This window comes from Candidatus Rhodobacter oscarellae, assembly GCF_001078595.1.
Taxonomy (GTDB): domain Bacteria; phylum Pseudomonadota; class Alphaproteobacteria; order Rhodobacterales; family Rhodobacteraceae; genus Rhodobacter_B; species Rhodobacter_B oscarellae.
The window spans coordinates 3,229,891-3,341,097 of the sequence record NZ_LFTY01000002.1 but is presented as its reverse complement, the minus strand read 5'-3'; the positions used below and the strand labels follow the sequence as shown (position 1 = coordinate 3,341,097).

Genomic DNA, 111,207 nt, shown 5'->3' with positions numbered 1-111,207 from the left:
TTAGAGAATGGACAACACAGGCTACACAACGCTCAGTCGGCAGTCCGGGCTTATGCGCGAGATGCAGACCGTTGCGAATAACATCGCCAATGTCTCGACCACGGGATACCGGGCGGAGGGCGTGGTGTTCTCCGAGTTCGTGAAGGCCTTGGCGCCGGGCGAGCCGTCGCTTTCGATGGCGCATGCGAATGTGCGCGCGGTCGATTTTTCGCAGGCCGCGCTGAAACCAACCGGCGGGACTTTTGATTTCGGCATTGAGGGGGAAGGCTTCTTTTTACTCGAAACGCCAGAGGGCCAGATGCTGACCCGCGCCGGCAGTTTCACGCCGAATCAAGAGGGCGAGCTGGTGGCTCCGGACGGCGCGCGCCTATTGGACGGTGGCGGCGCGCCGATCTTTGTGCCGCCGGATGCGCGATCCATCGCGCTGGCCACGGACGGCACGCTCAGCGCGGACGGCACGCCTATCAACCAGATTGGGCTCTTCTTGCCCTCGGATCCCACGCAATTGGAGCGCCGCGGCGGGGCACGTTTCGCCGGTGGTGGAGAGCCCCTGCCCGTTGAAAACGCCGTGATCCTGCAAGGCTTCGTTGAGGGCTCGAACGTGAACGCGGTCAACGAAATCGCCCGCATGATCGAAGTGCAACACGCCTATGAGCTGGGCCAGAAATTCCTGGATCAAGAGCACGAGCGGGTCCGAAGCGTCATGCAGACCCTTGGAAAATAAATCAGGTAAAGGAGAGCCACCATGCGCGCCCTAAGTATCGCCGCCACAGGCATGAGCGCCCAACAGATGCGGGTCGAGGTGATTTCCAACAACCTCGCGAATATGAACACCAATGGCTACAACGCGCGCCGCGCAGAGTTCGCCGATTTGCATTATCAACAGATGGCGCGGGCCGGGTCGATCAATGCCTCCGACGGGACGGTTCTGCCGACCGGCGTGCAGCTTGGGCTGGGCGTGCGACCGGCCTCGGTCTCGGTGATGCTGTCCCAAGGCGCGTTGGAGGCAACCAACGGCGATCTCGACGTCGCCATCGAGGGCGAGGGCTACCTGGAGGTCACGCTGCCGTCGGGCAACTCCGGCTATACCCGTGACGGCGGGCTGAAACGCAGCGGCGACGGGCTCGTGGTCAATTCCGACGGCTACCCATTAGTGCCGAATATGACGATCCCGGACGATGCCGCGTCGATCTCGATCAACGCGGATGGCGAGATGTACGCGCATTTTAACGACCGCGTGAACCCCGAGCTGCTGGGCCAGATCACGCTGGCCGATTTCTCGAACCCAAAGGGGCTTGAGGCTATCGGCGGCAACCTTTTCACCGAAACCGCGGCCTCTGGCGCGGCCATTGTGGGGCCTCCCGGCGAGAATGGCCGCGGCACGCTTCGGCAGGGTTACATAGAGGCCAGTTCCGTTGATTCTGTGCGCGAGATCACCGAGCTGATCGAGGCGCAGCGTGGATATGAGCTGAACGCCAAGGTGATCACCGCGGCCGACCAGATGCTGGCCGCCACGACGCAGGTGCGTTGATGCTGCGCCTTAGCTGCCTCTTTGCCCTTCTGGCGTCCTCGGTCGCGGCCGAGACGCTTGTCGCCACACGGACAGTGCGCGCGCAGACCCTCTTGGGGCCTGAGGATGTCAAGGTGATCGAGCGGACCATTCCAGGAATGCTGTCCCATCTCGATGAGGCCGTCGGGCTGGAGGCGCGCGTTTCGCTTTACGCGGGTCGCCCGATCAAGCCCGAGGATGTCGGCCCGCCGGCGATTATCGAGCGCAACCAGATCGTAACGCTGATCTATCGCCGCGGCGGGCTGACCATCGCGGCGGATGCGCGCTCGATGGCGCGGGCCGGCGTGGGCGACAGCCTTCGCGTGATGAACCTGGCCTCTCGCTCCACGGTCACGGGGATCGTGCGTCAGGACGGCGCGGTCACTGTCGGCGGACCGGATCTAAGCCTCTACAACTAAAGGTCTAATCTTTATGCGCCCATTTCTTATGAGCCTGGCTCTTTTGACGGTTTTGATCGGCTGCGATCGGCTGGATCATATTGGCAAGGAACCCACATTCACGCCGACGCAGGGTACAGATGAATTCCATGCGATGATGAACCAGCCGCTTCCCATTGCGCTGGAACCCAGACGGGACGTGGATACCGCCTCGCTTTGGTCTCGGTCGCGTGGCTCGCTGCTTGGGGACCGCCGCGCGATGCAGCAGGGCGACATCCTCACCGTGGTGATCGAAATCGACGAGAAAGCGGAGATTTCGAATAGCACCAACAGATCCCGCAGCGGCTCCGAAAGCCTGGGCATTTCCGACTTCTTTGGAATCCCGGAGCGCATCAACCAAGCCCTACCGGACGGCGCGTCGCTGGATTCCGCCGTCTCCACCTCTTCCTCCAGCAGCTCCGGCGGCGACGGTTCCGTCAGCCGCAAAGAAAAGCTGACCCTGCGAATCGCCGCCACCATCAAGGGCGTGCTGCCAAACGGCGTGCTGCAGATCGTGGGGCGGCAGGAAGTCCGCGTGAATTTCGAGCTGCGCGAGCTGCTGGTCTCGGGATATGTTCGCCCAGAGGATATCTCGCGTCAGAACGAGATCACCTATGACAAGATCGCGGCGGCCCGGATTTCTTACGGCGGGCGCGGCCAGATCACCGATGTTCAGCAACCGCGCTACGGTCAACAAATCGCCGATATCGTGCTGCCCTTCTAAACCCGAGGCGAAGATCTATGCTTGGTAAAATTCTCCCGATCTTATTGGCCCTGATCGGCCTTGGCGCCGGCGTCGGCGCGGGGATCGCCCTGCGTCCAGAGCCCGACCCGATGGCCATGGACAACCCCTGCGGCGACGTTCACCACGAAGAAGACGAACATATGGAAGAGCCGAAGGAGGAAGACGACGAAGCGGAGAGCGGCGACTATGATTACGTCAAACTGAACAACCAATTCGTGGTGCCCGTCGTTCGCGACGGTCGGATCGGCGCCCTGGTTGTGATGTCGCTGAGCCTTGAAGTCGAACTCGGCCAGAACGAAGCGGTTTACCGCATGGAACCAAAGCTGCGCGATACCTTCCTGCAAGTCCTTTTCGACCACGCCAATGCGGGCGGCTTTGAGGGCGCGTTCACAAAATCGGCGCGCATGGACATACTTCGGACCTCGCTTCTGGAGGCCGCGCAAAGCACGTTAGGCAGTACCATCGCTGACGTTCTGATCACCGACGTTGTTCGTCAGGACGCGTAAACCGGTGGCGGTGCGGTGCGCCGAAACCGTATAGCGCCGCCCTGCCGCAAGCCTATGTGCTCACGCCGGGTGCTGTGTGTCCGGCGCCACGACATCTCCTTCGCCGCTCCAGCCTTCGACCCAACGACCAACCACACTTAGCGCGGCCTTCTCGTCGGCGGTCGCCACGGCCTCGCGCAGCGTCCGCAATGCCGAGGCCACTTCGATCTCAGAAAGCTTCACCTCACGCGCGGCAAAGATCTTTTCATGCGCGGTGGTCAGGTGCCCCTCGCCAATCAGAAGCTCTTCGTTGAGTTTTTCGCCGGGCCGCAGCCCAGTGATGACAACCTCGATATCCCCGTCCGGATTCTCGCGGTCCCGCACCGAATAGCCGGCGCCCTCAACCATCTGACGGGCGAGTTTTGCGATCTGGACCGGTTGCCCCATGTCCAGCACAAACACCTCGCCGCCCTTGGCGAAGCTTGACGCGCGCAGCACCAACCGCACGGCCTCCTGCACGGTCATAAAGTAGCGCTTAACATCCGGGTGCGTCAGCGTCACCGGGCCGCCACGCGCGATCTGCTCCTGAAAAAGCGGGATGACACTCCCGCTGGAGCCAAGCACGTTGCCAAACCGGACCATCGCAAAGATCGTGCCGTCACTGCGCGCTGCTAGGTCCTGCACCACCAGCTCTGCCAGGCGCTTGGAGGGCCCCATCACATTGGTCGGTCGCACGGCCTTGTCAGATGACACCAGAATGAAACGCTTCACGCCGGCCTCTAGCGAGGCCCTTGCCAATGTGGACGTCCCTAGGACGTTGTTGGCCAACCCCGAAAGCGCGTTCGCCTCGACCAATGGGACGTGTTTATAGGCCGCGGCGTGAAGGACAATGTCCACCTCGTGCTCATTTAGAACCTTCCGGGCCAGACGCGCGTCCGTCACAGACCCCAGAATGGGCACGATTTCGGTCCCAGCATCACGCGCGAGACCACCAAGCTCGGCGTTGATTGTGTAGAGCGCGAGCTCGCTAAGCTCATAGAGGACAAGCTTTGCGGGCTTGCCGGCCAGAACCTGCCGGCAGAGCTCGCTTCCAATGGATCCGCCCGCGCCCGAGACTAGGATCGTGCGCCCGGAATATTCGCTGTCTTCGGCGGGCCAACTGTCGCCCACCTGCGCGCGCCCAAGCAACTGGCCCGGCAGCACAGGCGCGAACTTTTCGACCAGCGCCTCTTCTCCAATGAGCTGTGCAAAGGATGGCAGTGCCTGCACTTCCAAACCGGTCTCTTCCAAGCGACGGGCGATCTGGGTCTGCTTCGGCAGGCTGAGCGATGGCATCGCCAAAAGGACGCGATCGACGCCACGCTCCGCGGCAAAGCTGGGCACGCGGCTGGGCTTTAGAACGGGCAGGCCCGCGATCCGCTGCCCTTGCAGCACCGCATTGTCATCGGCAAAGGCCACCGGAACGATGACATCATGCGCGCGCAGCGCGTGCGCCAACTGCAAACCGGTCGTGCCCGCGCCGTAGATCAGGACCCGGCACCTCGACGTATCGCGCTGGTAGACAAGCAACAGGAACTGCAGCATTGCGAACCGGGCAAAGACCGACGCCAGAAAGAAAACCAGCCCAAAAACAACGTATGTGCCCCAGCCCAGATCGAGCCCCTGGAAGCCCCCCAGAACACCCGCCGTAAGCGCCACCAACGCGGCAAACACCCCGGTCTTCTGGACGCCGCCATAATCATAGGCAACCAACCTGGTGTTTGGAATTCGCAACAAAATGCTAAGCGCCGCCGCCACCACCGCCACGAGGGCCAGCATCGGGGCCACGCGCCAGACATGTTCAGCCAACGCGCTCCACCCAAACTGCACAAGAATCGCAGAAAACAGCGCGATTGGAAGCAGCAGGATATCAACTAATACGAGAACGGCTTGTTTTTGAGCAAATGTTAAGTTTTTGATGTACTCAATCATTTCAAATCTGTATAACCCGTTTTGCACCTCCACCCAGGGCACGCCTTCAGAAATTCGACGCCGCTACCCCAAGGTTTTCAAAACCTTACGTCGTCCAGTTTACAAGTATGAGCTTTAAAGTCAGAAACTCTCGATGTCCATCATCATGATGTCATGTCACCGAATGGGCTGCAGATCGCTTACTTTTTGGGCCAATTATGGTCTCGGCGAGCCAATTCGCGACAAGCGCACCAAGAATTCAAGCTTACACAAGGATCATCCGACAATTGGCCCCTCTGGTGGTTCTGGGTTGATTCGCACCACCTATACGGAACTCTCGAAGCCCGAAATTCAAGCCACGCGTCCCGCCGCAAAATCATGGCGCGGCGCAAAAGTCGAACCCGTCAAGTGCGGGCAGAATGGAACGCATTTTAAGCATTTCCACGGCTGACTTGGGCATAAATTAAGAAGGCGATGCGAGTTTTGCGGAAGACAAACCGCGAGGATTCCCAAGGTGTGTACGATCTGCCAAGCGTTCCATCCTTTCGAGGACGAGTGCAGCTATAGCGCGCTCGCCGAGGACCGCCCGACCGGCATTCTGGCCGATTTCTTAGAGAACACTGACGCCCCCGGAGGCATCTCAACGCCCTACTCTTTGTCCGTGGGCGACACCCTTTTTGGAACGCTGTCTCGTTTTGACGTTGACTGGGTGGCCGTCGACGTCGTCGCCGGGCAGACCTACGCCATCTCGCTCAATTCGGCGGCCAGCGGCGGGATTGGCGATGCCTACTTGCGGCTGTACGACAGCGGCGGGAATTTCATCGGCTACAATGACAATGGCGGCACCGGCGACAACGCGTTTGTGAACTACACCGCCACCTATACCGGGACCATCTATGTCTCGGCGGAAGATTTCAGGTTTAGCGCGGGAGATTACGAACTATCCGTCGCCGCCGGGACCGCATATGCGCAAAGCAGCCTGGACCAGATCGCATCGCAACTGACCAACACCTATTGGGGCGGCACGCAGCGTGCTTTCAATGCGAGTGTCAGCGACACGATCACGGTGAACATCACCGGGTTGACGGCAGAAGGGCAACAGCTTGCGCGATGGGCATTGGAGGCCTGGACGAATGTAAGCGGGCTCCAATTCCAAGAGGTGTCGAGCGGCGCGCAGATTACCTTTGATGACAATCAAAGCGGCGCATATGCCAACTTCAGTTACTCTGGCGGCACAATCCGGTCGGCGACCATCAACGTGTCCACGGCATGGCTGTCCAGCTATGGCACCACCATCGACAGCTATTCGTTTCAGACCTACATGCACGAGATCGGGCACGCGCTCGGCCTGGGACATGGCGGCCCGTATAATGGCTCGGCGGAATACGGCAACGACAACAGCTATCTCAACGACAGCTGGCAGCAGACGGTGATGTCCTATTTCAGCCAGTCCGAGAATTACAATGTGGTGGGGGATTTCGGCTACACGGTGTCGCTGATGGCGGCGGATATTGTGGCCATTCAGAACCTCTACGGCAGCAATGTGACCGCCCATGCCGGAGACACCGTGTACGGCGCGAACTCTACGGTGGGCGGCTATCTGGGCGACTACTTTCAGCATTTCTTTGGCGAGGTGGCTTCGGATCCCGCCGTCTACGACGGGAACTATACCGCCGTCACAATCTATGACACGGGCGGCACCGATACGCTGGATTTCACGCCGGTGACCAGCGACCAGTTGATCAACCTCTATGCCGAGGCGGCCTCGAATGTCGGGGGGCGCATCGGCAACCTGGTGATCGCGCGCGACACCACCATCGAGAATGTGAATTCCGGGGCAGGCAACGACACGCTTATCGGCAACGAGGTGGGCAACGTCCTGGTCGCGCGCGGCGGCAACGACGCCGTCTATGCCGGCAACGGCAATGACTCCGTTCTGGGCGGGAACGGCGATGACCTCTTGAACGGCGATAATGAGAACGACACTCTCAACGGCGGCAATGGGAATGACACGGTCACCGGGGGCCGGGGGGACGACTCGCTGCTGGGTGGGAACAACCACGACATCCTTTTTGGCTGGCTCGGCCTCGACACATTGAACGGAGGCGCGGGCAGCGACACCTTGATCGGCGAAGAGGATAGCGACCTGCTGGACGGCTGGTCGGGCAACGATTTCCTTTATGGCGGCCAGGGCTGGGACACGCTGATCGGCGGCGGCGGCAATGACAGCCTGAGCGGGGATAGCGAGGACGATCAGCTCTTTGGCGGAAATGGTCAGGACACTTTGGCGGGTGGAACTGGGCGCGACTTGCTGGAGGGCGGCGACGGCGCGGATCAGCTCTGGGGCTGGATCGGCGATGACACTCTGTCCGGCGGCGTGGGGAACGACCTGCTGGTTGGCGAGGATGGCAACGACTACCTGGTAGGTTGGCTGGATGACGACACACTGGACGGCGGCGCCGGTGACGACACGATGAACGGCGAAGGCGGCAATGACCTGTTCGTGTTCTTCGACTTCCACGGCAACGACACGATCCTGGGGTTCGAGGCCACCAATGACGCCGAGGATATCTCGCTGGCCGGGATCACGGGGCTGACCAGCTTTGCGCAGATGCAAAGCTCAGGAGCGATAAACCAAGTGGGCGCGGATGTGGTGATCGACACCGGCACGGGCACGATCACCCTGGCGGGTGTATCGCTGGGGGACCTGGACCAAAACGATTTCGTCTTCTAGGCGCACGGCGGGTTACAACCGCACAGATTGACGTCGCTGGTTGCCGTGCGGCGGGTTCCTGACTAAAACGCTCCCTTGTCTGCGGAGTGAAGCGTCAAAACCTTGTCCACGAAACCAAATCATAGATGGACGCTCGGCGGTCGCGGTCTTGCGGTGTTGGCGGTTGCCGTCGCGGTGATCTGTGTTTTGCCGCATGTCGCGGTGATATTGGCGGCACTTACAGGCGGGACAGAGACGCTGTCCCACCTCGCAAGCACCGTCTTGTGGCGATATACCGGGTCCACGCTGGCGCTGGTCGCAGCGGTGGGATCACTGGCGTTTCTCATTGGCACCGGCACGGCATGGCTGGTCGTCATGACCGAGTTTCCGGGGCGCCGCTGGTTAGAGGTCGCCTTGGTGATACCCCTGGCCTTCCCCGCCTATGTGCTTGCCTATGCCTACACGCATATCTTGGACCACCCGGGCATCGTGCAGGCGACCCTGCGGGGCGTCACGGGCTGGGGGCCGCGCGACTACTGGTTCCCAGAGATCCGGTCCTTGGGCGGGGCCGCCGCCATGCTGGCCTTGGTGCTGTACCCGTATGTTTACCTCTTGGCCCGCGCGGCTTTCCTCGGGCAAAGCGCAACAACCTTCTTTGCGGCGCGCGCGCTGGGCCGAAAGCCGTGGAGCGCCTTTCTGACGGTCTCTTTGCCCATGGCCCGCCCCGCCATCGCCGCGGGCGTCCTGCTGGTGGCGATGGAGACCATCGCGGATTTCGGCACGGTCAGCCATTTCAGCGTGCAGACCTTCGCCACCGGCATCTACAGCAGCTGGTTCACCTTCGCCGACCGCGCGGCCGCGGCGCAATTGGCGCTGGGTCTTTCGGCCTTCGCGCTGCTGCTTGCGATGACAGAGCGACTAAACAGGGGGGGCGCGCGCTACCACGCTGGCAAGCGCCAGGAAGGGATGAGCCGGATGGACCTGCGGGGCGGTCTTGGCTGGGTCGCGGCGGCGGGGTGCCTGTTGCCCGTGCTGCTTGGGGTGATCGTGCCGGTGATCACCCTGGTGTCGATGGCGATTGGCTCAGAGCAGGACCTGCTGAGCCGCCGCTACATCGGTTTCATTCAGAACTCGCTGACGCTCGCCGGTGTGGCCGCCGCGGTCACCCTGTGCGCGGCCCTGGTGCTGGGCACGGTGCAGCGCGCCTGGCCGGGTCGGCTGTCGACGACCAGCTTCTTTGTGGCGCGGCTGGGATATGCGGTGCCCGGCGGCGTGATCGCTGTCGGGTTAATGGTGCCCTTCGCGGCCTTTGACAACGCGCTCGACGCCTGGATGCAGGCGAATTTTGGCATCCGCACCGGGCTTTTGATCACCGGCTCGATTTGGCTTTTGATCGGCGCCTATCTGGTGCGCTTTCTTGCCGCCGCGCTTGGGGCTTACGAGGGCGGCATCGCCGCGGTCAGCCCAAACATGGACGCGGCCTCGCGAGTCCTTGGGCACTCGGTGTTCTCGACCCTGCGCCGGGTGCATGTGCCGATCTTGGCGCCGAGCCTTCTGACCGCGGCGCTGATCGTTTTCGTGGACGTCATGAAGGAGCTGCCCGCGACGCTTATCCTGCGCCCGTTCAACTATGACACGCTGGCCGTGCAGGCCTTTCGGCTGGCCTCGGACGAGCGCCTAGAGGGCGCGGCGGTGCCCAGCCTTGTGATCGCGGCGATTGGTCTGCTTCCAGTCGTTTTGTTGTGCAAACGGGTGGCGCGGCGGCAGCGCTAGGTCAGTGCCCGCCCTTGCCCAAATGCATCCCCTCGACGAGGCCCAGCATCGGGCCAATCCCGTGGTTGATGTCAAAGAAGCCGCGGAACAGCATCTCGCCGGCCACATAGACAAGCACCACCAGGCCCAGCCAAGAGATCCAGGGGTAGTGCGTCAGCAGTTTCATGATGATCGTCGCGCAGAACGCCATTAGGACAATCGCCAGGCCCAGCCCAAAGACCAGCATCACCCTGTCACCGTCGGCGATCGCCGCCACGGCCAGCACGTTGTCCAGCGACATGGACACATCGGCGATGGTGATCGAGATCAGCGCCGAAAGCATCGTGCGCTGCGGCGCGCCCGTATAGCCGCCCGCGGGGTCCCCCGCCGTCGCCATCGCGTGTTCGGCCTCGGCGCCGGCGCCCTCGCGGATCTCGACAAAGAGCCGCCAACAGACCCAGATCAGCAACAGCGCCCCGACGAAGAGAATGCCAGGAATACCCAAAAGTGTCGTGGCGATGACCGCGAACACGATGCGAAGGACCGCGGCGATCACCATGCCATAGATGATGGCCTTGCGGCGCAGCTCTGGCGAGAGCCCGGCGGCGGCCATGCCGATCACCAATGCGTTGTCGCCAGACAGGATCAAGTCAGCAATGATGATCTTGCCAAAATCCATTGCCGTGTCGATCATCGCCTGCCCCGCGCTCTATTCCGGCGAAGGGCCGGTATTTACATGTGCGCTGGCATTTAGGAGCGCGACCGGCGCGTTGCAAAGCAGAGCTTGCCTTCGCCGGCCAAGGCGATGCGGCAGCACCACACATTCCGCAGAAAGCCGACCAATATCGGGAAAATTGAGACCGATGCGCCGATAATTGAGACTCGCAGTCTTATTAATCTTTGCAGTCGTGCAAAAATCTTAGGAATGCAGCCCGCGCATCTGCAGGTCGAATCCCGCTTGGATATGGCGGGTGAACTCCTCAAGCGCCTCGGTCCTGTCACCGGTCGCGATGACATCCACCAAGGCCATATGCTCGCCCAGCGACAGCGACAGATCCACGTTCTCAATCGTCGCGAAGATCTGAAAGGCCATCGCCTTGCCCCAGATCATGTCGAACATCTCCAGCAGGTAACGGTTCCCCGCCAGCTCGACAAAGGACCGATGGATCGCGCGGTTGGCCTCGAAATAGGCGCGGGCGGAGTGATCGTTCAGCCCTTCCTCGCGCGACACGATCTCGCGCAGCATAGCGATCTCGCTTGGGTCGTTGCGCACCGCAAGGATGCGCGCCGCCTGGCCCTCGACGGCGGCGCGGGACTGGTAAAGCTCCTTCACCTCGTCATCGTCCATCTGATACAGCCGGAACGTGCCGCGGTTGGACACCGTCAGCACGCCCTCCTGCTCGAGCCGCATCAGCGCCTCGCGCACCGGCGTGCGGCTGATATTCATCTCTGCGGCCAGCTTTTCCTGGATCAGGTTGTCCTCTGGCCCGATCTCGCGCCGCTTGATCGCGTCGACCAGCTCGTCATAGACCTCGTCCGCCAATCGGCGTCGCGCGGGTTGGATGGATTTGAGGGCCATGGGCGAAACTCACTCTGCTCTGTATCCCTGTATACAGGATTCAGAAATACAGACGCAAGGTGTGCGGCCGCACCCACCCGGATCCATGATCCGGGGATTCGCCCTAACATTCCCCTAATTTTCTGCCAAATCCGCTGCGCCACGCTGCCGCAGCCAGACCGGAAAGCTCAGCAGAACCGCCGAGGCCGACACGATCGTCATCACCGTGCCCGGCATGAAGTTCGCATAGCCCGGGAAGTCCACGAACAGCAGGTACCCCACATCCGCCAGCCCGCCGACCATGCCCGCGACCCAGATCGCGGTGAGGTTCCCGCGCCAGATGAAATAGGCCGCGATCACAGTGGCCGCGCCGATCCAGCCCAGGTTCCAACCATGCTGATGCAAGATCCCGCCCACCGCAGGCGCGTAGTCATGCTGCAGGCTCGCCGGGTCGACCGCGTCAGCCACCGCCGCGAAGCCCCCGCTGGCGTCGCTGGACAGGATGATCACCCCGGCCAGCATATGCACCAGTCCCCAGACCACCCAGAGAATAGCGGCGGCCCGCAAGGCCATCTGTTGCGCGTTGGACATCTTGTACCCCTTTGCCGTTGCGCCGCCACGCGGCGCTGATTAGGTTGATGAAGTCAACTTAATCCAAAGGTGGACTTTGTCAACCAAAGACGATCAATCTATGCGCATCGCCGTCTCGGTGGACCGGCTGATGCGGCGCATCCACGGGCAACTGCAACAGAAAGCCCCCGCCGTGGACGTCGAGAATGTGGGCCCCTGGGGCGGCATGATCCTGATGACCCTGGCCGATCTTGGCGAGGCGCCCATCCTTGAGCTCGCCCAGCACATGGCCCGCGACAAGTCCCAAATGACCCGTAAGCTAAGCGAGCTAGAGCGCAAGGGCCTGGTCGAGCGCCACACCTCCGAGGGCGACGCCCGCGTGCGGCTAATGCGGCTGACCCCGCGCGGCGCGGAGTTGGTCCAAGACCTGCAGGGCGTTCTGGGCGACGTTCTAGACGGGCTGCTGACCGGGTTCAGCGCCGAGGAGCGCGCGCGTTTTCTTGCGCTGCTGGAGAAGCTTTAACCTCTGGGACGCGATTCCCTCTTGCCCTCTCGAGATCTCTGTATACTGTATACAGTAGCCAAGAGAGGAGCCAAAATGTGTGGAATCGCAGGGCGCATTCTGAACGCGCCGGGCCAGGTCGGGCGGGATCTCGTCGATCTGATGGACGCCCAAGAGCATCGCGGCGCCGATAGCACCGGCTTCGCCATCTACGGCCCGCCGCGCGAGGCCGGGTATGTGCTGCGCGGCATGGGCTATGATAAATCCAAGGTCGACGCCGACCTGGTGGACCTCAAGGCGATCATGACCGACCACGGCGCGGACTTCGCCGCCGACCCGCAGGTGCTGACCGATGCCGCGCCCTATTACTGCTTCCGCGTCGAGATGACCGACCCGCGCGACCTGGCCGCCTGGGTGGCCGACGCCGACACGCTGACCGACCGGATCGAGGTGCAAAGCTGCGGGCGCAGCCTGGAGATCATCAAGGATGTGGGCGGCGCGGCGCAGGTCGCCGATAAGCACGGCGTGCGCGACATGGAGGGCACGCATGGGCTGGGGCATGCGCGCCTGGCGACGGAATCCGACGTGCGCCCCAACGCCAGCCACCCCTTCTGGGCCCGCCCCTTCAGCGACGTGGCCATCGTGCATAACGGCCAGATCACCGACTACTTCACCAAGCGCGACCAGCTGACCCGGCAGGGCTACCGCTTCTTGACCGAGAACGACTCTGAGCTGATCGCCGTCTGGGTCAGCGACCAGATGAAGGCCGGGCTGACCATGCCGCAAGCGCTGACCAAGTCCATCGGGTCCATCGACGGGGTCTTCACCTACATGATCGCCACGACCGACGGGATCGGTTTCGCCAAGGACCGCTACGCCATGAAGCCCCTGGTGGTGATCGACCAGGCGGGCGACCTGGCCATGGCCACCGAGGAGCAGGCCGTGCGCCGCATCTTCCAGGGCGAGGAGGACGTGATCAACTATGACGGGCCCTCCATGACCGCGCTCTGGGGCGTCGGCAACCGGAGCCTTGCTGCATGACCCATATTGTCGACGTCGGCGAGCGCCACATCCGCGAGATCAACGAGGAAATCCAAGAGGCCGCCGCACGCGGCGACGAGATCCGCGTGGTCAACACGCTGAGCCGCCACAACCTGGGCGTCGGGCTGCCGGATGGCTGCAAGATCAGCTTTGAGGGCTCGGTGGGGTATTACTGCGGCGGGCTGAACACCGGCGCCCGCATCGAGGTCGAGCGCAACGCGGGCTGGGCCGTGGGCGAGGGCATGTCCAAGGGCCACATCACCGTGGGCGGCTATGCTGGCATGTCCGTGGGCGCGGCGATGATCAACGGCACAATCCATGTGAAAGGCGACGCCGGGCCGCGCTGCGGCGTGGCGATGAAGGGCGGCAACATCGTGGTCGAGGGCAAGATCGGCTACCAGTCGGGCTTCATGGCGCATCAGGGCAAGATCATCGCCCTGGGCGGCGCGGGCGAGAGCTGCGCCGACGCGCTGTGGTCGGCGGAGGTCTGGGTCGCGGGCGACGTCGACAGCCTGGGCGTGGACGTGAACGTCGTAGAGCCCACCGCCGAGGAAGTCGCCGAGGTGGACGCGATCCTGGACCCGCTGGGCCTGGTGGATTCGAGCCGAAACTGGCGAAAAATGGTCGCCGGAGAGCGGCTTTGGTATTTTGAGAGCCGAGACGCAAGCGCGTGGCTGATGATCTAGAAAGCAAGGCGGGACAAGTCCCGCCCTACAGAGGGTGCGCCTCGCCGCGTAGGGCGGGATTTATCCCGCCGCCCGACAGGAGAAGATGATGTCCGAACCGTACAGCTACCCGTTCGAACTGCCGCCCGAGGACGAGATCCGCTTTGCCGATGCGGGCGCGATCGAGGGCCGCCCGGCTGGCGTCCCGTCCAGCTATGACGAGGGCGGCTCCACCCGCTGGACGCCCGAGGCGATCTCGGAGGTGCACGCCCTGGCCCAGCTGGGCCGTTACCAAGTGCGCGGCTATAACACGTTCAACAAGCGGATGCCGACCTTTGACGACCTGACCTTCGTGCCCGCCACGATGACCCGTCTGCCGCTGGAGGGCTACCGCGAGAGCTGCACCACCAAGACGATCCTGGGCGGCGGGCGCGGCACGGATGTGGTGGCCAAGCCTCTGGAGTTGGATATCCCGATCTACATCGCCTCGATGTCCTTCGGCGCGCTCAGCGCCAACGCAAAGGCCTCGCTGGGCTATGGCGCCAGCCGCGTGGGCACGATGACCTGCACCGGCGAGGGCGGCATGCTGGAGGAGGAACGCGAGGCCTCCAACAAGCTGGTCTATCAGATGTCCCCCGCGCGCTATGGGATCGACCTGGATCACCTGCGCCGCGCCGACGGGCTAGAGATCGTCGTGGGCCAGGGTGCCAAGCCCGGTACCGGCGGGCTGTTGCTCGGCATGAAGGTCAGCCCGCGGATTTCGCAGATGCGCACCCTGCCGGAGGGCGTGGATCAGCGCTCGACCATCCGGCACCCGGACTTCCTGGGCGCCGATGATCTGGCGGTGAAGATCGAGGAGCTTCGCATCGCGACGAACTACCAGGTGCCGATCAGCCTCAAGATGGGCGCCACGCGCCCGCGCTACGACGTGGCCATCGCCGCCAAGGCGGGTGCGGATATCGTGGTGGTGGACGGGGCCGAGGGCGGCACTGGCGCCTCGCCCGAACTGCTGCTCAACCACACCGGCATCCCGACCATGTCTGCGATCCGCGCCGCGCGTGAAAGCCTGGACGAGTGCGGCATGTCCGGCAAGGTCAGCCTGGTCGCCGCGGGCGGCATTAGGTCCGGCGTGGACGCGGCCAAGTGCCTGGCGCTGGGTGCGGACGCCGTAATGATCGGCAACTCGGCCATGATCGCCATGGGCTGCAACTCGCCCCGCTACCTAGAGGATTACGCCAAGCTGGGCACCTCGCCGGGCGCTTGCCACCACTGCCATACCGGGCTCTGCCCCGTGGGCGTGGCCACCCAGAACCCCGAGCTGGAAAAGCGCATGGACCCGCATGCGGGTGCCGAGCGTGTCGCGCGCTATCTGACGGCGATGACCATGGAGATCACCGCGCTGGCCAAGGCCTGCGGCAAGTCCAGCGTGCATAACCTGGAGGTCGAGGACCTGCGGGCTCTGAGCTTTGAGGCCTCGGCCTTCACCGGCGTGAAGATGGCGGGGATCGACCGGGCGTTCGATTGGTAACGCGCGCGACACCCATCCCGGACCTGATCCGGGATCTGCTATTGCCCCGGTGTTAGAGGTCCGGGGTCAAGCCCGGGACGGGCAGGCGCCTGCGGCCAGGCTTAGGGCGATGGAGCATCCGCAGACCGAGGCCGCGCGCGGGTTGCACGATATGCTGGAGGGCATGGCCGCAAAGGGAGCTTGAGATGACGGGAACAGCGCTGCCAGACAAGGCCGATGTCGTGGTGATCGGCGCGGGCGTTATGGGCGCGGCCATCGCCTGGCAATTGTCTCAGCTCTCTGACCTGCGCGTGTTGGTGCTCGACAAGACCGGCCCCTTGGGCGGCATGTCGGGGCGCACCTTTGGGCAGGTGCGGATGCATTACTCGAACGCGCTGACGCTGCAGATGGCCCTCTATGGCATTGATTTCTTTGCAGATTGGACGGCGCGGGTCGGGATTGGGGCGAGCGGCTATGTCCCCATGGGCTACCTGCTGACAGTGACCCCGGATCAGGTCGCGCCCGCTCAGCGGAATGTGGATCTCGCCCGGTCGCTGGGGATCGAGACCGAGTTCATCGGGCCGGATCGCATTGCGCAGATCGAGCCCGTGATAAACACCGACGGTCTTGTTGGCGGCGCCTGGGACCCGGCGGGGGGCTATATCGACGTCACCAAGATCACGCTGAGCTGGCTGGCGGCGGCGCAGGCGACCGGGCGTGTCGCGCTTGCGCGCTCCGAGGTTGCGGCGGTCGGGGCCGGTCACGTCTCTACCGAGCGTGGCGACATACAGGCCGGTCACATCGTGTGCGCGACCGGACCATGGACCGGCGGCTTGGTGGACGTTCCCATCGAATCGCGCCGGCTGGACACGATGTATCTGCAATTGCCGCGCGGCGCGGGGCGGCTCTCGACCTGTGTGACCGATGGCACGGCGAATATCGTGCTGCGGCCCGACATGGGCAACACTGTCCTTGCTGCCGCCTATCCGCCCCAGATGGAGCTGGTCGAGGATCCCCTGGTGGTGCCCACGCAACACAGCGAGGACGCCCATTTCGGGCGGATCGAGCGGGCCATCCAGACGCGGTTCCCGGGCCTGGCCGGGGCCGCGCCGCTTAGGTCCGTCAGCGGGACATATGACATCACGCCCGACTGGCACCCGGTGCTTGGCCCGGTCGACGGGCGCCCCGGCCTGCAGCTTGCCTGCGGCTTTTCCGGTCATGGGCTCAAGCTTGCCCCCGCGGTCGGCCTTAGCATCGCCGAGGGCATCCTGGGCCGCCCCCTGAGCTTTGACATCCACCCCTTGCGCCCAGAGCGCTTCGCCCAGAACGAGCCAATGTATCTCGCCTATGGACCCGGCGGGCGGGCCTGAGTAGGGAGGCGACATGAAACTTACCGTCTATGACTGCCTCAGCCCCGACAAGCTGACCGCTAAATACGGCCCCACCGGCAACCACGTGATCCGCTGGATCGCGCCGCACCTGCCGGAGGCCGACCTGGAGAGCCTGCATATCGCGGGCGACTTGCCGCCCAAGGCGCCCGGCGAGACCGATGGGATCATCATCTCGGGCTCCGAGAAGGGCGTCTATGATGATACCCCCTGGATGCAGCCGTTGCGCGAGAATATTTTGGCGCACCGCGCACATGGCACGCCGATCTTTGGCATCTGCTTTGGGCACCAGATCATGGCGGATGTTCTGGGCGGCAAGGCCGAGAAGGTCGACCAGGGTTTCATCACCGGTGCAAGGCGCTTTGACATGGCGGGCGCGGAGACCCCCGCCTATGTCGCGCATCAGGACCAGGTGACGAAGGCACCGCCCGGGGCGACGGTGACCGCCTCGGCGCCCTACTGCCCGGTGGCCGCGCTGGCCTATGACGACTTCCCAGCGCTCTCGGTGCAGTTCCACCCCGAATATGACGCGGGCTTCACCGAGGATCTCATCGACTTGTTCGGCAGCACGCTGATGACCGCCGAGCAGATCGCCGAGGCCAAGGCCTCGATCACCGGGGACGTGCCGCGGGATCTCTATGCCGCTGAAGTCGCGGCCTTTTTCCGCGGTCACCTGAGTTGATTTAGATCAAAGCCGCGGCCGGGGCCGGGCTATAGGCTGCCTTCAGGATAAAGGAGGAGCCAAGCGATGGGCATTTTTGAGAAACTCGCCACCTACCTGGCGCAGCGGCGCGAGCTAGGCGAGCTGGACGCGATGGCCGATACCGAGCTCTCCGACCTGGCCCTGGAGCCCCACGCCCTGCGGCAGACGATCCTGGCCCGGCCCCAGCTGCGCCGTCAAGTGCTTGGCATGGCAGAGAAATTCGGCCTGACCGACGAGGATATCAGCCACCCGCATTGGCGCGAGATGGAGATCCTAGAGCGCTGCCAGAACTGCGACCGCCCGCGCGCCTGTCGGTGGTATCTAAGCGGGCGGGCCACCGAGTTCGGGCCCCAGCACTGCCCCAACGCCGCGACCTATGGCGAGATCGCACGGGAGAAGGGCGCGGGCTGAGGCCTTGACCGGTTCTTAACGCTGCGCGCACACAGATCCCGCGAATCGGGGGTTAACGCCTTATTTTGTTGAGAATTCCGGTGTCGGCAAAACGTCGGCAAAACGTCGGACTTCTGTCGGGCACGGTGTCTGGCAGACCCCTTGGTTAACAGAGCGCGCGGTGAACCCGCCCTCCCATTTCACGGCAGGAGTGACTGGCCCAGCATTCGCCCAGCTTCGCGAGTTCTGTGACCTGCCGCCGATTTCCTACAAGGAAATCGGGCCGGAAGCTTTTTAAGCTTCCGCCACCGCCCAGATTTAGACCGACACCGAGGCCAAAAGCGCGTCGCGCGCAATCGCGTCTCTTGTGCCGGAGAACTTCACGCTGCCGCGTTCCAGCACCGTGAACCGGTCGCCCAGCTCATAGGCGAAGTCGAAATACTGCTCCACCAGCACAATCGCCATCTCGGCCCGCGCCCGCAGGTCGCGGATCACCTGGCCGATCTGCTGGATGATATTGGGCTGGATGCCCTCGGTCGGCTCGTCCAGCAACAACAGCTTGGGCCGGGTCACCAGCGCCCGCGCAATCGCCAGCTGCTGCTGCTGCCCACCCGAGAGGTCGCCGCCGCGGCGCCCCAGGAAGTCCTTGAGGATCGGGAAATGCTCGAAGATCTCCTCGGGCAGCTGCCGCTGGTCGCGCGGCAGGCAGGCAAAGCCGGTCTCGAGGTTCTCGCGCACCGTCAGAAAGGGGAAGATCTCGCGCCCCTGGGGCACATAGGCCACGCCCTTTTGCGCCAGCGCGTGGGCGCTGGCCTTGCTGATCTGCTCGCCATCCAGCCTGTAGCTGCCGCCGCTGCGCCCATGCGTGCCCGAGATCGCCTTGAGCAGGCTGGTCTTGCCCACCCCGTTGGTGCCCATCACACAGGTCACCGCGCCGCGCGCGGCGCTGAGGCTGACCCCGTTCAGGATCTGACTGCCGCCATAATGCAGCGTCAGGTCCTCGATCTCCATCAAGCTATCGGCCAAGATACACCTCGATCACCTTCTCGTCGCTGGTCACGTGGTCGATGGAGCCCTCGGCCAGCACCGAGCCCTCATGCAGCACCGTGACCTTGCAGCCCAGGCGGCGGACGAATTCCATGTCTTGCTCGACCACCACCACGGCGCGGGTCTTGGCGGCCTCCACCAGGATCTCGGTGGTGTGCTCGCGCTCGGCGGGGGTCATGCCCGCGGCGGGCTCGTCCACCAAGAGCAGCTTGGGGTCCTGCGCCAGCAGCATGCCGATCTCCAGCCACTGCTTCTGGCCGTGGCTGAGCTCGCCCGACTTGCGCTCCAGCGCCTGGGTGAGCCCGATCTGCGTGGCCAGGTCGCGCACCTTGGCGTGGTCGTCGCCCGAGGGCCGGAACCGCAGCACCGCCAGCGGCCCGCGCTTGTTGCGCAGCGCCAGCATCAGGTTGTCGGCCACCGACTGGTCCTCGAACACCGTGGGACGCTGGAACTTGCGCCCAATGCCGGCCTGGGCGATCTGGCTCTCGGACATCGCCAGCAGAGACTGCGATTTCTCGCCCCAGATCACCCGCCCCTCATCGGGGCGCGTCTTGCCCGTCACGATATCCATGAAGGTCGTCTTGCCCGCCCCGTTCGGGCCGATCACCGCGCGCAGCTCCGCCGCGCCGATGTTGAAGGTCAGGTTGTTGATCGCCTTGAACCCGTCGAAGGAGACGGAGACCCCGGAGACCTCTAGCAGCGTGTTCATTTCTGGGGCGCCTCCTTGAGCCCTTGCGGGCCCTCCTCGGCGCGCGCGCGCCGCGAGAGCAGATCAAACAGCCCGCCGATCCCCTGCGGCGCAAACAACGTCACCGCCACGAAGCTGAGCCCCAAGAGCACCGTCCACCAATCCACCCACTGGATCGTGTAGACCCCCAAATTCACGTCCGGCGCCTGCCCGCCCGTGAACCAGGTCGACAACAGCGACACAAAACCCGCGCCGATCACCGCCCCATAGAGCCGCCCGCGCCCGCCGATCGCCACCCAGACCGCCAGGTAGATCGACGCAATCGGCGCGATCTCTGCCGGGTTGATGATCCCCGCCTGCGGGTAGTAGAGCGCGCCGGCGATCCCCGCCAGGATGGCCGTGAAGGTGAAGATGAACAGCTTATACGCCTCCACCGAGTAGCCCAGGAACCGCACCCGGCTCTCGTCGTCGCGGATCGCCCGGATCACCGAGCCGAACTTGCCCGACACCACCCAGGTGCATAGGGCGTAGGCCAGCCCCAGCGCCAGCGCCGAGCCCCAGAAGAACCACAAAGACACCGTCGCCTGCGGCACCGCGTCCAGCCCGGGCAGGTTCTGCAGCCCCGAGAGCCCGTTATTCCCGCGCAGCCCGCTGTCGTTCTGGAACAGGTACAGCGCCAGCGCCAGCGTCATCGCCTGCGTCAGGATCGACAGGTACACGCCCGTCACCCGGCTGCGGAAGGCCAGCCAGCCGAAGACCAGCGCCAAGAGCCCCGGCACCAGCACCACCGCCGCCAGCTGCAGCGGCAGCGAATGCGCGAAGGCCCAGATGGGCGGGAACTCGGACGCGCCCACCACGCCGAAGATTTGCGTGGCGATCCCCTGCGATATCTCCGCGGCTGTGGGCGGCAGGGCCGCGGCGGCCATGCTCTCGGCCACGATGATCTCGGTGCGCGCATACATCAGCCACATGCCAATCGCGTAGCCCCCGATCCCGAAGAACGCCATGTGCCCCAGCGACAGGATCCCGCAATAGCCCCAGACCAGGTCCATCGCCAAGGCCACCAGGCACAGGCACAGCGTCTTGCCCAGGGTCTTCACGAAGGAGGTTGAGATCATGCCCATCCCGAACCCCTCGGCCAGCACCGTCACCCCCAGGGTGAACAGCGCCAGCACCACCAGGAAGATCACCAGCGAGGGGTGGCGCGCCACCAGGGGCCCGCGCCGGGATTGCGTAAGCCGTGCCTCAGACATGCGCCGCCCCCGCACGTTTTGCGTGACTTAGAACACCAGCTGCTTTGCGCGCGACAGGAAGAACCCATGGCCATCCGCATTGGTGCAGGTAAACCCGGTGGTCTGCGATGTGCATGTTATGCGCCCGAAATTGCCGGTCGCGCCGTATTCCGCGATGTCGGTGTACCGGGACGCCTTTCCGGACGGACGCCCGCAGGTGGCCTGCACCCTGCCGCGCTCGCCCATGCGCATGTCGAACTGCCTCCCGGAGGCGCAGCCCCCAGAGCCGTTGTGGTTGATAATGGTGCAGTATAGCTGCGCGCCGCCCTGCAGCGAGCCGTTGCAAAAAATGTTGGCCGATGGGGTGCGAAAGCCGAAACCATCGGCGAGCGCCGGTCCCGCGAGGCAGGACAGAAGCGCGATGTAGCGAAGCATGAACAAGTCCTTTGCTTAAAATTCGAGGCCCAGCGTCCCCGATTGGCGTCTCAAGATCAAGCATTCTCTATGCCTCCGCCGCGCGGCCCTTGAGGGCGATGATGCCCCGTGGCCGGAACTGAATGAAAAGGATCACGAAGAGGATCATGTAGGTCTGCGCGGCCAGCGTGTTCGAGGGGTTCAGCCACTCCACGCCCTTCTGGAAGACCCCCACCATGCTCGCCCCCAGCAGCGTGCCCCAGATGTTGCCCACGCCGCCCACGACCACCGTCATGAAGGACTGCACGATGTAATCCGCCCCCATCTCGGAGGTCACCTTGGCGTAAAGCCCAATCGCCACGCCCGCGATCCCCGCGATCCCCGAGCCGAAGCCGAAGGTCAGCATGTTGATCCGGTCGGGGTTGATCCCCATCGAGGCCGCCATGCGCGGGTTCTGCGTCACCGCGCGCACCTCCAGCCCCAGCCGCGTGCGGTTCATCACGAAGAGGAACAGCGCCAGGAACAGCAAGGCCAGCACGAAGATCGCGATCCGGATATAGCTGATCGAGACGATGTCGTTGAACACCAGCGAGCCGTCCAGCCAGCCCGGCGCCGTGAGCGGCCGCGCCTGGGTGCCAAAGATGTTCTTGGCGATCTGCTGCAGCGCGATCGAGATCCCGAAGGTCGCCAGCAGGGTCTCCAAGGGCCGGTGGTAGAGCCAGCGGATCACCAGCCGCTCCATCGCCACCCCCGCCGCGAAGGTCACCGCGAAGGCCAGCGGGATCGCCAGGATGATCGACATTGTGTAATTCGGCACGAAAAGCTGCACCACATAGCCCGTATAGGCGCCCATCATGATGAACTCGCCATGGGCCATGTTGATCACCCGCATCACGCCGAAGGTGATGGCCAGGCCGATGGCGGCCAGGAAGTAGATAGAAGCCAGGGATATGGCGTCCAAGGCCAGGTCCGCGGTCTGGTTCACCGCGACCTTGGCCTCGATGGATTGCAGCACGCTCAGCGCCGCCACGGCCACGCTGGGCGTAGCGCCGGTATAGCGCTCAAAGAAGGTCCGCTGCGCCAGCGCGGCGTCGATCTGGGCCTCGGTGGCGGCGGGCGCGGCCAGCCCGCGCTCGGCGAGCTTGGCATAGGCGATGTCGCGCGCGGCCTCGGTGCTCAGCGAGGCGACCTGCACGCCCGCGACCTGCCCGTCCGAGATGTTCTCGATCAGGGCGGTGCGCTTGGCGTCGGCGTCCAGGCGCGGCGGCGCCAGCTCGGCGGCCACCAGCATGTCATAGGCATCGCGACGCGACAGCGTCGCCTCCCCCAAGGTGATCAGCCGCGCGACCTCGGGCCCGTCAGGGGCCGCGTCGGCGAAGGCGATCTCGGTCACCACGAGCGGATTCAATGTGGCGCGCACATCCACGCCCAAATCGCCGGCAAAGCCCTCGATGGCGGCGATGCGCTCGGCGTCACCCTCGGCGAAGCGGATCGTCAGCAGACGCTCCAGTCGTGCCTTGCGGGCCTTCAGCCCGGCATCGGCCTCGCCCTCGATGGCGCCGCGCAGGGCGGTCAGATGCGCGGGCTCGGCGTCGCGCTCGATGGCGTCCAGGGCGGTGGCCCGCGCCACGGGGTCGGGCGCGTTCAGCTGGAACTGCACCAGCGCGGCGCCGATCATGCCGCGGATGCCGCTATTGGGTTTCAGCTGCTTGAATTCCTTGGTGGGGAAGGTGCCGATCTCGGCACCGCTGGCGAAGTCAAAGGCGGCCAGCTCTTTCTTGGTCTTCGTGCCGTACACAAAGAGACCGGTCTCTTTGTTGCGCCACATCTCCTTGGCCTGCCAGCGCTCCAGAACGGCCTGCGCCTCGGCCAGCCCGCTGGCGGCCAGGGCATCGATCGCCGGGGCGATGGTCTTGCGCGAGCTCTTGGCGATGATGTCGCCATGCTCCTGCAGGAGTTGCTGGATGGGGGCTTCGGCGTCCTGCGCCGCGACAGGGCCCAAGGGCAGAACGGCCACGACACAAATCGCGATCAGTTTCAGGATCTGCTGCACGTCGCCTCACTTCACACACGCGCCGCTTTTCCGCAGCGCAAGGGTCTTCTTCGGTTTGGAAATATCCCGGAGGGGGGTCTGGGGGGAGGCAGAGCCTCCCCCCAGTTGGTCGGCGCGGCGTCAGCCGCGACGAAACCTTAGTAGTTCGACTTGATCTGCACGCAGGTCGAGGTCTCGGTGTTGTACATGCCACAGCCCAGCTCAGCCCAGTCGGACTTCAGCACGGCGCTTTCCGGCAGGTAGTCGGTCCAGGCGTCGCCCGGCACTTCCGAGGTCTGGCTGATGATGTCGAACTGGCCGTCCTCCTGGATCTCGCCGATCAGCACGGGCTTGGCGAGGTGGTGGTTGGGCAGCATCACGGCGGTGCCGCCGGTCAGGTTCGGGAACTCCTGGCCGTACATGGCGGTCCGCACGGCGTCCACGTCGGTGGTGCCGGCAGCGGTCGCGGCGTTCACCCACATGTTGAAGCCGATGTAATGCGCCTCCATCGGGTCGTTGGTCACGCGCTCTTCGCCCATGGTGGCCTTCCAGGCCTCAACCCAGCCCTCGTTTGCCTCGCTCTCGGCCGACTGGAAGTAGTTCCAGGCCGCCAGGTGGCCCACCAGGTTGGTGGTGTCGAGACCGGCCAGCTCTTCCTCGCCGACCGAGAAGGCCACAACGGGGATGTCGTCGGCCGAGATGCCAGCCGCGGCCAGCTCTTTGTAGAAGCCAACGTTGGCGTCGCCGTTGATGGTCGAGATAACGCCGACCTTCTTGCCGTCCGCGCCCAGCGCCACAACGTCAGAGACGATCTTGGACCAGTCGCTATGCCCGAAGGGGGTGTAGTTGACAAAGATGTCGTCCGCCGCGATGCCCTTTTGCTGCAGGTAGCTTTCCAGGATGTTGTTCGTGGTCCGCGGGTAGACATAGTCGGTGCCGAGCAGGGCGAATTTCTCGACCTCAAGCTCTTCCAAGAAGTAATCCGTGGCCGGGATCGCCTGTTGGTTGGGCGCCGCACCGGTGTAGAACACGTTCTTGGAGCTCTCCTCGCCCTCGTACTGGACGGGGTAGAACAGCAGGCCGTTCAGCTCTTCGATCACGGGCAGCACGGATTTGCGGCTCACCGAGGTCCAGTTGCCAAAGATCACGTCCACCTCATGCACGGTCAACAGCTCGCGCGCCTTCTCCGCAAAGAGCGGCCAGTCGGAGGCCGGGTCGACCACAACGGCCTCCAGTTCGCAGCCCAGCACGCCGCCGGCGGCGTTCTGCTGGTCGATCAGCATGACCATGGTGTCCTTCAGGGTGGTCTCCGAGATCGCCATCGTGCCCGACAGCGAGTGCAGCACGCCCACTTTGATCGGCGCGTCGCAGGCCATGGCAGGCGCGGCAGCGGCCAGAACAAGAGCAGCGGTTGTTCCAAGTAGTTTCTTCATCGCATTTCCCTTTGCGGAAGGCGCGGGGACGTTGCGAAACATGACGAAGAACGCCATATGCCACCCACGCAGTTATGTGCGGAGTGCGGTGGCGTTTCTTGGTTTCCAGACCGATGCCATCGCACGCTTTCAAGCGGGGCTTGCGGCACCCGCGGTGGCACTTAAGGCGGGTTCACCCCCAGTCTGCGAGTTTTATTGGCGGGGTTGGAACGCCAGGCGCGGGATTCTGCAAGGCATTTGGGCAAGTTTCGAGCACATGTTCAAAATTTAAGCAGCATGTTTATCGGCAAAAGACGGGTTAACCAAGTCCCTGAGATTCAGAAAGTTTTCAGCACGCGAATCTTTTTCTACCCCTGGGAAAGGTGCTCTCTGACCGTTCCCGCCTTCGGTGAAAGCGCGGGGTCGATGTCCCGCATCTCCAGCGACAGCGCGATGGAACGCTCGGCCATGACCGGCGCCAGAAACACCCGCGCGGCCTCAAAGATGGCCTGCGTCGCCGCCGCCTTGACCTCGTCGGGGCGGCCGCCCCGCAGCCGGATCGAGATGTCCACGAAGCCATGCTTGGGGTCGCCATCCGCGATCGCATAATGGTCCACCCGCGTGGCGCGCACGCGCACGCCCGGCATGGGGAAGGCCTCGACCTGGACAGCGGCGGCGCGGACCGCCTCGCAGAGCCCGCCGATATCGGCGTCCTCTAGGTTCGCGGAATACTCGATATGAAAATGCGGCATGGGCGTTTGGGTGCGGATTCCGCCCCGCGATGTCAAGCCTCGCCCGCAGAACGCAATCGTCCCCGGTTAGCTTGTCCTTAAGATGGGTGGTGCAAAATCCAGCCAACACCCGGAGGTACCATGGCCCGTGTTCTTGTTGTCGACGACGAACCCTTTCTGCGCGAGGAGTTACAGGAATCCCTAGAGCTTGAGGATTTCGACGTCACCACCGCCTGCGACGTGCCGCACGCGCTGGAGGAAAGCGCGAAATCCAGCTTCGATGTCGTCGTGACCGACCTAAAGATGCCCAAAATGGGGGGATTGGAGCTGATCCGTGAACTCAAGAACCGCGCCTACCAGGGAATTGTAATCGTGGTTAGCGGGCACGGCGCGGAGTCTTCCCGAGAAGAGGCGATGGCCCATGGCGCCGCCGCCTGTTTCGCCAAACCCGTTGATACGGATGAATTAATCGAGGCGATCAACGCAAGAATCTAGCGCGAGTTTACCTAAAATTTTTCACAACCTGCCGCGCGGCGCGCCAGCCCAACGCGCTCAACCGCGGCCAAACGGTCCACCTTAGGTCGAATTCGCCCCGCATATCGCGGCCCCAGCAGTAACGAGTTAAATGGAGAACGAGTAATGGCCCCCGAAACATTCCGAACACCCGACCTCACCGTCCTGCTCGCCGATGATGACACCGACGCGCTTGAGGAGCTTGCGGACATCGTCGACCTGGAAGGCTGGAAATGCCTGACCGCCCCGGATGTCGACAAGGCGCTGGAACTCATCGCGGCCAACCCCGCCATCAAGGTCGTCGTCACCGACGTGCATTTCGTCGACCAGGCCGGAGAGACGTCGAACGGGCTGCAGCTGGTGTCGCGCGCGCAGGCTCGGTTCGCGGATCGCGGCCTGTCCTTCGTTGTGCTCAGCGGCGACCCCAGCGCGCTGCAATCCTCGATCCAGATCGGCGCGGTGGACTTCCTGTCCAAACCGCTGGTGGCCGAGGACCTGGTGAGGGCGATCAAACAGGCCGAGGCCAGCGGCGGCGAGGAGCGCGGCAATGCCGAGCTTGCCAGCTTCATGATCGAGAAGGCGCAAAAGGCCGCAATGGCCGCGATCAAGCAGGACCCCGCGCCGAACGGCCAAAAGCCGGAGGGAGCGGCATGATGCGGCGCCTGGCTCAAACCGTTGCGGCGATGGCCCTCGCGATTGCGGGCACCACCACCGCGCATGCGCAATCGGGCGGCACGACCCTGACCTTCGGCATCGTGCCGCAGCAATCCGCCAGCCGCCTGGCCAAGATGTGGGGGCCCTTCCTGTCCGAACTCAGCGCCCGCACCGGCGTGACCGTACAGTTCAAGACCACCAAGGACATCCCCACATTCGAGGCCTGCCTGGCCGAGGGCGCCTATGACATCGCCTATATGAACCCCATGCATTACGCGATCTTCTCGGAAGAGAGCGGCTATCGCGCCTTCGCCCGGCAATCGCAGAAACGGCTGAAGGGCGTGATCGTGGCGCGCGCCGAGGGTCCGGTGCAGGCGCTTGGCGATCTTGATGGCACGCAGGTGGCCTTTCCCTCGCCCGGGGCGTTCGGGGCCAGCATCCTGACGCGCTCGACCCTGTCCGAGCGCGGGATCGCCTTCACCCCCAACTATGTGAAGTCCCATGACAGCGTGTACCGCGCGGTTGCCGCCGGGCTGATGGCCGCAGGCGGCGGGGTCACGCGCACCTTCAATGCCGTCGATCCGGCGATCCGGGCGCAGCTGCGCATCATGCATGAGACAGAGGCCTATACCCCGCACGCCTTCGCCGCGTCCCGCGAATTGCCCGAGGCGCTCGCCGATGCCGTGCGGCAGGCCTTTCTGGACATCGCCGCCGATCAGCCGGCGCTGGTCGACGGGATCGGGATGAACGGGTTCACCCTCTCTGGCGACAGCGATTGGGACGATGTGCGCGGGCTGGGCATGGCCCGGGCCGATACCGGCATCGCGACTGGAGGCGGTGCCGCATGTCCTTCCGGCTAAAAACGGTCCTGGGGATCGCCCTCATCGAATTGACGGTGATGGGGATCCTGATCGGGATCAACCAATTCGCCCTGGGCGGCTCGGCCGCGGATCAGCTCTATCAACGGGCCGAGGCGACGGCGCGGGTCTTTGCCAACGCGGTCTCTGACGCGGTGATCGCCACCGACCTGGCCACGCTGGACGCCACGATTGAGACCGCCCTGTCGACGGAGGAGCTAAGCTATCTGCGGGTGCGCAACCCGACCGGCCTGGTTCTGTCCGAAGGCGGCGATGCCTTGGCGCTTGCCGCAGAATTCGCGGCGGATGCCAGCTTTGACACCGCGCGTAACGACCACCGCATCGACCTGGACGTGCCGATCACCGTCGAGGGGCTGGATTATGGCCGTATCGAGATGGGTCTGTCCACGGCCTCGGTCGAGCGCGAGATCGCGATGGCCCTGGCCTGGAACCTTGCGGTGGCCTTCATCGGGATGTCCCTGGTGGCGATCTTCGGCTACGTGCTGGGGTCCTATCTGACGCATCAGCTGCATTGGCTGCGGGAGGGCGCGCGGGGCTTCGCCGCCGGCGACCTAGATCGCAAGATCCGCGTGCGCGGCACCGACGAGCTGGCCGAGACCGCGCAATGCTTCAACGACATGGCGAACTCGCTGGCGCAGGACCGCGCCACCCTGGCCGAGCAGCGCAATCAACTGCTGGCGAAGAAGGCCCGCGTGGAGGTGATCGTGAACTGCATGACGATGATCTCGCGCGGCGAGGACGAGATCTCGGTGCCCGACACCGACCGCGATGACGAGATCGGCAGCATGGCCCGCGCCACGGTGATCTTTCAGGAGTCGATGCGCGCCACCGAGGAGGCCCAGCAGGAGCAAAAGCGCCTTGTCACCGCCTTTGACCAGATTGCCGAGCAGGTCGTGGTCTTTGACGAGACCGGCCACGCGATCTTCCTGAACGCCGCGTTCCGGCGCTTTAACCGCGATATCCTGGCCGAGCTGCCGCATAGCTTCACGCAGAAGGAATTCCTACGCATGGGCTATCACCTGGGCGCCTTCCCCGGCGTGTCCGGCGATCCCGAGGACTGGATCGAGGCGCAGCTTGCGCGCGAGAACATGGCGCCGGAGGAGATCCGCCGCGCGCCCGACCGCGTCACGCTAACCGTGCAGACCTATGTCGACGGGATCGGCGTGGTCCTGACCGCCAAGGACGTCACCGAGCTGCGCATCTCGGAACAGCAGCTCATCCAGGCCTCGAAGATGGCCACCCTGGGCGAGATGGCCACCGGCATCGCCCATGAGCTGAACCAGCCGCTGGGCGTGATCCGCATGGCCTCTTCCAACTGCGTCAAGCGCATCCAGAAAGGGATCGTCGACCCCGATTACCTGATGGGCAAGCTGCAGCGCATGGGCGAGCAGACCGAACGCGCCTCGCAGATCATCAACCACATGCGCGTCTTTGGCCGCAAGGCGGTGGGCGTGATGGAGCCGTTCGACCTGCGCGAGGCGCTGCTGGAAACCGCAACGCTGGCCCGCACGCAGCTGAAGACGCTGGATATCTCGCTCAAGGTCGCGGTGCCCGAGACGCCCGCCTATGTGATGGGTGAACGCGTGATCTTTGAGCAGGTACTGCTGAACCTGGTCAGCAACGCGCGCGACGCGATCGAGGAGCATGGCGACGGCGGCCCCGGTGAGATCCGATTTGAGGCGGATTTTGACGGGCCCGATGGGCATGCGGTGCATGTCTATGACAGCGGCGGCGGCATCCCCGAGACCGTGCTGGATAAGCTGTTCGAGCCGTTCTTTACCACCAAGGAGCCCGGCAAGGGCACCGGGCTGGGCCTGTCGATCAGCTTTGGCACGATACGCGACATGTCGGGCCGGATATCGGCGCGCAACGTCGAGGGCGGTGCGTGTTTCACGATCACGCTGCCGGATGTCGGCGCCGCGGTCAGCGAGGCGTCCTAGAACGTATTGATCACATTGTTGTAAGCGGAATGCGAAGACCTGTTGCGGCATCCGGTATGCATGCCTATGGTATACCAAGGACCACAGCGAATCGGCATCCATGCAGCTGCAACCCATAGAGACGTCCATCACCTTGAAGGACCACGTGTACGAACGCCTGCGCACGGCGATCATCGGCATGAATATCTATGAGGACATGGCGGACCTGCGGCTGGACGAGCGCTCGATGGCCGAGCAGCTTGGCGTGTCCCGCACCCCGCTGCGCGAGGCGCTGACCCGGCTGGAGAATGACGGCTTTATAGAGATCCGCCCCCGCAAGGGCGTTTTCGTGGTCCGCAAGACCATGGGCGAGATCCTGGAGATGATCGTCGCCTGGGCGGCGCTAGAGAGCATGGCCGCGCGGCTCGCCGCGGGCGTCGCCGCCGACAAACAGATCGCCGCGCTGCGCAAACACGCGCTGAAACACTCCGAAAGCTCGGCGCAGGCCGACCTGGCCGAGTATTCCGAGGCCAATATCCGCTTTCACCAGATGATCCTAGAGATGTCGGGCTGCGCCCTACTGGCCGAGATGGCCGACGGGCTGTTCGTGCATATGCATGCCGTGCGCCGCCGCGCCATGGAGGAAAGCGACCGCGCCAGCCGCTCGGTCGTGGACCACCTGGGCATTATCGAGGCGCTCGAGGCGCGCGACGCCGACCGCGCCTGCGACCTGGTGCGCCAACACACAATGCGGCTGCACGAGCATGTGCGCCGCACCTGGACCAGATTCGAACTACGCTTAAACGCTGCCAGCTAGGCGGCCAAGGAGAGACACATATGGCGGACGGAGCCATCGAAACCGATGTAGAGTTGACGGACGGATTCCACCTGATCATCGACGCGCTCAAGCTGAACGGAATCGAGAACATCTATCACGTGCCCGGCATCCCGGTGACCGATCTGGGCCGGATGATGCAGGAAGAGGGCATGCGCGTGATCTCGTTCCGGCATGAGAGCAACGCGGGCAACGCCGCCGCCATCGCCGGCTACCTGACCAAGACGCCCGGCGTCTGCCTGACGGTCTCGGCGCCGGGGTTCCTGAACGGGCTTGTGTCCCTGAGCCACGCCACGACGAATTGCTGGCCGATGATCCTGATCTCGGGCTCGTCCGAACGCGAGATCGTGGACCTGCAGAAGGGCGACTATGAGGAGATGGACCAGCTTGCCATCGCCAAGCCGCTCTGCAAGGCGGCCTACCGCGTGCTGCATGCCGAGGATATCGGCGTGGCCGTGGCCCGCGCGATCCGCGCGGCGGTCTCCGGCCGCCCCGGCGGGGTTTACCTGGACGTGCCCGGCGCGCTGCTGGGCCAGACCATGGAGGCGCTGCAGGGCCAGAAGTCCCTGATCAAGGTCGTGGACCCCGCCCCCGCGCAGTTCCCCAGCCAGCAGGCGGTGGACCGGGCGCTGGACACATTGAAATCCGCCAAGAAGCCGCTGATCATCCTCGGCAAGGGCGCGGCCTATGCGCAATGCGACGCCCTGGTGCGCGACTTCGTCGAGAAATCCGGCGCGCCCTACATCGCCATGTCCATGGCCAAGGGCCTGCTGCCCGACGACCACCCGCAATACGCGGGCGCGGCGCGGTCTCTGGTTCTGAAGGAGAGCGACTGCGTGATGCTGGTTGGCGCGCGGCTGAACTGGCTGCTCGGCCACGGCCAGGGCAAGCAATGGGGCGAGCGCTACAGCAAGAAATTCATCCATATCGACATCTCGCCGACCGAGATGGACAGCAACCAGCCCATCGACGCGCCCCTGGTGGGCGACATCGAGAGCGTGCTGAGCATGATGACCGCTGGCATGGGCGACTGGGCGAAGCCGCCCGCGGAATGGACCGATGCGATCAACGCCAAGGTCGCCACGAATGTCGAGCGGATGGGGGCCAAGCTGGGCTCGAACGCGGTGCCGATGGACTACCACGGCGCGCTGGGGCGACTAAAGAAGGTCTTTGCCGACCACCCCGACGCCATCCTGGTGAACGAGGGCGCCAACACGCTGGACTTCGCGCGCTCGATCATCGACATGTCCAAGCCCCGCAAGCGGCTGGATGTGGGCACCTGGGGCGTGATGGGCATCGGCATGGGCACGGCAATTGCCGCCGCCGTGGAGACCCAGCAGCCCGTGGTCTGCGTCGAGGGCGACAGCGCCTTTGGGTTCAGCGGCATGGAGGTCGAGACCATCTGCCGCTACAAGCTGCCGGTCTGCGTGGTGATCTTTAACAACTCGGGCATCTATCGCGGCACGGATATCGACCCGACGGGTCGGGACCCCGCGCCCACGGTCTTTGTGCCCGAGGGCAAGTACGAGATGATGATGCAGGCCTTCGGCGGCGAGGGCGTTGTGGCGCGCAGCCCCGACGACCTGGAGCGCGCCGTGCGCGAGGCCATCGCCAGCGGCAAGCCCACCCTGATCAACGCGATCATCGACCCCGAGGCCGGCACAGAATCCGGCCGCATCGGCAACCTGAACCCGCAATCCGTTGTGAAGAAGACGTAAGGTGCGTGCTTGCGCGCATCTCCCGACAAGGAGACACCCAATATGAAAGCCCTGGAAGGCGTCAAAGTCCTGGACTTTACCCATGTGCAATCCGGCCCGACCTGCACCCAGCTTCTGGCCTGGTTCGGTGCGGACGTCATCAAGGTGGAGCGCCCGGGCGTCGGCGACGCCACCCGCAAGCAGCTTATTGACGTGCCGGGGGCGGACAGCCTCTACTTCACCATGCTGAACCACAATAAGCGCTCGATCGAGCTGAACTCGAAGAACGAGACCGGCAAGCAGGTGCTGACGCGCCTGATCGAGACCTGCGACGTGATGGTCGAAAACTTCGCCCCGGGCGCGCTCGACCGGATGGGGTTCACCTGGGAGCGCATCCAAGAGATCAACCCGGCGATGATCCTGGCCTCGATCAAGGGCTTCGGGCCGGGCAAGTACGAGGACTGCAAGGTCTACGAGAACGTGGCGCAATGCGCCGGCGGGTCGGCCTCGACCACCGGATTCCGCGATGGGCCGCCCCTGGTGACCGGCGCGCAGATCGGCGACAGCGGCACCGGGCTGCACCTGTGCCTGGGCATCGTCACCGCGCTCTACCACCGCACCCAGACCGGCAAGGGCCAGAAGGTCAGCGCCGCGATGCAGGACGGGGTGCTGAACCTCAGCCGCGTGAAGCTTCGCGATCAGCAGCGCCTGGCGGCGGGCCCCCTGAAGGAATACAGCCAGTTCGGCGAGGGCGTGCCCTTTGGCGAGGCCACCCCGCGGGCGGGCAATGACAGCGGCGGCGGCCAGCCCGGCCGCATCCTGAAATGCAAGGGCTGGGAGACCGACCCGGACGCCTATACCTACTTCATCACCCAGGCCGCCGTGTGGGGCAATGTCTGCGACGTGATCGGCAAGCCCGAGTGGAAGGACGCGCCCGGCTACGCCACCCCGCCCGAGCGGCTGGACAAGCTCAACGAGATCTTCGACGCCGTCGAGCAATGGACCATGACCAAGACCAAATTCGAGGTGATGGACATCTGCAACCCGCTGAACATCCCCGTCGGGCCGATCCTAAGCATGAAAGAGCTGATGGAGGATGAGGGCCTGCGCAAGACCGGCACCATCGTTGATGTCGAGCACCCCGAGCGCGGGACCTATGTGACCGTGGGCTGCCCGGTCAAGCTGTCGGACTCGCCCGTCGAGGTCGTGCGCTCGCCGCTTCTGGGCGAGCATACCGAGGAGGTCCTGACGCAGGTCTTGGGCTATGAGGGCGAGGCGCTGGCGGCGGTGATCGAGAGCGGCGCGGTTGGAGACGTTCGCAAGGAAGCCGCCGAATGAGACTGATCGTGATGGGCCAGCAGGCCTTTGGCAAAGACTGCCTAGAGAAACTGATCGCCAGCGACGACGACGTCATCGCCGTCTACTGCGAGCCGGACAAGGGCGACCGCGTCGACCCGGTCAAGGAGTTCGCCCTGGAACAGGGCATCCCCGTCGAGCAGCCCGCGGATTTCAAGGACCAGGCGGTTGTGGACCAGCTGGCCAGCTATGATGCCGACCTGATGGTCATGGCCTTTGTGAACATCTTCGTGCCCGAGGCGGCGCGGGACACGCCCAAGATGGGCTCGATCTGCTTCCACCCGTCGCTTTTGCCCAAGTATCGCGGGCCGTCGGCGGTGAACTGGCCGATCATCATGGGCGACACGAAGTCGGGCTTTTCCTGGTTCTACCCTAGCGACGGCTTGGACGAAGGCGACAGCCTGCTGCAGTGGGAATGCGACATCGGCCCCGATGACACCGTGATCGACCTTTACTTCAAAAAGATCTACCCCGCGGCCGTCGCCAGCGTGCTGGACGTGGTGAACCTCTTTCGAGCCGACAACCCGCCGCATATCGTGCCCGACGAGAGCCAGGCGACCTACGAGCGCCGCTGTACCAAAAAGCACGCCAAGATCGACTGGAACAAGCCCGTGGGGCAGGCCTACAACCTGATCCGCGGCACCAACCCCGCGCCCGGCGCCTGGACGACCATCAACGGCGACGAAGTGCAAATCTATGACTGCGTGCGAGGCCCCGGCGACGGTGTGTCCTCAAAGGTCGTGGAAATAACAAATGATGGCGTTTGGGTCCAATTGATCGGTGGGCGAATCTGTATCAAACGCGTGCGTCCAGCCGGCGGAGGGAAGACCTCTGCGGTTGATTGGGCGAGTGATATTGGCCTGGAAGTGGGCCATATAATTGGAACCTAGAGGCCAATTTGGATCATAATTGGCCTATGCCGGAGTAAGAAATGTCCGATATCGAAATCGCCCGCGCTGCAAATAAGAAGCCGATCCAAGAGATCGGCGCCAAGCTCGGGATCCCGTCCGAAGACCTGCTGCCCTTTGGCCACGACAAGGCCAAGGTCAGCGCCGAATTCATCAAGGCCCAGGCCGACAAAGAGGACGGCAAGCTGATCCTGGTCACCGCGATCAACCCCACCCCCGCGGGCGAGGGCAAGACCACCACCACGGTGGGCCTTGGCGACGGGCTGAATGCGATCGGCAAGAACGCCTGCATCTGCATCCGCGAGGCCTCTCTTGGGCCGAACTTCGGCATGAAGGGCGGCGCCGCGGGCGGCGGCTACGCCCAGGTGGTGCCGATGGAGGACATGAACCTCCACTTCACCGGCGACTTTCACGCCATCACCAGCGCGCACTCGCTGCTGGCGGCGATGATCGACAACCACATCTACTGGGGTAACGAGCAAGAGATCGACCTGCGCCGGGTGGCCTGGCGCCGCGTGGTGGACATGAACGACCGCGCCCTGCGCAACATCAACGTCTCGCTGGGCGGGGTGGCGAATGGCTTCCCGCGCGAGGGCGGGTTCGACATCACCGTGGCCTCCGAGGTCATGGCGATCCTCTGCCTGGCCAATGACCTGGCCGACCTGCAAAAGCGCCTTGGCGACATGATCGTGGCCTACCGCCGCGACCGCTCGCCGGTCTACTGCCGCGACATCAAGGCCGACGGCGCGATGACCGTCCTGCTGCAGCAGGCGATGCAGCCCAACCTGGTGCAGACGCTCGAGAACAACCCCGCCTTCGTGCATGGCGGGCCCTTCGCCAACATCGCGCATGGCTGTAACTCGGTCGTGGCCACCAAGACCGCGCTGAAGCTGGCCGATTACGTGGTGACCGAGGCGGGCTTTGGCGCCGACCTGGGCGCCGAGAAGTTCCTCAACATCAAGTGCCGCAAGGCGGGGCTGAGCCCCGACGCCGTGGTCATCGTCGCCACCGTGCGCGCCATGAAGATGAACGGCGGCGTCAAGAAGGACGACCTGGGCGCCGAGAACGTGGCCGCCGTGAAGGAAGGCTGCGCCAACCTGGGCCGCCACATCGAGAACATCCAGAAGTTCGGCGTGCCCGCCGTTGTCGCCATCAACCACTTCGTCACCGATACCGAGGCCGAGGTGCAGGCCGTCAAGGACTACGTCAAGGACATGGGCGCCGAGGCCGTGCTGGCGCAGCACTGGGAGAAGGGCAGCGAGGGCACCAAAGAGCTGGCCACCCGCGTCTGCGCGATCATCGACGAGGGCAAGTCCGACTACGCGCCGCTCTATAAGGACGAGCTGAGCCTCTTCACCAAGATCGAGACGGTGGCGAAAGAGATCTACCGCGCCGACGAGGTGATCGCGGATGCCAAGATCCGCAACCAGCTGAAGGACTGGGAGGAGCAGGGCTATGGCAACCTGCCGGTCTGCATGGCCAAGACGCAGTACAGCTTCACGACCGACCCGACACTGCGCGGCGCGCCCACCGGGCATTCCGTGCCGATCCGCGAGGTGCGCCTGAGCGCCGGCGCCGGTTTCGTGGTGGTGGTCTGCGGTGACATCATGACGATGCCCGGCCTGCCGCGCAAACCCGCCGCCGAGTCCATCCACATCAACGACGCAGGCCAGATCGAGGGCCTGTTCTAGGTTGTGACCCGGCGCATCAACATATCACGCAGCTTGCCCCGGCCCAGCGCCGGGGCGGCTCTGGTGCGCGCCGACCGACCCTTTCCCAACACGCCACGGATCTCACCGGACGGTTGTTCGCCATATTGGGCCGACAGCCTCTGCGCGATGTTGCCAAACGCCAATCAGGCGATAAGATCAAAATATAACAACGCAAGGGAGGACAGGCGGGCCTAGAATCGAACAGTCCAAGCCACCGAAGGCCCCGCAAGAGGGCCGCTGCGGCATTCACCTACTTACTGGGAGGAAGAAATGTCTTTAACCAAACGCACTTTTGCGGGTCTTGCCGCCGCGGCCGTTATGGCCTTTGGCATGGGGCAGACGGCTACGGCCGGAAGCCACGCGTTCGAGCCAAGCAAGCCCATCGACTTTGTGATTATGGCCGGTAAGGGCGGCGGAGCTGACAAGATGGCCCGTCTTATGCAATCCATCATCGAGCAAGAGGGCCTATCCTCGCGCCCCGTGGTGCCAACCAACAAGCCCGGCGGCTCTGGCGCCGAAGCGCTTGTGCACCTGAACTCCGCCACGGATCCCGATCACACGATCATGGTGACGCTTAATTCGTTCTTCACCACGCCGCTGCGCCAGCCTGGCCTGGGCGTTGATATTATGACCTTCGCGCCGATCGGGCGGATGGCCGAGGACACCTTCCTGCTTTGGGTCCACAAGGACGAGGGCATCACCAGCTTTGACCAGTTTGTCGAAGAGGCAAAGTCGCGCGGCTCTGGCTGGGTCATGGGCGGCACCGGCAAGAACTCGGAGGACAACATCATCACCGACCACCTGAACGCCACGTTCGGGCTGGACATCAAGTACATCCCCTACAAGGGCGGTGGCGAGGTGGCCAAGCAGCTGGCCGGTCAGCAGATCACCAGCTCGGTGAACAACCCCTCCGAGGCGCTGGGCTTTTACGAGAGCGGCGACGTGATCCCCCTGGTGGCCTTCACCGACGAGCGGCTTGCGCTGTTCCCGGACGTGCCGACGCTGAAAGAGACGGGCAACGATTTCAGCTACTTCATGCAGCGGGCCGTTGTCGGCGCGCCGGGCATGTCGGACGAGGCGCTTGGCTACTACAACAACCTGTTCCAGCAGGTGTTTGAGACCGACGCCTGGCAGGAGTATCGCACCAAGAAGGCGCTGCTTGGCGCCAAGATCGAGGGCGACGAGCTGCGCGCGTACTGGGAAACCCAGCGCAACCGGCACGAGGGCATCCTGAAAGCCTCTGGCGCAATCAACTAACAAGAAACGTGGGATGGGGTTGAACCCCATCCTACACCTGATTCAGGTGGGGAGTTACCTTTGAGACGAGCGGAAATCGTGACCGCAGCATTCCTTGCGCTGCTGTCGCTCTACTTCATGTGGGAAGCTGGCGAGCCCAGCGTAAACGCCTGGGACCCGGCGCTACAAAAACGGTTCGGCAATATCGGCTGGACGGACGAAGGCCCCGGGAGCGGATTCTGGCCCTTCTGGTTGAGCATGATCATGTTCCTGTGCTGCGTATGGATCGCCGCGAACTGGTTCCGGCGCCTGTCGCCGCCCAGCCAGTCCGACGCGCCGTTCCTGGACAGCTACGGCAAAAAGATGCTGGCCCTGGTCGGCGGCGGCGTGTTCGGGTTCCTGATCTTGATCGGGCTCATCGGCTTCTACGGCGCGATGTTCGTATTCATGATGTACTACCTTCTGGTGATCGGGCGCCACCGGCTGAGCGTCTCGCTGGCGATCTCGGTGGCCCTGCCGGTGGTATGCTTTTTCTTCTTCGACGTGGCGATGCGGATCTTCTTGCCCAAGGGCTACCTAGAACCGCTCTTCATCCCACTCTACGACATCTTCTTGTGAGGGACTGACCCTATGGACGTGCTGTTTTCCCTCGGACAGGGAATCTTGGTGGCGCTGGAGCCGCTGAATCTCGGACTGGCAATTCTGGGCGTGGTCGTGGGGCTCTTCGTGGGCGCCATGCCGGGTCTGGGCTCGGTGAATGGCGTGGCGATCCTGCTGCCCTTCACCTTCGTGATCCAACAAATGACGGGCTCGGCGACCTCGCCGATGATCTTCCTCGCCGCGATCTATTATGGCGCCATGTATGGCGGCGCGATCTCTTCGATCACGCTGGGCATACCGGGGGCCTCGACCGCGGTGGCGACGACATTCGACGGCAGGCCCATGGCGCTGCAGGGGCGCGCGGACCGCGCGCTGGTCACCGCCGCGGTGGCGAGCTTCGTCGGCGGCACCATCGCCAACATCCTCTTCACCGCCTTCGCGCCGCCGCTCGCCTTTGTGGCGCTGAAATTCGGCGACCCAGAGATCTTTGCCCTGATGCTGCTGGCCTTCGCCACCTTCGTGGGGCTGGGCGGGGACGACATCCCCAAGACGATCTTCTCGATCTGCTTCGGGCTGGTGCTGGCCACGGTGGGCTTTGACATCATCTCGGGCGAGCCGCGCCTGCTGTTCTTCGAGGTGCAGGGCGAGAACCTGATCCCCGGCCTGAACGCGGTGAACTGGTTCAGCCGAGGCATCCAATTCCTGGTGCTGGCCATCGGGGTCTATGGCATCGGCGAGATGATCTGGACGATCAACTCGTCGCGCGACGGGGTGAAGATGTCGGAGGTCAACGTGAGCTTTTCGCGCATCATGGCCTCGATCCGCAACTTCCCTGAGGCCTGGAAGGGCACCACGATTGGCTCGCTCTTGGGCTTCTTTGTGGGCATCCTGCCCGCCGCCGGCGCGACCCCGGGCTCGCTGATGAGCTACGGCGTGGCCAAGATGACCTCCAGGAACCCGCAGGAATACGGCAAGGGCGCGGTGGACGGCGTGGCGGCACCGGAGGCGGCGAATAACTCGGCCTCCACCGGCGCGATGCTGCCGATGATGACACTGGGCATCCCCGGCTCGCCAACCACGGCGGTGCTGCTGGCGGGGATGGTGATCTGGGGGCTGCAGCCGGGGCCCGCGCTGTTCGCCGAGCAGCCGGATTTCGTCTGGCCGCTGATCGGGTCCTTCTACATCTCCAACGTGGTGGCCCTGCTGGTGAACCTGGCCTTCATCCCGCTGTTCCTGTGGATGCTGCGGATGCCGTTCACGATCCTCGCACCGCTGATCTTCGTCTTGTCGCTCGTGGGCGTCTACGCGGCATACCAGAACATCTATGACGTCTGGTTGATGGTGATCATCGGCTTCGCGGCGTTCTTCTTGCGGATGCTGGACTACCCGCTGGCGCCGGCGGTGCTGGCCATCGTGCTGGGGCCAATCGCCGAGCCCAAGCTGCGGCAGTCCCTGCTGTTCTCGGACGGCAGCTTTGACATCTTCTTCACGCGGCCCATCGCAGCACCGATCACCATCATCGCGCTGATCCTGCTGTTCCTGCCGCTGTTGAAGCTGATCCGCGACAAGCTGAGAGGGAGTTAGGTGCCGCTGCGTCCCAATAATTGCCCCGTTCACAGTTTGGCCCTAAACTGCGGTTAATTGGGGCGCATTAGCACCGGAGCAGGACCCATGATCACTCAAGCACAGATGGCCAGCATCAGCCGCGCGCTGCCGTTCTGGCTGTCGCTTGGGCTCGTGCCCCTGGCGGTGATCGGCGCGCTGCTGGGCGGCTGGACGGTGCTGTTGCTGCCGCTGGCGGGCTGGGGGCTGTTCTCGTTGCTGGACTTTGTGACCGGGCTGGAGACCGAGAACGCCGACCTGGATACGCCCGAGGACGACCTCTTTTGGTACCGGCTGGTCACGCTGATCTGGTTCCCGGTGCAGCTTGCGCTGCTCTTCTGGCTGATCTGGTACGCCGCCGACGCGCCGCATCTGAGCTTTATCGAGAAGTTCGGGCTGTTCTTTGGCATGGGTGTGATCTCTGGCACCGTGGGCATCAACTACAGCCACGAGCTGATGCACCAGAAGAACAGGCTGGAGCGCTGGCTGGGCGATCTGCTTTTGGCGATGGTCATGTATGGGCATTTCCGGTCCGAGCACCTGCTGGTGCATCACCGCTACGTGGCCACACCGCGCGACCCGGTGACGGCGCGGTACAACGAGGGGTTCCACCGCTTCTTTCCGCGCGTGCTGTGGCAGTGTTGGTGGTCGGCCTTTAAGGCCGAGCGGGCGATGCTGGCCCGCAAGGGCCTGCCCTGGCACCACCGCTCGAACCCGTTTTGGCGCTACTGGGGCCTGCAGGCCGTGTTCTGCGCCCTGGCGCTGTGGCTCGGCGGATGGCTGGGGCTGTACTTGTTCCTGCACCAGGCCTTCGTGGCGGTCTGGCAGCTTGAGCTGGTGAACTACATCGAGCATTACGGGCTGACGCGCAAACACCTGGGCAACGGCAAATACGAGCACGTGCTGCCGCGCCATAGCTGGAACGCCGCGCATAAGGCGTCAAACTGGCTGCTGATCAACCTGCAACGGCACTCTGACCACCACTACAAGCCCGACCGGCGGTTCCCGCTGCTGCAGAACCATACTGAGGCGGATGCCCCGCAGCTGCCCTATGGCTACCCGGTGATGACCCTTGCGGCGATGGTCCCGCCGCTCTGGCGGCGCGTGATGAACCCGCGCGTGCGCAAGTGGCGTGCGATTTATTACCCAGAGGTCACGGATTGGAAGGCCTATTCCAAGGCCGACAATCCGATGCCCGTGCGGTAACAAAACTCTTTCAAGAGTTTTGCAAATCTATTCCAATAGATTTGGTTGCGCTAGAATTTGAGCGCCCTCTGGAAGGAGCTCAATCCTGGGCGGTCTGAAACTCTGATTTCAGAGTTTCGCAAATTTCTTCCAAGAAATTTGCCGCCTCACACCATCTGGATCACGTCCTTGTCGATGGACAGCATATAGCCCTTCCGGGCCACGTTCTTGATCAAAAGCTCGCTGACCATCTGATTGCCCAGCGAATCGCGAAGCCGCTTGATTCGCGTCGCACCAGAGGCTTCGTCGCAATCCGCGGCGTTCTTGCCCGAGATCATCGCCTCAATCTCGCTGCCCGACAGCATCTCTTCATCCATCCGCGCCTCGGCCAGCACCGCCAGCGTTTCGATGGCCGCGCCGGTTAGGGCGAACTCCATATTGTTGAGGTAGACCTTGCGTTCTTCCCGGCTGATCAGAAGCGAACTGACCTGGATGCCCGAGCGTTCGATCTGCCCCATGCGCCGGTTCAGCGCGATAATGGTGATCAGAAACACCAGGCAGGCGATCAAGAGCGCGGTAGAGAAAACGAGCAGCACAAAGATCACCTGCCGGTAGCTCACCAGCACCGCGGCGAAGGAGGTGCCGCTTTCGGCCAGGATCTCTAGCAGCTTTATCTCGGACTCAGAGGTCAGGTTGTCATTCTCCACAAATATCCGCTCCACCCGGTCATTGAACGCGTTCGCGTCGGGCAGGTTGATGAAGAGAAGAATGGAGGCCGTCAGCAGGATCAGGACGATCCCGGCCAGCCCATAGGCCACCACCCGGTTGCCATAGCGGCGGGTGGCGGCTGCGTCTGCGTTTTGGTCAACCAGGCTCATGGCCTGGATGTTAGCCGCTTTGGCGCACCGAGAGAATGCTCAATAATTCCCAGCCCCGGTTGGCCAGCTGCGCCCGAACGGCGGACTGCACACCGGCGGGGGTGCAGTTGCTGCCCTGGACGGTCACCGTGCCATAGTCGAGGCGCAGGGGCTGCGTGTTGCGTTTCGCCTTGTACTCGGCCACGCAAGCAGCAGAGGCCGTGGAGGCGGCGAGCGCCCAGAGGAGCGCAGATATGTAAAGGGTGTGTCTCATGCCCCGATATCTGCCCCCAAGCGGAATGTTATTCAATAACAGACCCCATGTTTTAAGGCGTTATTGGATATCGGCGCGGCGATATTGCTTAGCCGGGGTCGGAGGCCCGAAATGGTTGGCATCAACACCGCCCGCCCCTTGGAATTCGGGGCTGCCTGTCCAAGAAAGGACCGAACCCATGACCAAACGTCTCCTCGTGACGATCCTCGCCGCCTCGATGGCCCTGACCTCAGTTTCCACCGCGCCCGCACGCGCCGCCGACAGTGGCGAGCTGGGCCGCTTTCTGTTGGGCGCTGGCGCGCTTGTGATCATCGGCAGCGCGCTGTCGAACCAGAACAAGCGCCGCCACACCCAATACACCACCGTTACGCCCACGCATCCGCGCAAGGTCGTGCCCAGCTTCTGCATGCGCCAGAGCCGCTTTGACGACGGCCCGCGCCGCTTCTTCGGCAAGCGCTGCCTGCGCAACAACATGCGCAAGGACTTCCACGCGCTGCCCGGGCACTGCCAGCGGACCATCCGCACCCATAACGGCAACCGCCGGGTGTTTGGCGCGCGCTGCCTGCGCAAGAACGGCTGGGTCTTTGGCTAAGCGCCCCTGATCCGTCGAGCAGTGGCCCGGTCTTGCCGGGCTGCGTTTCCGGGGCAGGTCAAAGTTGCGGGTGACCTGCCCCGGAATTGACTTAGGCGCATCGCTTGGGTCAGGAGAAGGCATGAAAAGACCCGCACCCACCCTAGAGTTTGAGCAAGCCGCGCATCAGCGCGGCTTTACCCGTGTCTGCGGCGTGGACGAGGTCGGGCGCGGTCCCCTCGCGGGGCCGGTCACCGCCGCCGCCGTGGTCCTGGATCCTGACAACATCCCGCCGGGGCTGGCCGACAGCAAGACCCTGACGGCCCAGCGCCGCGTCGCGCTGGCGGAGGATATCCACGCCAACGCCCAGGTCTCGATCGCGCATGCCACCGCAGCCGAGATTGACGAGATCAACATCCTACAGGCCAGCCTCTTGGCGATGCGCCGCGCCATCAGCAGCCTGGAGGCGCCGGCGGATTTCGCCCTGGTGGATGGCAACCGCCTGCCCGTGGGCATGAACATCCAGGGCCTGCCCGTGGTGAAGGGCGACGCGCGCGTTTTGTCCATTGCCGCGGCGTCAATTGTGGCAAAAGTTTGTCGCGACGAGATCATGGAGTCTTTGGCGCAACAATTCCCCGGCTATGGCTGGGAGCGAAACGCCGGATACCCCACGCAGGAGCACCGCGATGCGCTCAAGAACCTTGGCGCGACCCCACATCATAGACGCAGCTTCAAGCCCGTCCACAATATCTTGTAGCAACACTTTTTTATAACCTTTTGATTCAAAATAACATTTGACTGCGAATCCCCTCTGACTCATCTTCGCAGTCAATAACGACGCCACGAACGGCGCGGAAACAGAGGCAGACAGGTCCAATGATGACCAAGACTATGGAAGCGGCAGAATTGCCGCTGAACACTATTATTGCGCAAGATTGCGTGGAGGCGATGAACGCGCTCCCGGCGGGTTCGGTTGACCTGATTTTCGCCGATCCGCCCTACAACCTGCAGCTCAAGTCAGAGCTGCACCGGCCGGACAACTCCAAGGTCGACGCGGTGGATGACCACTGGGACCAGTTCGACAGCTTCAAGGCCTATGACAAGTTCACGCGCGAGTGGCTGGCCGCGGCGCGGCGCCTGCTGAAGCCGCATGGCGCGATCTGGGTCATCGGCAGCTACCACAACGTGTTCCGCATGGGCGCCGAGCTGCAGAACCAGGGCTACTGGATCCTCAACGACGTGGTCTGGCGCAAGTCCAACCCGATGCCGAACTTCCGCGGCAAGCGGCTCACCAACGCGCATGAGACGCTGATCTGGGCGTCGAAATCCGAGGGCGCGAAATACACCTTCAACTACGAGGCGCTGAAGTCGCTGAACGAGGGCATCCAGATGCGCTCTGACTGGGTGCTGCCGATCTGCACCGGGCATGAGCGGCTGAAGGACAGCAACGGCGATAAGGCGCATCCGACCCAGAAGCCCGAGAGCCTGCTGCACCGCGTGCTGGTCGGCACGACCAACCCCGGCGATGTCGTGCTGGACCCGTTCTTTGGCACCGGCACCACGGGCGCTGTGGCCAAGATGCTGGGCCGCAACTTCATCGGGATCGAGCGCGAGGCCGCCTATCGCGAGGTCGCCGAGCGGCGGCTGTCACGGGTGCGCCGCCTGGACCGCTCGTCCTTGCAGGTCTCCACCAGCAAGCGCGCCGAGCCGCGCGTGCCCTTCGGCCAGTTGGTCGAGCGCGGCATGCTGCGCCCCGGCGAGGTGCTGACCAGCCCCCGCGGCAAGACCGCCAAGGTGCGCGCCGACGGCACGCTGGTCGCCGCCGAGGTGACCGGATCGATCCACCAGGTCGGCGCCGCTCTGGAAGGCGCGCCAAGCTGCAACGGCTGGACCTACTGGATGTACAAAAGCGACGGCAAGCAGATGCCCATCGATGTGCTGCGCCAGCAGATCCGCGCCGAGATGAATTAGGCAACTAGAACCATAAGTTTACCGCCAGTGCCTGTGGCCTGACCACGGTACAAACTATCCCCGCCGAGCAACCGTTCGGCGGGGATTTTTTCGGGGCGAAGGGTGATCCGCGGGTCAGTTTTTGCACACACCATTCTGGTATGTCCCGACCTCGCGGATCACCGCACTGCTCGGCGCCTCTTGCCGAATGCCTGTCAATTCCGAGACCAGCACCCGCCGCATCAGATCCTTCAGCGCGGTCACGCGGTAGCAAGAGATGCTGGGCTCGGCATGGGCGTGCCCTACGCCGCTGTCATCGGTTAGGAAGATGTAGCGTCCGTTCGTGGCGAGCGCTGCCTGGCGCATCAGGAACTCTGATTCTGCGGCCACGCCGCTAGCGCCAAGCCCGAAGATCTGCACGTTCTTACCCGCGGCCATCGCGGCGGCGTCAACATAGCGGGAAGCATCGCGGCTATGCGGAGGGGCGTCGGCGATGTGGAATAGGATGCGCTTGCCCTGCCCACGGCGCCAATTCTGACCAACACCTGTCGCCAGTGCCTTGGCCGCGGCCTCGGGGTAGTCGCCGCCACCCATTGCATTTTGCTGCCGCAATGCGCGTTGGATCTGCCCGGCGCTAAGATCCATGCCGAAATTCCTGACCTCGTACACGTCGCCCTTATCCCGGTAGACCACCAGCCCATAATTGACGTCGATATCACCCGCTTGACGCCTTGCCTGCCGCACGATGCCGCGCATCTCCTTGGTTAGCCAGGCAAGCTCGTCGCCCATGCTGCCGGTGGTATCCACCACGAACATCAGGTCCAAGAAATCCGGGCGCGCGGGCAGCGTGGCGGGCATGGTCACCTGCACCGGCGCGTCCTTGGTGGTCAGCATCGCGCTGATTGCGCCCTGCTGGTCGCCCCGGAAGGCGCGCAGCTCGAAAATGCCCGCGCTTGAGGCGCCGTGCATGCGCGGGAACACCGTCACGCGCCCGCCCACGCCGGAATAGCCATCAAAGAAGGGCTCTGCCTTGCCCTTGCGGCGCAGGGTGACCCGGACGCCCGGCAAGGGCGTGCCGTCCGGCGCCACCAGCCGCGCCTGCAGCGGGTCGCCCAGGCGCGAGGCCGGCAGGCCCGTCTCTGTCGCCGCGCGCTTGGCGTAGCGTTGGAACGCCGCCATGTTCAGCCCATCGTCAATATCACCAGCTGTAATGACCCCGGTCCGCGGGAGGGTTGGGGACGCACCAACGGACCGGGGTGCGGGCGCGGCAGAGACCTCCGCCGCGCCGGTATCGGCAGAGAGGGAGGGCTCTGCCAGAACAGGTTCTGGAGCGACCAACGCGGGTTCGTCGAAGACGTTGGCGCCTTCGCAAGCCGTCAGCACAAACACCGCCGCGGCGCAAAGGGCGAGGGGGGACGTAAAGAGCCCCTTGGGCCGGAGGGGGTTGGCGGTGTTTGTGCTGTGGATCATTGGTGTCTCCAGAAAATGTGTAAAACGCACATATTATGATTCGCTTGCCTTTGTAAAGACAAATGTGCAAATTGCGCATTATGTTAGATGTGCTCGACCCGATCTTCTCCGCGCTGGCCCGACTGATGGTCGCGCGTGGCGTGCTGTTCCCCGATCTCGCTGAGCGGATGAAGGGGCATTACGTGCGCGCCGCCACCGCCCAGGCCGACGGCAAGGTGACCGATAGCCGATTGTCGGTGATGACGGGCCTGCAGCGCCGCGACGTGGCGCGCCTGCGCGACGCGCCCACGCGTGAGCCGCGCATGAACCACCTCTCGCGCCTCGTGGCGCTTTGGCAGACCGAGGACGGCTATCATGTAGGCGGTGAGGCTCAGCCTTTGCCCAAGAACGGCCCCGCGCCGTCCTTCGAGGCGCTGGCCTTTGAGGTCCGCAAGGACGTGCACCCGCGGACCATGCTGGACGCGCTCCAGGCCGCGGGCACCGCCCGTGTCGATGCCGCCAGCGGAGAGGTCGAACTGCTGGAGAAATCCTACCAGCCGCTGTCAGGCTCGGACGACCAGCTTTCTTACCTGGCAAAGAACATGGCCGACCACATGTCCTCGGCCAGCGAGAATGTCCAAGGCCAGACCCCGCCGCATTTCGAGCGCGCGGTGCATTACACAGGTCTGACAGAGGCCCAGGTGACCGAGCTGCGGGCCGTGCATGCCGAGGCGCAGATGGCGGTCTTCCTTGACCTTAGCCAGCGCGCCACGGCAATGAAGGCCCAGAACGACGCCAACGCCGCGCATAGGTTCCGCGCCGGCGGGTATTTCTACGACAGGGAAGAAACGGATTGATGCGCAAAATTTTATGGAGCTGCACCGCGCTGCTGGGGCTCGCCGCGTTGGCGGGATGCGCGCAACTCGAAGAAGAGCCGATCATGGTGGAACCGGTCGTCATCTCTGAGGCCGAGGATTGCGCGATCGTCAGCGAGGACGGGATCGGCGGCACCGGCTGCCCGGCACAGGATGTCGTGATCACCCGCTCCGCGACACGGCCCTGGTAAGACTAATCATCGATGCGGCGCGCGCCGGCGAGCCCGGCAAGCGTTGCTTCTGCCTCTGCGACGATATCGGCGATGATCTCTGCGGCGGGCTGGCGGCGCTTGACCAGGTGCACGCCCTGACCGGCCCACATCGACAGCGCCTCTATGTCACCCTGGACGCCCGTGTTTGGCGTGATCGACTGATAGCGCTGCACAGCGCCGCTGCGGTCGCTCTGCGCGATGATCTCGCCCTCGCCGGGACGTGCGCCTGTCTGTGGGCTCCCCGCGTCAAGCCAGGCCCGCACCGTGCTGTTTTTTAGGACCCGATGCGGGGCGTCGGGCCATCCCACATTAAAGAGGTTGTCAAAATGCGCGGTGTCGGCCTCGGTCGCCCGGACAAGCCCGCGCATGTAGTCCGGATGGGTCAGCGCCTCTTGCGCTGCAAGGAACCGCGTGCCGATCCAGGCGCCCGAAGCGCCCAGGGCGAGCGCCGCGGCCAGCCCACGCCCATCGGCGATGCCACCGGCGGCGATTACAGGCACGTCGCCCACCGCGTCCACAACGGCGGGCACGAGGGCCATCGTAGAGACGTCGCCCCGCACGTGGCCACCCGCCTCCCAGCCTTGCGCGCAGACCGCGTCCACGCCCAGCTCCACCGCCGCTGCCGCCGAAGCCGCCGTGGCGGCAGTAAAGATCACCTTGGCGCCGCCCTTTTGAGCGCGCGAAACGAACGCCCCGGGCGACTGCCAAAAGAGCGAGATGATCGGCACGCCTTCCTCAAGGCAAGCGTCAAGATGCGCCTCGCTGGAGAACTCCATATTGAGGTTAACACCAAAGGGGCGGTCGGTCAGCGCCCGGATCTCGCGGATCCCGTCGCGCAGCGCGTCATCGTCCAGGTGCCAGAGCGGCGCCAGCCCCAACCCGCCCGCGTTGCAAACCGCGGCCACAAGCTGTGGCGAGACCGCGCCGGCCATGGGGGCGAGGGCGATCGGGAGCTGCACCCCCATCAATTCGCAGAACGACGTCTTCATCACGGCCTCCTTCGGGAGCGTGCCTCAGACCCCCAGATACAGCTTAAAGGCCTGATGCTTTGGATCAAGCTCCGAGGCGGCGAAGGTCTGTTGGCCCTGGCCGTTCTCGATGAAGGTCACCTGATCCGCCACCGACAGCACGGCGTCGATGCGCTGCTCGACCAGAAGGATGGCGGTCCCCTCGTCGCGCAGCCGCAGGATCACGTCACGGATTGTGTCGATCATTGAGGGCTGCAACCCCTCGGTGGGTTCGTCCAGCAGCAGGACCTTCGGTTCGACGCAGAGCGCGCGGGCGGTGGCCAGCATTTGTTGCTCGCCGCCTGAAAGGGTCTCGGCGCGTTGCGAGAGCCGCTCCTTGAGGCGCGGGAAGAGCTCTAGCGCCCGGTCCAGCGCGCGGCGCGGGCTCTTGCGCGCCATCAGCCCGATCTCGAGATTCTGCGCCACGGTCAGTTCGGTGAACAGCCGCCGCCCCTGCGGGATGTAGCCGATCCCCGCCGCGGCCCGCTGATGCGCTGGCAGTGCGCCGACGTCTTGCCCGTCCAGCTGAACGCCACCGGCCCAGAGCGGCAGCAGCCCGGTTATCGCCTTCATCGTGGTGGTCTTGCCGGCGCCGTTGCGCCCCAGAAGATACCGTAATGGGCCTCGGCGCGAATCTCGGTCGTTACGCTTGAAGCGGTGTCGCAGAGAGGGTGTCGTTGCCCTTTGATACGCATGATGCGTGTCTACGAGGTCTTGCCAGATGGCGCGCCTCAATTCCAAAGAATAGAAAGGACAACGACATGGATATCTTTATCGGACTGGACGTCTCTCTGGCAAGCACGGCTGTTTGCGTGCTCGGTGATCGCGGCAAGATCCTGAAGGAAACTGACGTCGCCAGCGAGCCGGAAGTGTTGGTCAGCTTCCTCAAGGCCTTGCCCTGCGAGATTACCGGGATTGGCCTGGAAGCGGGTCCACTGTCCCAATGGCTTCACAAGGGGCTGACCGAGGCCGGGCTACCCGCGATCCTGATGGAAACGCGGCAAGTGAAGGCGGCGCTGAAAGCAAGCCCGATCAAGACGGATCGGCGGGATGCACAGGGGATCGCGCATCTCCTGCAGATGGGTTGGTTCAGCGCCGTGCACTGCAAGTCGGTTCCTGCTCAGGAAACACGCGTGTTGCTGACGGCGCGCAAGGCGATCCAGAAGGTACTGATCCAGTTGGAACTGTCGGTGCGGGGCGTGTTGCGCAACTTTGGCCTGAAGATGGGACCCGTCTCGAAAGGTCGCTATGACCAGCGGGTCAGGGACCTGGCGGCGGGCAATACTGTGCTGAAAGCGGCTATTGAGCCGATCCTGCGTGCCCGCGCAGAGCTGCGAAGGGAACTTGCGGGGTTCGAGAAGATGGTGCGCGATCAGGCGAAGATCGATCCGATCTGTCGCCTGCTGATGACCATGCCCGGTGTGGGTGCCGTCGTTGCGCTGACGGTGAAGGCCGCGATCGATGATCCCACACGCTTCAAACGATCTCGTGATGTTGGCCCCTGGGTCGGGCTGACGCCGGGGCGGGATGAATCCGGCGAGCGGTCCATTGTGGGCGCGATCACCAAGGTCGGAGACGCAGGTCTCCGGGCGGCGCTCTACCAGGCGGCCAACGTGATGCTGCATCATGGCGGCCCGAACTGGCTCAAGTCCTGGGCGCTGCGCCTTGCCGAGCGTCGTGGGAAGAGACGTGCCACCGTGGCGCTGGCCCGTCGCATCGGCGTGGTGCTGCACCGGATGTGGGTGGATGGAACCGGGTTCCGCTTCACCCGTGACGAGGCGATGGCGCTCCGGCAGAACGCCTGAGCGCCCCGCATCCATGATTGAAATGTTTTCAGCACAAGGAGCGTTCGGCCGCACCTGACGGTGCCGGCCCACCAGTGTCCCAGCCGGGACGCGGTCCCCGATGATGTACGCAAGCTGCCATCTGCCGACCCGTTCCAGGGTTGAGCGCGCCCTGAAGATCGACACTCGGGAGCCGAACCGGACAAGGTATGAAGTTGGCAGCCATTGCGCTGACCACGGACGGAAGCACGAGCCCGGCGCAGACACATCACGGTGAGCAGGCATGCCGACAGGCGAGGCCAACAACACTGGCATATTCCCCATCGCCACAGCACAATCACTCCGCTGTGAACCTCACTGCGCCTGGCAGGCACCCCGGAAACCTTCGTCGGTTCCCGGGTTTTTGAGGGTGAAAACGCTGTCCTTGACATCAACTGGCCCATTACGGAAGGCAGTGAATTTTACCTGCCTCCACGCCCATCGAGAAACCGCGCAGAACCTGGGCCGCGCCATAGCCGGTATCGACGTTGCGCAGCTCTAACATGGAGCTGCCTGATCGAGCGCGACGCGACGCCGCTGGAAAAGTTTGGGAAATGTTAGGGCGAATCGGGGAATAATGAACACAGGGTGGGCGGGCTTCTGAGCACAAAAAAAGACGCACGTGGCCGTGCCCACCCATAAATTTTTGCTCGCCGATTCGCGCAAATATACCGTTAACGCACGGCAAAAATTTAGGGCACCGCGGCGCTCTGTCGCAAATCTCATGCCTCAACACCCCCCAGGTAGGCCGCCTGCACCGCCGGGTCCGCTTGCACCACCTCCGGCGCGCCTTCCGCCAGCACCGCCCCAAAGTTCAGCACAGTGATCTTCTGCGCCACCCGCATGACCACGCTCATGTTATGCTCGATCAGCAGCACCGTGGTCTCGGGCGCCAGGCCTCGCACCAGGGCGCAGAACGCATCGATCTCGCTGTCCGCCAGCCCCTGCGTCGGCTCGTCCAGGATCAACAAACGCGGCTTTTGGGCCAAGCCCATCGCGATCTCCAACAGGCGCTGGTGGCCATAGCTGAGGTCCCCGGCCAGATCGCCCGCGCGGTCGCGCAGCCCCACGCGCTGCAACGCCTCTGGCACCTCCCGCACCGCATCGCCCCCGCGCCGCCGGACCGCCAGCGCCACGTTCTCATGCGCACTCAGCCGCGCGAAAACCGATGTGATCTGGAACGTATAGGCGATGCCCAGCCGGATGCGCTCATGCGCGGCCAGGCGCGAGATGTCCTGCCCGTCGAACCGCACCGTCCCGGCGCTGGGCGCCATGCGACCGCATAGGAGCCCCACAAAGGTGGTCTTGCCCGCCCCGTTCGGCCCGATCAGCGCGCGGATCTCCCCCTGCGGCAGCTCAAAATCCACGTCGCTCACGGCGGTCAGACCGCCAAACGCCTTTGTCAGCCCCTGGGTCGACAAGAGGCTCATGGCAGCCACCGCCATAGCCGCGCGCGCAGCTCTCCCACGATCCCCTGCCGCGCGAACAGCGCCAGCGCCACCAGCACCACGCCCACCACCAGCATATGCGCCGTAGTGAAGCCCGAGGAGATGTCGATCAGGTAGAACGCAAACAGCGTGCCCACGAAGGGCCCCAGGATCGTGCCAGCGCCGCCCAGCAGCACCCACAGCAGCGGCAGGATCGAGTATTGCGTGGTGGCAAATGTCGCCCCGACATAGCCGAACAGCAGCCCATAGAACGCCCCGGCCGCTGCCGCGATCCCGCCCGAGAGCGCAACCGCGCCCAGCTTGTGCCGGAACACGTTATAGCCCAGCATCCGGGCGCGCTCTTCGTTCTCGCGGATCGCGATCAGCACCTTACCGAACCCGCTCTGCATCACCCGCAGCGACAGGAGCATGCAGGCGCTAAACAATACGAATGCAACGAAATAGCGCGGTCCCGGCTGGCTGAGGTCGAGCCCCATCATCACCCGCTCGGCCTGCTGGATCACGAACCCCTCGTCGCCGCGCGTCCACTCGCCGAAATACAGCGCCACCAGATAGACCGCCTGCGCGAACATCAGCGTCACGATCATGAACCCCACACCGACGGTGCGCAGCGCCAAGGCGCCCACCACCAGCGCCAAGACCACCCCGCTCAGCACCCCCGCGATCAGCGCAGGCCCCGGCGTCCACCCCAGGTGGCGCATCGCCAGGCCCATCCCATACATGCCCGCGGCAAAGAACATCGCGTGGCCGAGGCTCAAGAGCCCCGTATAACCGAACATCAGGTTGTACCCGACGGCGAAGCTCGCCAGCACCATCACCCGCGCCAGGTTGCCGTGGTGATAGGCCGGCAGTACGAACTGCAGCGCAAAGAGCAGCCCCAGCAGCCCCAGATGCAGCGCCCAGACCTTGCCCGCCTCGCTCATGCCGCGCGGGTCCCAAACAGCCCCTGCGGGCGGAATACCAGCACCAGCGCCACCAAGAGCGTCGCCAGGATTTTCGCCAGGGTGGGCGAGAAGAAGACCGAGATGATGCCGTCCGACATCCCGATCAGCACCGCCGCCAGCACCGTGCCCGGCAGGCTGCCAAGCCCGCCGATGATCACCACGATGAAGCTCAGCAATAGCGGGTCATGCCCCATCAGGTAGTGCGCCTGCTGGATCGGCACCACCAGCACCGCGCCCAGCGCCGCCAGCGCCGCGCCCAGCCCGAAGACCAGCGCATAGACCCGCTCGACCGCGACGCCAAAGACCTGCGCCATCTCGCGGTCCAGCTGCGTGGCGCGCATCACCAGCCCGATCTTGGTGCGCGTCATCAAAAGCCACACCCCCAGCAGCACCGCCGCCGCGGAGCCAATCACAAAGAGCTTGTAGGAGGTGGTCGATGGCGCCCCCCATCCGCTGGGAAAGTAGAACCCGTCTTGCCAGCTAAAAAGCGGCAGCATGATGCGGTGATTGAACGGCTCCTGCACGGGGCGCGCTTCGGGCCCATAGGTCATCAGCGCGACCTGTTGAATGATGTATAAGAGCCCGATGGTGACCACGATTGTGCGCTCGGGATCGTAGTCGACCCGCTTCAAAAGCGTCACGTCCGCCGCCGCGGCCAGCAGCCCCACCAGCACCGGCGCCACCACCAGCGCCGCCATGAAGCCCAGCGCCGGGTGCCCGCCCAACGAGGTCGCCACGAACCAGGCGATCACCGCGCCCAGCATGTAGAACTCGCCATGGGCGACGTTCACAACGCGCATGATGCCAAAGACCAGGCTCAGCCCCAGTGCCGTCAGCGTCAGCACCGCGGCGGTCACCGCACCCTCAAGCGAGGCCAGCAAAAGATGTGCTCCAAAGTCCATGCAGCTCTCCCTTGAGAATCGTTAGCGCACAAACAAATGCCGCACAACTCTTTTGCGCTTTATCCCTGCCTTGCACCGGAGCGCGTTGTAAATGCGAGCGGCACCGCTCGCACCAGCCTTGCAATGGTCTAGACCCGCCCTGTCGCGACCTACAGTAAATACTTCAACGAGATGTACTAGAGATCGCATGCCTGAGCGCGGCGATGATGGAGCAGTTTGATCCGCTGCGCTTGGAAGGCGCGCCCAATGCGCCGACAAAAAACCCAATCTGCGCCTATGCCAGCCCGCCAGTTTCGAGCGGTCATTAACCTGCAAAGGCGATGAGTGCATCTGGCCTCCAGCGGTCCTTTGGGCGCGCCAAATCTCTTGCAAGAGATTTGCACTTTCCTTCAAAGGAAAGTCGGGCCCGCAAGCGGCCAAGAGGGCGCCCTAGGCGGATCATCTCCTGTCGCGCCAAAGAAACTCTTGCAAGAGTTTCGCAATTTTCTTGCAAGAAAATTGTGACGCGCCAAGACCCGCTGGAGGCAAGTGCGATCCCTAATGCCCTGGCCCTAGCGCTCGACCACAACCGGCAGCCGGGCAAGCATGCCCTCCCTCTGTCCGGGTTTCCGATCCGGCTCGCCCATCAGAGCCCCAAAGCCCGTCGCAGGAAGCTATAACCCAGCGCCGCGTTCTTGGCCCGATCATGCACAGAGCTTGACCCGCCATGCCCGCCCTTATGCTCGACGTAAAGCGCGTCCTGCCCGGCCTCCCTCAAACGCGCGGCAAACCGGCGCGAATGCGACGGGTCCACCCGGTCGTCGAAATCCGAGGTCTCCACGAAGACCGGCGGATAGGCCCCCTCCGCCGCCGGCGCAACGTTGTGCAGGGGCGAGTAGCCGCGCAGCGTCTTGGCCATCTCTGGATCGTCCGGGTCGCCATACTCGTCGATCCAGCCGCGCCCGGCGGGGAAGCTGTGGAAACCAAGCATGTCGTGCACGCCCACGCTGGTCCAGACCGCCCCGAACCGTTCCGGGTAGCGCGTCAGCATCACGCCGGTCAGCAGCCCGCCATTGCTGCCGCCATTGCAGGCCACCCGCGCGGGCGTTGTGACCCCGCGCGCGACCATATCAGACGCCACGGCGGCGAAGTCCTCGAAGGCGCGCGGGCGGTTCTCGCGCTTGGCGGCCTTGTGCCAGGCTGGGCCAAGCTCTCCGCCGCCGCGGATGTAGGCCTGCGCAAAGCCATAGCCCTTCGACAGCCACAGCGCCCCGCGCATCGCGGGATAGTAGGGCGCCAGCGAGACGTTGAAACCGCCATAGCCGTAAAGCAGCACGGGCAGGTCCGGCGGCGCGTCGGCAGGCAGAACCAAGTGGTAGGGCACCTGAGTGCCGTCATCCGATGTGGCCTCTAAGAGCTGCACGGTCAGGCCGGTGGCGTCGAACTCTTCGGGCTCCGCCCAGATCAGGTTCCACGTGATCCCGTCCGGCCCGTCCTCCAGGTCGAAGGTGTAGACCCGTGGCGGCGTCAGAAAGCCCTGCAGGTTGAGTTGCAAGGTCTCATCGCTATCGTCGCCCGTGGAATGCCCGCCTAGGAACGCGCTATCGGCCGCTACGGGGAAGGGGATCTCCACCGGGGTGGCATCAGCCTCGCCCAGCGCCAGCGCGAAAAGCCGCGGCACCATGTTGTCGCGCAGCATCCAGACCAGCCAGTCGTCCAGCACATCAACGCTTTCGATGGACTGGCGCGCCTCGGCCTGCATCACAACCCGGGCGCCCCCGGCGCCGACCTCGCCCAGCATGAGCGCGCCCACCGGACCGCCCTGCCCCTTTACCACATAGGCGTAATGCGTGGCGCTGTGGGTGACGCTGGTGTCGGTCGGCGCGGGCAATTTGAACGGGCCGTCGGCGCGCAGCAGGGTGACCTCCTGCTCGCCTATCGCGATCACGCGCGTCACGCATGTCAGCCGCCCGCCCTGCCCGTCCGGCACGTAGTATCCAGACGCCAGAAGGTCGCCCGGCGCAGCGCGAAAGATCTCCTCGGCCTCCGCCAGCGCCTGACCGCGCCGCAGTCTGCGCACCGCGCCGGGCCAAGAGCTGTCGGTGGCGTCGCCCTCCAGGGCGCTGGACCAGAGCACGGTGTCAGCGTCCAGCCAGGTGACGTGGCCGCGCTCTGGGCCCAAGGTGAACCCGCCCTCTACGAAAGCCCCCACGCCGCAGTCATATTCCCGCGCGATGCGCTGGTCCGAGCCGCCCTGGCTGAGGCAGATCAGCACGCGCTCTGGGTTGTCGGGGCAGGTCGGCGCGCCGCGCCAGTGCCAATCCTCGCCCGTCTCGGCGCAGTAGGCATCCAGGTCGAACACCACGTCCCAGCCGGTTTCGGCCTCGACCACACCGTCATCGGGCCGCCGCAACCAAACGCCGCGCGGGTGCGCGCCCGTGGTGCGGAAGGTGTAGATCCAGGCGCCCCGCCGGATCAGCCCGCCCAGCGAGGCCTCGCTGCCCAGGATGCGCTCCGCCTCGGCCACGTCCGCCTCGAAGGCGGCGTCCATCAGCGCGGCCTCGCTGCGGGCGTTCTCCCGCGTGGCAAAGGCGCTGATCGCAGCGGGGTCAGAAATCAGGTCTTCGAACATATTGGCCGGGCCCTTTATTGGAGTGATCGCGCCCGATATTGCGCCTTTGCCCGCGCCTCGGCAAGGCGAAGCCGCCGCCGCCTTATCTAGATCTATGGCGCCCGCGCTCAGACCAAACAAGCGGTGCGGCAGGCATCGCCGGCCGATAGCGCATCATCAATCCTGATGCGCCTCAAAGAACCCGATAGTCTCGCTCACCATCTGCGTCAGGGTCTCGCCCTCGGCGAAGACGTTAAAGACGTGGTCCATCTCGGCCAACCAAAGCGCCTCTGGCCCCTCATGCGCGGCGATATAGGCGGCGCCGTTCTTCGGCAGCACGGTGGTGTCCTGCGCGCCGCTGGCCACAAAGAGCGGGCCGTCATAGGCCTTGATCTCGGCCACGGGGTCATGGGTCTCAACGCCGTCGAAGAAGGCGCCGTTCAGGGGGAATTCGGCCCAGGGCAGCTTTATCTGCACCACCTCATCTGGCGCCGCGGCCATACCGGCGGCAAGGGTTTCCGCGCCGAGGAATGCGTAGGTCTCCATCGGGTCGCCCACGGCGTTCCACAGCGCGACGCCATCCGGCGCGCCGCTGCGGCCAGCCAAAGAGGCCGCCACAAGACCGCCTTGGCTCCAACCGATCACATAAACGTCCTCGCCTGCGACCCGGTCAGAGCCCTGCAGATAGGCCAGCGCGGCCTGGGCATCGGCGATCTGGCTCTCAAAGGTGGTCTGGGCGAAGGTCATGTCGGCCAGGCTCTCGCCAGAGCCGCGGAAATCGATGCGCAGGCTGGCATATCCCGCCTCGGCCAAACGCCCCGCCGTGTAAGCGAACACCCCGCCCGGCACATGGTCGGTGGCAAGCTCGTTGCGCGTGCCGGTGAACCCATGCAGCAGCAGCACGACCGGCGCCGGGCCGCCTGCGGGCAGGTTCAGCGTGCCGATCATGTCCTGGCCTTGCGAGGACAGGGTGACGACACTTTCGCCGGCAACCAGCGGCGTGGCGGTTAGCAGCAGTGCAGAGATCGTTCGTAGCATTGGCGTACTCCTCTCGTGTTGAGGCAGGGCCTCCCCTGCTTCATCTTGTCGAAAATACGCATGGCGCCGACCGTGCGGCCAGCGCCATCGCCCGCGTTAGAGCGGCTGGGTCGTGTAATCCACCTCGTCGGGATAGAACGTGTCCTCGATGCTCGTCGAGTGCACGCGGGCCAGCTTCCCGCCCTGGACCTGGCTGATGTACTGGTGCCCGAAGACCTGGTGCGTCTTGCCGATGAAGATCTTGGCGCCCTGCGGATGCGCGATCCCCTCGGGCATGTCGGTCATCGCCTCCACGGCTTCGATCAGCGCGGCGCGGTCACCCGGACCGGCATAGCCTGCGGCCTCCATGCCCGCCTTCACGACGTGCAGGGTCTCCCAGCAGCCGAACATATGCGCGTAGGTGGACACATCCGCCGGGTCGCTGACCGAGGCGCCGTTGGCGTCCACGCCGACCTTCTCGCGGAACAGCTTGTCGGCGTCGGACTGGTCGGCCTGGGCGTAGCGCGGGTTGCCCTCCCAGAAATACGTGCCGTCCAGGAACTCCAGGCCCGGCGAGGCGATGTCCACCGCCTCCAGCGAATCGATGAAGCCGAAGATCGCTGGCGCCGAGGGGCCGAAGAACTCGCCAAGCTCCTTTACAAAGGTCAGCACGGCGGGGCCCACCATCACGTGGTACAGCACCTCTGTCTCGCGCGGGATCTTGGGGAAGTACTTGGTGAACGAGGTCTCGCTCGGCGGGATCGCGATCTGCGAGATCACCTCGCCGCCCTGCGCGGCCATGGCCGCGGTGAAGAAGTCGCGGTGGTCATGCCCGAACGCAAAGTCGGGGTAGATCATCGTGACCTTCTTGCCCAGATTCGCGTTCACATAGGGCGCCATCGCCTGGACCTGGCTTTTGACGTCCGTGATGCCGGGCTGCAGCGTGTAGCGGTTCAGCCCGCCGCTGGCGACGTGATGCCCCTCGGAGACAACGAAATAGGGGATCTTTAGCTCGCCCGCCCGCGGGGCAGAGCCGATCACCACATGGCTGAACAGGGTGCCAAAGGCGATGTCGCAATTATGCTGCGTGGCGAATTTCTCGACCACCTCGGCGCCGCGCTTGGGGTCGGTGCCGTCATCCTCTGCGACGATCTCGATGGGGCGGCCATTGATGCCGCCTTGCGCGTTGATGAACGCCGCGGCGGCCTCGGTGGTGCGCCCGTACCAGCGGCCATAGGCGGCGCCGATGCCGGTGCGGTGCTGCTGAAAGCCAATCTTGATGGGGGCGGCGCTTTGCGCGTGGGTGTAGCGCGCCCAGAGCGGCAGAGTTGCGGCGGCGGCGGTGCCCGCGGCCAGGCCCTTCAGGACGCCGCGGCGATTGGTCTTCTTCAACTCAGTCATCTTTTCCCCCAATGTCTTTGAGCATCTAGATTAGTGTGCGAACTGCGAACTCGTTTGTCTACAAATTAATTTCTTATACTTTGGACAACTAGAATCGAGGCGAAGCCAAGAGCCAGAGCCCGAACCAAGTATAGCCGAGCATGAACACGGCCAGCGGTACCTGGCTAAGAACCGCCTCGCGATGCGACCCGTAAGCCTTCAGCGCCACCGCATGTGCGGTCAGCACCGCCAATACATGCCCCGCCACCACTGCGCCAGCTTGGCTTAGATAGATCACCCGTACACTATCCTTGGAGTTAAAGAACCCCGTGGAAACAAAGAACTCGCCCAGCCGCAGCCAGTCTGCGCCGGACATGAGCGGGTCGCTCAACGCCACCAGCGCGTATTGGCTGTCCACCAGGAAACTCGGCAGGTAATGCGCCACGTGATAGCCCAGCGCGATGGGCAGAAGCGTCGGCGCAAAAAGCCGCATCCCCCGCGTCAGGTGCGGCCCCTGCCCCGCCAGGCGCTGGCCCAGCGTCAAGGTCAGCGCGAAGACCAGCACCAGAAACAGATTGGCCAATAAAAGCCCGGCCGTGTTCTGCCAGACCACCGCAGAGCGGCCCGAGAACTCCAGCGGGTTCATTCCCAGCACGCCCAGCCACCAGAAGGTCTCGTTCAGCCCATCAAAACTGCCCGTGGCCAGCACCATGACGCAGAAGACGGCCAGGCTCAGCGGCGGCGCCGCGCCCGTGGCGATCTGCCAGCCCGGCGGGCCCAGCCGCAGCCGGCCCCCAGAGCGGGCGCAGATCCCCACCCAGCCGATGGCGCGGAACAGAACGGCAAAGGGCTCGCCCCGGCGCAGCCAGGCCGGTCCATAGAGCAGCGCCAGGGCGAAATGGAACACCCAATAGCCCGCCGCCAGCCGCGCCAGATGGTCCGGGTCCGCGGGCGCCGGGTCGGCCAGCAGCACGAAGCCGAACAGCAAGAACCCCGCAAGCGCCGGCCAATACCCAAGCCACGCGGGCAGGCAAAGCGGCGCGCGCCAGCCAAGCCCAGAGCGCGCCAGCCAGGCCGGGGCTGTGAATGGGTTCAGATACGTCCAGATGTCGCCAGCCAGCCCCTGCACGGTCAGCAACCCCATCCAAAAAACCGTCCAGACCATCAGGACCAGCGGGTTCGCCAAAGGGTCCCGCGGCCCCGCCAGCCCAACCCAGATCAGCAGCCAGAAAATTACGCAGGAACAGATGCTTATTGAGAGTTGCGCGCGCCGCGCTTTTGCCTCAAGTATAGGCACAGTTGCATTTATTCGTAAGGCGCTCCGGCGCGGCGCGACCGCAAGGGCAAGCACCGTTAACAAAACAGCAACCACGCCTGCCCCAGTATAGAGGTCGGTTGGCAGCAGCAGGACAAAACCCTGCTCCGAGGCATGCGCCCAGCTGCGCTGCGGCGCCACCACGGCGCATAGGTTGAGAATTAGGCATGGCAGCTTATGCTGCGCCAAAGAAGGATACAGGCGGAGCCGTCGCATGGAATTGGCAAGACTACTTCTGGCCCTGGGCTTTTTCGGCATCGCGGCCCTGTCATTCCTTCTTTTCACAGAGGAGCCTAGCGGCATCACCGTCAGCGATGTCAAGCTGGAACCGATGGGCGGCGGGTTCGCCCTGCTGGCCAAGATCGAGAACCAGGGCGCCCCGGATAAGCTGTTGGGCGTGGGATCCGATGCGGCATCGCGGGTGGCGTTCTCGGGGGCGACCGGCGATCTGGCGGTGCCGGATAGCGGCACGGCCAGCCTGGCCATGGACGGGGTCCACGGGATGCTGATGGGCCTGCAGGGCGGCACGACCGAGGGACGGCTGGTACCGGTCACGCTCTGGTTCGAACGCGCGGGCCGGGTCGCGGCGCGGGCGCGCATCAGCGGCGGCGCGGGCATGTCGCATGACGCGTTGCATGTTGTGCCCGAGGAGGAAACCGCGCCGACGATCTCGATGCAGCTGTCGCAAAAAGGCCCCACCGGCCCGTGGGAGGGGCAGCTGACGGTCGAGAACTTTAGCTTCGCCAAGGACGCCGTGGACGGGCCGCACCAACCCGGTCAAGGCCACGCGCATCTCTACCTAAACGGCCTTAAACTGGGCCGCCTCTTCACGACGGAGTTCACCATAGGAGAGCTGCCCGCCGGCACCTACGAAGTTGTGGTGGTCTTAAATACCAACGATCACAGAAGTTACGCCACCGGCCGCGTGCCTGTCCTTGCGTCCGAGACGATAACGGCGGACGCGGAAACGCAATAGATTGCAATATGTTCCGATTGCGCACCCTGGGGTTGTTAACAGCTCAATTTCAGTCCAAGTTGCCGGTATCAACTTTGGGGAAGGCGCGACGTGAGACCGATCCACTACATTGCCCGTTGGTGTTTCGTAATGGCTCTTTTGATCCCTTCGGCGCTACGTGCCGGGGAAGACGATCCCAAGGGTCTTGTCATTCTAGAAATCAGTGGGGCCTTGGCCAACGCCTCGAACGATGGCGTTCGGCGTTACGATATGCAGCAAATCGAGGGGTTGGGCCTGCACGAGATCATCACCGAGACCCCTTGGACCCCGGGCCGGACAAGTTTCACTGGCGTGTTGATGCGTGATCTGCTTGCGGATGCCGGGGCGCAGGGCGACGTCATCTCGGCGGTCGCTCTGAATGATTACTCGGTGGATATTCCGATATCAGATTTTGATCGGTATAACGTCATTATGGCGACGAAGATGAATGGCGAATACCTTACGATACGCAATCGTGGCCCCTTGTGGGTGATCTACCCCTATAGCGACGTGCGGAGCCTGCGGAACGAGCTTTTTTATACGCGCTCCATCTGGCAGCTCCGCTCAATCGAAATCCGTTGATACACTTAAAGAGACCGAACTGATGATCAGGTGGCGCGGAATTTTTGACCGAATGCTGCTTTACGGCGCCGTGCTTATGGCGGCGCTGTCTATTGTCGTGATCGTCTCGGCGATCCGCACGGCGCAGGAAACAAGCCAGAACTTCAATGACAACCTGACCTTCTATGCCGGCCAGATGGAGGTCGAGGCCCTGCTGTTGCAAGACGCCCTGTCGCGGTCTGCCGTGAATGACCCCTCGCTAGAGCCCGGCGCGGTCACGCTGCGCTTCGACATTCTGTGGAGCCGCGTTTTCAACGAGCTCGACCCAGAGGTCTTCTGGACCGATGAGACGACCTACGAGCTGGCGATGCAGACGCTGCAGTCTAGCCGGGAGGCCCTGCAAGAGGTCGAGGCGCCCGTCGCGGCGCTGCAACCCTTGGACGTCGCCGGCGCCGTGGCCATAAAAAACAGGATACGCCCGATTGTTTTCGAGGCGCGCGCGCTGCACCTTGCGTCCAAGGACAGTCGCGTGCGCAACCAAACCACGCTTGTGCGCCACCAGCTTGCGCAAACGAACCTGGTGTTCGGCCTGATCGTCGGGATGGCCCTGTTCGGGGTGTGCAGCATCCTTCTTTTGCGCGCCGATCGGCGCGAGATCCAAAGCATGAACGCGCGGCTGGAGGATCGCGTGCGGCAGCGCACGGACGACCTGCAATCCGCCAACCGTCGCCTTGCTGGCGAGATCGCCGAGCGCCAGCGCAGCCAGGACCTGGCGGAAGAGCGCGAGACGCGGCTCGAGCAGGCCGTGCAACTGGCAAGGCTGGGCTATTATGTCTGGGACAGCATCGAAGACCGGTGCGAGCTGTGCTCGGGCCAACACGCGGCAGCCTATGGCATGACCCCGACCCAGTTCATCGCCGCGGCGGACGGGCGCGCCGCCGCCCTTGAGCTGATTCACCCAGATGACCGCACAAAGGTCGCAGAAAAGTACCAAGAGCTGTGCGACGGCCACATCATCGAGGTCAGCTACCGCGTCAAGACAAGCTCTGGCACGCGCCGCCTGCGCGAGGTGGCCCGCCCGATCTTTGATGACGTCGGCAACGTCATCCGGGTCAGCGGCTCGACGCTGGATGTCACCGACCAGTACGAGACCGAGCTAAAGCTGTTCGAGGCGCAGAAGATGGACAGCATCGGCAAGATGACCGGCGGCGTGGCGCATGACTTCAACAACCTGCTGGCGGTGATCCTGGGCAATCTGGAGCTGCTGCAAGAGGCGCCGACGGACGAGGAACGCGACGAGATGTTCCAGGACGCCATCAACGCGACCCTCCGCGGGCGAGACCTTACCATGAGCATGCTCAGCTTTGCCCGGCGCGCGCCGCTGGACCCCTCGGACCTGCAGCTGAACGAGATCGTCGCGGAAATGCATGGCATGCTGCGCCGAACCCTGCCAGAGAGCATTTCGCTCGAGGTCGTCCTCAGCGATGACCTCAGCACCGTGGTCGCCGACCGCAGCCTGACCGAAAGCACGCTTTTGAACCTTGCGATCAACGCGCGCGACGCGATGCCCGATGGCGGCAGGCTGACAATTGAGACCAGCAATGTCACGCTTTCGAACGACCAGATCGATGCGGCGGGCGAAGAGATCGAGCCCGGCGAATATGTGATGCTGGCGGTCACCGACACCGGGCGCGGCATTCAAAAAGAGCTGATGGCGAATATCTTCGAGCCGTTCTTTACCACCAAGGAATTCAGCAAGAATTCTGGCCTCGGGCTTTCCATGGTGCAGGGCTTTATGCGCCAGACCGGCGGCACCGTGCGTGTGTATTCCGAGCCCGGCGTCGGCACCACCTTCAAGCTGCTGTTCCAGGCCGCCGTGGCGCAAGACGCCGTGGCCGAGCCCGCCGAGATGCCCGACGTCGCGACCCCGCCCGCGTCGCTGCGCGTGCTGCTGGTCGAGGACGACGACACTGTGCGCAAAATCCTCACCCGTCAGCTTGAGATCAGCGGGATGTGCGTTGTGCCGGCCGCCGAAAGCGCCGCCGCAGAGCACGCCTATCAGACCGATGGCCCGTTCGACGTGGTCGTGTCAGACATCGTGATGCCCGGCGATCTACAGGGACCGTCCCTGCTGCGGCGCCTGCGCGAGACCGACAAGGATCTGCCGGGCGTGCTGCTTTCGGGCTACCCGCAAGAGGCCATCATGCATGGCAATGGCGTCAGCCCCGAAGACGTGATGGTCATGAAGCCGGTTGGGCGCGAGGATCTTATCGCGGCCATAAATCTGGCGCTGAACCCCGGCTCCGCGCCTTCCCCAAAGCGCTCCTGAAAGTAACCTCTCAGGGGTCGTGCGGCAATTCGGGCTTACCTATCAATTTTGCAATGAAACCGCGCGGGTTTGTGGCGCGACGGCATCCGGAACATTGACGCGCCGTGGATCACGTGGTGATGGGGGCCCGCAATACCGCGCCGAATCCTGGGAGGCCCCTCATGACAATCCGCATTGGCAACGCGCCCTGTTCCTGGGGCGTTGAATTCGCGGACGACCCGCGCAACCCGCCCTGGCGCCGGGTGCTGGCGGAATGCAAGCAGGCGGGCTTTGACGGGATCGAACTGGGCCCCGTTGGCTTTGTGCCCGAGGATCCGGTCGAGCTTGGCGAGGCGCTGGACGAGCATGCGCTAGAGCTGATCGGCGGCGTGGTGTTCCGGCCCTTCCACGACGCGGGCGCCTGGGATGACGTGATGGACGGCTCGGTGCGGACCTGCAAGGCGCTGGTGGCCCATGGCGCGCAGCACCTGGTGCTGATCGACAGCATCTCGCCGCGCCGCGCGGCGACGGCTGGCCACTGGGGCGACGCCGAACAGATGGACGCCGCCGAGTGGGCCGCCTATCGCGACCGCCTCGCCACCATCGCCAAGATGGGCTCCGAGGAATACGGGCTGACCGTCGGCATCCACGCCCACGCGGCAGGGTTCATGGATTTCGAGCCCGAGCTGGAGCGGCTGCTGGAAGAGACCGACCCGGACGTGCTGAAGATCTGCTTTGACACCGGGCACCATTCCTACGCGGGCTACGACCCGGTGGCCTTCATGCGCAAATGGATGGACCGCATCAGCTATATGCACTTCAAGGACATCGACCCCAAGGTGAAGGCCTGGGCGGTGGCGAACCAGATCGGGTTCTATGAGGCCTGCGCCGAGGGGATCTTTTGCAAGCTGGGGCTGGGGGACGTCGATCTCCCGACCGTGCGGCAGATCCTGCTGGACGCGGGGTTCGAGGGCTGGTGCACGGTCGAGCAGGACTGCGACCCGCAGGGCAAGACCTCGCCGCTGGACGACAATACCCATAACGGCAGCTACCTGAAGAGCATCGGGTTCTAGGGGCGCCAAAATCTTGGAAGATTTTGGGTCGGAGTTTTGCAAAACTCCGGCCACCGCAAGGAGCAAACGCATGACCAAACTGAAATGGGGCATGATCGGCGGCGGCAAGGGCAGCCAGATCGGACCGGCGCACCGCTTGGGCGCACAGGCGGACGGGCTGTTTGAGTTCGCCGCGGGCGCGCTGGACCATGACGCCGAGGCGGGCCGCGCCTATGCCGCAGAGCTGGGCGTGCGCGGCTATGCCGACTGGCAAGAGATGCTGGAGGCCGAGCGCGGCAAGCTTGACCTCGTCACCGTCGCAACCCCCAACGCCACGCATTTCGAGATCACCAAGGCCTATCTAGAGGCCGGGTTCAACGTGCTCTGCGAAAAGCCGATGACCATGACGGTAGAAGAGGGCGAGGAGATCCTGCGCGTGGCCGAGACGAGCGGCAAGATCTGCGCGGTGAACTACTGCTACTCGGCCTACCCGATGGTGCGCCAGGCACGCGCCATGGTCCGCGCGGGCGAGATCGGCAAGGTGCGCCTGGTGGTGACGAATTTCAGCCACGGCCATCACGGCGACGCAACCGACGCCGACAACCCGCGGGTGCGCTGGCGCTATGACCCGGCGATGGCGGGCGTTTCGGGGCAGTTCGCGGATTGCGGCATCCACGCGCTGCACATGGCGAGCTTCATTTGCGATGACGAGGTCGAGACGCTGTCGGCGGATTTCGCCTCCACCATCCCAAGCCGCGAGCTTGAGGACGACGCGATGGTGAACTTCCGCATGGCGGGCGGCACCGTGGGTCGGCTCTGGACCTCTTCGGTGGCGATCGGGCGGCAGCACGGCTTTGATATACAGATCTTCGGCGAGACCGGCGGGCTGCGCTGGGCCTCCGAGCAACCGAACCAGCTGATCTACACGCCCATGGGCGGGCGCACGCAGATCATCGAGAAGGGTGAGGGCGGGCTGCATGACGACGCCGCGCGCCTCAGCCGGGTTGCGATTGCGCATCCTGAAGGGTTCCCGCTCGCGGTGGCAAATATCTATGTCGATCTCGCGGCGGCGATCCGAGGCGAGTCGCGTGACGGCCTGCCAGGAGCTGAGGCCGGGCTGCGGTCGATGGCGGCGGTGCATCAGGCGGTCGCCTCTGCCAAATCAGGCGGCGATTGGGTGGATGCCAGGCCGCCGATGTTTCGCTGAGCGATGAACGGCTGGGGCGCGTTGTCACAGCGGTTGAAACTTAACGGAAACTTCAGAAATCTGCGCGACAGATAGATCAGGGTGGGCGCCGGCACGGCGCGCCGGGCGGCTCCCACCCAATTTCATTCTTTCGACCGAATCGCTAACTTTTAGCTAACGCTGAATGAAATTGGGCCACCCCGTGCCGATGCGTCGCGCATAGGCCACAGAAGGCACGATCACTCCGCCGGTTGCCCCAGCGCCGCCGCATGCAGGTCCTCTCGGTAGGGTCGCGCGCCGGAAGGCAATTTGCGCCTCAGATAGACCTCCTCCCCCCGGAATTGCCGCCAGATCACCGGCAGCATCTCGGCATAGGCGTGCAGGATCGACGGGCTCGGCGCGGGCAGGTCATCCTTGATCCGCGCGTGCAGCTCCGGCAGCCGGTGATACGGCACCATCGGGAACATGTGGTGCTCGATATGGTAGTTCATGTTCAGATACAGGAACCGGCTGATGGGGTTCATATAGACCGTGCGCGTGTTGAGCCGGTGATCCAGCACATTGTCCGCCAGGCCCCCGTGCTGCAGATACCCCGTCATGATGAAATGCCAAGCGCCGTAGAGCCGCGGCAGCCCGATCACCATCAGGGGCAGGATCGACCAGGTGAGGATCGCGACCAGCAGGGTCGCCGCGTAGATCGCCACCCAGATCCGCGCCACGCGCACCACCTTTGGCTGCTCCGCCTCCGGCACGAATGTCAGCTCCTCCGGCGCCAGCCGCCCGGACGCGTTCAACAGCATGCGCGCCAGCCCGGCATGCATGTCCGGCAGCCCGACCACGTTCAGCACGGCCCGCGCCATGGCGGGCGGGCGCATCAGCGCGATCTCGGGGTCGCGCCCCACGATGATCGTATCCGTGTGGTGGCGAAAGTGGCTCCAGCGCCAGGTCTCGGGGTTCCGCACGATCATGAAGCAGGCGACCTGGTACACCAGGTCGTTCATCCACGCGGTCTTGAACATCGTGCCATGCCCGGCCTCGTGCCAGCGCGCGTCGCTGCCGGAACCATAAAGCGCGCCATAGGCCAGCCAGAACGGCGCGGACCACCAGCTGGGCCAGAGCGCGACGCCAATCCCGGCGAAGACCACCATCAGCCCGTAATACAGAGCCGTGTTCGCGATCGCGGGCTGATCGCTGCGCCGCATCAGCGCCTTCATCTCTTTGCGGGGGATGTCGGTGTGATACCACTCCGCCGAGGCAAGGCCGGTCTCTACCGCCCGGCGCCCGGTCTCTCCCAGCAAGTTGTAGTCGCGCTCGGTCACGTCGCGGTCTCTCCCCGTCGCGATAATCTAGCCATATTCGCTTTTTCTGCAAAGGCGGGGATTGATTTTGCCGCGGAATCCCTCAAAGTCCGTCAAGCCGATGATGTAAGTATAGCATTGGAGACGCGCCGATGGCCCGCAGGCCCACAATCCAGGACATCGCCCAGGCGGCAGGGGTCAGCGTGGCCACCGTCGACCGCGTGCTGAACGGGCGCCTGAAGGTGCGCGAGGAGACGGCGCGCAAGGTCAGCGAGGCCGCGCATCGCATCGGCTACCACGCCACCAACCTTATCGAGCAGCGCCTGCGCGCCGACCTGCCAGAGCTGCGCGTGGGGTTCATCCTGCAGAAGATCTTCCAGCCCTTCTACCAGAACGTGGCCGCCGAGATCGAAGACGCCATGGCGCGCGCCGCGGGCATCCGCGGCAAGGCTGTGATAGAGTTCGCGCAAACGCAGACCCCCGCGGATATCGCCAACCTTATGGTGCAGATGCGCGGGCGGGTGGATGTGGTCGCCGCCAACGCGGTGAACCACGTGCAGGTGACCGAGGCGGTGCTGACGCTGAAGGAGGCGGGCATCCCGACCTGCGCGCTTTTCAACGACTTCGCGCAGGGCGAGCGCCTGACCTATATCGGCACCAATAACCTAAAGGTTGGGCGCATGGCGGCCTGGATGGTGGGCACGGCCGCGCGCCGTGCCGGCAAGATCGCGGTCTTCGTTGGCGGGCACCGCTGGCACGGGCACGAGCTGCGCGAGACCGGCTTTCGCAGCTACTTCCGCGAGGCGCGCAAGGACTTCCAGGTGCTGGACACCTTGGTGAACCTAGAGACCCGGCAGCTGACATATGAGGCCACGCTTAACCTGCTGGACCGCAACCGCGACCTGGTTGGCCTCTACTTGGCGGGCGGCGGCATGGAGGGCGCGATCCAGGCGCTGCGCGAGAATCGCAAGCCCGGCGACGTGGCGCTTGTTGTGAACGAGCTGACGCCAGAGAGCCGCAGCGCGCTGGGCGAGGGCTATCTAACAATGGTGATCGCCACGCCGCTGCGACAGCTCTTCCCCGACCTGGTGGACCTGATCAAGGACCATGTTCTGGGCGAAAACGCCACCGTCCCCAGCCAGAAATTCCTCGAACCAATCCTCTACGTGCCAGAGTCCGTTTGAGCTGACGAAAACCCATCAGGCCCCACGCGGCAACGCGTCATGAATGATAGCTTTTCGGCGAGAAAGGCTTGACCCGCAAAGCCGAATGCCGTCACCGTCCTGCGCATCAACTACAAGCACACATCTGGGGAGGAGTGGGGCATGGCGAACCGCACACATGAAGCCACTGGTGCGATCATCACCGGCGGCAGCCAAGGGCTTGGCCTGGCAATTGCGAAACGACTGATCGACGAGGGCTGCACCCGCCTGGTCATCACCTCGCGCAACCCCGAGAAGGGCGCAGCCGCCGTGCGGGAATTGCGCGCGCTGGGGGCCCGGGCCTACACTTTGCCGGTGGAGATGTCCGACATCCCCGCCGTGCAGGCGATGGTCGGCCAGGCTGTCGAACTGATCGGTCCCGTCAACGCGCTGGTGAACTGCGCGGCCAATACCGCCCGGGGCTCGATCCTGGACACCACGCCGGACCGCTGGGACGAGATCATGGACCCCAACGCCAAGGGGCCGTTCTTTGCGCTGCAGGAATTCGCGCGCCACTGCATCGCCGAGGGGCATACCGGGTCCTGCGTCAACATCCTCTCCATCGTGGTCTATGGCGGCACGTCCTTTCTGGCGCCTTATGTCGCGTCGAAGGCCGCGCTGGCCGGGATTACAAAGAACGCCGCGGGCGCGCTGACCAAGCACCGCATCCGCGTCAACGGCATCAATGTCGGCTGGATGGACACGCCGGGCGAGGACATGCGCCAGAAGGTCAGCCACGACCGCGAGGACGGCTGGCTCGATGGCGTCGAAGACAACGTGCCATTCGGCATGCTGGTGAAACCCGAACATGTCGCCTGGCAGACCAGCTTTCTGCTAGGCCCCGCGAGCGGCGTCGTCACCGGCGCGCTCATGGATTTCGATCAACAAGTGGTCGGGGCCTATCCCGACACAGACGAGGTATAAGAATGAAGTTTGCCGTACTTGGCGCGGGCCGTATCGGGCGCGTGCACGCAGGAGCCATTGGCTCGGTGACAGGGGCCGAGCTTGTGGCCGTCGCCGACGCGATGCCCGCCGCCGCAGAGGATCTGGCCCAGTTGCATGGCGCAGAGGTGCGCACGATTGATCAGATCGCGGCCGCCGATGACGTGGACGCGGTTGTGATCTGCACGCCCACCGACATGCATGCCGACCTGATCGAGCAGTTCGTCCGTGCCGGCAAGGCGGTGTTCTGCGAGAAGCCAATCGACCTCGATTTGGGCCGGGTTAGAGACTGTTTGGCCGTGGTCGAGGAAACCGGCGGCATGCTGATGGTCGGCTTCAACCGACGCTACGACCCGGATTTCGCCGCGCTGCATGCCGCCGTGGCCGACGGGCGCGTGGGCACGGTCGAAATGGTCACCATCACCTCGCGCGACCCCGGCGCGCCGCCGCTGGACTACATCGCGCGCTCCGGCGGGATCTTCCGCGACATGACGATCCATGATTTCGATATCGCGCGCTGGATGCTGGGCGAAGAGGTGGAAACGGTGATCGCCTCCGCCTCGGTGCTGACCGACCCCGCGATCGGCGAGGCGGGGGATTTTGACTCGCTCAACGTGATCCTGCGCACCGCCTCGGGCAAGCAGGCCACGATCACCAACTCGCGCCGCGCCACCTACGGCTATGACCAGCGGATCGAGGTGCATGGCAGCGAGGGCATGGCCAACGCCCGCAACATGCACGAGGCGAATATCGAGATCGCCGACGCCAAGGGCTATCACCGCCCGCCGCTCGAGAACTTCTTTATGACCCGCTACACGGCGGCCTACGCCCACGAGATCGCCACCTTTGTGGGCTGCGTGCGCGACGGCAAGGCCCCGCCCACGGGCGGCTATGACGGGATGATGGCCTTGGCCCTGGCGGACGCCGCGGTGAAATCTGTCGCGGAAGGCCGCGCGGTACAAATGGCGGAGATCCTGGCATGAAGGACCTCGACCTAATTACCATCGGGCGGTCCTCGGTGGATCTCTACGGCGCGCAGGTCGGCGGGCGGCTAGAGGATATGGGCTCGTTCGAGAAATACATCGGCGGCTCGCCCACCAATATGGCCGCCGGAACCGCGCGACTTGGGCTGAAATCGGCTCTGATTACCCGGGTCGGCGACGAGCATATGGGGCGGTATATCCGCGAGCAGTTGGTGGCCGAGGGCGTGAATGTCGAGGGGGTGAAGACCGACCCCGAACGGCTGACGGCGCTGGTGCTGCTGGGCATCCGCGACGAAGAGCAATTCCCGCTGATCTTCTACCGCAGCGATTGCGCGGATATGGCGCTGTGCGAGGATGACATCGACGAGGGGCTCATCACGCGGGCGCGCTGCGTGACGGCGACGGGCACGCATCTGTCGAACCCGCAAACAGAGGCGGCGGTGCTCAAGGCGCTGCGCCTGGCGCGGGAGAATGGCGCCCGCACCGCCCTGGATATCGACTATCGCCCGAACCTCTGGGGCCTCAGCGGGCATGGCGACGGCGAGAACCGGTTCATCGAGTCCGAGCGGGTCACTAAGAAGCTGCAATCGACCCTAAACCACTTTGATTTGATCGTGGGCACCGAGGAAGAGTTCCACATCGCCGGCGGCTCCACCGACACGATCCAGGCCCTGCGCAATGTCCGCGCGGTCTCGGGCGCCACGCTTGTGTGCAAGCGTGGTCCTATGGGGGCGGCGGCCTTTCAGGGCGCGATACCTGACAGCTTGGACGACGGCGAGAGCGGTCCGGGCTTCCCCATCGAGGTGTTCAACGTGCTGGGCGCCGGGGACGGGTTCATGTCTGGCCTGCTCAAAGGCTGGCTGACCGACCAGGACTGGCCCACCGCGCTGACCTACGCCAATGCCTGCGGCGCCTTCGCGGTCAGCCGGCACGGATGCGCGCCTGCCTATCCGTCCTGGGAGGAGCTACAGTTCTTCCTAGAGCGCGGCGTGGTCCGCAAGGACCTGCGCAACGATGCCGAGCTAGAGCAGATCCACTGGGCCACCAACCGCAAGGGCGACTGGCCGGTGATGCGCGTGTTCGCCTTCGACCACCGCGGCCAGCTTGAGGACATGGCCGACGCGGCGGGCGTCAGCCACGAACATATCCCCTATTTCAAAGAGCTCTGCCTCGCGGCCGCCTTGCAGGTGCAAGCCGGCGAACCTGGCCATGGCATCCTCTGCGACCGGCGGCTTGGACGCGACGCGCTCTATAAGGCCGTCGGTCAAGGCCTCTGGATCGGGCGGCCCACCGAGGTCCCGGGCTCTCGCCCCCTTCGGATCGAGGATGTCGGCGCCGATTTCGGCGGGCTGGGCGAGTGGCCGCTGGAGCATGTGGTCAAGTGCCTGTGCTTTGCCCACCCGGATGACGATGACGCGCTTTGGGCGGATCACATCGACACCGTGCACCGCCTGTTCACCGCCGCGCGGCGCAACCGGCTGGAGTTCCTTCTGGAGGTGATCCCCTCCAAGGCCGGTCCCGTGGACGACGACACCACGCCGACTGTGATCCAGCGCTTCTATGACGCGGGCGTCTTCCCCGACTGGTGGAAGCTGGAGCCGTTCAAGACCGACGCGGCCTGGGACAAGGCCTGCGAGGCGATCAACAAAAACGACCCGAACACGCGCGGAATCGTGGTGCTTGGGCTGGACGCGCCGCAGGCCGAGCTAGAGGCAAGCTTCGCCCTGGCCGCCAAGCAGCCGCTGGTCAAGGGCTTCGCCGTGGGCCGCACGATCTTTGGCGACGCCGCGCGGGCGTGGCTGAAGGGCGAGATGACAGATGACGCGGCCGTCGCCATGATGGCCGAGAGATATCAGGCGCTATGTCACACTTGGGACAAGGCGAGGGAGGCTTAAATGGGAACGATCAGACTGACCGCCGCGCAGGCGATGGTGCGCTATCTTGCGGCGCAGAAGACCGAAAGCGGCGAGAGCTTCATCGCGGGCTGCTGGGCGATCTTTGGCCACGGCAACGTGGCGGGGCTCGGCGAGGCGCTTCAGCCGATGCAGGACGTGCTGCCGACCTATCGCGGCCATAACGAGCAGACCATGGCGCATACCGCGATTGCCTACTCCAAGCAGCTGCGGCGCACCCGCGCGATGATGGTGACCTCGTCGATTGGCCCGGGGGCCACGAACATGGTCACCGCCGCCGCTCTGGCCCATGTGAACCGCATCCCCGTGCTGCTGGTGCCCGGCGATGTCTTCGCCAACCGTGGCCCGGACCCGGTGCTGCAGCAGGTCGAGGATTTCGGCGACGGCACGGTCAGCGCGAATGACTGCTTCCGCCCGGTGAGCCGCTATTTCGACCGGATCTCCCGGCCCGAGCACCTGCTGACCGCGCTGCCCCGCGCGATGCAGGTGATGACCGATCCGGCCCAGGCCGGGCCGGTGACGCTCGCGTTCTGCCAGGACACCCAGGCCGAGGCCTATGACTACCCGGTCAGCTTCTTTGAGCAGCGCGAATGGCACATTCGCCGCCCCGCCCCCGACCAGCGCGAGGCAAAACGCGTCGCCGACATGATCCGCGCGGCGAGGAGCCCGGTGATCGTGGCCGGTGGCGGGGTGCATTACTCCGGCGCGCATGAGCAACTGCAAAGCTTCGTCGAGGCGCATCAGATCCCCATCGTGGAAACCCAAGCGGGCAAATCCGCCCTGCCCTGGGACCACGCGCTGAACTTTGGCCCCGTTGGGGTCACCGGCGGCTCGGCGGCGAATAAGCTGATCGAGGCCGCGGACCTAATCTTTGGCGTCGGCACGCGGTTGCAGGATTTCACCACCGGGTCCTGGGGGCTGATGGGCACGGCGCCGCTCGCGACGCTGAACGTGAACGCCTATGACGCGGCCAAGCACGGGGCCGAGCCGATGCTGGCGGACGCGCAGGCCGGGCTTGCGGCCCTGTCGGCTCTGCTGGGCGGCAACCAGGCCGCCGCGCCGGATGCGGGGCTCAAGACGCAGTGGTTCGGCGCGGTCGACCCGCTGACGGACGCGCCCGATGGCAACGCTCTGGCCACCGACATGCAGGTGATCGGCGCGGTGCAGCGCGCCGCGGGCCCCAACACCGTGGCGATGTGCGCCGCGGGCACCATGCCGGGCGAGCTGCACAAGCTCTGGAAGGCGGGCCGCCCCGGCAGCTACCACATGGAATACGGCTTTAGCTGCATGGGCTACGAGATCGCCGGCGCCATCGGCATCAAGCTGGCCGAGCCCGAGCGCGACGTGATGTGCTTTACCGGCGACGGCACCTATATGATGGCGAATTCCGAGATGGCCACCGCGGCCATGATGGGCGTCGAGTTCACCGTGATCGTGACCGACAACCGCGGCTATGGCTGCATCAACCGGCTGCAGATGGGCACCGGCGGGGCGGAGTTTAACAACCTGCTGAGGGACGCGGCGGGCGAGAATGACAGCGCGATCGACTTTGCCGCCCATGCCGCCGCGATGGGGGCCGTGTCCGTGAAGGTCTCTAACATTGCCGAACTCGAGGACGCGCTGGCCAAGCGCCACGGGCACGGGCGGCCCTATGTGGTGGTGATCGACACCGACCCCTACCCGTCCACCGAGGCGGGCGGCACCTGGTGGGAGGTCGCCGTGCCCGAGGTCAGCGAGCGCCAAGCGGTGCGCGAGGCGCGCGAGGCCTACGAGGCGGCGTTGGCGACGCGGAACACCCGGTGAGCTGGCGCGACCAATTCGATGTGCGGCATGCGATGTTTCGCCCGCTCTGGCGGCGCGCGCTGATCGTCGGGCTGGCCGCGGCGTGGACAAGCTATGAGATCGTGAACGGCAACTGGGTCTGGGCGGGCGTGTTCACCGCCGCGACGGCGTTTCTGGCCTATGAATGGTTCGTCGTGTTCGACCCGAAGAATTATGAGGATGAGGAATGAGCAAGCTGTTGGTCAAGCCGACTGGCACCACGGGCAAGGTGCATGAGATCACGCCGGAAAGCGCGGGGTGGGGCTATGTCGGGTTCGGGCTCTATCGCCTGGCGCCGGGAGAGACCGCCGCCGAGGCCACCGGCGACCGCGAGGCGATCCTGGTGCTGGTCGAGGGCAAGGCCCGGCTCCGCGCCGCGGGGCAGGATTTCGGCGAGATGGGCGACCGGATGGACGTGTTCGAACGCACGCCGCCGCATTGCCTCTACGTGCCCAACGGCAGCGACTGGGCGGCCGAGGCGACCACCGACTGCGTGCTGGCGGTCTGCACCGCGCCGGGCGAGGGCGGGCGCGAGGCCGCGGGGATCGGCCCGGCGGGGATCGAGACTGAACCGCGCGGACAGGGCACCAACACGCGCTACATCAACAATATCGGCATGGAGGGCCGGGACGTCGCCGACAGCCTTCTGGTGACCGAGGTCTTCACGCCGTCGGGGCACTGGTCAAGCTGGCCCGCGCATCGCCATGACGAGGACGACTATCCGAACATGACCTACCTGGAAGAGACCTATTACCACCGGCTGAACCCGGCGCAGGGCTTCGGCATCCAGCGGGTCTGGACCGAGGATGGCAGCCTCGACGAGACCATGGCGGTCAGCGATGGCGACGTGGTGCTGGTGCCCAAGGGGCACCACCCCTGCGGCGCGCCCTATGGCTATGACATGTACTACCTGAACGTGATGGCGGGGCCGCTGCGCAAATGGCGGTTCAAGAACCACCCCGACCACGACTGGATCGCGCAGCGGGACGCGGGCTAGGGCATTTTGAGCATCATCAAGACGGGCAAAGGCGGTCCTTGCAAAAGGATGGCCTAGCCCACCCCACACGAATGTCTCTGTCGCGAGGCCGAGTCGACTTTCGACTTTCGCTTGCGCAAAATCGCCTTGCACGCGCGGCGTGAGCTTTTCTGCGGGGCGGCAAATTCCCCGTTTCCGGCCACTCACAAGAGTTGAGTTGGTGAATCAAATCCGCTCCTACCCCCGGGTGCGTGGATTCCGAGCGGGGCAGATGTCGGACCTCGCCGTCATGTGCCCACGCGGCTTTTAACAGGGTAGCTAAGGTCGGCGCCAATCCCGTGACCGTCCGGCGGTCGCGCGTGTATTGGCGCGAGAACGGCTGGACTTTAGCGATACCCGGCGAGTGCTTCCTCTAGCCCAGCCATGACGCCTGCAACTTCGTTCGGATTGCCTGCAGCGGGATGAGGATGGGAGAAGTGCCCGGCATCATTGTCAAAATACTGGCCTGACCTGCCAGAGAATTCCTCTGACAGAGCCGCCCGGATCAAGATATCAGCGCCGATTGACAGATCATTGCCCGCAATTCCAAAGCCCTCCTTGACCATCTTTGATGCCAAGAGCGAACCAGGGTTCACCGCCACAACGCTGGGGCCCTCGGGCAGCGCCTTGGCCAGTTCCGCCGACCAGATGGTGATCGCAAGCTTGCTTTGAGCATAGGCGGGGAAGTCCTCTAGCTGCCCCGCGCCCAGCATCGCCGCAACATCGACCGGCTCTTGCGCCGCCGAGGAGAGGTTCACGATGCGCCCCTCCTGGGGGATGACCCCAAGCAGCGCCTTGGTCAGCAGATAGGGCGCGATGGTGTTTACCTCGAACCGGATATCGCGCCCCGAAGGCGCCCGGGTCTGCGCGGTCTTCAGGATGCCCGCGTTGTTGATCAAGACGTCGAGCCGAGCGTGGTCCGACCGCACTGCATCAGCCAGCTTTTGCGTGTCCTCCAGACTGGACAGATCGGCGCGATAGGTGACGGCCCCGGGGATCTCTTGCGCCACCTGGGCGAGCTTGTCGGCGCTGCGCCCATGCAGCAACAGCGTGTGCCCCTGGTCTGCCAGCATCTGCGCGGTCAGGCGGCCAATCCCGTCGGTCGCGCCGGTGATGAGGATCGTCTTGGTCATGGGGCCTCCGATAGGGTTGGGAAATGCGGCAGGACTTGGCTGGCAAGCCGGTGCATGGTCGCCTCGATATCCGCGTGGTTGAACCGCATGTTGAGCGCCACGTGGTTCACGCCCAAGGATTGCAGCTCTTCGAGGTAGCGCAGCAGGTAATCCACCCCGCTGGAGAAGCCCAGGTGGATCGGGCGCGGCGCGGCGGTGGGATCGGATTGCAGGTCGATGTAGAGCGATTGCGAGACCGGTTTACTCGGCTGGCCCTGCGCGGCCACCCGCTGCCGGTAGTCCGCCACGACGCGGGCCTGCGCCGCAGCACCGCGCGGATAGGTGATCCAGCCATCGCTGTGCCGGGCCACCCAATCGGGGTCCTGCTGGCTGCCCCCGGTGACCAGCAGCGGCAACTGCCGGGCGGTGGGCTTGGGCAGCATGTCCAGGCCGCCGCTCAGCGTGCCCTGGTCGGTCTGCGCCACGGGGTAAGCACCCGCCGCCGCGCGGATATAGGCAAAGCCGTCGCGGAACCGCGCGCCCCGGTCTTCAAAGCCCATCGCCATGGCGGGGTATTCCTCTGGCCGGTCACCCGAGGCCACGCCCAGCAACAGCCGCCCGCCCGACAGCACATCCACCGAGGCCGCGGCCTTGGCGACATGGGCGGGATGGCGCAGGGGCAGGATGATACTGCCCGTGCTCAGCGCGATCCGGTCGGTCACCGCCGTCAGCATGCCCAGATAGACAAACGGGTCGAACATCTGCCCCGCATCGCCAAAGCTGGGCACATTAAACGGCACATCGCGCAGCCACAGCGCGGCAAAACCCAGCTCTTCGGCCAGGCGCGCGCGCTCTAGGTGGTGCTCCATGGTCGGCTCTGCGTGGCGCGGATAGGCTTCGAGCGGGATGATCAGCCCAAGGCTCAGGCGCCCCGGTTGGAACACGCTGTTGAAGGCGCGGTTGAGCTTGGGGAAGGCCGCGGGCCCGGTCACGCGCGATGCCGTTTGGCCAGTTGCAACGCCAGCAGCCGCGAGAAATAGCGCGCCTGGCTGAGGTTGCCGCCGGTGAACCACAGGCCCGGCTGCGCCGTCTCGACCCACATGTTGCGCAGCTCTCCGATCCAGGGGCCGGGGTCGCCCTTGGTGCCAGAGCCATAGCCCCAGCACGGGCCGATCCTTGTGGCCGTGTCCTGGTCGATCAGCTTGGCCGCCCAATCCGTCATGTCGCCATACCCCGTGGCGTAGATCACCGCGTCCGCCGCCAGCGCCTCGCCACTCTCAAGATGCACCGAAGCCTCTGACAGATGAACGACGCCATGGCCAGAGCGCACGCCTATGCGGCCATCGACCACTATCTGGGTCGCGCCCACGTCGATGTATTAGCCCGAGGCCGTGCGGCGATACTTCATGCCCAGCCCGGTGCCGTCCTCGGCGAAATCCAAGGCGAAACCGGCCTTGGAGAGCTGTTCGTAGTAGTCCTGGCGATCCGCGCGGATACCGTCCCACAGCGCGCGATGCGCAGGCTCCAAAAGCCGCAGCGGGGTCGCGGCTTGCAGGATATCAGCCTTGTCGGTGGTGATCCCGCAGGCCACGGCTTGCGCCGAGTAGAGCGGGCCAAGCAGACGCTCGCAATAATCCGATTGGTCCACCACCAGGGTCGAGGACCGCTGCACCATGACCGGCCTGGCGCCATGGCTGACCAGGTCGGAGGCGATGTCATGGGCGCAGTTGTTGGCGCCGACGACGACCACATCCTGCCCCGCAAAGGCCTGGTCGCCCTGGTAGGCGCTGGAATGCATCTGCGGGCCTTGGAACGCGTCATGGCCGGGGAACTCGGGCAGGCGCGGGAAGCCTGACAGGCCCAGGGCCATCACCAAGTGAGTGGGGGTGAGCGTGACTTCTTCGCCGTCCCGCGTGATCTGGGCCACCCATTCCCCGCTGCCCGCATCGTATTGCGCAGAGCGCAGTTCTGTGCTGGTCCAGATATTCAGCCCCTGGTCGCGGGCGTAGTCCTCCAGCCAATCGCCCATCTGGTCCTTCGGCGTGAAGACGAGCCAATCCTCGGGGAAGGGCTCAAACGGCATGTGGTCGTACCAGACCGGATCATGCAGCACCAGGCTGGCGTAGCGCGAGCGCCATTGATCGCCCACGCGCGGGTAGCGGTCGACAATCAGATAGGGCACGCCCAGATCGGCCAGTTGCGCCCCCAGCGCCAGCCCGCCCTGGCCGCCGCCGACCACCAGGACGAAGGGCGCGTCGCTGAGTGGCGGCGGCGCCTTATGCAGCCCGTCAAGCTGGGTAAAGAGCGTGTGGCAGAGCCCGTCCTTTAGCCGGATATGCCCGCGGCCGGGGCCTGCGTTGGTCTCGAAGCGAAAGAACCCCTCGGTGGCGGCGGGCGCCCCCTCGAATACCGGGTTGCGGAACTGTGCCGCTGGGCCTCTTGTTGCGCCGAATTCCTGGATCGCCGCGCGGCCCTCCAAGGTCTGCAGCGTCCAACCAAAGGGCAAGTAGTCGCGCCAGAACCCGCCCGGCAGAAAGCCGCGCGCAAGCGCTGCCCCGTCGCCCTCCGCCGCGTGTCCGGCGAAGGTCTTTAACCAGGCGGACGCGTCCCCCATGTCAGGCCGGGGGCTCTGCGAAACGGTCCAGGGCGTCGGGCGAGGGCGGGACCACCAAGCCGGGCGCCTCTGGCAGGGCGACGCAGCCGCTCTCGATGCGGATGACATCACCGCAAAGTTCCGTGCGCAGGGCGTTCTCGTTTACATCAACCTCGCAGGCCGAGTTGCGCCCCACGGCGGCGCTGATCGACAGCGCTGCGATCTGCCCCACGGCGGAGCCCATGAAATGCGGCCAGATCATCACGTCCTCCGGCACCTGCGCCGCCAGGTCCAGCGCGCCAGAGACGCCGCCCCATTTGGCAACGTCAGGCTGCAAGACCCGCATGCCTGCGCGGGTCATGGTTAGGAAATCGGCGATGCCATAGATGTTCTCGCCCCCCGCGAGCGCAATGTCGGTCGACCGCGCCAGATCCTCCCATTCGGATGCAGGCGCATCCGCGCGCAGGCATTCCTCGGCAAAGTAAGGATCGAAGGGCTCAATGGCGTGCAAAGAGGCCTTCGCCTCGTCCAAGGACCAGGACTGGTTGCTGTCCACCATGATGCGCGCGCCCAGCGGGCAGAGCCGCGCGGCGCGTTCCACGATCTCGGCATTGCCATGCTCGGCGAAGCCGATCTTGAGCTTGAAATGGGTCTGGCCAAGCCCGGAATGGCGCGGGATCAGCGTCTCCAGGTCGCTCGCATTGATCGAGGTGGCATAAGATCTCGAAGAGGCCGAAGGCAGCCCCATGAACGCCGCGAAACTTTCACCGCTGGCGCGCAGTGCAAGATCCCAGAGCGCTGTGTCCAGCCCGGCCAAGATATGCTCGAACACCCGGGCCTGCCCGATATGCAGGAAGAACACCGAGAGCTTGGCGCGCAGGGCCTCCTGCACCTCGCGCGGGTCGGTGAAGCTGAGGCCGGTGAGATGCGCGGCGACCACATCCTCGATGATATGCGCCTTGTGGATATTGGCGCGCGGCGGGAAGTTCGCCCAGACCTCACCCCAGCCAAAGCAGCCCTGATCATCAGTCACCCGCACCAGCAGCGCCGGGCGCGTGGGCATCGTCCCCAGCGCCATCTTGGGCGAGACGCCGCCCGTGGCCCGGATCGGGAACACCTCGATCTGGGCGAGGGTTATGGTGCTGCGAAAGCTCATGTTAGGCGATATAGGCCGCGTGTTCCGAGGTGTAGAAGTTCACCGCGGTGGGGCCGACGGAATAGGCGCCGACGCCGGAGTTTTTGACCCCGCCAAAGGGCATATTGTTGTCCGGCACGGTGCCGTGGTTGACATGGATCATGCCGTTCTGGCTTTCGCGTAGGAAGCGCTGCACCAGTTCGTTGCGGTTGGAAAAGAGCGACGAGGTCAGGCCGAATTCGGTGCCGTTCAGCATCTCTATGGCCTGATCGAAGGTCTCATATTCCAGCACCGACAGGACGGGCCCGAAGATTTCTTGCTGGCCTGCGATCGAGTGGTGCTGGACGTTGTCCAGGATGGTCGGGCTGTAGAAATAGCCGTCCTCTGGCCCGCCTGGGGCTGCGCCGCCGGTCAGGGCGCGGGCGCCCTCGGCAATCGCCTTATCCGTCACCTCGCAGACGTCCCGCCAATGCGGCAGGTTGCACAAGGGGCCAAGGTCGCTCGTCTCGTCTAGCCCGGGGCCCATCTTCATCGCGGCGGCCTTGGCGGTCAGGATCTCTTTGGCCTGGGCGGCGAGGTCCTTTTGCACGATCACCCGGCTGATGGCGGTGCAGCGCTGGCCGCTGGTCATGAAGGCCGCGCCCAGGATTTGGGTGATCGCGCCCTCCAGGTCATTGCTGTCATTCAGGATCGCGCCGTTCTTGCCGCCCAGTTCCAGCTGCACCGGGATCAGGTTCTGCGCGGCGGCGGCATAGACCAGCTTGCCCGTGGGTACAGAGCCGGTGAAGCTGACCCCGTGGATGTCGCCTTTTGAGACGGCCTCGGACGCGACGCGGCCTGACACCATGGCCACCTGGATCAGGTTGGCGGGGAAGAACTCCTTGGCGATCTCGGCCAGCAGGAAATTCGCGCCGGGCGTGAACTGCGAGGGCTTCATAACCACCGCGTTGCCAAAGGCCAGGGCGGGGCAGATCTTGCGCATCGGCGTCGAGATCGGGAAGTTCCAGGGGCTGATGCAAAAGATGACCCCGCGCGGGCGGCGCAGGATCTGGTTAGAGATCCCCGCGCGGCCCGAGGCGATGGCCATGGCGCCCATGCGCGCGGCCTCACCCACCGAGAACCGGCCCTCGGCGCAGGATTTCATCGTCTCGCCTTTGGATTCGCGGAAGAGCTTGCCTTGCTCCAACGTGCCGGCGGTGGCCAACGCGTCAGCGCGCGCCTCGACGGCGTCGGTGAAGGCGTTCAGCCGAGCGGAGCGCTCCAGCCCGGGAACCCGCGCCCATTCGGCCTGGGCCGCATGGGCGCGTTCGATCACCGCGCCCAGCTCGTCCGGCGACATGATGCCGTAGCGGCCAATCTTCTCGGACGGGTTGGCGGGGTTGACCGTCTTGTAGGCGTCTGCGCCCGCGCCGAATTCGTAGCGATGGGTCATTTTTTCTTCTCAATCACGCCCCGCGCCGCATCGGCGATTGCCGGGGCATCAAGGCCAAATTTGTGCATCAGGTAAGGCGTGGTGCCGCCCTCGCAGAAGCGGTCCTGAATGCCCACGCGCTTGAACGGCAGGCCGATGCCTTCGTCCATCAGCACCTCTGCCACGGCAGAGCCGAGCCCGCCGATGATGCTGTGGTTTTCCGCCGTCACGATGGCGCCGGTCTTGGCGGCGCTCTCAAGGATCAGCCCCGCGTCGATGGGTTTGAGCGAGGTCATGTCGACCACGCGCGCCTCGATGCCTTCAGCCGCCAAAGCGTCGGCGGCTTGCAGGGATTCCGGGACTCAAAGCCCCGCCGAGATGATCGTTATGTCGCCCCCCTCGCGGCGGATCACGCCTTTGCCGACCTCCAGCGTTTGCGGCGTGAAGTCCGGCGGGGTGGTCTCTGGCCGCTTCATGCGCAGATAGGCCGGCCCGTCCCAATCCAGCGCCAGCTTGACCATCGCGGCGTGGTATTCCGGGCCCGAGGGCTCGAAGATCGCCATGTTGGGCACCGCGCGCATTATGGCCACGTCCTCGATCGCCTGACGCGACACGCCCAGCAGGGTGGCCACGCCGGGCAAAAAACCCACGATCTTCACCGGCAAGTTCGGATAGGCGGCCTGCATGGTGATCTGGTCCAGCACCCGCTTGGTAATGAAGGCGCAGAAGCTGTGGCTGAACGGGATCTCGCCGGAGCGGGCCATGCCGCCCGCCATGCCGATCATGTTCGCCTCTGCGATGCCGACATTGTGGAAGCGGTCGGGCAGCTCGTCGCGGAAGCGGTCCGTCTCGGTCGGCGGCACCAGATCGGCGCAGAGCGCCACGATGCGCGGATCGGCTTGCGCGGCCTCGACCAGCGCGTCGCCATAGGCGATCGGCAGGAGCTTGAACGAGCGGTTGATAAAGTCCGCGGCCTCAAGTTGCGTCAGTGTGCTCATAGCTGGGCCTCCAGCTCTGCGCGGGCGCTTTCAGCGACCTCGGCGGGAAAGCGCAGCTGGTGGAACATCAAGCCTTCCAGCGAGGCGACGCCCTTGCCCATCAGCGTGCTGGCCTTGATAAAGCTGGGCTTGCCCTTGGTCGCGCGCGCCGTGTCGAACGCGGCCAGCAGCGCGCCAATGTCGTTGCCGTCCACCTCTTGGCAGGCAAAGCCAAAACTGGCAATTTTGTCCAACTGCGGCTCTAGCGACATCACCAGATCCATCGGGCCTTCGGATTGCACAAAGTTGTAGTCGACGATGAACACCAGGTTATCGAGCCCCTTGGCGCCCGCCAGCATCGTGGCCTCGGCAAAGTAGAGCGAGGTGAAAATGTCAGCCGCGCCAAGCCCTTGCTGCACATAGCCCTGGCCCGACGGCGCGACCATATCCACCACATGAAGGCGCAGCCGCGTTGCGATTTCCTCCAGCTAGGACAGATTGTGTTTCGCTTTCATGATCACGCCGTGCTATACTTGAAAGGTATGGATCTTTGTACCTATGATGGAGGGGATCTTGTCAACATGAAACTTCAGGCGATGAAGCGCGCGGCGGTCCCCCTGCATGCAGAGGTGGCCGAGGTTTTGCGCCATCAGATCATGTCGGGCGAGCTGCCCGCCGGGGCCAAGCTGCCCGCCCTGCGCGAGTTGACGGACCAGCTTGGCGTGGCGCGCATGACCGTGGTGCAGGCGATGAACACACTTGAGGACGAGGGCCTGATAGAGAAGCATTCCGGCAAGGGCACCTTCGTCAAGCAAGTCAAACGACCCGCGCGCCACACATTGCAGATGAAGGCGGATATCAGCCAGATTTACACCATGGTGGACCAGCTTGAAGTATCGGTGCGCCAGGGCGATGCGATCATCGAGAAGGACGCAAACGGACGTTATTTCAGGTCAATGCGCCGAATTCACGCCCGATCCGGCAAGCCCTTCTGCCAGGTGGAGATCAAGCTGGATGACCAGGTGTTCGATCGCGCGCCAGAGCGCTTTGCCCAGGAAATCGTCGTGTCGGTGCTCAAGGATTTGGGCGTCACGGTGCACAAGGCTCGGCAAAAGGTGACGATATCTTACGCCGATTTTGTGATGGCGCAGGCGTTGGGGGTCAAGGTGAACTCGGCCGTGTTCCGGGTGCTGCGCGAGTTTTTGGATGCCGATGGCGCGCTGATCTATTCGGCGGTTCTGTCCTATCCAGGGGACCTTCTGGAGCTTGAGATGGAGTTTTTGACCGAGGAGGCCTGAGCGAACAGGGTTGACTCAAAGGCGGGCTTACAGAAGGGTACGTACATCTAGATCATTAAATGGCGGCAAGGCATGGTTTGAAGTAGGGAGGACTTCGAAATGAACTTTATCAAACTGGCCGCCGCAGGTGTTGCAGCGCTTGGCCTGAGCGCCGGCGCTGCGCTGGCCGAGTGGTCCGAAAAACCGATCACCTACGTTGTGTCCTTCGGCGCGGGCGGAAATGCCGACGTCGTCGCGCGCATGAATGCCGAGGTGCTCAGCGAGGCGCTTGGCGTGCCCGTCAACGTCGTCAACAAGCCCGGCGGCGCGCATATGCCCGCCACGATGAGCGTGCTCGAGACCCCCGCCGACGGTTACACCGTGTTCAACTGGTCGCCGCCCAGCTTTATGGTCGTTCCGCTGACCCGCGAGACGCCTTACACCCCGCTTGAGGACTTCATCCCGCTTTACGCCGGGATTTCCGCGTCCAATGCGCTCTATGTGCGGGCCGACAGCCCCTAGACTTTTGAGGATTTCATCGAGGGCGCGCAGGCGAACAAGCTGACCATGGGCGTGAACAATTTTGGCGCGCCACCGAACCTGAGCGCCGTGCAGATGGCCTCTGAGTTTGGGCTAGAGTTCAAAACCGTCGCGCTGAAGACCGTACCCGCCACCCTGGCTGGCCTAATCGGCGGTCAGGTGGATGTCGCCGTGGGCCAGGTCGCCTCGGTCCACGCCTATGGCGACGAGATCCGCCCGCTGATCATCTTGGACAACACCCGCAAGCCTTACTACGAGAAAGACTTGCCCGGTGTGCGCACCGTGGGTGAGGCCTTCCCCGGCAAGGCGGCTGGCACCTGGGTGCATGGCGGTCTGGCGGTCTGGCGGTCAAGGCGGGCACCCCGCAAGAGATCGTGGACAAGCTGCTTGAGGCGTCCGCCTCAATGGGCGAGGACGCGTTCGTCGCCAAGGTCCCCAAGGCGGTCAGCTATGACTGGACCCATGGCGTTGATGAGACGACCGGGCTGATCCAGTCGGGCATCGATCTTTACTCACCGTTGCTGGACGGCCTGGGCCTGCTGCACAAGTAGGCCCGCCGAAACACGGCGCCGTGCAGGCCAAATCCGCGCGGCGAGTCATTAACTGGGGAAACTCATGTTAAGCCAACAAACCGCCAATCTTGTCTTTGTCGTCGCCATCCTTGGCGCGGCCGGGTATTTCGCTTGGGTGGCGGAGGGGTTCGTGACCTCTGGCCTGCTGGCGGGCTCTGGTCTGCCGTCAAAGTTCTTCCCGCAGCTGACCCTTGGCATCACCGGCGCCTGCGCGCTGGTCGTTGGGTTCTTGTATCTGACCCGGGGCGCGGCGGGCGGAGACGCCGACGAGACCGTGTTTGAAAGCGGCACAGAGGCGCGCCAGAGCCTCCTAATGCTGGGCGTCTCTGTGGCCTGCTATGTGATTTGGCGTAATTTTAGCTTTGTCCCGATGGCGGTCCTGCTGGGCCCGCTGAGCCTGTTGGCGATGGGTGTGCGGTCGCCGCTGATCTACGTGGTGGTGCTGGCGCTGACGGCGGCGATCACCGCGATCTTCACCTATGGCCTTGGGATTCAACTGGTGTAGCGATGTTTGACGCAGCCGCCCTGATATCCGCCCTGGGCCTTCTGGCCGACCGGCTGACCATGGCTCTGCTGGTGCTGGGCATCGTCCTAGGGCTGGTGATTGGCATCCTAACCGGGCTTGGGCCGCCGATTGCCATCGCGCTGGCGCTGCCCTTCACCTTCTACATGGACACCGTGCCGTCGATGGTGCTGCTCTTGGGGAGCTATTCGGCGGCGATCTACGGCGGGTCAATCTCTGCCATCGCGGTGGACATCCCCGGCACGGGCGCGGCGATCGCCACGGTGCAGGACGGGCACAAGATGTTCAAGGCGGGCCGGGGCGGCGAGGCGTTGGGTTTCTCGCTCACCGGCTCCATCATCGGCGGGTTGTTTAGCGCGGTCTGCCTGGCGTTGATCGCGCCCCTGCTGGCGGATTTGGCGGTCAAATTCGGGCCGCGCGAATACCTCGCCATCAGCGTCTTCGGCCTGATCGTGGTGGTGCGCGTCGCGGGACAGAGCCTGGCCAAGGGGCTGCTGGTGGGTGCGCTGGGGATCTTTCTGACGACCTGTGGCCTGGACGAGCTGAACGGGACAGTGATCGGCATCATCCCGGGCGAGGGCGCGGCGGTGGGCGCGTTCTTTGCTTATTCCGAGGCCAAGCGGCGGTCGAAAGAGCCGGAAAAATACGGCACCGGCATCCCAGAGGGCATCGTGGCACCCGAGACCGCCAACAACGCTACCGTGGGCGGCGCGCTGGTGCCAACGCTGACGCTGGGCATGCCCGGATCGCCCGCCGCCGCCGTGCTGCCGGGCGCGTTGCTGATCCAGGGGCTGACGCCGAGGCCAAAGCTCTTCAGCGAAGAGCCGGACCTGATGTACGCGATCTTCATCGGGCTCTTCATCATCAACATCCTAATGATGTTCATCGGCCTGATCGCGATCCGATTTGCGGCGCAGCTGATCCGCGTGCCGACCGCGGTGATCGTGCCCACGGTGCTGCTGCTGAGCTTTGTGGGGATTTATTCCGTCTCGAATTCCTTCTTCAACGTGGGCGTCCTGCTGGGCGCGGGCATCCTAGGCTATGTAGCGCAAGCTGGGCTATTCCATCGCGCCGCTCTCCATCGGCTTCGTGCTTGGCCCGATCCTAGAGAACGCGCTGCGCCAGTCGCTGACCATCGCGGACGGCTCGGTGAGCGAGTTCTTTAAAACGCCCATTGGGCTCACGATCTATGCAGCACTCGCGCTGACGATCCTGTGGGGGCCCATCACCAAGAGGCTGCGCGGATGACCCAACCCAACATCCTGATCATCTATGCCGACCAGATGCGCTATGACGCGATGGGCTGCGCGGGCAACCCGGTGATCCGCACCGCCAATATCGACCGGCTGAGCGCCGAGGGCGTGCATTTCGAGGAGGCCTATACCAGCTATCCGATCTGCTGCCCGTTCCGGGCCTCGGTGATGACGGGCAAGTATGCGCAGAACCACGGGATGATCCAGAACCACTTTCCGCTGCGCGGCGGCCAGGGGTTCCTGGCGGAGTATCTGCGGGATGCGGGCTATCAGACCGGTTACGTTGGGAAATGGCATCTGGAGGGCGGGCCAAAGCCGGGGTTCGTGCCCCCGGACCGACGGTTCGGGTTCGAGCACCTCATAGGCTTCAACCGGGGCCACGATTACCAATCGTCGATATACTACGACGATGCGGGGCAGGCCTATCACTCGGCGCGCTACGAGCCGGATTACCAGACCGACCAGTTCATGGAGTTCATCGACGGCGCGGCGAAGAAGGACGCGCCGTTCTTTGGTTATCTCAGCTATGGCCCGCCGCATTTCCCCATGGACATGCCGGATTACCTGCGGCGCATTTATAAGCCGGAAGAGGTGCCTCTGCCCCCCGGCGTGCCCGATCCAGAGCTTCAGGCGCAGTTGCAGACCCACCGCAACGAGATGCTCTGCGGCGGCGATCCGCGCTCTGGCCATAAAAGCCACGCCGCGCATGAGACCAAGCCCAAGGGCGAGGTCGAGACAGAGGCCGAGATTCGCGAGTTCATCGCCGAATATTACGGCATGATCCACAATATCGACTGGAACCTGGGGCGGATACTCAACCAGTTGGACGCGCTGGGGATCACGCAGGACACGATGGTGATTTTCCTCAGTGATCACGGCGATATGTGCGGCCAGCACGGGTCGTTCTGCGGCATCAAAAACCACGCCCATCGCGACGCGATCTGGTACCAGGTCTTCACCCAAACCGGCGGCAACCCGAGCGAGTTCGCGCCCTTTGCCGAGCGCGGCATCCGCACCAAGGACTGGCTCTATATGCGGCGCAAGGATCACCGCGCGCTGCTGTTCGATGAGCGCGCCGATCCGGACGAGCAGGTGAACCTGGTGGATGACCCGGGCCACGCTGCCCTGATGGATGATTTCGACGCGCAGATCACGGCGCATATGGCCGCCACCGGCGACGACTGGGACATGGCCGCCGACTTTCCGCCGCCCGACTGGGTGACCCATGCCGAGGCGAAAGAGTACCTTGAAACGGAGCTTCTGCCCAATGCGATCCATGTGCCCTGATGCTGCTTGAAGGCCCCCGCAGCTTCTACCCCGCGCCGTTTGACGACATCAGCTTTGACCTCTGCACCCGTCGCAAGGACGTGGTGATCATGAGCTCGAACCTCAGCAAACATTGCCAAGTCGTGCGCGTCAAGAACGAGCTGCCCGCGCAACATCTGGACGTGGGCATGGCCGAGCAGAACCTGCTGTCGGTCACGGCGGGCGTGGCCAAGGGCGGCTATATCCCCATCGCGACCTGTTTCGCCTGCTACATCACGCGGCGCGCCTATGATCAGATGATGATCTGCATGGGCACGGGCTCTGGCCCCGGCACCAACCGCGAGACCGGCCGGACCAATGTCGCCATCGGCTTCACCCCCGGCATCGCAAACCCCGCGCGGATCCACCATCAGGCGGCGGAGGACCTTGGGATGGTGCGCGCCATCCCGAACGCCAATGTGATCGACCCGATGGACCCGACCGACTTTCGCGCCGCGGTGAATGCGGCGGTGGACCTGCCGGGGCTGACCTACATTCGCGGGCATCGGGGCGACACGCCGCGCCTGCTTGACCCGGCGAAGTTCACGTTTGAGCTGGGCAAGACCTATACGCTGCGCGCGGGCACAGGCATCGGGATCATCGCCACGGGACACGCCTCGCAAAGGGCGCTGGAAGCCTCGGATATCTTGACCCAGCAGGGCGTCGACCACTCGGTCCTCATGTGCCGACGATCAAGCCGGTGAACGAGGCAGAGATCGCCGATTTCGCCTTCGCCCATAACCAGATCGTGACGGTCGAGAACCACCAGATCGTGACCGGGCTGGGGTCACTGGTCGCGGAGATCGTCAGCGACGTGGGCGGCGGGCCGCGCATCACCCGCATGGGCCTGCCGAACCGCTGGGCGCCGGGCGGCACGCTGCCCTATATCCGCGCGCAGCTGGGGCTGGACGCCGAAACGCTGGCCAAACGCATCGCCGAGGTGGCGCAATGAGACGCAACTCCTCTCCGCTAGAGCTAGAGATCACCGCCGCCAAGATCCGCCGCAACGTGCTGGATATCTGCCGCCAACGCGGGGGCTATGCCGCGCAGGGCGTCGCGCTCGCGGATATCGCCGCCACGCTCTATTTCGACGAGCTTCGCCCCGATGGCGAGGGCTGGTTCAAGGACCGCTTCGTGCTGTCCAACGGTCATGACGCGATCATGACCTACGCCGCCCTGGCCGAGACCGGGCACTATTCGTTGGACGACCTGCGCAGGATCAACGCCGATGGGTCCTGGGTGGATCAAAGCCCCATCGAGGGGCAGTTGGGGTTCGAGATGACCGCGGGTTCGCTGGGGCAGGGGCCAAGCCAGTCGGCGGGCCTGGCCTGGGCGCTGCGCCAGCAGGGGTCAGACGCGCGGGTCTATTGCCTCTTCTCCGATGGCGAGCTGCAGGAGGGGAACACCTGGGAGGGCGCGATGTTCGCCGGGCATCAGCGTTTGGATAACCTTTGCTACATCGTCGACAACAATGACATGCAGGCCTCTGGCCATGCGGCGGATGTGATGGGCGTGGAGCCGGTGGATGCCAAGTTCGAGGCCTTTGGCTTTGCCGCGCGGCGGATCAGCGGCACCGATGTGCAAGAGCTGATGGATACGTTCGGCGCGGCGCGTGCGACCAAGGACAAGCCCTTTGTGATGATCTGCGACACGCGGCTTTGGGACGGGATCGACTGTTTGCAGAAGGCGCTGCCGATGGCGCATTACACCGCCAAGGGCGCGGTGGATTGGGACGCGGGGTTGGCGGACATCAACGCGGCCCTCGCAGAATTGGAGACGCAACATGAGCGGTGAGCCCCACCTTGCGGGCAAAGCCGCGGTCGTCACCGGCGCTGGCAAAGGCATCGATAAATCCATCGCGCTGGCCTTCGCCAAAGCGGGGGCCGATCTGGCGATCTGCGCGCGGTCCGAAAGCGATCTCGCGGCCATCCAGACCGAGATAGAGGCGCATGGCCAGCGCTGCTTTGCCAAGCCCGCCGACCTTGGCGACGCCACCCAGGCCGAAGCCTTCTGCGACGACACGCGCGCCGCGTTTGGCCATGTCGACATCATCGTCAACAACGCGGGCGCCTATCTAGAGCGCGGCGCGTTCGAGGCCTCTGACCCGGATCTCTGGTGGCGGACCATGGAGGTCAACTTGCGCGGGCCCTACCTTGTCATCCGGCATCTGCTGGCGGGGATGCGCAACGGCGGCAAGATCATCAACCTGAACTCAGGCAAGGGATACAGCGCGGGGGCGAACAGCAGCGCCTATCACAGCTCCAAAGCCGCGCTGCGGATGATGACCGAGGGGCTGGCCAACGAACTATGGCCGCGCGACATCGACGTGAACACGCTGATCCCGGGTCCCAACGCAACCGAGACCTTCGACAACCCCGCCCCAGGCGCGGAACGCATGCCAGAGGAGATCCTGGCGCTGGGCAAAGAGGCGTTGCCCAAGGGCCTGCCCCCCTGGGAGCGCGTCAAGCACCCCGACGAGGTCGCCGCCCTTGCCCTGCAGATGGCCACGCAGCCCGTCGGCGGCCCAACCGGGCAGGTTTTTTCGCTGGCCCGGCGCCCTTTATGAACTTCTCACCGGCCAATGCGATAGACATACCATGACGACGAAAACACTCGATGATTAAATCGCCTGACACAGTCGTGGCAACGAATTCCCTGGACTAATCAGTCGCTAAAATGGCCGCAGCAAAGCTCGCAATTGCCCGGGCATGGCACGACAAACTGTCACTCGGGCACATTCGATTTGCAGCACGCCGCATCAACGACCGCTTCAATGGCTGCGGTGCAGCGGCGCTTTCGAAGAATAAACACCGCGGCATGCGCACGCAGCGTGAAACTCGAATTCATGGGTTGGGCGGAGGACCAAAAAAGCCAACGATCTCGTCAATTCGTCCGTCCTCCGCGAGTGTTCCGAAGTCTACGCCCTCCAAGGCCGTTTGCCCTTCAGCAGTGACCATCTTCCAGTGAAAATATATCCGAGCGTGATGGGCACTTGCACGACTCGCCAGCTCGATACGCGCACCGGGCATTTGTTGATGAAATGACCCAATGAGATCGGCCAATTCAGTTCTGCCCTGGGCCGAGCCGTTGGGATCGAGGTAACGTCCGGTTTCACTCCAACAGGTTTCAAGAATTGCGAGTCGGCGCTCCCGATCTGTTTCGACCCATGCTTGACCGTAGGCGGTAAGCGCGTCGTCTAATTCCAATGCCATAAGATCCCCTGAAGTGTTGATCTAACTACCCATGGCCAACTTAGCAGACATTCAGCCTGTCTGCAGCATTCGCTTCCCGGGGCTCATAGCTGCCCAATGCTAACGGCGCATACCCCGGCTTTCGGACCGCACCAGTCCGGCCGTTGACCGCAATGGCCAAACTCTTGATCTTTCGCCGTCCCTGTCGATACCGAGACAATCGCGCGTTGGCAGGCGAAGTTCATGTCGGGCGCCGCGACGCCGGGCTCGGCGCCCATTCTGCCGAATGCTGTACTCTGTTCGAATGGACGCGTATCTTGTTAAGCATTGCGATTGGCTCTGGACGTCCCGCCTTGGCTCCGCTTACTTATCCACAGAACATGTGTTCAGCTCCCGCCGCCGTCAACGCGTCGGTCTGGGCGTCAAGGTTTTAGTCTGTTGTTGAAACGTGAGCATATCCGATGATCATGCCCCACCATCACAAAACCTTCCAGGACCCCAATCGCTTTGTCATAGGTTTTCGGGACAGCTATCAGCTTGGTCACTCGCGCGGGGATTGAGAGTGACAAGAATGGCTGCTTTGTATACATCCTATGTATTATCTTGTTAGGTAACACGGTGAGTTCAGGTGAATAGAAAATGGTAAAAAAAATAACAGAGTCAGCCGCAGTTCGTATTTCCGGAGAAGGCTCGGACGCGGGCAGGCACGGCACTTGGTTTCGAGGCGACCATACCCAATTTAACCCTTCCTGCGCCCAGATGGTTTCAGAGGACTGCGTTAACGAATTCGTCCTGAACGGCTGGCTGCCGAATGACAAACCCATCAAGCCCGATACGAAGATCACAGCGTTTGGGTCTTGTTTCGCATCCAACATCTCTGATTGGCTCAGCAAGCGGAATTTTCGGGTACTGAACAAAGGCGACGACGCAACCCGAGCCTATGTCGTGACGATGGGTGAGGGAATGGTGAACAGTTTCGTCATCCGTCAACAGTTTGAGTGGGCCTGGGAAGACAAGGTCTTTGATCAGCCCCTATGGCATGGATACAAAGCCGAAGAATTCGGCTATGACCCTGAAATCCAATCGGAAACGAAGAAAATCTTCGACGAGACGGACGTCTTCATTCTGACTTTTGGCCTCTCTGAGGTCTGGTACGATGAGCCGACCGGAAATGTCTTCTGGCGCACCATCCCCAAAGACGTCTACGATCCAGATCGCCATAAGTTTCGCGTTTCCACGGTCGAAGAGAACAGCGAGAACCTTGAAGCGATCTATCAGCTGATCCGCAAACATCGCCCCGACGCCAAGATTTTGTTCACGCTTTCCCCGATCCCACTGATCGCAACCTTCCGCGAGAACTCCTGCCTGACGTCCAATAGTGTTTCAAAGTCTATCCTGAGGGTTGCCATCGACAACATCGTGCGTCGGCATCAGGACGAAGGGCACCTGTATTATTGGCCCTCGTTTGAAATCGTGATGGATGTTTTCCACTCGCCATGGAAGCCAGACCGCCGCCACCCCCCAACGCGGGTGCTGCGGTTCATCATGACACTCTTTGAGCATCATTGGTGCGATAGCCCCGAGGACAATCCGCCGCCGGATCTCGCGATATCCTGGGCGCGCGCCTGTGCTGCCAGTGGCCTGCTGCCATACGAGCTTGAGGACATTCTAAACCGCCGGCGCAAGTTCAGGCTTCGCCGGCTTATCAACCGTGGCGGACCTTTGGATAGTGATGAAGAGATTGACTTGGCCAAACGCGATTTTTTAAACAAGATCCTCCAAAAATGGGATGATGAAGACGCCAGCGAATAGTCACCCCCATCTGTCCCATTGCTGCTGACGTCAGACATGGGCAGCATGATGGCACGGATTCTGGGGAAGGCGTCCGAGTGGGAGATGTGGAATCCCCTCTAGACGAGAGTTACTTCACTTTTGGGAACCAACCACGTCCAGCGCATTGTCCTTGATCAGACAATTGATCAAGACTTCTCCGTATTTAGCATTGCCGTGAACTCCGTCGGCTTCAGCCAGGTCATCTAAATATCCGCTCTCTTGGTTTTCAGCAATTCTCTCCGCTTTGAATACGTTAACCCCATTCACTTCTAATTCTCGGGTAATAATCTCCCGAACCCGCCAAAACATGTCGGGCGCTTGAAACGGGGGCGGTGTCACCACGATGACACTCGCCCTCCTTGATAGAGCAACAAGTATTTCAATGTGCTTCTTTCGGAAATTCATCACATATTCGGTCAAAAAGTCGTCTGAAAGAAACAACCCTCCCGCCTCCAAATCACCGGAGCATGGCGCGTGATTATTCCAAGACAGTGGTTTGGCAATTTGGCCTAAATGATATCCAATGCTCGCAATAATAGGCAGGCCGGTCGAGAAGATGTCGTCTGTTCCCAGTTGCTCATGTAGATTTTGAATCCGCCCCAACAGCTTGGGGCGCGGGCTCGTTAATCCGTGCCGCCTGTGGAATCTAAATCGCGGCCCATGCCATGCCAACCCGGACGCATAGAAGAATGCGGGGTTCAATCCGTGTTGTCTTGCACCCTCGGCACATGCAATGGCGTGGCTATCACCGAAGATGATGAGATCAGCGTCCATTGTATTGTTCCAGTATCATCTCTTCACACACCACATCTTGTTCATCGGCAACCATTTCAAGTTGTTGCTTTTCATCGTCGTTTTCCGATGAGGGCGGCGCCGAAATCCCCAAGCCAGTAAAAAAATGCTCCATGACAAACCGTACGCCATACGGTGAAACAGATCGCATATTCGGCTCAAAGAACATGGCACGTGTCGGTGTTCCGGTGATTATTTCGTAGGATGGAAAGTAGTCAATTCTGCTATGGTTCTGCGCCATATCAGATGCAACGGCCCGCAGAACCGATTTGGAATATGTCGTTGCGACCAATACATGCGTTCCAGGGTTAGCAGTTGCTGTGAGAGGGACTGGAGAAACTGTGAACAAAAACTGTAAGCTAGGGTTCAGCGTCCACAGTATTTCTAGGGCCTCCTCTAGATGTGCCATGACATCCGGATAGCGATAGTTTTTGAACACATGCGTTTCTTGATCATATGTCCCGGCCAATGTACCGGGACATAACCCATAGGGCTGCCCGTTTTTCTTGTTTTCCCACCCTTCCGTGAGCCCAAGCGTAAACACGAACACATCGGCTTCGGTGATCGCGGCTCGAAATGCTCTTGCCGTGCTCTGTAGCATAGCAATGGTTTGGGTACGGTCCTTGAACCCATTGGGTTCGATCATTGGTCGAAGACTATCTCGAAAACAGCCACCGTCCTCCCACACTTCGATGTTTTCTGCGTATTCAGTCGCGTTCGCCAGCTTCGCCCATTCAAGTAATTGCCGTGCGGTATAGATATTTGCCGTGCGCGCTGAAAAAATGCCATAATTGTACCGAGAAGCCAAACTCGCGGGAGTCCGACCTGGTGCTGGCTCGGCGTTGATCCAGTTCAATTTTCGCTCAACAAGTGCTCGGCTAATGTGTTGGGCAAAACAGGAGCCAAACGTTGCAAACCGACAGGTTTCGTTGATGTCAAGCTTACCTTCCCACAGATCCTGAAGCCCGAACAATCCGACATCCGCAATGGCAGATCGCCAAAAAGCCGAGGGTGGCAGATTGGTGTATGGGTTCTCAATTTCACTTCGCATATTTTTTTGACCCCGCGCTCGCCAAATACTTCAATTACCGCTCGAAGAGCCCGACCGAAAACTAAGTTGAATGATTTCAGGCACTTGTGATCCTCGTGATTTGCGAAACCGGGGGAATGCAATGCCGTGGACTGAAATCACTCGCGCGGACTATGACCGACGCGGCTAGCGTTACGCAAGCGGTTGTACGGATGAAGAGCGGGCCTTGACCGCGCCGGTCATGCCGCCCAAGGCCAAGGGTGGTTGCCCGCGCAGGCCCGACATCCGATCGGTTTGGGACGCGATCCAATACATCGCCGCAACCAGCTGCCAATGGTCGATGCTTGCCAAAGCGAGCCGTAAGGTGGGCAAATTGCCCACCCTACTCTCCGAAATCGCCGTCAACATCTGCCCCCACCCAGGACGCATCCACACGCCCGGCACGGATTTCCCGATGGATCGAGGAATACGGCCAATCTGCCGCCCGCGCGACAAGCCCGTGCTTCACCGGATTGCCCCAACAATATTCCACATGCACCCGATAATCCGCCTCACTTCGGATCGTATGCTCCCAGAACCGTCTCTGCCAAATCCCGCGCTCGCGCTTCTTGACTTTACTGTATGAGCGGAACGTAGGGTGGGCAATTCTGCCCACCGCCCGCGAAAAGCGAGATTTGATCTTGCGCCAACGCTCCGAGTAATCGCTATCTCCAACCGGGAGGGTCCAGACCGCGTGCAGGTGATCGGGAAGCACGACCATAGCGTCGCACTCAAGAGGATGCTCCGCAAAAGTCGCCGAGTAGGCCTCCCGCAGCGTCCCGATCTGGTCCACGAGCAAAGCCGAAGATCGGTTGGCCAGCGCCACGGTGAAGTAATATGTCGCCCCGGCTATTTTGAAGCGCTTGTAATTTGACATAAGCAAGGCTCGCCCGTCGTGGTTAAGGAATGGTTTCTGACTGCTCTGGAAGTGCGGTGGGCAAATTGCCCACCCTACGAGACTGCGCGCGGTGTGTTAACCACGCCGTTTTCGGGCACCCTGCCCGACGGAAATCCGACGCTTTGCCGACAAAAGTCCGACACCGCTTTTCCCTGCAATATATGGCGTTAACACCCGATTCGCCGTCACAGGGCGGGCGCGGCGTTCACATCCCCTTAACCCCGCTTGCGACCACCCGCGATTTGGCGCGTCATCGACATTGCGCGCCAGGGCGCTACACTCCGGGCATGCGACTTCTGACCGCCCTCTGCCTTGCCGCCGCGCCCGCCGCCCATGCCTGGGACTTCACCGCCGATCCGATCTGCACGATCTGGCACGGCACTGACAGCGCCGAGATGGTGGTGACCTATGACCCCGCGCGGGCTGTGCCCTATGCGATCTCCGTCACCCTGGCCGACCGCACCTGGCCCGACACCGCGCCCTACGCGATCCGCTTTGATGGGCCGCGCGGCTTCGTGATCTCGACGGACCGGCATGTGCTCAGCGATGACGGCGCGGCGGTGATCGCCTCGGACACGGGGTTCGAGAATGTTCTCAAGGGCTTGGAGGCCAACATCGTCGCCTCGCCCCTGCTTGGAAACATGGCCGTTGCCATTCCGCTCAGCGATGCCGCCCCGGCGGTGGCGAAATTCCGCGACTGCACCGTGACCGGGTTGAGCTAACTCGGCGGAGCCCCGCCGCCGCCGACCTCCGGCGTTCCCCCAACCGGCAGAAACCGCTACCACAGACGCCATGAACATCAACGACTTCAGCGGGGCGAAGATCGCGATCCTGGCGCGGGACCATGTGCTGGCGCTTCTGCGGGACAACAAGCCCGGCATCCCGTTCCCCAACATGTGGGACCTGCCAGGCGGCGGGCGGGACGGCGCCGAGGCGCCGCTGGACTGCGCCCTGCGGGAGCTCTGGGAAGAGGCCGCGATCCGCATCTCCCCCGAGGACGTCACCTGGCGCAGGCTCTACCGCAACCCTCAACCCGGCGGGCTGGCGCATTGGTTCTTTGTGGCCCGCCCCGGCTGGCTGACCCTCCCGCCGCCGCGCCTGGGCGACGAGGGCCAGGCCGCGCGCTGGATGCCGGTGGAGAAGTTCCTATCGCTGGAGAATGTCGTGCCGCATTTGGTCGTCCGCCTCGCCGACCACCACGGGGATATCTGCGCAGAGGCGTAATCCCGCCAGGCGCGAAGTCACATTTTCCGAACTGATCTTGCCGGTTGAGCCATCTCGGTTATCCTGTCAGATAGTGTAAACAAGGCGGACCCGCCTGTGCGTATAGGGTCGCGCCCCATATGGGAGACAAATCATGACAATGCATACGAAATATAGCCTCGCGGCTCTCCTGTGCAGCACCATGCTCGCCGCGCCAGCGCTTGCCGGGGGGCATATCCCCGCCGATGTGACGCTGGCCGAGGACCAGACCTTCACCTATCGCCAGCTCGACGAGTTCAGTTCCGTCGACCCGGGCGTGGTCGAGGACGTGTCTGGCTCGGAGATGGTGCGCGACCTCTTTGAGGGCCTGATGAGCCAGGACGCCGATGGCAACCTGGTGCCCGGCGTGGCCACCCATTTCGAGGCGAATGACGATAACACCGTCTATACATTCACCCTGCGCGACAACGCCAAGTGGTCAAACGGCGATCCGGTGACCGCGGGCGATTTCGTCTATGCCTGGCAGCGCGCCGCCTCGCCCGCGCTGGCCTCGCCCTACCAATGGTATATCGAGCTGATGTCGATCGAGAACGGCAGCGCCGTGATCAAGGGCGACAAGCCGCTGAGCGACTTGGGCGTGAAGGCGATCAACGACACCACCCTGCAGGTGACGCTGTCGGCGCCGCTGCCTTACTTTCCGCAGATGGTCACCCATGGCACGACTTTCCCGGTGCATAAGGCCACTATCGAGGCGCATGGCTCTGACTGGACCAAGCCCGGCAACATCGTGTCGAACGGCGCCTATGTGCTGACCGAGCACCTGCCGAATGAACGCTCGGTGCGCGAGCGCAACCCGATGTATTGGGACGACGCCAACACCACCATCGACAAGACCGTCGCGCTGGTGATCAACGACGAGAACGTGGCACTGACCCGCTTCCTTGCCGGAGAGCTGGACCGGACCGAGATCCCTGCCGGGCAGTTCCCGCGCCTCAAGGAGGAATACCCCGGCGTCGCGATCAGCTTCCCGCGGCTCTGCAACTACTACTACACGTTCAACCTGAGCGACTCCGGCCCCGAGGTCTTCAAGGACGTCCGCGTGCGCAAGGCGCTGGCCCTGGCGGTGGACCGCAAGATCATCACCGAGAACGTGCTGGCGGGCGGCCAACCGCAGGCCTACACCTTCACCCCGGCCGCCGTGGCAGAGTTCACGCCGCCCGAGACCGAGATGGCCAAGATGGCCCAGGCCGAGCGCGACGCGATGGCCAAGGAACTGCTGGCCGAGGCGGGCTTTGGCCCCAACAACCCGCTCCAGTTCGACATGATCTACAACACCTCTGACGGCCACAAGAAGATCGCCGTGGCCATGACCCAGATGTGGAAGCAAAAGCTGGGCGTCGAGGCGACGCTGGCCAACATGGAGTGGAAGGTCTTTCTTGAGACCCGCGGCAACCAGGACTTCGAGCTGGCCCGCGGCGCCTGGTGCGGCGACTATAACGAGGCCTCGACCTTCCTGGACCTGCTGGACAGCGAGAGCGGCTATAACGACGGTAAATTCGTGAACGCCGACGTGGATGGCCTGCTGGAGCAGGCCAAGCTGTCGACCGATGCGTCCAGCCTCTACACCCAGGTCGAGCAGATCATCGCCGAAGAGATGCCCATCATCCCGATCTACCACTATGCCGGCGTCTACATGATGGACAGCGATGTGGGGAACTGGCCCGTGGGGAACGTGGAGCAGAACTGGTACTCCAAAGACCTCTATAAGATCGCCGAGTAAATAGGCTTGGTGCAGCGCCGTCCCGGGTCAAGCCCGGGACGGTGGCGCGCGAGTAGGTAGATGATCTCATACACATTCCGGCGGCTGTTGGTCGCCATCCCGACCTTGTTCCTCTTGGTCGTGACCTGCTTTTACCTGATGCATTTCGCACCAGGGGGCCCGTTCACGTCCGAGCGCCCGATCCCGCCCGCCGTGCTGGCCAATATCGAGGCGCGCTATGGCCTGGACCAGCCGCTGTGGAAGCAGCTCTGGGACTATCTGGTCAACATCTTCGTCTATTTCGATTTCGGCCCGTCCTTTGCCTATAAGGACCGGGACGTGAACGACATCATCTCGCAGGGCTTCCCGATCTCGCTGACCTATGGGTTCCTGAGCTTCGTGGTGGCCTCGGCGGTGGGGGTGAGCCTGGGCGTGGGCGCGGCGATCCGGCACAACTCGTGGCTGGACTACTCCGCCGTGTCGCTGGGCATCGCGGCGCAGGCGCTGCCGAACTTCATCATGGGGCCGATCCTGATCCTCACCTTCACGTTGTGGCTGGGCTGGCTGCCCGGCGGCGGCTGGAACGGCGGGCAGTGGCAGTATCTGATCATGCCGGTGATCGCCTTGAGCACGTCCTTCATGGGCTCCATCGCGCGGATCACCCGGTCGAGCATGCTGGAAGTGCTGAACTCGAACTTCATCCGCACCGCCCGCGCCAAGGGCCTGCCGGAGCGCCAGATCATCTGGCGCCACGCGATGAAGCCCACCCTGCTGCCGGTGATCAGCTATCTCGGCCCGGTGTTCGTGTATGTGCTGACGGGGTCGGTGTTTGTGGACATCTACTTCTCCACCGGCGGGCTGGGGCAATCCTATGTGAACTCGGCGCTGACGCGGGACTACGCGGTGCTTTTGGGCGTGACGATCCTCTACGGCGCGCTGACCATCATCGTGAACCTGCTGACGGACCTGGCCTATGCCTGGTTCGACCCCAAGATTAGGTACTAACCCCATGGTCGATACGAGATACGACAAGGCGGGCGAGCTGGCGGCGGAGGTGACCGATTACACCGCCGTGCGGGGCCGGTCCTTGATGCGCGACGCGCGGGATCGGTTCCTGGCGAACCGGGCGGCCATATTCTGCATAGCGATCCTTGCGGCGATTGTGTTGTTCGTTGTGGTCGGGCCTTTCTTTGCCGTCTGGGATTTCGAGACCATCGATTGGGTCGCGATGGGGGACGTGCGCACGCTGGGCGCGCCCTCCGTCGACACGGGGCACTTCTTTGGTACGGATGACCTGGGCCGGGACCTCTTTTCGCGTACCATCCTGGCCACCTCGACCTCGCTGATCGTCGGGCTGATCGGGGCCACCATGGCGCTGGTCGTGGGCACCGCCTGGGGCGTGATCGCGGGCTATTACGGCGGGCGGCTGGACAGCATCATGATGCGCATCGTGGACATCCTGATGGCGATCCCGACCGTGCTGGTGATCATCCTGATCCTGGTGGTCGCGGGGCGGTCCTTTACCACGCTCTTCATCGCCCTGGGCGCGGTGAGCTGGCTGACCATGGCCCGCATCGTGCGGGCGCAGACCCTGGCGCTGAAGAACCGCGAGTTCGTCGAGGCGGCCCGGGCGGCGGGCGTCTCGGAGCCCGCCATCATCGTCCGCCACATCCTGCCGAACCTGCTGGGCGTGGTGATCGTCTATGCGTCGCTTCTGGTGCCGGACATGATCCTGGCGGAGAGCTTTATCTCGTTCCTGGGGCTGGGCATCTCCGAGCCCTATACCTCGCTGGGCGCGCTGATCTCGGAGGGCGCGGGCACGATGGCCTATGGCACGCTCTGGCAGATGATGTTCCCGCTGGGCTTCTTTATCGCGATCATCTTCACGATGTTCTTCATCGGGGATGGGCTGCGCGACGCTTTGGATCCAAAGGACCGCTAGGCATGAGTATCCTGACCGTGGACGACCTGCATGTGGATTTCGACACGCCCGATGGGGCGGTTGCGGCGGTGCGGGGCGTAAGCTTCCAGATCGAGGCGGGCGAGTGCCTGGGGATCGTGGGTGAGAGCGGCTCTGGCAAGAGCCAATCGTTCATGGCGGCGATGGGGCTGCTGGCCGGGAACGGGCGCGCGCGCGGGTCGGTGCGGCTGGAGGATCGCGAGATCTTGAATCTCGCCCCCCGCGCGCTGAACGAGATCCGCGGCGACCGGGTGGGCATGATCTTTCAGGACCCGTTGACCGCTTTGACGCCCCACCTGCGCGTCGGCCAGCAGATGGCCGAGGTGCTCAAGGCGCATCGCGGGATGGGCGGGCGCGCGGCGGAGCGGCTCTGCCTGGACTGGCTGGAGCGCGTGCGCATCCCCGAGGCCGCGCGGCGGATGAAGCAGTACCCGCATGAGCTCTCCGGCGGGATGCGTCAGCGGGTGATGATCGCGATGGCGATGCTGTGCGAGCCGCGGCTCTTGATTGCGGATGAGCCCACCACGGCGCTGGACGTGACCGTGCAGGCGGAGGTTCTGGACCTGATCGCAGCGCTGCAGCGCGACACGGGCACCGCGGTGGCGCTGATCACCCATGACATGGGCGTGGTGGCGCGGATGTGCGACCGGGTGCAAGTGATGCGGCACGGGGCCTTCGTAGAGCAGGGCTCCGTCGAGGAGATCTTCGCGCGCCCGGCGCATGATTACACGCGGCGCTTGCTCGACGCGATGCCCCGCATCGACGCCACCCAGGATCGCCGCCCGCAGGGCGGCCCCCCTCTCCTAGAAGCCCGCAACGTCAATGTGCATTTCCCCTTCAATACGGGAGCGGGCCTGTTCGGGCGCACCGTGCCCTTGAAGGCCGTCAACGGGGTCAGCTTTGATTTGCGTGAGGGCGAGACACTGGGCATCGTCGGCGAGAGCGGCTGTGGCAAGTCCACCTTGGCCCGGGCAGTGCTGCGGCTGATCGAGCCGACGGCGGGCTCCGTCAGCTGGCTCGGCACGCCCCTGGGCGACCTCGACCGTCAGGCGATGACCAAGGCGCGCAAGGATCTGCAGATCGTCTTCCAAGACCCGCTGGCGAGCCTCGACCCGCGCATGACCATCTCGGCCTCGATTGCCGAGCCCTTGCGGGTTTTCCGCCCCGATATGACGCCGCGCGAACGCCGCGAGGCGGTGGCCGAGATGATGCAGCGCGTCGGGCTGGAACCGCTGATGTATAACCGCTACCCGCATGAGCTGTCCGGTGGGCAGAACCAGCGCGTGGGGATCGCGCGGGCGATGATCAACCGGCCCAAGCTGATCATCTGCGACGAGGCGGTCTCGGCTTTGGATGTCTCGATTCAGGCGCAGATTGTCCGCCTGCTGAAGGAGCTGCAGGCCGAGTTCGGCATGTCGATGCTGTTCATCAGCCACGACCTGAGCGTTGTGCGCGACATCTCGGACCGGATCATGGTGCTCTATCTGGGGCGGATCGTGGAACTGGCCGAGAGCAACGCGATCTGCGCGACGCCACGCCATCCCTATACGCAGGCGCTGATCTCGGCGGTGCCGATCCCCGACCCCGTTGCAGAGCGCACGCGAAAGCGGCTGCACATCCCTGGCGAATTGCCATCGCCTCTTGACCCCAAGGCGGCGCTACGATTCCTGCCAAGCCGCTTGGCTGAGGGCGAGACGGACTATGTGCCTGAGCTTCAGGAACCCACGCCGGGGCATTTCGTGGCCGAGCATGACCCTTTGGAGCGCATCCTGGCGGCGGAATAAGTGAAGTAGAGCGGCGGCGTCGCTGGAAGATGTTCAAGATATTAGCGAGATCTTCATCCGAATCGCCCGACAATCGTCGGGTGGTGGTAGGGGACCTGTCTTGAGATACCGAGCGGGGCTCCCACCCAATTTCATTGTCCAGCGCTTCGCGTTAAAATTCCGTGCACGCTGAATGAAATTGGGCCGCGGCGCATCACCGCACGCAAGCGCTCAAACACCCACGAACCGCGCCGTGACCTCGGCGTCCAGCGCCGTCATGTCGCCCGACCACACGTCCCGCCCGCGTTCCAGGATCACGGCGCGGTCGCAGACCTGCCGCTGCTCGGCGAGTGTCTTGTCGATCACCAGGATCGCCATCCCCGTCTTGGCCTTCAATGCGGCAATCGCCGCCCAGATCTCCTGCCGGATGATTGGCGCGAGCCCCTCGGTCGCCTCATCCAGGATCAGCAGGCGCGGGTTGGTCATCAGCGCCCTCCCGATGGCGAGCATCTGCTGCTCACCCCCGGAAAGCGAGGCCGCGCGCTGCCCACGGCGCTCGCCCAGGCGCGGGAATAGCCCGCAGACGCGGTCCATGTCCCACTCCCCGGCGCGCGACGCGGCCAGCAGGTTTTCCGCAACCGTGAGGTCCCCGAAACAGCGCCGCCCCTCGGGCACCAGCCCGATCCCCAGCCGCGCGGCGCGGTGGCTGGGTAGGCGCGTCAGGTCCTGGCCGTCAAATCGCAACGCGCCGGAGGCCGGCAGCATACGGCAGATCGCCTTCACCGTGGTGGATTTCCCCATGCCGTTGCGGCCCATCAGCGCGACCACCTCGCCCTCCGCAACCTCTAGGGAGACGCCGAACAGGGCCTGGCTCGCGCCATAGGACGCGGCGACATCAGAGAGCGCCAGAAGGCTCATGCCTCCTCCCCCAGATAGGCCTCGCGCACCGCGGCGCTGGCGCGGATCTCGGCCACGGTGCCGGTGGCGATCACCCGGCCATAGACCAGCACAGAGATGCGATCGGCCAGGGCGAACACCGCGTCCATGTCATGCTCCACCAGCAGGATCGGCGCCTCGGCGCGCAGCCCGTCCAGGAACGCCGTCATCCGCTTGGAGCCGTCCGCGCCCAGGCCGGCCATCGGCTCGTCCATCACGAAGGCTTTGGGTTGCAGGGTCAGGGCGATCGCGACCTCTAGAAGTCGCCGCTGCCCGTGGCCTAGCTCAGAGACCCGCATCGCGGCGTGCTCCGCCAGCCCCACGCGACCAAGCGCCTCCTCGGCCTGCGCGCGCAGCGCGCGATCCCCTAAGGCGGCGCCAAGGAATCGCCAGACCCGCCCAGAGGCACCCAGAGCCCCCAGCAGGGCGTTTTGCAGCACCGTGTCCTCCATCGCCAGCGCCGAGACCTGAAAGGTCCGGCCTAGCCCCAGCCGCGCCCGCTCGGGCGTCGCAAGGCCCGTGACGTCCCGGCCCAAGAGCTCCACCCGCCCCGCATCGGGGCGCAGCCCGCCGCAGATCTGCGCGATCAGCGTGGACTTGCCCGCCCCGTTGGGGCCGATCACGGCGTGGATCTCGCCAGGGCGCAGCTCCAAGGACACATCCTCCGACGCTGTCACCGCGCCAAAGCGCTTGGTGATCCCATGGGTGGACAGCACCGCGTCAGCCATGGCCACCACCTCCGCCTCCGGGGCGCCCCGCGATCAGCCCCACCAGCCCACCGCGCGCAAAGAGCACCACAAGCAGCAAGGCCGCGCCGAGGTAGATGTGCCAGAACTCGGTCAACCCGCCCAAGAGATGCTCAAGCGCCACGAACACCACCGCGCCCGCCACCGGCCCCATCAGGCGGCCGACGCCGCCGATGATGATCAGCACCGTGATCTCGCCCGAGAGCTGCCAGCTGAACATCGTCGGGCTCACAAAGCGGTTGAGGTCCGCGAACAAGGCCCCAGCCAGCCCGGTGATCGCGCCCGAGATCACGAAGGCCACTAGGCGCAGGCGCATCGGGTTCAGCCCCACCGTCTCCGCCCGCGCGGGCGACTGCCGTGCCGCGTTCAGCGCCAGCCCGAAGGGCGAGCGCGCCAGCCGCGCGTTGAACCAAAGGACCACCAATAGGATCGCCAGGCAGAGCCCGAAATACTGGATCGGCACTAGCGTGTTCAGCCCCGGGAACCCGTTGCGCACATAGATCGACAGCCCGTCCTCGCCGCCATAGGCCGCCCAGGAGATCGAGAAGAAAAAGAACATCTGCCCGAAGGCCAGGGTGATCATGATGAAGTAGACGCCGGAGGTGCGCAGGCTGAGAAGCCCGATCACCAGGGCCGCGAGCGCCGACAGCACCACCGCCACCAGCCAGATCACCAGCATCGACTTGGTGCCCTCGATGCTCAGCCCGAACAGCTCCATCGGCGTGTAGCTCTGCGCGTGGCTCGCCAGGATGCCCATCGCGTAGCCGCCGATGCCGAAATAGACCGCGTGGCCAAAGCTCACCATCCCGCCGATGCCCAGCGCGATGTTCAGCCCCACCGCGGCCAGGGCAAGGATCACGGCCCGGGTGGCGAGCGTGATCGTGAAGGGCTCGTCGCTGAGATGCGCCCAGGCAGGCACCGCGATCAGCGCCACGAGGATCGCGGCGTTCAATGCCGCCTCCCGCCTCATGCGCGGGCTCCGAAGAGGCCCGTGGGCCGCCAGATCAGCACCACCGCCATCAGGATATAGATCGCCATGCTGGCCAGGGAGGACCCAACCGAGGTCGCCGCCGAGGGCTCCATGAAGAGCTTGAAGAGCTCCGGCAGGAAGACGCCGCCCAAAGTGTCCGTCAGCCCCACCAGGATCGCGCCCACCAGAGCGCCGCGGATCGAGCCGATCCCGCCGATCACGATCACCACGAAGGCCAGGATCAGCACCGGCTCGCCCATGCCGACCTGCACCGACTGGATCGCACCGACCAGGGCGCCGGCCAGCCCCGCCAGGGCCGCACCCAGCGCGAAGACCAACGTGTAAAGCCGCGAGATGTCCACGCCTAAGGCGGCGATCATCTCGCGGTCATTCTCGCCCGCGCGGATCTGGATGCCGATCCGCGTGCGCGTGATCAAAAGGCCCAGCCCCAGGGCCACGCCCAGCCCGGTCCCGATCAGCACCAGCCGGTAGAGCGGGTATTGGATGCCGCCGGGCAGGGTCACCGGCCCGGACAAAGCGTCGGGGATGTCCAAAAACAAGGGGAACGAGCCGAAGACCCAGCGCGTGCCCTCGCTGAAGATCAGGATCAGCGCGAAGGTCGCCAGCACCTGGTCCAAATGGTCCTTGTCATAGAGCCGCCGGATCACCACCAGCTCCACCAGCGCGCCCGCCGCCGCCGCCGCCGCCATTGCGGCGATCAGCGCCAAGAGGAAAGAGCCCGTCCAGCCCGCCACCACCGCGGCGAAGAACGCCCCGATCATGTAAAGCGAGCCATGCGCGAGGTTGATCAGCCCCATCACGCCAAAGATCAGCGTCAACCCGGCGGCCATCAAAAACAGCATGACCCCGAATTGCAGCCCGTTCAGGACCTGCTCTGCGATGAGGATATGGGACAAGATGCGCGCCTGGGTGAAACGTGCCCCGGGCTCTGACCCGGGGCCTCTAGCTGCGTTCTGTTAGAGGTCCCGAGTCAAGCCCGGGACGGGTTGCTCACATCTTGCAGTCGCCCGCGTAGGCGTCCGAGTGGTTCTCCAGCGCCTTGCCGATGATCTTGTTGGTGAAGACGTCGCCCTCTTGGATCACCTCGCGGGCGTAGATCGTCTGCACCGGGTGGTGGTTCGGCCCAAAGGAGAAGTCGCCGCGGGTGCTGTCGAAGTTCGCCGCCCGCAAGGCGTCGCGGAACGCGCCCGCGTCGCCGACATCCGCCGCGGCCACGGCGGACACCAGCAGGTTCGCCGTGTCAAAGCCCTGGCTGGCGTAGAGCGAGGGCAAGCGACCGTACTTCTCTTGGAAGCTCGACACAAACGCCGCGTTGGTGGCGTTGTCGATGTCCTTGTTCCACTGGCTGGTGTTCACAACGCCCAGCGCCGCGCCGCCCACCGCCTGCAGGATGCCCTGGTCAAAGCTGAACGCCGGGCCCACGACGGGCAGGTCCACACCGCTATCGGCGTATTGCTTGAGGAACGAGATCCCCATGCCGCCGGGCAGGAAAAAGAACACGCTATCGGCGCCCGAGGCGCGGATCTGCGCGATCTCTGCCGCGTAATCCGTCTGGCCCAGCTTGGTATAGATCTCACCGGCCAGCTCGCCCTCAAAGAAGCGCTTGTACCCGGTCAGCGCGTCCTTCCCGGCGGGGTAGTTCGGCGCCAGGATAAAGCTTTTGGCGTGCCCCGCGCTGTTGGCATGGGCGCCCGCGGCCTCGTGCAGGTTGTCATTCTGCCAGGCGACGTTGAAGTAGTTCTCGTGGCAGCCCTTGCCCGCAAGAGCGCTGGGGCCCGCGTTCGGCGAGAGGTAGAACTTGCCCTGCGCGGTGGCGGCGGGCACCACGGCCATGGCGAGGTTCGACCAGATGATGCCGGTCAGTACGTCCACCTTCTCGGACTGGATCATCTTGTCGGCCAACTGCACCGCGATGTCGGGCTTGCGCTGGTCGTCCTCGATGACGACCTCGATATCGTCGCGGCCCGATTGCTCGATGGCCAGCATGAAGCCGTCGCGCACGTCGATGCCCAGCCCCGCGCCGCCGCCCGAGAGCGTGGTGATCATGCCGACCTTCACCTCGGCGCTGGCCGCGCCAGCCGCCAGGATCATGCCCGTCGCAAGGGCGAGTGATTTGAATTTCATGGTGACCTCCCAGTTTTTGGAACTCTTATGGGTGATTGATTGCATCCGGTTGAGCGTTTGTCCATTCGATCTCGCGCGCGGGGTCGAGCCAGGCGAAGCCGGCGGCGAGGGCCCGGATGTCGAGCGCCTCGATATGCGCCTTCGAGCCCCAGCCCATCGCGGCAACGCTGGGTCGACGGTGCGGGGCGCTGGTACCGGTTCCGTCGCATCACGATCCCGCAGATTGTGCCGTTGATCGTCTCTGTGGCGCTGCTCTCGGCCATCTGGACCTTTGACAGCTTCGAGATCGTCCGGATTCTCACCGAGGGCGGGCGGTGAACGCGGCGCTCTGTGCCGGGGCGACCTGCTTCCCCCACCCTTTCAGCGCCATGTCCCCTATCCAAGGCTGCGAGCCCGGCGTTGTAGGCGCGGCGATTGACAGCGCGGCCCCTACTGGGATCATCTGCGATGGCATCCATGTGGCGGACGAGATGATCGCGCTGGCGACCCGTGCGCGCGCCGTGCCGGACCGCATGTTCCTGGTATTGGATGCCAAGCCGACCCTGGGCGGGCTCGAGCAATTCGAGCTTTATAGCCCCGGGAGTTCGCTGCGCGAGGGGCGGTTGCCAGAGCTTTGGGCCAATGCTGCGTCATGAGGCCGAGTTTGACCCGGAAGGCCGTTACTTTCCTTTCGGTGTGGTGCAATAGGGTAACTTCAATCTGGGCGGCGTTATGATCTGGAGCGGGCATTGGCGTGCCGCAATTTTCTTGCAAGAAAATTGCGAAACTCTTGAAAGAGTTTCTTCAGCGCGCCTCGAAATGATTCTTCTGTCCCAACCTCTTACCGGCGCGCGGGGCCACTTTCCTTGGAAGGAAAGTGCAAATCTCTTGCAAGAGATTTGGCGCTCCAAACGCCCGCTCCATGTCAAAACCAGACTTGCCGCGGCGACTCAAGCTAGCCGTTCTCGGCGAGAACATCCCCTGCAAAGTAAAGCGAACCGCCCACCAGGATCCGCGCGTTCGGCGCGTCCTGCGCGATGCGGCGCACCGCAGCCTCCGCCGTCTCGGCCTCAAAGGCCGCCGCGCCAAGGCTTTGCGCGACCCGGACGATCTCGTCGGCGGGCAAGGTGGCGGTCTGGTTGGGGATCGTGACGCCCTGCAGCGAGGCCGCCGTTGCCAGCAGGGGGCGCAAGTAACCGGCCACGTCCTTGGTGTTCAGCATGCCGATGACCAGGTGCAGCGGGCGCGGCGGCATCTCGGCCAAAGTCCGCGCGATAGTCTCGCCCGCGGCAGGGTTATGCCCGCCGTCCAGGATCAGCTCTGCGTTCGGGGCGGCCTCGATCAGGGGGCCATGGCGCAGGCGCTGCATCCGGGCGGGCCAGGCCGCGTTGAGCATCGCCGCCTCGCAGGTGGCCTCGTCAAAGCCCAACGCCCGCAGGCCCGCCAGCGCGGCACCCGCGTTCATGATCTGGTGCGGCCCCAGGAGCGTGGGCAGGGGCAGGTCTAGAAGCCCGGTCTCGTCCTGGAACACCAGCCGCCCGCGTTCCACTTGCACATGCCAGTGCTGCCCATGCGCCAGCAGGGGCGCGCCGAGCCGCGCGGCCTGGCGCTCGATCACCTCAAGGGCCGCGTCTTCCTGAGGGCCGACCACGCAGGGCACGCCGCGCTTGATGATCCCGGCCTTCTCAAAGGCGATCTCGGCCAATGTATCGCCCAGGAACTGCTGGTGGTCGATGCTGACGGGCGTGATCACGCTCAATTCGGGGTCGACCACGTTGGTCGCGTCCAGGCGCCCGCCAAGCCCGACCTCGAGCAGAGTGTAATCCGCTAGCGCGCGGGCAAAAGCCAGCAGCGCCGCGCAGGTAGTGATCTCGAAATAGGTGATCGCCTCGCCGCCATTGGCGGCCTCGCATTCGTCGAGCACCGCGGTCAATGCGGTCTCGTCGATCAGCTCTCCGGCGAGGCGGATGCGCTCATGGAAGCGCACCAGATGCGGCGAGGTATAGGCGTGCACGCGCTTGCCCGCGCCCTCCAGCCCGGCGCGCAGCATCGCCTGGGTGGAGCCCTTGCCATTGGTGCCCGCGACATGGATCACCGGCGGCAGGTCGCGCTGCGGATTGCCCAGCCGGTCCAGCAAGCGCCAGACCCGGTCCAGGACCAGGTCCATGACCTTTGGGTGGAGCGTCATCATCCGTTCCAGGATGAGGTCCGAATTTGGGGTGCTCATGCGGTTTTGGGCTCGACGGCGTCCTGCGGCTCTTCGGCAGGCGCCTCTTCCGTGCCTTGCGGGCCGTCCTCGGCTTGTTCCGGCTTCGGCGGGGGCAGGTCGCCCTTGATCGCAGGCGAGAGCCCCAGAAGCATGCGCGTGATGGTGATCAGCTCTTCGCGCATGTCTTTGCGCGGGGTCACCCGGTCCAGCATGCCGTGGTCCAGCAGGTATTCGGCGCGCTGGAATCCCTCGGGAAGCTTCTCGCGGATCGTTTGCTCGATCACGCGCGGCCCGGCAAAGCAGATCAGAGCGTTGGGCTCGGCGATATGCACGTCGCCCAGCATGGCGTAGCTGGCGGTCACGCCGCCGGTGGTCGGGTGGGTCAGCACAACGATATAGGGCAGACCGGCCTCTTTCAGCATCTCGACGGCCACGGTGGTGCGCGGCATCTGCATCAGGCTTAGGATGCCTTCCTGCATGCGCGCGCCGCCCGCGGCGGAGAATAGGATCAGCGGCGCCTTGGCCTCGACCGCGCGCTGCGCGGCGGCGATAATGGCGTTGCCCACATACATGCCCATTGAGCCGCCCATGAACGAGAAGTCCTGCGCCGCGGCGACCACGGGCGTGCGGCCCATCTCGCCCTGGGCCACCAGCATCGCCTCGGTCTCGCCGGAGCCCTTCTGGGCGGCCTTCATGCGGTCGGGGTATCTCTTTTGGTCGCGGAACTGCAGCGGGTCGACCACCGGTGCGGGCACCTCTACCTCGGCGAAGGCGCCGCCGTCGAACAGCGCCTTGAAGCGCTCGCGCGGGGTGATCGCCATGTGGTGGTCGCAATTGGTGCAGACGTTCAGGTTGTCCGTCAGCTCGCGGTGGAACAGCATGGTCCCGCATTCGGGGCATTTCGTCCACAGGTTCTCGGGCACCTCGCGGCGCGAGAAGATCGAGTTGATCCGGGGGCGGACGTAGTTAGAGATCCAGTTCATCGCGGGGCCTTCGCTAGCATGGGCGCCAGATAAGCAAGCCTGCCCGGAAATGCAATGTGCGCTGCGCCGCAGTTTGCCGCTCTTGCGCGCGCGCCGCTCAGCAGCGCAGCGCGATCCGGCAGGTCAGCCAGCCGATCAGCATCACCATCGCGTCGACCACAAAGATGCCGGGGTCGCTGACGGCCTGCTCCAGCGTCTCGGGGAAGATGAACAGCGACAGCCCCGACAGCGGGCCCTCGAAGCTGAAGATCAGGATCGCGACGCAGTTGTTGACGAAATGCAGCGCGATGGCGGGGCCCAGCGTGCCGCTGCGATAGGTCAAGTCCGCCGCCGCAAACGAGAACAGCATCGCCCAGCCCGCGATCATCCAGGCCGACGCGCCATAGACCTCTGGGTCGTAATGCAGCAGCCCGAACAGCAGCCCGGGCACTAGGAACCACGACACCCGCGCCATGCTGCGCACGGCCATCTGCTGCACCAGGTAGCCGCGGAACAGGACCTCCTCGGCGGTGACCTGGATCAGCACACCCAGGGCCGAGATCGGCAGCAGCAGCAGCCAGGGCAGGACGCCCAGATTGAACCGCACACCGCCATAGCCGCCCCAGGGCGGCGCGGCGTATACAACCAGCGTCACCACAAAAAGCGGCAACAGGCAGGCAAAGAACTGCCGCACGGCCAGGCCAGGATCACCGAACAGCGTGGCAAAGCCGCGCTCGTGCAACAGCGGCAGCCCCACCCAAAGCGCCAGAAAGATCGTCGCGAAGAAGTACAGCACGAACAGGCTGTAGCGGGTCGAGGCCTGCACCTCGTCCCACGGGCCTTGCGTCACCCCGCTCAGCACGCCCGAGAGCATCATCCCCGCGCCCATGACCACCGCGGCGATCAGGAACAGCCCCACGATCATGCGCCAGACCTCCGGCCGCGCCCGGGCCGGGGCGACGAAGCTTTCAAACGGATCGGGGAAACGCTCGGACATGGCCCCCGGCTTAGCCGGTGCGCCCCGCCAGGGCAACGCGCAGTTTCCGGCGCGCGCCAGCGGCTGCACCGAAACCCGCCATACGTCTTGTCCTCGCGCGGCGGCTCGCCTATTCCGGCTGGGATACCGAATAGGGAGGCCAAGCCATGCTCAAGGGCAAGTTCGACAAGTCAAAGCTGCCAAGCCGTCACGTGACCGAGGGGCCCGAGCGCGCGCCGCACCGGTCCTATTACTACGCCATGGGCATGACCGAGGAAGAGATCCACCAGCCCCTGATTGGCGTGGCGACCTGCTGGAACGAGGCCGCGCCCTGCAACATAGCGCTGAACCGCCAGGCGCAGGCGGTGAAGATGGGCGTTAAATCCGCCTATGGCACCCCGCGCGAGTTCACCACGATCACCGTGACCGACGGCATCGCCATGGGCCATGAGGGCATGCGCTCTTCCCTGGCCTCGCGCGAGGCCATCGCCGACACAGTCGAGCTGACCATGCGCGGGCATTGCTATGACGCCATCGTGGGGCTGGCGGGCTGCGACAAGTCCCTGCCCGGCATGATGATGGCGATGATCCGGCTGAACGTGCCCTCGGTGTTCCTCTATGGC

The 111,207-nt window shown here is 64.2% G+C and carries 112 protein-coding genes and 1 pseudogene (2 of these 113 cut by a window edge); 67 read left to right on the top strand and 46 right to left on the bottom strand.

From position 1 onward, the window contains the following. The 6 genes in view from AIOL_RS20685 to AIOL_RS20660 are tightly spaced (at most 21 nt apart) and all read left to right on the top strand, a layout consistent with a single transcriptional unit that may run on beyond the window. Positions 1-4 carry the final stretch of a flagellar biosynthetic protein FliQ gene (locus AIOL_RS20685; protein WP_049644721.1) on the top strand. Its footprint begins 266 nt before the window's first position, so the window shows 4 of its 270 coding nt (coding positions 267-270); its start codon lies beyond the left edge, outside the window; it ends in the stop codon at positions 2-4. 3 nt (positions 5-7) lie between these two features. Continuing rightward, positions 8-724, top strand: a complete 717-nt coding sequence (locus AIOL_RS20680; RefSeq protein ID WP_049644720.1) for a flagellar hook-basal body complex protein — start codon at positions 8-10, stop codon at positions 722-724. 21 nt (positions 725-745) lie between these two features. Further along, complete coding sequence (gene flgG / locus AIOL_RS20675; RefSeq protein WP_049644719.1) at positions 746-1,531, top strand: flagellar basal-body rod protein FlgG; 786 nt, start codon at positions 746-748, stop codon at positions 1,529-1,531. A 2-nt stretch (positions 1,532-1,533) separates the two neighbouring features. Next, complete coding sequence (flgA, locus tag AIOL_RS20670) at positions 1,534-1,968, top strand: flagellar basal body P-ring formation chaperone FlgA (RefSeq protein ID WP_394298941.1); 435 nt, start codon at positions 1,534-1,536, stop codon at positions 1,966-1,968. A 13-nt stretch (positions 1,969-1,981) separates the two neighbouring features. Further along, complete coding sequence (gene flgH, locus AIOL_RS20665; RefSeq protein WP_049644717.1) at positions 1,982-2,710, top strand: flagellar basal body L-ring protein FlgH; 729 nt, start codon at positions 1,982-1,984, stop codon at positions 2,708-2,710. A gap of 17 nt (positions 2,711-2,727) precedes the next feature. Continuing rightward, the gene (locus AIOL_RS20660) at positions 2,728-3,237 is read left to right on the top strand and encodes a flagellar basal body-associated FliL family protein (protein WP_049644716.1); all 510 of its coding nucleotides are present in this window, start codon (positions 2,728-2,730) and stop codon (positions 3,235-3,237) included. Positions 3,238-3,297: 60 nt separating this feature from the next. Here AIOL_RS20660 and AIOL_RS20655 read toward each other — a convergent pair whose 3' ends face one another. Continuing rightward, positions 3,298-5,187, bottom strand: a complete 1,890-nt coding sequence (locus AIOL_RS20655; protein WP_049644715.1) for a polysaccharide biosynthesis protein — start codon at positions 5,185-5,187, stop codon at positions 3,298-3,300. Between the two features lie 133 nt (positions 5,188-5,320). On the opposite strand from AIOL_RS20655, the gene AIOL_RS25280 reads away from it, so the two are divergent. From AIOL_RS25280 to AIOL_RS20645, 3 genes are all read left to right on the top strand, one after another. Then, entirely contained in the window at positions 5,321-5,617 is a 297-nt protein-coding gene (locus AIOL_RS25280) for a hypothetical protein (protein WP_152912618.1), read from the top strand. Between the two features lie 63 nt (positions 5,618-5,680). Beyond that, the gene (locus AIOL_RS20650) at positions 5,681-7,900 is read left to right on the top strand and encodes a M10 family metallopeptidase (protein WP_049644714.1); all 2,220 of its coding nucleotides are present in this window, start codon (positions 5,681-5,683) and stop codon (positions 7,898-7,900) included. Between the two features lie 153 nt (positions 7,901-8,053). Next, the gene (locus tag AIOL_RS20645) at positions 8,054-9,652 is read left to right on the top strand and encodes an ABC transporter permease (RefSeq protein ID WP_394298929.1); all 1,599 of its coding nucleotides are present in this window, start codon (positions 8,054-8,056) and stop codon (positions 9,650-9,652) included. A 1-nt stretch (position 9,653) separates the two neighbouring features. Here the strand turns inward: AIOL_RS20645 and AIOL_RS20640 are convergent, their stop codons facing one another. The 3 genes from AIOL_RS20640 to AIOL_RS20630 all read right to left on the bottom strand — a co-directional run bounded on the left by AIOL_RS20640 (position 9,654) and on the right by AIOL_RS20630 (position 11,780). Continuing rightward, positions 9,654-10,325 carry a TerC family protein gene (locus AIOL_RS20640; protein ID WP_049644712.1) on the bottom strand — a complete coding sequence of 224 codons (672 nt, stop codon included), beginning with the start codon at positions 10,323-10,325 and terminating at the stop codon, positions 9,654-9,656. Between the two features lie 225 nt (positions 10,326-10,550). After that, complete coding sequence (locus tag AIOL_RS20635; RefSeq protein ID WP_082152710.1) at positions 10,551-11,210, bottom strand: GntR family transcriptional regulator; 660 nt, start codon at positions 11,208-11,210, stop codon at positions 10,551-10,553. A 114-nt stretch (positions 11,211-11,324) separates the two neighbouring features. After that, positions 11,325-11,780, bottom strand: coding sequence for a hypothetical protein (locus AIOL_RS20630; protein ID WP_049644710.1), 456 nt, complete (start codon positions 11,778-11,780; stop codon positions 11,325-11,327). A gap of 100 nt (positions 11,781-11,880) precedes the next feature. Here AIOL_RS20630 and AIOL_RS20625 point away from each other — a divergent pair, with 100 nt between their 5' ends. The 7 genes from AIOL_RS20625 to AIOL_RS20595 all read left to right on the top strand — a co-directional run bounded on the left by AIOL_RS20625 (position 11,881) and on the right by AIOL_RS20595 (position 17,976). Beyond that, a complete protein-coding gene (locus tag AIOL_RS20625; RefSeq protein WP_049644709.1) occupies positions 11,881-12,282 on the top strand; it encodes a MarR family winged helix-turn-helix transcriptional regulator in 402 nt (133 codons plus the stop codon). Between the two features lie 75 nt (positions 12,283-12,357). Then, positions 12,358-13,302 carry a hypothetical protein gene (locus AIOL_RS20620; protein ID WP_049644708.1) on the top strand — a complete coding sequence of 315 codons (945 nt, stop codon included), beginning with the start codon at positions 12,358-12,360 and terminating at the stop codon, positions 13,300-13,302. Next, entirely contained in the window at positions 13,299-13,988 is a 690-nt protein-coding gene (locus AIOL_RS20615; protein WP_049644707.1) for a GltB/FmdC/FwdC-like GXGXG domain-containing protein, read from the top strand. Before AIOL_RS20620 ends, AIOL_RS20615 begins: the two co-directional genes overlap by 4 nt. 88 nt (positions 13,989-14,076) lie before the next feature. Further along, positions 14,077-15,495 carry an FMN-binding glutamate synthase family protein gene (locus AIOL_RS20610; RefSeq protein ID WP_082152828.1) on the top strand — a complete coding sequence of 473 codons (1,419 nt, stop codon included), beginning with the start codon at positions 14,077-14,079 and terminating at the stop codon, positions 15,493-15,495. Positions 15,496-15,680: 185 nt separating this feature from the next. Continuing rightward, positions 15,681-16,844: an NAD(P)/FAD-dependent oxidoreductase gene (locus AIOL_RS20605; protein ID WP_049644706.1), complete on the top strand. Its 1,164-nt coding sequence runs from the start codon at positions 15,681-15,683 to the stop codon at positions 16,842-16,844. Positions 16,845-16,857: 13 nt separating this feature from the next. After that, a complete protein-coding gene (locus AIOL_RS20600) occupies positions 16,858-17,544 on the top strand; it encodes a type 1 glutamine amidotransferase (protein ID WP_049644705.1) in 687 nt (228 codons plus the stop codon). Positions 17,545-17,610: 66 nt separating this feature from the next. Next, complete coding sequence (locus AIOL_RS20595) at positions 17,611-17,976, top strand: DUF6455 family protein (protein WP_049644704.1); 366 nt, start codon at positions 17,611-17,613, stop codon at positions 17,974-17,976. Positions 17,977-18,273: 297 nt separating this feature from the next. Here AIOL_RS20595 and urtE read toward each other — a convergent pair whose 3' ends face one another. From urtE to AIOL_RS20560, 7 genes are all read right to left on the bottom strand, one after another. Beyond that, positions 18,274-18,969 (bottom strand): urea ABC transporter ATP-binding subunit UrtE, encoded by a 696-nt coding sequence (urtE, locus tag AIOL_RS20590; protein ID WP_200898796.1) that lies wholly within the window; start codon positions 18,967-18,969, stop codon positions 18,274-18,276. A 1-nt stretch (position 18,970) separates the two neighbouring features. Beyond that, positions 18,971-19,711: an urea ABC transporter ATP-binding protein UrtD gene (urtD, locus tag AIOL_RS20585; protein WP_049644702.1), complete on the bottom strand. Its 741-nt coding sequence runs from the start codon at positions 19,709-19,711 to the stop codon at positions 18,971-18,973. Beyond that, positions 19,708-20,943 carry an urea ABC transporter permease subunit UrtC gene (gene urtC, locus AIOL_RS20580; RefSeq protein WP_049644701.1) on the bottom strand — a complete coding sequence of 412 codons (1,236 nt, stop codon included), beginning with the start codon at positions 20,941-20,943 and terminating at the stop codon, positions 19,708-19,710. The genes urtD and urtC overlap by 4 nt, the downstream gene beginning before the upstream one ends. A 27-nt stretch (positions 20,944-20,970) precedes the next feature. Then, positions 20,971-21,357 (bottom strand): DUF6636 domain-containing protein, encoded by a 387-nt coding sequence (locus tag AIOL_RS20575; RefSeq protein WP_152912617.1) that lies wholly within the window; start codon positions 21,355-21,357, stop codon positions 20,971-20,973. A 67-nt stretch (positions 21,358-21,424) separates the two neighbouring features. After that, positions 21,425-23,377: an urea ABC transporter permease subunit UrtB gene (gene urtB, locus AIOL_RS20570; protein WP_049645584.1), complete on the bottom strand. Its 1,953-nt coding sequence runs from the start codon at positions 23,375-23,377 to the stop codon at positions 21,425-21,427. Between the two features lie 149 nt (positions 23,378-23,526). After that, complete coding sequence (gene urtA, locus AIOL_RS20565) at positions 23,527-24,801, bottom strand: urea ABC transporter substrate-binding protein (protein WP_049645583.1); 1,275 nt, start codon at positions 24,799-24,801, stop codon at positions 23,527-23,529. A 347-nt stretch (positions 24,802-25,148) separates the two neighbouring features. Then, the gene (locus AIOL_RS20560; RefSeq protein ID WP_049644699.1) at positions 25,149-25,532 is read right to left on the bottom strand and encodes a 5-carboxymethyl-2-hydroxymuconate Delta-isomerase; all 384 of its coding nucleotides are present in this window, start codon (positions 25,530-25,532) and stop codon (positions 25,149-25,151) included. Between the two features lie 120 nt (positions 25,533-25,652). Between AIOL_RS20560 and AIOL_RS20555 the strand changes: the two genes are divergently transcribed. The 13 genes from AIOL_RS20555 (at position 25,653) to AIOL_RS20495 (ending at position 40,627) form a co-directional block, all read left to right on the top strand. Continuing rightward, positions 25,653-26,006, top strand: coding sequence for a response regulator (locus AIOL_RS20555; RefSeq protein WP_049644698.1), 354 nt, complete (start codon positions 25,653-25,655; stop codon positions 26,004-26,006). Positions 26,007-26,150: 144 nt separating this feature from the next. After that, positions 26,151-26,678, top strand: a complete 528-nt coding sequence (locus AIOL_RS20550) for a response regulator (protein WP_049644697.1) — start codon at positions 26,151-26,153, stop codon at positions 26,676-26,678. Beyond that, on the top strand, positions 26,675-27,538 hold the full coding sequence (locus AIOL_RS20545) for a phosphate/phosphite/phosphonate ABC transporter substrate-binding protein (protein WP_049644696.1): 864 nt from the start codon (positions 26,675-26,677) through the stop codon (positions 27,536-27,538). Before AIOL_RS20550 ends, AIOL_RS20545 begins: the two co-directional genes overlap by 4 nt. After that, complete coding sequence (locus tag AIOL_RS24025; RefSeq protein ID WP_053101328.1) at positions 27,523-29,496, top strand: ATP-binding protein; 1,974 nt, start codon at positions 27,523-27,525, stop codon at positions 29,494-29,496. Before AIOL_RS20545 ends, AIOL_RS24025 begins: the two co-directional genes overlap by 16 nt. Before the next feature lie 100 nt (positions 29,497-29,596). Further along, positions 29,597-30,292 (top strand): GntR family transcriptional regulator, encoded by a 696-nt coding sequence (locus AIOL_RS20535; RefSeq protein WP_049644695.1) that lies wholly within the window; start codon positions 29,597-29,599, stop codon positions 30,290-30,292. A gap of 20 nt (positions 30,293-30,312) precedes the next feature. Continuing rightward, positions 30,313-32,028, top strand: coding sequence for an oxalyl-CoA decarboxylase (gene oxc / locus AIOL_RS20530; protein ID WP_049644694.1), 1,716 nt, complete (start codon positions 30,313-30,315; stop codon positions 32,026-32,028). A gap of 42 nt (positions 32,029-32,070) precedes the next feature. Beyond that, positions 32,071-33,345 (top strand): formyl-CoA transferase, encoded by a 1,275-nt coding sequence (frc, locus tag AIOL_RS20525; protein ID WP_049644693.1) that lies wholly within the window; start codon positions 32,071-32,073, stop codon positions 33,343-33,345. Next, positions 33,342-34,253: a methionyl-tRNA formyltransferase gene (locus tag AIOL_RS20520; RefSeq protein WP_235439114.1), complete on the top strand. Its 912-nt coding sequence runs from the start codon at positions 33,342-33,344 to the stop codon at positions 34,251-34,253. The genes frc and AIOL_RS20520 overlap by 4 nt, the downstream gene beginning before the upstream one ends. Positions 34,254-34,294: 41 nt before the next feature. Beyond that, the gene (locus AIOL_RS20515; protein ID WP_049644692.1) at positions 34,295-35,962 is read left to right on the top strand and encodes a formate--tetrahydrofolate ligase; all 1,668 of its coding nucleotides are present in this window, start codon (positions 34,295-34,297) and stop codon (positions 35,960-35,962) included. A 291-nt stretch (positions 35,963-36,253) separates the two neighbouring features. After that, positions 36,254-37,240, top strand: a complete 987-nt coding sequence (locus AIOL_RS20510) for a Bug family tripartite tricarboxylate transporter substrate binding protein (protein ID WP_049644691.1) — start codon at positions 36,254-36,256, stop codon at positions 37,238-37,240. A gap of 78 nt (positions 37,241-37,318) precedes the next feature. Then, positions 37,319-37,837: a tripartite tricarboxylate transporter TctB family protein gene (locus AIOL_RS20505; RefSeq protein WP_235439112.1), complete on the top strand. Its 519-nt coding sequence runs from the start codon at positions 37,319-37,321 to the stop codon at positions 37,835-37,837. Between the two features lie 12 nt (positions 37,838-37,849). Then, entirely contained in the window at positions 37,850-39,403 is a 1,554-nt protein-coding gene (locus tag AIOL_RS20500) for a tripartite tricarboxylate transporter permease (RefSeq protein ID WP_049644689.1), read from the top strand. 87 nt (positions 39,404-39,490) lie between these two features. Continuing rightward, positions 39,491-40,627, top strand: coding sequence for an alkane 1-monooxygenase (locus AIOL_RS20495; RefSeq protein WP_049644688.1), 1,137 nt, complete (start codon positions 39,491-39,493; stop codon positions 40,625-40,627). A 146-nt stretch (positions 40,628-40,773) separates the two neighbouring features. Here AIOL_RS20495 and AIOL_RS20490 read toward each other — a convergent pair whose 3' ends face one another. Both AIOL_RS20490 and AIOL_RS20485 read right to left on the bottom strand, forming a co-directional pair. Continuing rightward, a complete protein-coding gene (locus AIOL_RS20490; RefSeq protein ID WP_049644687.1) occupies positions 40,774-41,484 on the bottom strand; it encodes a winged helix-turn-helix domain-containing protein in 711 nt (236 codons plus the stop codon). Positions 41,485-41,494: 10 nt separating this feature from the next. Continuing rightward, the gene (locus AIOL_RS20485) at positions 41,495-41,737 is read right to left on the bottom strand and encodes a hypothetical protein (protein WP_049644686.1); all 243 of its coding nucleotides are present in this window, start codon (positions 41,735-41,737) and stop codon (positions 41,495-41,497) included. A gap of 178 nt (positions 41,738-41,915) precedes the next feature. On the opposite strand from AIOL_RS20485, the gene AIOL_RS20480 reads away from it, so the two are divergent. The 3 genes from AIOL_RS20480 (at position 41,916) to AIOL_RS20470 (ending at position 44,279) form a co-directional block, all read left to right on the top strand. Further along, entirely contained in the window at positions 41,916-42,329 is a 414-nt protein-coding gene (locus AIOL_RS20480; protein WP_049644685.1) for a hypothetical protein, read from the top strand. A gap of 121 nt (positions 42,330-42,450) precedes the next feature. Then, positions 42,451-43,065 (top strand): ribonuclease HII, encoded by a 615-nt coding sequence (locus tag AIOL_RS20475; RefSeq protein ID WP_049644684.1) that lies wholly within the window; start codon positions 42,451-42,453, stop codon positions 43,063-43,065. Between the two features lie 122 nt (positions 43,066-43,187). Further along, complete coding sequence (locus AIOL_RS20470) at positions 43,188-44,279, top strand: site-specific DNA-methyltransferase (protein ID WP_049645580.1); 1,092 nt, start codon at positions 43,188-43,190, stop codon at positions 44,277-44,279. Positions 44,280-44,393: 114 nt separating this feature from the next. On the opposite strand, the gene AIOL_RS20465 is transcribed toward AIOL_RS20470, so the two are convergent. Then, on the bottom strand, positions 44,394-45,728 hold the full coding sequence (locus AIOL_RS20465; RefSeq protein WP_049644683.1) for a vWA domain-containing protein: 1,335 nt from the start codon (positions 45,726-45,728) through the stop codon (positions 44,394-44,396). An 80-nt stretch (positions 45,729-45,808) separates the two neighbouring features. On the opposite strand from AIOL_RS20465, the gene AIOL_RS20460 reads away from it, so the two are divergent. Both AIOL_RS20460 and AIOL_RS20455 read left to right on the top strand, forming a co-directional pair. Further along, positions 45,809-46,564 carry a DUF6502 family protein gene (locus AIOL_RS20460; RefSeq protein ID WP_152912615.1) on the top strand — a complete coding sequence of 252 codons (756 nt, stop codon included), beginning with the start codon at positions 45,809-45,811 and terminating at the stop codon, positions 46,562-46,564. Next, positions 46,564-46,773: a hypothetical protein gene (locus AIOL_RS20455; protein ID WP_049644681.1), complete on the top strand. Its 210-nt coding sequence runs from the start codon at positions 46,564-46,566 to the stop codon at positions 46,771-46,773. Before AIOL_RS20460 ends, AIOL_RS20455 begins: the two co-directional genes overlap by 1 nt. A gap of 2 nt (positions 46,774-46,775) precedes the next feature. On the opposite strand, the gene AIOL_RS20450 is transcribed toward AIOL_RS20455, so the two are convergent. Both AIOL_RS20450 and AIOL_RS20445 read right to left on the bottom strand, forming a co-directional pair. After that, positions 46,776-47,783, bottom strand: a complete 1,008-nt coding sequence (locus AIOL_RS20450) for an NAD(P)H-dependent flavin oxidoreductase (RefSeq protein ID WP_049644680.1) — start codon at positions 47,781-47,783, stop codon at positions 46,776-46,778. A gap of 24 nt (positions 47,784-47,807) precedes the next feature. Further along, a complete protein-coding gene (locus AIOL_RS20445) occupies positions 47,808-48,536 on the bottom strand; it encodes an ABC transporter ATP-binding protein (RefSeq protein ID WP_268760222.1) in 729 nt (242 codons plus the stop codon). Between the two features lie 26 nt (positions 48,537-48,562). Between AIOL_RS20445 and AIOL_RS20440 the strand changes: the two genes are divergently transcribed. Then, positions 48,563-49,606 carry an IS110 family transposase gene (locus tag AIOL_RS20440; RefSeq protein ID WP_049641827.1) on the top strand — a complete coding sequence of 348 codons (1,044 nt, stop codon included), beginning with the start codon at positions 48,563-48,565 and terminating at the stop codon, positions 49,604-49,606. A 740-nt stretch (positions 49,607-50,346) separates the two neighbouring features. Here AIOL_RS20440 and AIOL_RS20435 read toward each other — a convergent pair. The 7 genes from AIOL_RS20435 to AIOL_RS20405 form a co-directional block, all read right to left on the bottom strand. After that, positions 50,347-51,054, bottom strand: coding sequence for an ABC transporter ATP-binding protein (locus tag AIOL_RS20435; protein WP_049644679.1), 708 nt, complete (start codon positions 51,052-51,054; stop codon positions 50,347-50,349). Beyond that, positions 51,051-51,995, bottom strand: a complete 945-nt coding sequence (locus AIOL_RS20430; RefSeq protein WP_049644678.1) for a branched-chain amino acid ABC transporter permease — start codon at positions 51,993-51,995, stop codon at positions 51,051-51,053. The genes AIOL_RS20435 and AIOL_RS20430 overlap by 4 nt, the downstream gene beginning before the upstream one ends. Then, complete coding sequence (locus tag AIOL_RS20425) at positions 51,992-52,918, bottom strand: branched-chain amino acid ABC transporter permease (RefSeq protein WP_049644677.1); 927 nt, start codon at positions 52,916-52,918, stop codon at positions 51,992-51,994. Before AIOL_RS20425 ends, AIOL_RS20430 begins: the two co-directional genes overlap by 4 nt. A gap of 625 nt (positions 52,919-53,543) precedes the next feature. Continuing rightward, positions 53,544-55,529: a prolyl oligopeptidase family serine peptidase gene (locus tag AIOL_RS20420; RefSeq protein WP_049644676.1), complete on the bottom strand. Its 1,986-nt coding sequence runs from the start codon at positions 55,527-55,529 to the stop codon at positions 53,544-53,546. Positions 55,530-55,685: 156 nt separating this feature from the next. Beyond that, a complete protein-coding gene (locus AIOL_RS20415) occupies positions 55,686-56,546 on the bottom strand; it encodes an alpha/beta hydrolase family protein (RefSeq protein ID WP_049644675.1) in 861 nt (286 codons plus the stop codon). 96 nt (positions 56,547-56,642) lie between these two features. Beyond that, positions 56,643-57,926: an ABC transporter substrate-binding protein gene (locus AIOL_RS20410; protein ID WP_049644674.1), complete on the bottom strand. Its 1,284-nt coding sequence runs from the start codon at positions 57,924-57,926 to the stop codon at positions 56,643-56,645. 88 nt (positions 57,927-58,014) lie between these two features. Continuing rightward, complete coding sequence (locus AIOL_RS20405; protein WP_235439110.1) at positions 58,015-59,070, bottom strand: hypothetical protein; 1,056 nt, start codon at positions 59,068-59,070, stop codon at positions 58,015-58,017. 364 nt (positions 59,071-59,434) lie between these two features. Between AIOL_RS20405 and AIOL_RS24020 the strand changes: the two genes are divergently transcribed. The 5 genes from AIOL_RS24020 (at position 59,435) to AIOL_RS20380 (ending at position 65,342) form a co-directional block, all read left to right on the top strand. Continuing rightward, entirely contained in the window at positions 59,435-60,196 is a 762-nt protein-coding gene (locus AIOL_RS24020) for a copper chaperone PCu(A)C (RefSeq protein WP_053101326.1), read from the top strand. A gap of 129 nt (positions 60,197-60,325) precedes the next feature. Then, complete coding sequence (locus tag AIOL_RS20395) at positions 60,326-60,796, top strand: molybdopterin-dependent oxidoreductase (RefSeq protein ID WP_049644673.1); 471 nt, start codon at positions 60,326-60,328, stop codon at positions 60,794-60,796. Positions 60,797-60,818: 22 nt separating this feature from the next. Continuing rightward, a complete protein-coding gene (locus AIOL_RS20390; RefSeq protein ID WP_082152709.1) occupies positions 60,819-63,104 on the top strand; it encodes a PAS domain-containing hybrid sensor histidine kinase/response regulator in 2,286 nt (761 codons plus the stop codon). A gap of 161 nt (positions 63,105-63,265) precedes the next feature. After that, a complete protein-coding gene (locus AIOL_RS20385) occupies positions 63,266-64,156 on the top strand; it encodes a sugar phosphate isomerase/epimerase family protein (RefSeq protein ID WP_049644671.1) in 891 nt (296 codons plus the stop codon). A 70-nt stretch (positions 64,157-64,226) separates the two neighbouring features. Continuing rightward, positions 64,227-65,342, top strand: a complete 1,116-nt coding sequence (locus AIOL_RS20380) for a Gfo/Idh/MocA family protein (protein WP_049644670.1) — start codon at positions 64,227-64,229, stop codon at positions 65,340-65,342. 218 nt (positions 65,343-65,560) lie between these two features. Here AIOL_RS20380 and AIOL_RS20375 read toward each other — a convergent pair whose 3' ends face one another. After that, positions 65,561-66,640 (bottom strand): fatty acid desaturase family protein, encoded by a 1,080-nt coding sequence (locus tag AIOL_RS20375; RefSeq protein WP_049644669.1) that lies wholly within the window; start codon positions 66,638-66,640, stop codon positions 65,561-65,563. A 131-nt stretch (positions 66,641-66,771) separates the two neighbouring features. Here AIOL_RS20375 and AIOL_RS20370 point away from each other — a divergent pair, with 131 nt between their 5' ends. From AIOL_RS20370 to iolB, 7 genes are all read left to right on the top strand, one after another. After that, positions 66,772-67,803, top strand: coding sequence for a LacI family DNA-binding transcriptional regulator (locus AIOL_RS20370; protein WP_049644668.1), 1,032 nt, complete (start codon positions 66,772-66,774; stop codon positions 67,801-67,803). Positions 67,804-67,944: 141 nt separating this feature from the next. Further along, positions 67,945-68,745: an SDR family oxidoreductase gene (locus AIOL_RS20365; RefSeq protein ID WP_049644667.1), complete on the top strand. Its 801-nt coding sequence runs from the start codon at positions 67,945-67,947 to the stop codon at positions 68,743-68,745. 2 nt (positions 68,746-68,747) lie between these two features. Beyond that, the gene (gene iolG / locus AIOL_RS20360) at positions 68,748-69,746 is read left to right on the top strand and encodes an inositol 2-dehydrogenase (RefSeq protein WP_082152708.1); all 999 of its coding nucleotides are present in this window, start codon (positions 68,748-68,750) and stop codon (positions 69,744-69,746) included. Then, positions 69,743-71,641 carry a bifunctional 5-dehydro-2-deoxygluconokinase/5-dehydro-2-deoxyphosphogluconate aldolase gene (locus AIOL_RS20355; RefSeq protein WP_049644665.1) on the top strand — a complete coding sequence of 633 codons (1,899 nt, stop codon included), beginning with the start codon at positions 69,743-69,745 and terminating at the stop codon, positions 71,639-71,641. The genes iolG and AIOL_RS20355 overlap by 4 nt, the downstream gene beginning before the upstream one ends. Continuing rightward, positions 71,642-73,462 carry a 3D-(3,5/4)-trihydroxycyclohexane-1,2-dione acylhydrolase (decyclizing) gene (gene iolD / locus AIOL_RS20350; protein WP_049644664.1) on the top strand — a complete coding sequence of 607 codons (1,821 nt, stop codon included), beginning with the start codon at positions 71,642-71,644 and terminating at the stop codon, positions 73,460-73,462. It begins immediately after the preceding gene. Further along, positions 73,459-73,671 (top strand): hypothetical protein, encoded by a 213-nt coding sequence (locus AIOL_RS20345; protein ID WP_049644663.1) that lies wholly within the window; start codon positions 73,459-73,461, stop codon positions 73,669-73,671. Before iolD ends, AIOL_RS20345 begins: the two co-directional genes overlap by 4 nt. After that, entirely contained in the window at positions 73,668-74,477 is an 810-nt protein-coding gene (gene iolB / locus AIOL_RS20340; protein WP_049644662.1) for a 5-deoxy-glucuronate isomerase, read from the top strand. The genes AIOL_RS20345 and iolB overlap by 4 nt, the downstream gene beginning before the upstream one ends. A 365-nt stretch (positions 74,478-74,842) precedes the next feature. Here iolB and AIOL_RS20335 read toward each other — a convergent pair whose 3' ends face one another. The 9 genes from AIOL_RS20335 to AIOL_RS20300 are packed head-to-tail and all read right to left on the bottom strand — an operon-like array spanning position 74,843 to position 82,169. Further along, positions 74,843-75,628: an SDR family NAD(P)-dependent oxidoreductase gene (locus AIOL_RS20335; protein WP_049644661.1), complete on the bottom strand. Its 786-nt coding sequence runs from the start codon at positions 75,626-75,628 to the stop codon at positions 74,843-74,845. Continuing rightward, positions 75,625-76,599, bottom strand: a complete 975-nt coding sequence (locus AIOL_RS20330; RefSeq protein ID WP_049644660.1) for an LLM class oxidoreductase — start codon at positions 76,597-76,599, stop codon at positions 75,625-75,627. Before AIOL_RS20330 ends, AIOL_RS20335 begins: the two co-directional genes overlap by 4 nt. Beyond that, positions 76,596-76,976 carry a hypothetical protein gene (locus tag AIOL_RS25270; RefSeq protein WP_053101325.1) on the bottom strand — a complete coding sequence of 127 codons (381 nt, stop codon included), beginning with the start codon at positions 76,974-76,976 and terminating at the stop codon, positions 76,596-76,598. Before AIOL_RS25270 ends, AIOL_RS20330 begins: the two co-directional genes overlap by 4 nt. Positions 76,977-76,985: 9 nt before the next feature. After that, positions 76,986-78,221, bottom strand: a complete 1,236-nt coding sequence (locus tag AIOL_RS20325; protein ID WP_053101323.1) for an NAD(P)-binding domain-containing protein — start codon at positions 78,219-78,221, stop codon at positions 76,986-76,988. A 1-nt stretch (position 78,222) separates the two neighbouring features. Next, positions 78,223-79,356, bottom strand: coding sequence for a mandelate racemase/muconate lactonizing enzyme family protein (locus AIOL_RS20320; RefSeq protein ID WP_049644659.1), 1,134 nt, complete (start codon positions 79,354-79,356; stop codon positions 78,223-78,225). A gap of 1 nt (position 79,357) precedes the next feature. Continuing rightward, positions 79,358-80,767 carry an aldehyde dehydrogenase family protein gene (locus AIOL_RS20315; protein WP_049644658.1) on the bottom strand — a complete coding sequence of 470 codons (1,410 nt, stop codon included), beginning with the start codon at positions 80,765-80,767 and terminating at the stop codon, positions 79,358-79,360. After that, on the bottom strand, positions 80,764-81,096 hold the full coding sequence (locus tag AIOL_RS20310; RefSeq protein WP_082152707.1) for a transketolase C-terminal domain-containing protein: 333 nt from the start codon (positions 81,094-81,096) through the stop codon (positions 80,764-80,766). The genes AIOL_RS20315 and AIOL_RS20310 overlap by 4 nt, the downstream gene beginning before the upstream one ends. Before the next feature lie 12 nt (positions 81,097-81,108). Then, complete coding sequence (locus AIOL_RS20305) at positions 81,109-81,744, bottom strand: transketolase family protein (protein WP_049644656.1); 636 nt, start codon at positions 81,742-81,744, stop codon at positions 81,109-81,111. Then, a complete protein-coding gene (locus AIOL_RS20300) occupies positions 81,741-82,169 on the bottom strand; it encodes a hypothetical protein (protein ID WP_160314537.1) in 429 nt (142 codons plus the stop codon). Before AIOL_RS20300 ends, AIOL_RS20305 begins: the two co-directional genes overlap by 4 nt. A gap of 135 nt (positions 82,170-82,304) precedes the next feature. Here AIOL_RS20300 and AIOL_RS20295 point away from each other — a divergent pair, with 135 nt between their 5' ends. From AIOL_RS20295 to AIOL_RS20250, 10 genes are all read left to right on the top strand, one after another. Next, positions 82,305-83,021: a GntR family transcriptional regulator gene (locus tag AIOL_RS20295; protein ID WP_160314536.1), complete on the top strand. Its 717-nt coding sequence runs from the start codon at positions 82,305-82,307 to the stop codon at positions 83,019-83,021. A gap of 99 nt (positions 83,022-83,120) precedes the next feature. Further along, complete coding sequence (locus AIOL_RS26425) at positions 83,121-83,522, top strand: tripartite tricarboxylate transporter substrate-binding protein (protein WP_049644653.1); 402 nt, start codon at positions 83,121-83,123, stop codon at positions 83,520-83,522. A 392-nt stretch (positions 83,523-83,914) separates the two neighbouring features. Continuing rightward, positions 83,915-84,091, top strand: a complete 177-nt coding sequence (locus tag AIOL_RS26020) for a hypothetical protein (protein ID WP_235439205.1) — start codon at positions 83,915-83,917, stop codon at positions 84,089-84,091. Between the two features lie 64 nt (positions 84,092-84,155). Further along, positions 84,156-84,617, top strand: a complete 462-nt coding sequence (locus AIOL_RS20280; protein ID WP_049644651.1) for a hypothetical protein — start codon at positions 84,156-84,158, stop codon at positions 84,615-84,617. A gap of 2 nt (positions 84,618-84,619) precedes the next feature. Further along, positions 84,620-85,801, top strand: a complete 1,182-nt coding sequence (locus AIOL_RS20275) for a tripartite tricarboxylate transporter permease (RefSeq protein WP_049644650.1) — start codon at positions 84,620-84,622, stop codon at positions 85,799-85,801. A gap of 78 nt (positions 85,802-85,879) precedes the next feature. Further along, positions 85,880-87,175, top strand: coding sequence for a sulfatase-like hydrolase/transferase (locus tag AIOL_RS20270; protein WP_152912611.1), 1,296 nt, complete (start codon positions 85,880-85,882; stop codon positions 87,173-87,175). Then, positions 87,175-87,897, top strand: coding sequence for a hypothetical protein (locus AIOL_RS20265; protein ID WP_049644648.1), 723 nt, complete (start codon positions 87,175-87,177; stop codon positions 87,895-87,897). The genes AIOL_RS20270 and AIOL_RS20265 overlap by 1 nt, the downstream gene beginning before the upstream one ends. Then, positions 87,876-88,145 (top strand): transketolase C-terminal domain-containing protein, encoded by a 270-nt coding sequence (locus AIOL_RS20260; RefSeq protein ID WP_049644647.1) that lies wholly within the window; start codon positions 87,876-87,878, stop codon positions 88,143-88,145. The genes AIOL_RS20265 and AIOL_RS20260 overlap by 22 nt, the downstream gene beginning before the upstream one ends. Next, positions 88,142-88,987 (top strand): 1-deoxy-D-xylulose-5-phosphate synthase N-terminal domain-containing protein, encoded by an 846-nt coding sequence (locus AIOL_RS20255; RefSeq protein ID WP_049644646.1) that lies wholly within the window; start codon positions 88,142-88,144, stop codon positions 88,985-88,987. The genes AIOL_RS20260 and AIOL_RS20255 overlap by 4 nt, the downstream gene beginning before the upstream one ends. Then, complete coding sequence (locus tag AIOL_RS20250) at positions 88,977-89,759, top strand: SDR family NAD(P)-dependent oxidoreductase (protein ID WP_049644645.1); 783 nt, start codon at positions 88,977-88,979, stop codon at positions 89,757-89,759. Before AIOL_RS20255 ends, AIOL_RS20250 begins: the two co-directional genes overlap by 11 nt. Positions 89,760-90,036: 277 nt before the next feature. Here AIOL_RS20250 and AIOL_RS24630 read toward each other — a convergent pair whose 3' ends face one another. Continuing rightward, positions 90,037-90,405: a nuclear transport factor 2 family protein gene (locus AIOL_RS24630; protein WP_082152706.1), complete on the bottom strand. Its 369-nt coding sequence runs from the start codon at positions 90,403-90,405 to the stop codon at positions 90,037-90,039. 618 nt (positions 90,406-91,023) lie between these two features. On the opposite strand from AIOL_RS24630, the gene AIOL_RS20245 reads away from it, so the two are divergent. Continuing rightward, positions 91,024-92,196, top strand: a complete 1,173-nt coding sequence (locus AIOL_RS20245; RefSeq protein ID WP_082152705.1) for a GSCFA domain-containing protein — start codon at positions 91,024-91,026, stop codon at positions 92,194-92,196. A gap of 114 nt (positions 92,197-92,310) precedes the next feature. Here the strand turns inward: AIOL_RS20245 and AIOL_RS25260 are convergent, their stop codons facing one another. Further along, a complete protein-coding gene (locus AIOL_RS25260; RefSeq protein WP_152912610.1) occupies positions 92,311-92,991 on the bottom strand; it encodes a hypothetical protein in 681 nt (226 codons plus the stop codon). Continuing rightward, positions 92,981-94,060, bottom strand: a complete 1,080-nt coding sequence (locus AIOL_RS24625) for a GSCFA domain-containing protein (RefSeq protein WP_082152704.1) — start codon at positions 94,058-94,060, stop codon at positions 92,981-92,983. Before AIOL_RS24625 ends, AIOL_RS25260 begins: the two co-directional genes overlap by 11 nt. A gap of 199 nt (positions 94,061-94,259) precedes the next feature. Between AIOL_RS24625 and AIOL_RS26365 the strand changes: the two are divergent. Next, a pseudogene (locus tag AIOL_RS26365) lies at positions 94,260-94,379 on the top strand (IS5/IS1182 family transposase); the annotation flags it as partial. A 42-nt stretch (positions 94,380-94,421) separates the two neighbouring features. On the opposite strand, the gene AIOL_RS20235 reads toward AIOL_RS26365, so the two are convergent. Continuing rightward, complete coding sequence (locus AIOL_RS20235) at positions 94,422-94,955, bottom strand: REP-associated tyrosine transposase (protein WP_049644643.1); 534 nt, start codon at positions 94,953-94,955, stop codon at positions 94,422-94,424. 308 nt (positions 94,956-95,263) lie between these two features. Between AIOL_RS20235 and AIOL_RS20230 the strand changes: the two genes are divergently transcribed. From AIOL_RS20230 to AIOL_RS20205, 6 genes are all read left to right on the top strand, one after another. Next, positions 95,264-95,698, top strand: coding sequence for a hypothetical protein (locus AIOL_RS20230; protein WP_049644642.1), 435 nt, complete (start codon positions 95,264-95,266; stop codon positions 95,696-95,698). A gap of 70 nt (positions 95,699-95,768) precedes the next feature. After that, the gene (locus AIOL_RS20225; protein WP_049644641.1) at positions 95,769-96,200 is read left to right on the top strand and encodes an NUDIX domain-containing protein; all 432 of its coding nucleotides are present in this window, start codon (positions 95,769-95,771) and stop codon (positions 96,198-96,200) included. A gap of 133 nt (positions 96,201-96,333) precedes the next feature. Next, a complete protein-coding gene (locus AIOL_RS20220; protein WP_053101319.1) occupies positions 96,334-97,959 on the top strand; it encodes a peptide ABC transporter substrate-binding protein in 1,626 nt (541 codons plus the stop codon). 60 nt (positions 97,960-98,019) lie between these two features. Beyond that, positions 98,020-98,943, top strand: coding sequence for an oligopeptide ABC transporter permease OppB (gene oppB / locus AIOL_RS20215; RefSeq protein WP_049644640.1), 924 nt, complete (start codon positions 98,020-98,022; stop codon positions 98,941-98,943). Positions 98,944-98,947: 4 nt separating this feature from the next. Then, positions 98,948-99,880 (top strand): ABC transporter permease, encoded by a 933-nt coding sequence (locus tag AIOL_RS20210; RefSeq protein ID WP_049644639.1) that lies wholly within the window; start codon positions 98,948-98,950, stop codon positions 99,878-99,880. A gap of 2 nt (positions 99,881-99,882) precedes the next feature. Further along, positions 99,883-101,682: an ABC transporter ATP-binding protein gene (locus AIOL_RS20205; protein WP_049644638.1), complete on the top strand. Its 1,800-nt coding sequence runs from the start codon at positions 99,883-99,885 to the stop codon at positions 101,680-101,682. A gap of 210 nt (positions 101,683-101,892) precedes the next feature. Here AIOL_RS20205 and AIOL_RS20200 read toward each other — a convergent pair whose 3' ends face one another. The 6 genes from AIOL_RS20200 to AIOL_RS26175 all read right to left on the bottom strand — a co-directional run bounded on the left by AIOL_RS20200 (position 101,893) and on the right by AIOL_RS26175 (position 106,615). Next, the gene (locus AIOL_RS20200; RefSeq protein WP_049644637.1) at positions 101,893-102,579 is read right to left on the bottom strand and encodes an ABC transporter ATP-binding protein; all 687 of its coding nucleotides are present in this window, start codon (positions 102,577-102,579) and stop codon (positions 101,893-101,895) included. Then, positions 102,576-103,325 carry an ABC transporter ATP-binding protein gene (locus AIOL_RS20195; RefSeq protein WP_049645574.1) on the bottom strand — a complete coding sequence of 250 codons (750 nt, stop codon included), beginning with the start codon at positions 103,323-103,325 and terminating at the stop codon, positions 102,576-102,578. The genes AIOL_RS20200 and AIOL_RS20195 overlap by 4 nt, the downstream gene beginning before the upstream one ends. After that, positions 103,318-104,313 (bottom strand): branched-chain amino acid ABC transporter permease, encoded by a 996-nt coding sequence (locus tag AIOL_RS20190; RefSeq protein WP_049644636.1) that lies wholly within the window; start codon positions 104,311-104,313, stop codon positions 103,318-103,320. The genes AIOL_RS20195 and AIOL_RS20190 overlap by 8 nt, the downstream gene beginning before the upstream one ends. Then, complete coding sequence (locus AIOL_RS20185) at positions 104,310-105,230, bottom strand: branched-chain amino acid ABC transporter permease (protein ID WP_049644635.1); 921 nt, start codon at positions 105,228-105,230, stop codon at positions 104,310-104,312. Before AIOL_RS20185 ends, AIOL_RS20190 begins: the two co-directional genes overlap by 4 nt. A 94-nt stretch (positions 105,231-105,324) precedes the next feature. Further along, positions 105,325-106,458, bottom strand: coding sequence for an ABC transporter substrate-binding protein (locus AIOL_RS20180; protein WP_049644634.1), 1,134 nt, complete (start codon positions 106,456-106,458; stop codon positions 105,325-105,327). A 25-nt stretch (positions 106,459-106,483) separates the two neighbouring features. Next, positions 106,484-106,615: a hypothetical protein gene (locus AIOL_RS26175; RefSeq protein ID WP_268760221.1), complete on the bottom strand. Its 132-nt coding sequence runs from the start codon at positions 106,613-106,615 to the stop codon at positions 106,484-106,486. Positions 106,616-106,826: 211 nt separating this feature from the next. Here AIOL_RS26175 and AIOL_RS20175 point away from each other — a divergent pair, with 211 nt between their 5' ends. Then, positions 106,827-107,093 carry a hypothetical protein gene (locus tag AIOL_RS20175; protein WP_049644633.1) on the top strand — a complete coding sequence of 89 codons (267 nt, stop codon included), beginning with the start codon at positions 106,827-106,829 and terminating at the stop codon, positions 107,091-107,093. A gap of 299 nt (positions 107,094-107,392) precedes the next feature. On the opposite strand, the gene AIOL_RS20170 is transcribed toward AIOL_RS20175, so the two are convergent. The 3 genes from AIOL_RS20170 to AIOL_RS20160 all read right to left on the bottom strand — a co-directional run bounded on the left by AIOL_RS20170 (position 107,393) and on the right by AIOL_RS20160 (position 110,605). Then, entirely contained in the window at positions 107,393-108,664 is a 1,272-nt protein-coding gene (locus AIOL_RS20170; RefSeq protein ID WP_049644632.1) for a bifunctional folylpolyglutamate synthase/dihydrofolate synthase, read from the bottom strand. Beyond that, on the bottom strand, positions 108,661-109,629 hold the full coding sequence (gene accD, locus AIOL_RS20165; protein ID WP_049644631.1) for an acetyl-CoA carboxylase, carboxyltransferase subunit beta: 969 nt from the start codon (positions 109,627-109,629) through the stop codon (positions 108,661-108,663). The genes AIOL_RS20170 and accD overlap by 4 nt, the downstream gene beginning before the upstream one ends. 97 nt (positions 109,630-109,726) lie before the next feature. Continuing rightward, positions 109,727-110,605: a CPBP family intramembrane glutamic endopeptidase gene (locus tag AIOL_RS20160; RefSeq protein ID WP_049644630.1), complete on the bottom strand. Its 879-nt coding sequence runs from the start codon at positions 110,603-110,605 to the stop codon at positions 109,727-109,729. A gap of 146 nt (positions 110,606-110,751) precedes the next feature. Between AIOL_RS20160 and ilvD the strand changes: the two genes are divergently transcribed. Beyond that, a protein-coding gene (gene ilvD / locus AIOL_RS20155; RefSeq protein ID WP_049644629.1) for a dihydroxy-acid dehydratase crosses the window boundary here: on the top strand, positions 110,752-111,207 show its beginning. It continues 1,308 nt past the right edge of the window; only the first 456 of its 1,764 coding nucleotides appear in the window; its start codon is at positions 110,752-110,754; its stop codon lies off the right edge, out of view.

What these genes read in the sequence shown, in the direction of transcription:
- AIOL_RS20385 (WP_049644671.1), top strand. Translation starts at nt 63,266, where the DNA reads ATGACAATCCGCATTGGCAACGCGCCCTGTTCCTGGGGCGTTGAATTC.
- AIOL_RS20175 (WP_049644633.1), top strand. Translation starts at nt 106,827, where the DNA reads ATGTCCCCTATCCAAGGCTGCGAGCCCGGCGTTGTAGGCGCGGCGATT.
- AIOL_RS20195 (WP_049645574.1), bottom strand. Translation starts at nt 103,325, where the DNA reads ATGGCTGACGCGGTGCTGTCCACCCATGGGATCACCAAGCGCTTTGGC.
- AIOL_RS20535 (WP_049644695.1), top strand. Translation starts at nt 29,597, where the DNA reads ATGCAGCTGCAACCCATAGAGACGTCCATCACCTTGAAGGACCACGTG.
- AIOL_RS24630 (WP_082152706.1), bottom strand. Translation starts at nt 90,405, where the DNA reads ATGGCATTGGAATTAGACGACGCGCTTACCGCCTACGGTCAAGCATGG.
- AIOL_RS26425 (WP_049644653.1), top strand. Translation starts at nt 83,121, where the DNA reads ATGAACTTTATCAAACTGGCCGCCGCAGGTGTTGCAGCGCTTGGCCTG.
- AIOL_RS20515 (WP_049644692.1), top strand. Translation starts at nt 34,295, where the DNA reads ATGTCCGATATCGAAATCGCCCGCGCTGCAAATAAGAAGCCGATCCAA.
- AIOL_RS20475 (WP_049644684.1), top strand. Translation starts at nt 42,451, where the DNA reads ATGAAAAGACCCGCACCCACCCTAGAGTTTGAGCAAGCCGCGCATCAG.
- AIOL_RS20255 (WP_049644646.1), top strand. Translation starts at nt 88,142, where the DNA reads ATGAGACGCAACTCCTCTCCGCTAGAGCTAGAGATCACCGCCGCCAAG.
- urtD (WP_049644702.1), bottom strand. Translation starts at nt 19,711, where the DNA reads ATGAACACGCTGCTAGAGGTCTCCGGGGTCTCCGTCTCCTTCGACGGG.
- AIOL_RS20395 (WP_049644673.1), top strand. Translation starts at nt 60,326, where the DNA reads ATGGCTCTTTTGATCCCTTCGGCGCTACGTGCCGGGGAAGACGATCCC.
- AIOL_RS20325 (WP_053101323.1), bottom strand. Translation starts at nt 78,221, where the DNA reads ATGGGGGACGCGTCCGCCTGGTTAAAGACCTTCGCCGGACACGCGGCG.
- AIOL_RS20655 (WP_049644715.1), bottom strand. Translation starts at nt 5,187, where the DNA reads ATGATTGAGTACATCAAAAACTTAACATTTGCTCAAAAACAAGCCGTT.
- AIOL_RS20640 (WP_049644712.1), bottom strand. Translation starts at nt 10,325, where the DNA reads ATGATCGACACGGCAATGGATTTTGGCAAGATCATCATTGCTGACTTG.
- AIOL_RS20405 (WP_235439110.1), bottom strand. Translation starts at nt 59,070, where the DNA reads ATGGTCTGGACGGTTTTTTGGATGGGGTTGCTGACCGTGCAGGGGCTG.
- AIOL_RS20560 (WP_049644699.1), bottom strand. Translation starts at nt 25,532, where the DNA reads ATGCCGCATTTTCATATCGAGTATTCCGCGAACCTAGAGGACGCCGAT.
- iolG (WP_082152708.1), top strand. Translation starts at nt 68,748, where the DNA reads ATGAAGTTTGCCGTACTTGGCGCGGGCCGTATCGGGCGCGTGCACGCA.
- AIOL_RS20555 (WP_049644698.1), top strand. Translation starts at nt 25,653, where the DNA reads ATGGCCCGTGTTCTTGTTGTCGACGACGAACCCTTTCTGCGCGAGGAG.
- AIOL_RS20300 (WP_160314537.1), bottom strand. Translation starts at nt 82,169, where the DNA reads ATGGTCGCGCCGTCGGGCCAGGGCTATGTGCAGCAAGGGCTTGGCGCG.
- AIOL_RS20495 (WP_049644688.1), top strand. Translation starts at nt 39,491, where the DNA reads ATGATCACTCAAGCACAGATGGCCAGCATCAGCCGCGCGCTGCCGTTC.
- AIOL_RS24025 (WP_053101328.1), top strand. Translation starts at nt 27,523, where the DNA reads ATGTCCTTCCGGCTAAAAACGGTCCTGGGGATCGCCCTCATCGAATTG.
- AIOL_RS20390 (WP_082152709.1), top strand. Translation starts at nt 60,819, where the DNA reads ATGATCAGGTGGCGCGGAATTTTTGACCGAATGCTGCTTTACGGCGCC.
- AIOL_RS20420 (WP_049644676.1), bottom strand. Translation starts at nt 55,529, where the DNA reads ATGTTCGAAGACCTGATTTCTGACCCCGCTGCGATCAGCGCCTTTGCC.
- AIOL_RS20470 (WP_049645580.1), top strand. Translation starts at nt 43,188, where the DNA reads ATGACCAAGACTATGGAAGCGGCAGAATTGCCGCTGAACACTATTATT.
- AIOL_RS20465 (WP_049644683.1), bottom strand. Translation starts at nt 45,728, where the DNA reads ATGATCCACAGCACAAACACCGCCAACCCCCTCCGGCCCAAGGGGCTC.
- AIOL_RS20250 (WP_049644645.1), top strand. Translation starts at nt 88,977, where the DNA reads ATGAGCGGTGAGCCCCACCTTGCGGGCAAAGCCGCGGTCGTCACCGGC.
- AIOL_RS20600 (WP_049644705.1), top strand. Translation starts at nt 16,858, where the DNA reads ATGAAACTTACCGTCTATGACTGCCTCAGCCCCGACAAGCTGACCGCT.
- iolB (WP_049644662.1), top strand. Translation starts at nt 73,668, where the DNA reads ATGAGCAAGCTGTTGGTCAAGCCGACTGGCACCACGGGCAAGGTGCAT.
- AIOL_RS20660 (WP_049644716.1), top strand. Translation starts at nt 2,728, where the DNA reads ATGCTTGGTAAAATTCTCCCGATCTTATTGGCCCTGATCGGCCTTGGC.
- AIOL_RS20575 (WP_152912617.1), bottom strand. Translation starts at nt 21,357, where the DNA reads ATGCTTCGCTACATCGCGCTTCTGTCCTGCCTCGCGGGACCGGCGCTC.
- AIOL_RS20450 (WP_049644680.1), bottom strand. Translation starts at nt 47,783, where the DNA reads ATGAAGACGTCGTTCTGCGAATTGATGGGGGTGCAGCTCCCGATCGCC.
- AIOL_RS20485 (WP_049644686.1), bottom strand. Translation starts at nt 41,737, where the DNA reads ATGAGACACACCCTTTACATATCTGCGCTCCTCTGGGCGCTCGCCGCC.
- AIOL_RS20380 (WP_049644670.1), top strand. Translation starts at nt 64,227, where the DNA reads ATGACCAAACTGAAATGGGGCATGATCGGCGGCGGCAAGGGCAGCCAG.
- oxc (WP_049644694.1), top strand. Translation starts at nt 30,313, where the DNA reads ATGGCGGACGGAGCCATCGAAACCGATGTAGAGTTGACGGACGGATTC.
- iolD (WP_049644664.1), top strand. Translation starts at nt 71,642, where the DNA reads ATGGGAACGATCAGACTGACCGCCGCGCAGGCGATGGTGCGCTATCTT.
- flgG (WP_049644719.1), top strand. Translation starts at nt 746, where the DNA reads ATGCGCGCCCTAAGTATCGCCGCCACAGGCATGAGCGCCCAACAGATG.
- accD (WP_049644631.1), bottom strand. Translation starts at nt 109,629, where the DNA reads ATGAACTGGATCTCTAACTACGTCCGCCCCCGGATCAACTCGATCTTC.
- AIOL_RS20415 (WP_049644675.1), bottom strand. Translation starts at nt 56,546, where the DNA reads ATGCTACGAACGATCTCTGCACTGCTGCTAACCGCCACGCCGCTGGTT.
- frc (WP_049644693.1), top strand. Translation starts at nt 32,071, where the DNA reads ATGAAAGCCCTGGAAGGCGTCAAAGTCCTGGACTTTACCCATGTGCAA.
- AIOL_RS20295 (WP_160314536.1), top strand. Translation starts at nt 82,305, where the DNA reads ATGAAACTTCAGGCGATGAAGCGCGCGGCGGTCCCCCTGCATGCAGAG.
- AIOL_RS20625 (WP_049644709.1), top strand. Translation starts at nt 11,881, where the DNA reads ATGCGCATCGCCGTCTCGGTGGACCGGCTGATGCGGCGCATCCACGGG.
- AIOL_RS20225 (WP_049644641.1), top strand. Translation starts at nt 95,769, where the DNA reads ATGAACATCAACGACTTCAGCGGGGCGAAGATCGCGATCCTGGCGCGG.
- AIOL_RS20480 (WP_049644685.1), top strand. Translation starts at nt 41,916, where the DNA reads ATGACCAAACGTCTCCTCGTGACGATCCTCGCCGCCTCGATGGCCCTG.
- AIOL_RS24020 (WP_053101326.1), top strand. Translation starts at nt 59,435, where the DNA reads ATGGAATTGGCAAGACTACTTCTGGCCCTGGGCTTTTTCGGCATCGCG.
- AIOL_RS20245 (WP_082152705.1), top strand. Translation starts at nt 91,024, where the DNA reads ATGGTAAAAAAAATAACAGAGTCAGCCGCAGTTCGTATTTCCGGAGAA.
- AIOL_RS20435 (WP_049644679.1), bottom strand. Translation starts at nt 51,054, where the DNA reads ATGAGCCTCTTGTCGACCCAGGGGCTGACAAAGGCGTTTGGCGGTCTG.
- AIOL_RS20305 (WP_049644656.1), bottom strand. Translation starts at nt 81,744, where the DNA reads ATGAGCACACTGACGCAACTTGAGGCCGCGGACTTTATCAACCGCTCG.
- AIOL_RS20190 (WP_049644636.1), bottom strand. Translation starts at nt 104,313, where the DNA reads ATGAGGCGGGAGGCGGCATTGAACGCCGCGATCCTCGTGGCGCTGATC.
- AIOL_RS20500 (WP_049644689.1), top strand. Translation starts at nt 37,850, where the DNA reads ATGGACGTGCTGTTTTCCCTCGGACAGGGAATCTTGGTGGCGCTGGAG.
- AIOL_RS20230 (WP_049644642.1), top strand. Translation starts at nt 95,264, where the DNA reads ATGCGACTTCTGACCGCCCTCTGCCTTGCCGCCGCGCCCGCCGCCCAT.
- AIOL_RS20610 (WP_082152828.1), top strand. Translation starts at nt 14,077, where the DNA reads ATGTCCGAACCGTACAGCTACCCGTTCGAACTGCCGCCCGAGGACGAG.
- AIOL_RS20620 (WP_049644708.1), top strand. Translation starts at nt 12,358, where the DNA reads ATGTGTGGAATCGCAGGGCGCATTCTGAACGCGCCGGGCCAGGTCGGG.
- urtA (WP_049645583.1), bottom strand. Translation starts at nt 24,801, where the DNA reads ATGAAGAAACTACTTGGAACAACCGCTGCTCTTGTTCTGGCCGCTGCC.
- AIOL_RS20270 (WP_152912611.1), top strand. Translation starts at nt 85,880, where the DNA reads ATGACCCAACCCAACATCCTGATCATCTATGCCGACCAGATGCGCTAT.
- AIOL_RS20605 (WP_049644706.1), top strand. Translation starts at nt 15,681, where the DNA reads ATGACGGGAACAGCGCTGCCAGACAAGGCCGATGTCGTGGTGATCGGC.
- AIOL_RS20635 (WP_082152710.1), bottom strand. Translation starts at nt 11,210, where the DNA reads ATGGCCCTCAAATCCATCCAACCCGCGCGACGCCGATTGGCGGACGAG.
- AIOL_RS20410 (WP_049644674.1), bottom strand. Translation starts at nt 57,926, where the DNA reads ATGACTGAGTTGAAGAAGACCAATCGCCGCGGCGTCCTGAAGGGCCTG.
- AIOL_RS20510 (WP_049644691.1), top strand. Translation starts at nt 36,254, where the DNA reads ATGTCTTTAACCAAACGCACTTTTGCGGGTCTTGCCGCCGCGGCCGTT.
- AIOL_RS20630 (WP_049644710.1), bottom strand. Translation starts at nt 11,780, where the DNA reads ATGTCCAACGCGCAACAGATGGCCTTGCGGGCCGCCGCTATTCTCTGG.
- AIOL_RS20425 (WP_049644677.1), bottom strand. Translation starts at nt 52,918, where the DNA reads ATGGACTTTGGAGCACATCTTTTGCTGGCCTCGCTTGAGGGTGCGGTG.
- AIOL_RS20160 (WP_049644630.1), bottom strand. Translation starts at nt 110,605, where the DNA reads ATGTCCGAGCGTTTCCCCGATCCGTTTGAAAGCTTCGTCGCCCCGGCC.
- AIOL_RS20370 (WP_049644668.1), top strand. Translation starts at nt 66,772, where the DNA reads ATGGCCCGCAGGCCCACAATCCAGGACATCGCCCAGGCGGCAGGGGTC.
- AIOL_RS20520 (WP_235439114.1), top strand. Translation starts at nt 33,342, where the DNA reads ATGAGACTGATCGTGATGGGCCAGCAGGCCTTTGGCAAAGACTGCCTA.
- AIOL_RS20455 (WP_049644681.1), top strand. Translation starts at nt 46,564, where the DNA reads ATGCGCAAAATTTTATGGAGCTGCACCGCGCTGCTGGGGCTCGCCGCG.
- urtC (WP_049644701.1), bottom strand. Translation starts at nt 20,943, where the DNA reads ATGTCTGAGGCACGGCTTACGCAATCCCGGCGCGGGCCCCTGGTGGCG.
- AIOL_RS20335 (WP_049644661.1), bottom strand. Translation starts at nt 75,628, where the DNA reads ATGACCAAGACGATCCTCATCACCGGCGCGACCGACGGGATTGGCCGC.
- AIOL_RS20210 (WP_049644639.1), top strand. Translation starts at nt 98,948, where the DNA reads ATGGTCGATACGAGATACGACAAGGCGGGCGAGCTGGCGGCGGAGGTG.
- AIOL_RS26175 (WP_268760221.1), bottom strand. Translation starts at nt 106,615, where the DNA reads ATGGGCTGGGGCTCGAAGGCGCATATCGAGGCGCTCGACATCCGGGCC.
- AIOL_RS20615 (WP_049644707.1), top strand. Translation starts at nt 13,299, where the DNA reads ATGACCCATATTGTCGACGTCGGCGAGCGCCACATCCGCGAGATCAAC.
- AIOL_RS20265 (WP_049644648.1), top strand. Translation starts at nt 87,175, where the DNA reads ATGCTGCTTGAAGGCCCCCGCAGCTTCTACCCCGCGCCGTTTGACGAC.
- AIOL_RS24625 (WP_082152704.1), bottom strand. Translation starts at nt 94,060, where the DNA reads ATGCGAAGTGAAATTGAGAACCCATACACCAATCTGCCACCCTCGGCT.
- AIOL_RS20440 (WP_049641827.1), top strand. Translation starts at nt 48,563, where the DNA reads ATGGATATCTTTATCGGACTGGACGTCTCTCTGGCAAGCACGGCTGTT.
- AIOL_RS20680 (WP_049644720.1), top strand. Translation starts at nt 8, where the DNA reads ATGGACAACACAGGCTACACAACGCTCAGTCGGCAGTCCGGGCTTATG.
- AIOL_RS20315 (WP_049644658.1), bottom strand. Translation starts at nt 80,767, where the DNA reads ATGACCCATCGCTACGAATTCGGCGCGGGCGCAGACGCCTACAAGACG.
- AIOL_RS20235 (WP_049644643.1), bottom strand. Translation starts at nt 94,955, where the DNA reads ATGTCAAATTACAAGCGCTTCAAAATAGCCGGGGCGACATATTACTTC.
- AIOL_RS20180 (WP_049644634.1), bottom strand. Translation starts at nt 106,458, where the DNA reads ATGAAATTCAAATCACTCGCCCTTGCGACGGGCATGATCCTGGCGGCT.
- AIOL_RS20205 (WP_049644638.1), top strand. Translation starts at nt 99,883, where the DNA reads ATGAGTATCCTGACCGTGGACGACCTGCATGTGGATTTCGACACGCCC.
- AIOL_RS20275 (WP_049644650.1), top strand. Translation starts at nt 84,620, where the DNA reads ATGTTTGACGCAGCCGCCCTGATATCCGCCCTGGGCCTTCTGGCCGAC.
- AIOL_RS25260 (WP_152912610.1), bottom strand. Translation starts at nt 92,991, where the DNA reads ATGGACGCTGATCTCATCATCTTCGGTGATAGCCACGCCATTGCATGT.
- AIOL_RS20595 (WP_049644704.1), top strand. Translation starts at nt 17,611, where the DNA reads ATGGGCATTTTTGAGAAACTCGCCACCTACCTGGCGCAGCGGCGCGAG.
- AIOL_RS20490 (WP_049644687.1), bottom strand. Translation starts at nt 41,484, where the DNA reads ATGAGCCTGGTTGACCAAAACGCAGACGCAGCCGCCACCCGCCGCTAT.
- AIOL_RS20280 (WP_049644651.1), top strand. Translation starts at nt 84,156, where the DNA reads ATGTTAAGCCAACAAACCGCCAATCTTGTCTTTGTCGTCGCCATCCTT.
- AIOL_RS20200 (WP_049644637.1), bottom strand. Translation starts at nt 102,579, where the DNA reads ATGAGCCTTCTGGCGCTCTCTGATGTCGCCGCGTCCTATGGCGCGAGC.
- AIOL_RS25280 (WP_152912618.1), top strand. Translation starts at nt 5,321, where the DNA reads ATGTCCATCATCATGATGTCATGTCACCGAATGGGCTGCAGATCGCTT.
- oppB (WP_049644640.1), top strand. Translation starts at nt 98,020, where the DNA reads ATGATCTCATACACATTCCGGCGGCTGTTGGTCGCCATCCCGACCTTG.
- AIOL_RS20170 (WP_049644632.1), bottom strand. Translation starts at nt 108,664, where the DNA reads ATGAGCACCCCAAATTCGGACCTCATCCTGGAACGGATGATGACGCTC.
- flgH (WP_049644717.1), top strand. Translation starts at nt 1,982, where the DNA reads ATGCGCCCATTTCTTATGAGCCTGGCTCTTTTGACGGTTTTGATCGGC.
- AIOL_RS20460 (WP_152912615.1), top strand. Translation starts at nt 45,809, where the DNA reads ATGTTAGATGTGCTCGACCCGATCTTCTCCGCGCTGGCCCGACTGATG.
- AIOL_RS20365 (WP_049644667.1), top strand. Translation starts at nt 67,945, where the DNA reads ATGGCGAACCGCACACATGAAGCCACTGGTGCGATCATCACCGGCGGC.
- AIOL_RS20550 (WP_049644697.1), top strand. Translation starts at nt 26,151, where the DNA reads ATGGCCCCCGAAACATTCCGAACACCCGACCTCACCGTCCTGCTCGCC.
- AIOL_RS20430 (WP_049644678.1), bottom strand. Translation starts at nt 51,995, where the DNA reads ATGAGCGAGGCGGGCAAGGTCTGGGCGCTGCATCTGGGGCTGCTGGGG.
- AIOL_RS20355 (WP_049644665.1), top strand. Translation starts at nt 69,743, where the DNA reads ATGAAGGACCTCGACCTAATTACCATCGGGCGGTCCTCGGTGGATCTC.
- AIOL_RS20545 (WP_049644696.1), top strand. Translation starts at nt 26,675, where the DNA reads ATGATGCGGCGCCTGGCTCAAACCGTTGCGGCGATGGCCCTCGCGATT.
- AIOL_RS20320 (WP_049644659.1), bottom strand. Translation starts at nt 79,356, where the DNA reads ATGAGCTTTCGCAGCACCATAACCCTCGCCCAGATCGAGGTGTTCCCG.
- AIOL_RS20220 (WP_053101319.1), top strand. Translation starts at nt 96,334, where the DNA reads ATGACAATGCATACGAAATATAGCCTCGCGGCTCTCCTGTGCAGCACC.